This is a genomic window from Streptacidiphilus sp. MAP5-3 (assembly GCF_041262505.1).
Taxonomy (GTDB): domain Bacteria; phylum Actinomycetota; class Actinomycetes; order Streptomycetales; family Streptomycetaceae; genus Streptacidiphilus.
The window spans coordinates 1-115,343 of sequence record NZ_JBGCCL010000019.1 but is presented as its reverse complement, the minus strand read 5'-3'; the positions used below and the strand labels follow the sequence as shown (position 1 = coordinate 115,343).

The 115,343-nt window shown below is 71.5% G+C and carries 99 protein-coding genes (1 of these 99 running past the window's edge); 74 read left to right on the top strand and 25 right to left on the bottom strand.

Features of this window, described 5'->3' with window-relative positions:
• Positions 1–193: the 3' portion of an SGNH/GDSL hydrolase family protein gene (locus ABH928_RS25265; RefSeq protein ID WP_370070393.1), read on the top strand. It extends 635 nt beyond the left edge of the window; only the last 193 of its 828 coding nucleotides appear in the window; its start codon lies beyond the left edge, outside the window; its stop codon occupies positions 191–193.
• A gap of 29 nt (positions 194–222) precedes the next feature.
• Positions 223–744, top strand: coding sequence for a VOC family protein (locus ABH928_RS25260; RefSeq protein WP_370070348.1), 522 nt, complete (start codon positions 223–225; stop codon positions 742–744).
• Here the strand turns inward: ABH928_RS25260 and ABH928_RS25255 are convergent.
• Positions 708–2,597, bottom strand: a complete 1,890-nt coding sequence (locus ABH928_RS25255) for a long-chain fatty acid--CoA ligase (protein ID WP_370070346.1) — start codon at positions 2,595–2,597, stop codon at positions 708–710. The two genes, ABH928_RS25260 and ABH928_RS25255, sit on opposite strands and share 37 nt — an antisense overlap.
• A 388-nt stretch (positions 2,598–2,985) precedes the next feature.
• Between ABH928_RS25255 and ABH928_RS25250 the strand changes: the two genes are divergently transcribed.
• From ABH928_RS25250 to ABH928_RS25225, 6 genes are all read left to right on the top strand, one after another.
• Positions 2,986–5,574, top strand: coding sequence for a nitrate- and nitrite sensing domain-containing protein (locus tag ABH928_RS25250; RefSeq protein WP_370070344.1), 2,589 nt, complete (start codon positions 2,986–2,988; stop codon positions 5,572–5,574).
• Positions 5,571–5,984: a roadblock/LC7 domain-containing protein gene (locus tag ABH928_RS25245; protein ID WP_370070342.1), complete on the top strand. Its 414-nt coding sequence runs from the start codon at positions 5,571–5,573 to the stop codon at positions 5,982–5,984. Before ABH928_RS25250 ends, ABH928_RS25245 begins: the two co-directional genes overlap by 4 nt.
• A 5-nt stretch (positions 5,985–5,989) precedes the next feature.
• A complete protein-coding gene (locus ABH928_RS25240; RefSeq protein ID WP_370070340.1) occupies positions 5,990–6,433 on the top strand; it encodes a DUF742 domain-containing protein in 444 nt (147 codons plus the stop codon).
• 211 nt (positions 6,434–6,644) lie between these two features.
• The gene (locus ABH928_RS25235; RefSeq protein WP_370070338.1) at positions 6,645–7,028 is read left to right on the top strand and encodes a hypothetical protein; all 384 of its coding nucleotides are present in this window, start codon (positions 6,645–6,647) and stop codon (positions 7,026–7,028) included.
• Positions 7,028–7,774 (top strand): hypothetical protein, encoded by a 747-nt coding sequence (locus ABH928_RS25230; RefSeq protein ID WP_370070336.1) that lies wholly within the window; start codon positions 7,028–7,030, stop codon positions 7,772–7,774. The genes ABH928_RS25235 and ABH928_RS25230 overlap by 1 nt, the downstream gene beginning before the upstream one ends.
• A 117-nt stretch (positions 7,775–7,891) precedes the next feature.
• The gene (locus ABH928_RS25225) at positions 7,892–8,461 is read left to right on the top strand and encodes an ATP/GTP-binding protein (protein ID WP_370070334.1); all 570 of its coding nucleotides are present in this window, start codon (positions 7,892–7,894) and stop codon (positions 8,459–8,461) included.
• Here the strand turns inward: ABH928_RS25225 and ABH928_RS25220 are convergent.
• A complete protein-coding gene (locus ABH928_RS25220) occupies positions 8,458–10,209 on the bottom strand; it encodes a hypothetical protein (RefSeq protein WP_370070332.1) in 1,752 nt (583 codons plus the stop codon). The two genes, ABH928_RS25225 and ABH928_RS25220, sit on opposite strands and share 4 nt — an antisense overlap.
• Before the next feature lie 94 nt (positions 10,210–10,303).
• Positions 10,304–11,179 (bottom strand): SMP-30/gluconolactonase/LRE family protein, encoded by an 876-nt coding sequence (locus ABH928_RS25215; protein ID WP_370070329.1) that lies wholly within the window; start codon positions 11,177–11,179, stop codon positions 10,304–10,306.
• Positions 11,180–11,297: 118 nt separating this feature from the next.
• On the opposite strand from ABH928_RS25215, the gene ABH928_RS25210 reads away from it, so the two are divergent.
• From ABH928_RS25210 to ABH928_RS25170, 9 genes are all read left to right on the top strand, one after another.
• Complete coding sequence (locus ABH928_RS25210) at positions 11,298–12,131, top strand: hypothetical protein (RefSeq protein WP_370070327.1); 834 nt, start codon at positions 11,298–11,300, stop codon at positions 12,129–12,131.
• 54 nt (positions 12,132–12,185) lie between these two features.
• Complete coding sequence (locus tag ABH928_RS25205; RefSeq protein WP_370070325.1) at positions 12,186–15,026, top strand: FAD-binding and (Fe-S)-binding domain-containing protein; 2,841 nt, start codon at positions 12,186–12,188, stop codon at positions 15,024–15,026.
• A 140-nt stretch (positions 15,027–15,166) separates the two neighbouring features.
• Positions 15,167–16,456, top strand: a complete 1,290-nt coding sequence (locus ABH928_RS25200; RefSeq protein ID WP_370070323.1) for an extracellular solute-binding protein — start codon at positions 15,167–15,169, stop codon at positions 16,454–16,456.
• Between the two features lie 181 nt (positions 16,457–16,637).
• Positions 16,638–17,645, top strand: coding sequence for a carbohydrate ABC transporter permease (locus tag ABH928_RS25195; protein WP_370070321.1), 1,008 nt, complete (start codon positions 16,638–16,640; stop codon positions 17,643–17,645).
• Positions 17,642–18,490 carry a sugar ABC transporter permease gene (locus ABH928_RS25190; RefSeq protein ID WP_370070319.1) on the top strand — a complete coding sequence of 283 codons (849 nt, stop codon included), beginning with the start codon at positions 17,642–17,644 and terminating at the stop codon, positions 18,488–18,490. Before ABH928_RS25195 ends, ABH928_RS25190 begins: the two co-directional genes overlap by 4 nt.
• Before the next feature lie 72 nt (positions 18,491–18,562).
• Positions 18,563–20,311 carry a glycoside hydrolase family 13 protein gene (locus ABH928_RS25185; RefSeq protein WP_370070316.1) on the top strand — a complete coding sequence of 583 codons (1,749 nt, stop codon included), beginning with the start codon at positions 18,563–18,565 and terminating at the stop codon, positions 20,309–20,311.
• Positions 20,308–21,384: a LacI family DNA-binding transcriptional regulator gene (locus ABH928_RS25180; RefSeq protein ID WP_370070314.1), complete on the top strand. Its 1,077-nt coding sequence runs from the start codon at positions 20,308–20,310 to the stop codon at positions 21,382–21,384. The genes ABH928_RS25185 and ABH928_RS25180 overlap by 4 nt, the downstream gene beginning before the upstream one ends.
• Positions 21,385–21,387: 3 nt before the next feature.
• Positions 21,388–22,563 carry an MFS transporter gene (locus ABH928_RS25175; protein ID WP_370070312.1) on the top strand — a complete coding sequence of 392 codons (1,176 nt, stop codon included), beginning with the start codon at positions 21,388–21,390 and terminating at the stop codon, positions 22,561–22,563.
• Between the two features lie 115 nt (positions 22,564–22,678).
• On the top strand, positions 22,679–23,695 hold the full coding sequence (locus ABH928_RS25170; RefSeq protein ID WP_370070310.1) for a LacI family DNA-binding transcriptional regulator: 1,017 nt from the start codon (positions 22,679–22,681) through the stop codon (positions 23,693–23,695).
• Between the two features lie 149 nt (positions 23,696–23,844).
• Here the strand turns inward: ABH928_RS25170 and ABH928_RS25165 are convergent, their stop codons facing one another.
• Positions 23,845–24,690, bottom strand: a complete 846-nt coding sequence (locus tag ABH928_RS25165) for a sirohydrochlorin chelatase (RefSeq protein ID WP_370070307.1) — start codon at positions 24,688–24,690, stop codon at positions 23,845–23,847.
• 396 nt (positions 24,691–25,086) lie between these two features.
• On the opposite strand from ABH928_RS25165, the gene ABH928_RS25160 reads away from it, so the two are divergent.
• A complete protein-coding gene (locus tag ABH928_RS25160; RefSeq protein ID WP_370070305.1) occupies positions 25,087–25,323 on the top strand; it encodes a DUF397 domain-containing protein in 237 nt (78 codons plus the stop codon).
• 146 nt (positions 25,324–25,469) lie between these two features.
• Here the strand turns inward: ABH928_RS25160 and ABH928_RS25155 are convergent, their stop codons facing one another.
• Positions 25,470–26,015 (bottom strand): ATP-binding protein, encoded by a 546-nt coding sequence (locus tag ABH928_RS25155; protein WP_370070303.1) that lies wholly within the window; start codon positions 26,013–26,015, stop codon positions 25,470–25,472.
• A 333-nt stretch (positions 26,016–26,348) separates the two neighbouring features.
• Here ABH928_RS25155 and ABH928_RS25150 point away from each other — a divergent pair, with 333 nt between their 5' ends.
• The gene (locus ABH928_RS25150) at positions 26,349–27,212 is read left to right on the top strand and encodes a helix-turn-helix domain-containing protein (protein WP_370070301.1); all 864 of its coding nucleotides are present in this window, start codon (positions 26,349–26,351) and stop codon (positions 27,210–27,212) included.
• On the opposite strand, the gene ABH928_RS25145 is transcribed toward ABH928_RS25150, so the two are convergent.
• The 4 genes from ABH928_RS25145 to ABH928_RS25130 form a co-directional block, all read right to left on the bottom strand.
• Positions 27,199–27,834: a TetR/AcrR family transcriptional regulator gene (locus tag ABH928_RS25145; RefSeq protein ID WP_370070299.1), complete on the bottom strand. Its 636-nt coding sequence runs from the start codon at positions 27,832–27,834 to the stop codon at positions 27,199–27,201. The two genes, ABH928_RS25150 and ABH928_RS25145, sit on opposite strands and share 14 nt — an antisense overlap.
• A gap of 155 nt (positions 27,835–27,989) precedes the next feature.
• Positions 27,990–28,889: a DMT family transporter gene (locus ABH928_RS25140; RefSeq protein ID WP_370070297.1), complete on the bottom strand. Its 900-nt coding sequence runs from the start codon at positions 28,887–28,889 to the stop codon at positions 27,990–27,992.
• Positions 28,890–29,066: 177 nt separating this feature from the next.
• On the bottom strand, positions 29,067–30,026 hold the full coding sequence (locus tag ABH928_RS25135) for a M56 family metallopeptidase (RefSeq protein ID WP_370070295.1): 960 nt from the start codon (positions 30,024–30,026) through the stop codon (positions 29,067–29,069).
• Between the two features lie 187 nt (positions 30,027–30,213).
• Positions 30,214–30,837 carry a DUF5134 domain-containing protein gene (locus tag ABH928_RS25130; protein ID WP_370070293.1) on the bottom strand — a complete coding sequence of 208 codons (624 nt, stop codon included), beginning with the start codon at positions 30,835–30,837 and terminating at the stop codon, positions 30,214–30,216.
• 276 nt (positions 30,838–31,113) lie between these two features.
• Between ABH928_RS25130 and ABH928_RS25125 the strand changes: the two genes are divergently transcribed.
• Together ABH928_RS25125 and ABH928_RS25120 are read left to right on the top strand one after the other, a co-directional pair.
• Entirely contained in the window at positions 31,114–32,292 is a 1,179-nt protein-coding gene (locus ABH928_RS25125) for a glycosyltransferase (RefSeq protein ID WP_370070290.1), read from the top strand.
• Positions 32,289–33,014 (top strand): polysaccharide deacetylase family protein, encoded by a 726-nt coding sequence (locus ABH928_RS25120; RefSeq protein ID WP_370070288.1) that lies wholly within the window; start codon positions 32,289–32,291, stop codon positions 33,012–33,014. The genes ABH928_RS25125 and ABH928_RS25120 overlap by 4 nt, the downstream gene beginning before the upstream one ends.
• A 97-nt stretch (positions 33,015–33,111) precedes the next feature.
• Here the strand turns inward: ABH928_RS25120 and ABH928_RS25115 are convergent, their stop codons facing one another.
• From ABH928_RS25115 to ABH928_RS25105, 3 genes are read right to left on the bottom strand one after another with little or no spacing between them, the layout of a single operon-like run.
• On the bottom strand, positions 33,112–33,882 hold the full coding sequence (locus tag ABH928_RS25115) for an amino acid ABC transporter ATP-binding protein (protein WP_370070286.1): 771 nt from the start codon (positions 33,880–33,882) through the stop codon (positions 33,112–33,114).
• Entirely contained in the window at positions 33,879–34,769 is an 891-nt protein-coding gene (locus ABH928_RS25110) for an amino acid ABC transporter permease (protein ID WP_370070284.1), read from the bottom strand. Before ABH928_RS25110 ends, ABH928_RS25115 begins: the two co-directional genes overlap by 4 nt.
• Positions 34,770–34,789: 20 nt before the next feature.
• Entirely contained in the window at positions 34,790–35,695 is a 906-nt protein-coding gene (locus tag ABH928_RS25105; RefSeq protein ID WP_370070282.1) for an ABC transporter substrate-binding protein, read from the bottom strand.
• A gap of 235 nt (positions 35,696–35,930) precedes the next feature.
• On the opposite strand from ABH928_RS25105, the gene ABH928_RS25100 reads away from it, so the two are divergent.
• From ABH928_RS25100 to ABH928_RS25090, 3 genes are read left to right on the top strand one after another with little or no spacing between them, the layout of a single operon-like run.
• The gene (locus ABH928_RS25100) at positions 35,931–37,322 is read left to right on the top strand and encodes a DUF6421 family protein (RefSeq protein WP_370070280.1); all 1,392 of its coding nucleotides are present in this window, start codon (positions 35,931–35,933) and stop codon (positions 37,320–37,322) included.
• Entirely contained in the window at positions 37,319–38,053 is a 735-nt protein-coding gene (locus ABH928_RS25095) for an SDR family NAD(P)-dependent oxidoreductase (protein WP_370070277.1), read from the top strand. Before ABH928_RS25100 ends, ABH928_RS25095 begins: the two co-directional genes overlap by 4 nt.
• A complete protein-coding gene (locus tag ABH928_RS25090; RefSeq protein WP_370070276.1) occupies positions 38,035–39,144 on the top strand; it encodes a low specificity L-threonine aldolase in 1,110 nt (369 codons plus the stop codon). The genes ABH928_RS25095 and ABH928_RS25090 overlap by 19 nt, the downstream gene beginning before the upstream one ends.
• Positions 39,145–39,302: 158 nt before the next feature.
• Here ABH928_RS25090 and ABH928_RS25085 read toward each other — a convergent pair whose 3' ends face one another.
• The gene (locus tag ABH928_RS25085; protein ID WP_370070274.1) at positions 39,303–40,643 is read right to left on the bottom strand and encodes a cytochrome P450; all 1,341 of its coding nucleotides are present in this window, start codon (positions 40,641–40,643) and stop codon (positions 39,303–39,305) included.
• A 530-nt stretch (positions 40,644–41,173) separates the two neighbouring features.
• On the opposite strand from ABH928_RS25085, the gene ABH928_RS25080 reads away from it, so the two are divergent.
• The 6 genes from ABH928_RS25080 (at position 41,174) to ABH928_RS25055 (ending at position 45,186) form a co-directional block, all read left to right on the top strand.
• Positions 41,174–42,337, top strand: coding sequence for a tryptophan dimethylallyltransferase family protein (locus tag ABH928_RS25080; protein WP_370070272.1), 1,164 nt, complete (start codon positions 41,174–41,176; stop codon positions 42,335–42,337).
• Positions 42,334–42,972, top strand: a complete 639-nt coding sequence (locus ABH928_RS25075; protein ID WP_370070270.1) for a hypothetical protein — start codon at positions 42,334–42,336, stop codon at positions 42,970–42,972. Before ABH928_RS25080 ends, ABH928_RS25075 begins: the two co-directional genes overlap by 4 nt.
• Positions 42,969–43,793: a hypothetical protein gene (locus ABH928_RS25070; protein WP_370070268.1), complete on the top strand. Its 825-nt coding sequence runs from the start codon at positions 42,969–42,971 to the stop codon at positions 43,791–43,793. The genes ABH928_RS25075 and ABH928_RS25070 overlap by 4 nt, the downstream gene beginning before the upstream one ends.
• A gap of 214 nt (positions 43,794–44,007) precedes the next feature.
• On the top strand, positions 44,008–44,229 hold the full coding sequence (locus tag ABH928_RS25065) for a toxin-antitoxin system HicB family antitoxin (protein ID WP_037604596.1): 222 nt from the start codon (positions 44,008–44,010) through the stop codon (positions 44,227–44,229).
• The gene (locus tag ABH928_RS25060) at positions 44,226–44,615 is read left to right on the top strand and encodes a hypothetical protein (protein ID WP_370070265.1); all 390 of its coding nucleotides are present in this window, start codon (positions 44,226–44,228) and stop codon (positions 44,613–44,615) included. The genes ABH928_RS25065 and ABH928_RS25060 overlap by 4 nt, the downstream gene beginning before the upstream one ends.
• Positions 44,616–44,661: 46 nt before the next feature.
• The gene (locus ABH928_RS25055; RefSeq protein ID WP_370070263.1) at positions 44,662–45,186 is read left to right on the top strand and encodes a hypothetical protein; all 525 of its coding nucleotides are present in this window, start codon (positions 44,662–44,664) and stop codon (positions 45,184–45,186) included.
• A 14-nt stretch (positions 45,187–45,200) separates the two neighbouring features.
• On the opposite strand, the gene ABH928_RS25050 is transcribed toward ABH928_RS25055, so the two are convergent.
• The gene (locus ABH928_RS25050) at positions 45,201–45,860 is read right to left on the bottom strand and encodes a hypothetical protein (protein WP_370070261.1); all 660 of its coding nucleotides are present in this window, start codon (positions 45,858–45,860) and stop codon (positions 45,201–45,203) included.
• Between the two features lie 297 nt (positions 45,861–46,157).
• On the opposite strand from ABH928_RS25050, the gene ABH928_RS25045 reads away from it, so the two are divergent.
• Positions 46,158–47,408, top strand: coding sequence for a hypothetical protein (locus ABH928_RS25045; protein ID WP_370070259.1), 1,251 nt, complete (start codon positions 46,158–46,160; stop codon positions 47,406–47,408).
• Positions 47,409–47,614: 206 nt separating this feature from the next.
• Positions 47,615–49,357: a phosphatidylglycerol lysyltransferase domain-containing protein gene (locus ABH928_RS25040; RefSeq protein ID WP_370070257.1), complete on the top strand. Its 1,743-nt coding sequence runs from the start codon at positions 47,615–47,617 to the stop codon at positions 49,355–49,357.
• Positions 49,358–49,530: 173 nt separating this feature from the next.
• Here the strand turns inward: ABH928_RS25040 and ABH928_RS25035 are convergent, their stop codons facing one another.
• Entirely contained in the window at positions 49,531–50,733 is a 1,203-nt protein-coding gene (locus ABH928_RS25035) for a sensor histidine kinase (protein WP_370070255.1), read from the bottom strand.
• Positions 50,730–51,446, bottom strand: coding sequence for a response regulator (locus ABH928_RS25030; RefSeq protein WP_370070253.1), 717 nt, complete (start codon positions 51,444–51,446; stop codon positions 50,730–50,732). The genes ABH928_RS25035 and ABH928_RS25030 overlap by 4 nt, the downstream gene beginning before the upstream one ends.
• A 241-nt stretch (positions 51,447–51,687) precedes the next feature.
• Here ABH928_RS25030 and ABH928_RS25025 point away from each other — a divergent pair, with 241 nt between their 5' ends.
• The 5 genes from ABH928_RS25025 to thrS all read left to right on the top strand — a co-directional run bounded on the left by ABH928_RS25025 (position 51,688) and on the right by thrS (position 58,844).
• Positions 51,688–53,706: a beta-galactosidase gene (locus ABH928_RS25025; RefSeq protein ID WP_370070251.1), complete on the top strand. Its 2,019-nt coding sequence runs from the start codon at positions 51,688–51,690 to the stop codon at positions 53,704–53,706.
• Positions 53,703–54,524, top strand: coding sequence for a trans-aconitate 2-methyltransferase (locus ABH928_RS25020; RefSeq protein WP_370070249.1), 822 nt, complete (start codon positions 53,703–53,705; stop codon positions 54,522–54,524). The genes ABH928_RS25025 and ABH928_RS25020 overlap by 4 nt, the downstream gene beginning before the upstream one ends.
• Before the next feature lie 117 nt (positions 54,525–54,641).
• Complete coding sequence (locus tag ABH928_RS25015) at positions 54,642–56,117, top strand: DUF2079 domain-containing protein (RefSeq protein WP_370070247.1); 1,476 nt, start codon at positions 54,642–54,644, stop codon at positions 56,115–56,117.
• A 40-nt stretch (positions 56,118–56,157) separates the two neighbouring features.
• Positions 56,158–57,471: a lanthionine synthetase LanC family protein gene (locus tag ABH928_RS25010; RefSeq protein ID WP_370070245.1), complete on the top strand. Its 1,314-nt coding sequence runs from the start codon at positions 56,158–56,160 to the stop codon at positions 57,469–57,471.
• Positions 57,472–57,572: 101 nt separating this feature from the next.
• Complete coding sequence (gene thrS / locus ABH928_RS25005) at positions 57,573–58,844, top strand: threonine--tRNA ligase (protein WP_370070243.1); 1,272 nt, start codon at positions 57,573–57,575, stop codon at positions 58,842–58,844.
• Between the two features lie 14 nt (positions 58,845–58,858).
• Here thrS and ABH928_RS25000 read toward each other — a convergent pair whose 3' ends face one another.
• The gene (locus ABH928_RS25000; RefSeq protein ID WP_370070241.1) at positions 58,859–61,375 is read right to left on the bottom strand and encodes a DEAD/DEAH box helicase; all 2,517 of its coding nucleotides are present in this window, start codon (positions 61,373–61,375) and stop codon (positions 58,859–58,861) included.
• Positions 61,376–61,797: 422 nt separating this feature from the next.
• On the opposite strand from ABH928_RS25000, the gene ABH928_RS24995 reads away from it, so the two are divergent.
• From ABH928_RS24995 to ABH928_RS24945, 11 genes are all read left to right on the top strand, one after another.
• A complete protein-coding gene (locus ABH928_RS24995; RefSeq protein WP_370070239.1) occupies positions 61,798–63,207 on the top strand; it encodes an MFS transporter in 1,410 nt (469 codons plus the stop codon).
• The gene (locus ABH928_RS24990; RefSeq protein ID WP_370070237.1) at positions 63,204–66,485 is read left to right on the top strand and encodes a type I polyketide synthase; all 3,282 of its coding nucleotides are present in this window, start codon (positions 63,204–63,206) and stop codon (positions 66,483–66,485) included. The genes ABH928_RS24995 and ABH928_RS24990 overlap by 4 nt, the downstream gene beginning before the upstream one ends.
• Entirely contained in the window at positions 66,475–72,489 is a 6,015-nt protein-coding gene (locus ABH928_RS24985) for a MupA/Atu3671 family FMN-dependent luciferase-like monooxygenase (RefSeq protein ID WP_370070235.1), read from the top strand. Before ABH928_RS24990 ends, ABH928_RS24985 begins: the two co-directional genes overlap by 11 nt.
• An 18-nt stretch (positions 72,490–72,507) precedes the next feature.
• Complete coding sequence (locus ABH928_RS24980) at positions 72,508–74,697, top strand: alpha/beta fold hydrolase (RefSeq protein ID WP_370070233.1); 2,190 nt, start codon at positions 72,508–72,510, stop codon at positions 74,695–74,697.
• On the top strand, positions 74,694–76,181 hold the full coding sequence (locus tag ABH928_RS24975) for a condensation domain-containing protein (protein WP_370070231.1): 1,488 nt from the start codon (positions 74,694–74,696) through the stop codon (positions 76,179–76,181). Before ABH928_RS24980 ends, ABH928_RS24975 begins: the two co-directional genes overlap by 4 nt.
• Complete coding sequence (gene pdhA, locus ABH928_RS24970) at positions 76,181–77,272, top strand: pyruvate dehydrogenase (acetyl-transferring) E1 component subunit alpha (protein WP_370070229.1); 1,092 nt, start codon at positions 76,181–76,183, stop codon at positions 77,270–77,272. Before ABH928_RS24975 ends, pdhA begins: the two co-directional genes overlap by 1 nt.
• Entirely contained in the window at positions 77,269–78,246 is a 978-nt protein-coding gene (locus tag ABH928_RS24965; protein ID WP_370070227.1) for an alpha-ketoacid dehydrogenase subunit beta, read from the top strand. The genes pdhA and ABH928_RS24965 overlap by 4 nt, the downstream gene beginning before the upstream one ends.
• A 126-nt stretch (positions 78,247–78,372) precedes the next feature.
• On the top strand, positions 78,373–79,440 hold the full coding sequence (locus ABH928_RS24960) for a dihydrolipoamide acetyltransferase family protein (protein ID WP_370070225.1): 1,068 nt from the start codon (positions 78,373–78,375) through the stop codon (positions 79,438–79,440).
• 19 nt (positions 79,441–79,459) lie between these two features.
• On the top strand, positions 79,460–80,770 hold the full coding sequence (locus ABH928_RS24955; protein WP_370070223.1) for a cytochrome P450: 1,311 nt from the start codon (positions 79,460–79,462) through the stop codon (positions 80,768–80,770).
• Positions 80,764–81,342, top strand: a complete 579-nt coding sequence (locus ABH928_RS24950) for a flavin reductase family protein (RefSeq protein ID WP_370070221.1) — start codon at positions 80,764–80,766, stop codon at positions 81,340–81,342. Before ABH928_RS24955 ends, ABH928_RS24950 begins: the two co-directional genes overlap by 7 nt.
• A 130-nt stretch (positions 81,343–81,472) precedes the next feature.
• Complete coding sequence (locus ABH928_RS24945; RefSeq protein WP_370070399.1) at positions 81,473–81,631, top strand: hypothetical protein; 159 nt, start codon at positions 81,473–81,475, stop codon at positions 81,629–81,631.
• 23 nt (positions 81,632–81,654) lie between these two features.
• Here ABH928_RS24945 and ABH928_RS24940 read toward each other — a convergent pair whose 3' ends face one another.
• Positions 81,655–81,993 (bottom strand): Uma2 family endonuclease, encoded by a 339-nt coding sequence (locus ABH928_RS24940; protein ID WP_370070219.1) that lies wholly within the window; start codon positions 81,991–81,993, stop codon positions 81,655–81,657.
• On the opposite strand from ABH928_RS24940, the gene ABH928_RS24935 reads away from it, so the two are divergent.
• Entirely contained in the window at positions 81,992–82,165 is a 174-nt protein-coding gene (locus ABH928_RS24935) for a hypothetical protein (protein ID WP_370070217.1), read from the top strand. The genes ABH928_RS24940 and ABH928_RS24935 overlap by 2 nt on opposite strands.
• Here ABH928_RS24935 and ABH928_RS24930 read toward each other — a convergent pair.
• Positions 82,126–83,010, bottom strand: a complete 885-nt coding sequence (locus ABH928_RS24930) for a DUF2690 domain-containing protein (protein WP_370070215.1) — start codon at positions 83,008–83,010, stop codon at positions 82,126–82,128. The genes ABH928_RS24935 and ABH928_RS24930 overlap by 40 nt on opposite strands.
• A gap of 218 nt (positions 83,011–83,228) precedes the next feature.
• On the opposite strand from ABH928_RS24930, the gene ABH928_RS24925 reads away from it, so the two are divergent.
• The 4 genes from ABH928_RS24925 (at position 83,229) to ABH928_RS24910 (ending at position 86,638) form a co-directional block, all read left to right on the top strand.
• Complete coding sequence (locus ABH928_RS24925; RefSeq protein ID WP_370070210.1) at positions 83,229–83,597, top strand: peptidase inhibitor family I36 protein; 369 nt, start codon at positions 83,229–83,231, stop codon at positions 83,595–83,597.
• On the top strand, positions 83,597–84,571 hold the full coding sequence (locus ABH928_RS24920; RefSeq protein WP_370070208.1) for a hypothetical protein: 975 nt from the start codon (positions 83,597–83,599) through the stop codon (positions 84,569–84,571). Before ABH928_RS24925 ends, ABH928_RS24920 begins: the two co-directional genes overlap by 1 nt.
• 225 nt (positions 84,572–84,796) lie before the next feature.
• Positions 84,797–85,969 (top strand): peptidoglycan-binding protein, encoded by a 1,173-nt coding sequence (locus ABH928_RS24915; protein ID WP_370070206.1) that lies wholly within the window; start codon positions 84,797–84,799, stop codon positions 85,967–85,969.
• 102 nt (positions 85,970–86,071) lie between these two features.
• A complete protein-coding gene (locus ABH928_RS24910) occupies positions 86,072–86,638 on the top strand; it encodes a Uma2 family endonuclease (RefSeq protein WP_370070204.1) in 567 nt (188 codons plus the stop codon).
• On the opposite strand, the gene ABH928_RS24905 is transcribed toward ABH928_RS24910, so the two are convergent.
• Entirely contained in the window at positions 86,629–87,414 is a 786-nt protein-coding gene (locus tag ABH928_RS24905) for an SDR family oxidoreductase (protein ID WP_370070202.1), read from the bottom strand. The genes ABH928_RS24910 and ABH928_RS24905 overlap by 10 nt on opposite strands.
• 119 nt (positions 87,415–87,533) lie before the next feature.
• Here ABH928_RS24905 and ABH928_RS24900 point away from each other — a divergent pair, with 119 nt between their 5' ends.
• From ABH928_RS24900 to ABH928_RS24890, 3 genes are all read left to right on the top strand, one after another.
• A complete protein-coding gene (locus tag ABH928_RS24900; RefSeq protein WP_370070200.1) occupies positions 87,534–88,844 on the top strand; it encodes a cytochrome P450 in 1,311 nt (436 codons plus the stop codon).
• A 62-nt stretch (positions 88,845–88,906) separates the two neighbouring features.
• Positions 88,907–89,641, top strand: a complete 735-nt coding sequence (locus ABH928_RS24895) for a molybdopterin-dependent oxidoreductase (RefSeq protein ID WP_370070198.1) — start codon at positions 88,907–88,909, stop codon at positions 89,639–89,641.
• A complete protein-coding gene (locus tag ABH928_RS24890) occupies positions 89,577–90,344 on the top strand; it encodes a cytochrome b/b6 domain-containing protein (RefSeq protein WP_370070196.1) in 768 nt (255 codons plus the stop codon). The genes ABH928_RS24895 and ABH928_RS24890 overlap by 65 nt, the downstream gene beginning before the upstream one ends.
• Positions 90,345–90,505: 161 nt before the next feature.
• On the opposite strand, the gene ABH928_RS24885 is transcribed toward ABH928_RS24890, so the two are convergent.
• The gene (locus tag ABH928_RS24885) at positions 90,506–91,249 is read right to left on the bottom strand and encodes a TetR/AcrR family transcriptional regulator (protein ID WP_370070193.1); all 744 of its coding nucleotides are present in this window, start codon (positions 91,247–91,249) and stop codon (positions 90,506–90,508) included.
• Between the two features lie 215 nt (positions 91,250–91,464).
• Here ABH928_RS24885 and ABH928_RS24880 point away from each other — a divergent pair, with 215 nt between their 5' ends.
• From ABH928_RS24880 to ABH928_RS24855, 6 genes are read left to right on the top strand one after another with little or no spacing between them, the layout of a single operon-like run.
• On the top strand, positions 91,465–93,153 hold the full coding sequence (locus ABH928_RS24880; protein WP_370070191.1) for an amidohydrolase: 1,689 nt from the start codon (positions 91,465–91,467) through the stop codon (positions 93,151–93,153).
• Between the two features lie 25 nt (positions 93,154–93,178).
• A complete protein-coding gene (locus tag ABH928_RS24875) occupies positions 93,179–94,852 on the top strand; it encodes an ABC transporter substrate-binding protein (protein ID WP_370070189.1) in 1,674 nt (557 codons plus the stop codon).
• Positions 94,852–95,799 (top strand): ABC transporter permease, encoded by a 948-nt coding sequence (locus tag ABH928_RS24870; protein WP_370070187.1) that lies wholly within the window; start codon positions 94,852–94,854, stop codon positions 95,797–95,799. Before ABH928_RS24875 ends, ABH928_RS24870 begins: the two co-directional genes overlap by 1 nt.
• On the top strand, positions 95,796–96,731 hold the full coding sequence (locus ABH928_RS24865; RefSeq protein ID WP_370070185.1) for an ABC transporter permease: 936 nt from the start codon (positions 95,796–95,798) through the stop codon (positions 96,729–96,731). The genes ABH928_RS24870 and ABH928_RS24865 overlap by 4 nt, the downstream gene beginning before the upstream one ends.
• The gene (locus ABH928_RS24860) at positions 96,728–97,729 is read left to right on the top strand and encodes an ABC transporter ATP-binding protein (RefSeq protein WP_370070183.1); all 1,002 of its coding nucleotides are present in this window, start codon (positions 96,728–96,730) and stop codon (positions 97,727–97,729) included. Before ABH928_RS24865 ends, ABH928_RS24860 begins: the two co-directional genes overlap by 4 nt.
• The gene (locus ABH928_RS24855) at positions 97,726–98,499 is read left to right on the top strand and encodes an ABC transporter ATP-binding protein (RefSeq protein WP_370070181.1); all 774 of its coding nucleotides are present in this window, start codon (positions 97,726–97,728) and stop codon (positions 98,497–98,499) included. Before ABH928_RS24860 ends, ABH928_RS24855 begins: the two co-directional genes overlap by 4 nt.
• Before the next feature lie 3 nt (positions 98,500–98,502).
• Here ABH928_RS24855 and ABH928_RS24850 read toward each other — a convergent pair whose 3' ends face one another.
• Positions 98,503–99,972 carry a cellulase family glycosylhydrolase gene (locus ABH928_RS24850; RefSeq protein WP_370070179.1) on the bottom strand — a complete coding sequence of 490 codons (1,470 nt, stop codon included), beginning with the start codon at positions 99,970–99,972 and terminating at the stop codon, positions 98,503–98,505.
• 210 nt (positions 99,973–100,182) lie between these two features.
• Here ABH928_RS24850 and ABH928_RS24845 point away from each other — a divergent pair, with 210 nt between their 5' ends.
• The 3 genes from ABH928_RS24845 (at position 100,183) to ABH928_RS24835 (ending at position 102,901) form a co-directional block, all read left to right on the top strand.
• A complete protein-coding gene (locus ABH928_RS24845; protein ID WP_370070177.1) occupies positions 100,183–101,385 on the top strand; it encodes a DNA glycosylase AlkZ-like family protein in 1,203 nt (400 codons plus the stop codon).
• A gap of 99 nt (positions 101,386–101,484) precedes the next feature.
• Positions 101,485–102,504, top strand: coding sequence for a hypothetical protein (locus ABH928_RS24840; RefSeq protein ID WP_370070175.1), 1,020 nt, complete (start codon positions 101,485–101,487; stop codon positions 102,502–102,504).
• A gap of 112 nt (positions 102,505–102,616) precedes the next feature.
• The gene (locus tag ABH928_RS24835; protein ID WP_370070173.1) at positions 102,617–102,901 is read left to right on the top strand and encodes a hypothetical protein; all 285 of its coding nucleotides are present in this window, start codon (positions 102,617–102,619) and stop codon (positions 102,899–102,901) included.
• 47 nt (positions 102,902–102,948) lie between these two features.
• On the opposite strand, the gene ABH928_RS24830 is transcribed toward ABH928_RS24835, so the two are convergent.
• Positions 102,949–103,383 (bottom strand): nuclear transport factor 2 family protein, encoded by a 435-nt coding sequence (locus tag ABH928_RS24830; protein WP_370070171.1) that lies wholly within the window; start codon positions 103,381–103,383, stop codon positions 102,949–102,951.
• A 152-nt stretch (positions 103,384–103,535) separates the two neighbouring features.
• Between ABH928_RS24830 and ABH928_RS24825 the strand changes: the two genes are divergently transcribed.
• Entirely contained in the window at positions 103,536–104,015 is a 480-nt protein-coding gene (locus ABH928_RS24825) for a hypothetical protein (RefSeq protein ID WP_370070169.1), read from the top strand.
• Between the two features lie 184 nt (positions 104,016–104,199).
• On the opposite strand, the gene ABH928_RS24820 is transcribed toward ABH928_RS24825, so the two are convergent.
• Positions 104,200–104,916: a pyridoxal 5'-phosphate synthase gene (locus ABH928_RS24820; protein ID WP_370070167.1), complete on the bottom strand. Its 717-nt coding sequence runs from the start codon at positions 104,914–104,916 to the stop codon at positions 104,200–104,202.
• The gene (locus ABH928_RS24815) at positions 104,913–105,575 is read right to left on the bottom strand and encodes a TetR/AcrR family transcriptional regulator (RefSeq protein WP_370070165.1); all 663 of its coding nucleotides are present in this window, start codon (positions 105,573–105,575) and stop codon (positions 104,913–104,915) included. The genes ABH928_RS24820 and ABH928_RS24815 overlap by 4 nt, the downstream gene beginning before the upstream one ends.
• A 202-nt stretch (positions 105,576–105,777) precedes the next feature.
• On the opposite strand from ABH928_RS24815, the gene ABH928_RS24810 reads away from it, so the two are divergent.
• The 8 genes from ABH928_RS24810 to ABH928_RS24775 all read left to right on the top strand — a co-directional run bounded on the left by ABH928_RS24810 (position 105,778) and on the right by ABH928_RS24775 (position 115,209).
• Positions 105,778–106,659 carry an ABC transporter permease gene (locus ABH928_RS24810; protein WP_370070391.1) on the top strand — a complete coding sequence of 294 codons (882 nt, stop codon included), beginning with the start codon at positions 105,778–105,780 and terminating at the stop codon, positions 106,657–106,659.
• A 7-nt stretch (positions 106,660–106,666) separates the two neighbouring features.
• On the top strand, positions 106,667–107,479 hold the full coding sequence (locus ABH928_RS24805) for an ABC transporter ATP-binding protein (RefSeq protein ID WP_370070389.1): 813 nt from the start codon (positions 106,667–106,669) through the stop codon (positions 107,477–107,479).
• A 318-nt stretch (positions 107,480–107,797) separates the two neighbouring features.
• Complete coding sequence (gene hpnC, locus ABH928_RS24800) at positions 107,798–108,838, top strand: squalene synthase HpnC (RefSeq protein WP_370070387.1); 1,041 nt, start codon at positions 107,798–107,800, stop codon at positions 108,836–108,838.
• A complete protein-coding gene (gene hpnD, locus ABH928_RS24795) occupies positions 108,835–109,764 on the top strand; it encodes a presqualene diphosphate synthase HpnD (RefSeq protein WP_370070163.1) in 930 nt (309 codons plus the stop codon). Before hpnC ends, hpnD begins: the two co-directional genes overlap by 4 nt.
• A gap of 109 nt (positions 109,765–109,873) precedes the next feature.
• Complete coding sequence (gene hpnE, locus ABH928_RS24790; protein ID WP_370070161.1) at positions 109,874–111,238, top strand: hydroxysqualene dehydroxylase HpnE; 1,365 nt, start codon at positions 109,874–109,876, stop codon at positions 111,236–111,238.
• Complete coding sequence (locus ABH928_RS24785) at positions 111,238–112,404, top strand: polyprenyl synthetase family protein (RefSeq protein WP_370070159.1); 1,167 nt, start codon at positions 111,238–111,240, stop codon at positions 112,402–112,404. Before hpnE ends, ABH928_RS24785 begins: the two co-directional genes overlap by 1 nt.
• Before the next feature lie 4 nt (positions 112,405–112,408).
• Positions 112,409–114,568, top strand: a complete 2,160-nt coding sequence (shc, locus tag ABH928_RS24780) for a squalene--hopene cyclase (protein WP_370070157.1) — start codon at positions 112,409–112,411, stop codon at positions 114,566–114,568.
• On the top strand, positions 114,565–115,209 hold the full coding sequence (locus tag ABH928_RS24775; RefSeq protein ID WP_370070155.1) for a 1-hydroxy-2-methyl-2-butenyl 4-diphosphate reductase: 645 nt from the start codon (positions 114,565–114,567) through the stop codon (positions 115,207–115,209). The genes shc and ABH928_RS24775 overlap by 4 nt, the downstream gene beginning before the upstream one ends.
• Positions 115,210–115,343: the final 134 nt, after the last annotated feature.

Here is a 115,343-nt window from a genome sequence, read left to right as displayed (position 1 = left end):
CTCGCTCACCGCCAAGGAGGCCGCCAAGTACGGCTTCACCTTCGCGGACGTGCGCAGCATCTTCGAGGGCCACGAGATCTGCTCCAACGACTCCTGGCTGCACAGCACGACGCTGCCGATAGACGAGTCCTACCACCCCACCTCGGCGGGTCAGGCGGACGGCTTCCTGCCGGTGTTCAGCCAGGAGGCGTGACTGTCGGAGCCGGTGCCTAGTCTTGCCGCATGACTGAACAGACTCCGTCGCACGGGCCGCTGGTCCACCATGTCGAGCTGTGGATGGACGACCTGGCCCTCGCCGAACGCCAGTGGGGGCCGGTGCTCGGGGTGCTCGGCTGCGAGCCGTTCCAGCACTGGGAGAACGGCCGCAGTTGGCAGCGGGACGGCAGTTATGTGGTCATCGAGCAGTCACCGGCGCTCCGGCCCGGAGGGCACGACCGCCTCCGGGCCGGAATCAACCACCTCGCGCTGCGCTGCGCGCCCGTCCGTCCTGACCCCGTGCTCGCCACGGCGCAGGACGCCGGTTGGCAACTGCGGGTGGACACCGGTCAGGCACTCCACCTGATCGACGGTCAGGGATTCGAGCTGGAGATCGTCTACGACGAGAGCCCTCAGGACGAGAGCCCTCAGGACGAGAGCCCTCAGGGCGACAGCACAGCTCAGGGCGACAGCAAAGCTCCGGACGACGCCACAGCTCAGGACGACGGCCCTCAGGTCGACAGCGCCGCCTGCGCCGAGGACGAGTAGAGCGCCTCGATGTCCACCGCGCAGTGGCGGATGATGGCGCGGCGGCGGAGCTTGAGCGAGGGGGTCAGCAGGCCCGACTGCTCGGTGAAGTCCATCGCCAGGATCCGGAAGGCGCGTACCGACTCGGACCGGGAGACGGCGGTGTTGGCCGTCACGACCGCGCGTTGCAGCTCGGCGTGGATGTCCGGGTCGTGGGCGGCCTGAGCGGGGCTCAGCTGGGGGCGGCCGTTGCGGCGTTGCCAGTGGTCCAGGGCCTCGGCGTCCAGGGTGAGCAGCGCGCCGACGAAGGGCCGGTTGTCGCCCACCAGCATGCAGTGGTTGACCAGCGGGTGGTTCCGGATCCGGTCCTCCAGGGTCACCGGCGCGACGCTCTTGCCGCCGCTGGTGACGATGATCTCCTTCTTCCGGCCGGTGATCCAGAGGTAGCCCGTGCTGTCGAGGCGGCCGAGGTCGCCGGTGGCGAGCCAGCCGTTGCGCAGGGTGTCCTCGGTGGCCTCGGGGTTGTTCAGGTAGCCCTGGAAGACCTGGCCGCCGTGGACCCACACCTCGCCGTCCTCGGCGATCAGCACGCTGGTGCCGGGGATCGCCTGGCCGACGCTGCCGAAGCGCGGGCGCTCGGGCGGGTTGGCGGTGCTGGCGGCGGTGGTCTCGGTGAGGCCGTAGCCCTCGATGACGGTGACGCCCGCGCCCTTGAAGAAGAGCGCGTGCTCGCGGTTCATCGCCGAGCCGCCGGACATCGCGTGCCGGACCTTGCCGCCGAGGACGGCACGGACCTTGCCGTAGACGAGCGACTCGTAGAACTGGTGCTGCATCCTCAGCGCGGCCGTCGGTCCGGGGCCCTCGTCGAAGGCCTGCCGCTCCAGGGCGGCGGCGTAACGGACGGCGGCGTTGTAGGCCTTCTCGAAGATGCCGCCGCGTCCGCTCTCCTCGGCCTTCTGGCGGGCGCGCTGCAGCAGCTTCTCGAAGATGTACGGGACGGCCAGCAGGAAGGTCGGGGCGAACGACTCCAGCGACGGCAACAGGTCGGCGGGCCGGAGGCTCGGTTCGTGGCCGAGCCGGACCCCGGCACGGATCGCGCCGACCTGGACCATCCGGCCGAAGACGTGGGCCAGCGGGAGGAAGAGCAGCGTCGAGGCCTGGTCGCCGCGTCCCTTGGCGCCGAAGACCGACTCGTACTGGGTCACCAGGTTGTCGCACTCGGCCATGAAGTTGCCGTGGGTCAGCACGCAACCCTTGGGGCGGCCGGTGGTGCCGGAGGTGTAGATGATCGTGGCGACGGTGTCCGCGGTGACGGCCGCGCGGTGGCGCTCGATCTCCTCGTCCGGCACGGAGCGTCCGGCGAAGGCGATCTGCCGCAGGGCTCCGGCGTCGAGCTGCCAGATCCGGCGCAGCGTGGGGAGGCTGTCGCAGACCGAGCCGACGGTCATCGCGTGGTCCTCGTGCTCGACGATGCACGCGACCGCGTGCGAGTCGCCGAGGATCCAGCGGACCTGCTCGGCCGAGGAGGTCGGGTAGACCGGGATCGGCTGCGCGCCGATGGACCAGAGCGCGTAGTCGAGCAGGGTCCACTCGAAGCGGGTGCGCGACATCAGCGCGACCCGGTCGCCGAAGCGGATGCCCTGCTGGAGCAGGCCCTTGGCGAGCGCCTGGACCTCGTCGCGGAACTGCGCCGCGGTGACGTCGTGCCAGGTGGCCTCCGACTGGCCGGGCTCCCCGCCCGACGCGTCCGGGTTGCTGGTACGCCTGCTCAGCACCGGGAGGAGGGGAGTCTCCTCGGCGGTGCGGTGGACGGAGTCCGCGAGGCCTTCCGTCCGTTGTGCCCGGACCAAGGCCGGAACGCTGAACTCACGCATCCGGCACCCCTTCTTCATACTGCTTCTTCATACTGCGTGTGGAGAACCCGCAAGTTACCTGAGGTAATCAGCCCTAGCCAGAGCGGCACGGGGGATGATCCAGCCTTTTCACAGGAGCTACACCGCACCTGTCCGCCTTCTGTGTACCAACTTCCCCGGATGGCAGGTGTTTTGGGCGATCTGCCGGAAATGCCCGGGGGATGGGGTGACACTGCGGCTCGCTGGCCGTGCCGTATCGACGGTGTATCGGGGGCGTCAGCGCAGCCGTGCCCGACACGTGGTGAGAGATGTCATCGGAAGTGCGGCGTTCTGTGTCCTGAGACGGTCGAACTGACGTCCTTGCGAGTAGTAGAGTCGCGGCGATTCGGCCGGGCCCTGAGAGGAATCCATGCGCTTCCGCCGCAGATCCATCCGCGCGAAGATCACCGCGCTGCTCCTGGTGCCGCTGACCGCACTGACGGCCCTGTGGGCCTACACGTCCGTGCAGTCGGTCAGCCAGGTCTGGGGCCTGATGCGGGTCGCCAGCGACTACCGCTGGTTCGGGACGCCGGCGGACGCCCTCTCCCGGGCCCTTCAGGACGAGCGCCGCGCCGCCGTCGCCTACTCCGCGGCCACGCTCGAAGCCTCCGGCGCCCCGGCCGGCCAGACCGACACCGCCGACCTCAACACGCTGCACCAGGCCGAGGCGGCGACCGACGTCGCGTCCGCCGCCTTCACCCGGAACGCGAACGACCCCGGCCACCACGCGAGCCTGAACGCCGCCGAGCTGGCCACACTGGGTCTGATCGACTCGCAGCTCAAGGGCCTGACGGTGGAACGGGAGGCGATCGAGGGCCACTACCAGGGGTGGTACAGCGTCTACGACTGGTACACCGTCGCGCAGGATCCGTTCTTCCAGCTCCGGCTCCAGCTCAGCGACGTCAGCGGCGGCGACCTGGCCCGGACCGCGCAGAACCTGATCGAGATCGTCCGCGCCCGTGAGTACCTCTCCCGTGAGGACGCGATCGAGGTCGGCGCGCACATCCAGGGCAAGCTCGACGTCGAGCAGTACCAGGAGATGCTGTCGACCGGGGCCACCGAGCAACTGCTGCTCCAGGTCCACGCCGGGGAGTTGCCCTCCTCGATCGCCGCGCTCTACACCCCCTACCTCAACAGCTCCGACTACTTCGAGATGGAGTCGCTGCAGGCCGACGCCGCGCAGGAGGGCGCGGCACAGGCGGTGGACCGGCTCGGCTACCAGCAGTGGCGGCAGAGCGTCGACGCCAGCCTGAGCCGGCTCAGTGACATCAACCAGCAGGCCGCCCAGGTGGCCGGGCAGCAGGCCACCTCCTACGCGATGCGGGTGATCTGGCAGGACGGCATCGCCGGTGCGCTCGGCCTGCTCGCGGTGATCGCGACGATCGTCATCTCGCTGCGGATCGGCCGCCGCCTGGTCCGCGAGCTGGTCGAACTGCGCAACGGCGCCTTCGAGCTGGCCGGGGTCCGGCTGCCGTCGGTGATGCGCAGGCTCCATGACGGCGAGAAGGTCGACGTGGCCGTCGAGGCGCCACCACTGGCCACGCCCGGCGGGGGCAAGGCCTCCGGGGGCAGGCATGCCGACGGCTCGCACGACGAACTGGCGCAGGTCGGTCGGGCGTTCAACGCGGTGCAGCGCGCCGCGATCGAGGCCGCCGTCGAGCAGGCAGAGCTGCGGCGCGGCATCTCCGCTGTCTTCGTCAACCTGGCCCGCCGCAGCCAGGCGCTGCTGCACCGGCAGCTGTCGCTGCTCGACGAGATGGAGCGCCGGGCGGAGGACCCGGGCGAACTGGACGACCTGTTCAAGCTCGATCACTTGACGACCCGTATGCGCCGCCACGCCGAGGGCCTGATCATCCTCTCCGGTGCGGCCCCGGGCCGGACGTGGCGGCGGCCGGTGCGGGTGCTGGACGTGGTCCGTGCCGCCGTCGGCGAGATCGAGGACTACGCCCGGGTCCGGGTGCACCGGATGCCTCCGGTCGCGGTGGTCGGCAGCGCGGTCTCCGACCTGGTCCACCTGCTGGCCGAACTCGTCGAGAACGCCACGGTCTTCTCGCCGCCGCACACCCAGGTGCGGATCCAGGGCGAGGAGGTGGCCAACGGCTTCGTGCTGGAGATCGACGACCGCGGCCTCGGCATGGGCGAGGAGCCGCTGGCGGCGGCCAACGACCGGTTGGCGACGGGAGGCGACTTCGACCTCGGCGACACCGACCGGCTCGGCCTCTTCGTGGTCAGCCGCCTCGCCGCGCGGCACGAGGTCCGGGTCTCGCTGCGGCGCTCGCCCTACGGCGGCACCACGGCCGTCGTCCTGCTCCCGCACGCCCTGCTCACGCCCGCGCCGCCGCGGCCCGGCGACGCCGAGGTCACCGGCGAGCAGGTGGTGGTGCCCCAGCTGACGCGGGTGGCACGCGAGTTGACTCCGGCCGGCCGCACCCGTCCGGTGCTGGAGGGGGACCAGCCCGGGTCGGACCAGCCCGCGCTGGGCGGCCCGCGTCCGCACGAGCCCGAGCCCGGGTCCGGGGCCGGGGCCGGGAGACTGCCGCGCCGCCGTCGGAACGAGGCGCGCCGCGAAGCACGCTCTGAGGCACCTCGTGAGGTCCGGGACGAGATCAGGCACGAGGTTGTCGACGAGGACGTGCTGGCGGACGAGATCCTGCTGCGCAGCGACACCGAGACCGCCGTCGCACCGGCACTCCCCAGGCGCGTGCGTCAGGCCAACCTGGCCCCGCAACTGCGGAGCGCGCCCGAGGCGGATGCCGCCCCCGGGGCTGCGGCACCCGCGGTGGACCAGGTCGAGCGCACACCCGAACAGGCCCGCGCCGTCTTCGCCTCGTTCCAGCGCGGCCTCGCCCGAGGCCGCGCCGAGGCCGACCCCGCTGCAGCCCCGTCAACTCCCGCCCAGCAACCAGTCTCAGACTCAGCCTCAGACTCAGCACCGAAACCGGAAGGAACCCCCCGATGACCGGCACGACGAAGCCGTCCGGCGACCTCACCTGGCTCTTGGACGACATGGTCCGTCGCGTGCCGGCGATCCGGCACGCGGTGGTGCTCTCCAGCGACGGGTTGGCGACCGGGGCGTCGGGGGAGCTGGAGCGTGAGGACACCGAGCACCTTGCCGCGGTGGCCTCCGGTTTCCACAGCCTGGCCAAGGGCGCGAGCCGTCACTTCAAGGCGGGCGATGTCCGGCAGACCATGGTCGAGCTGGACCAGGCCTTCCTCTTCGTCACCTCGGCGGGCGACGGCAGCTGCCTGGCCGTGCTGAGCGAGGCGGACTCCGACGTGGGTCTGATCGCCTACGAGATGGCGCTGCTCGTCCGTCGCGTCGGTGAGCACCTGGGCACCGAGCCGCGGGCGTCCGCGTCCGCGGGGTGACCTCGATGCCGGGGGAGCAGCGGGACGGGCACGACAAGCACGACGGGCAGGACGCGCACGACGTGTGGGACGAGGACGATGACGATGACTGGGATGACCTGTCCCAGCTGGTACGTCCCTACACGCTGACTCGGGGACGGACCCGGCACTCCGGGTCCGAGGCGTTCGACGTGGTCACCCAGATCAGCGCGGTGCCGCGCGAACCGGGCATCGCGGACGAGGACGCACAGGATCCCGAGCACGAGGCGATCCTCGACCTGGTCCGCCACGGGCCGTTGTCGGTGGCGGAGTTGGCGTCGGACCTGGATCTGCCGCTGGGGGTCGTCCGGATCCTCCTCGGCGACCTGCTGGCGGCCGAGCTGATCCAGGTCACCCGGCCGGTACCGCTCGCCGAGCTGCCGGACGTCCAGATCCTGCGCGAGGTCATCCAGGGGCTGCGCGCGCTCTGACGTTCAGCGCCCTTTGGTGTTCAGCGCCTCTGACGTTCCGCGCTCTCTGACGATTCGTCAGTGCGGCTGTCCTGGCGCGGCAAGCCCGTTCGACGTTTTCTCGCCCGGACGGGTCAATCGGGTGCGGCTCCGGAGTGGCGTGGCGGCGTGCGGGCAGCTTCGGCGCATGTCGCCTGGGATCTGCGCGCCCCCGCCGGTACCACCCCCGCACGTGCCGGTCGTACCACCGGCCGGACCGGGATCGTTCTCGCCGCCGCATCCGCCGCCCGTACCACCGGCGTTCCCCCCGCCGCTCAGCTGCGTCCGGGTGGTGCCGCACCGGCCGCACCCGCATGTCGTCGTGCACCCGCGCCCGCCGTTGCGGGTGACGCCGCACCGGACGCCGCCGCCCAAGCCGCCGCCTTCTCCGCTGCCCTCGATCGCGCTGGTTGATGTCAAGGCCGCCACCGCCGTGCCGCACGTGCTGCCGCAGCCGACCGTGACGGCGGCTCCCGCCGCGCCCGAGGCTGCGTTCGTATATGTCGCGATCACCATTCCCGCCCTGGTCGCCGCCGGGGCGGGCGCGCTCAACCATGTGCTGGGAAGGGGTCGTTGATGACCAATCTGGGATTTCTCGCGGCTGCTGTGGTGGGCGGACTGCTCGCGGTGCTGGTCCTCGCCGGGTTCGGGCGGACCGCCCGCTCGAAGGAGGGAGCCTTCTCCGGAGGCGCGTTGGGCTTCCTCGGCTCGGCCTCGCTCTCCTCCTTCGTGCTGATCGCGGCCTTTCTGATCGCCGGGTCGTGGTCCAACCTCAACACGGCGCGCGGGCACACCTTCGACGAGTCGCGTGCCGTCAACGCCGCCTACACGGACGCCGACACCACCACCAGGCCGCTGCTCAAGGACTACGTGACCGCCGTCATCGACAAGGAGTGGACCTCCATGGCGTCCGGCCAGGCCAGCCCGGCCGCCTGGCAGCGGCTCGACACGGTACGGGCGCACGTCGAGGCGCTGCCCGCCGCCACCCCCACGGCGCAGGCGGCCAAGGACCAGGAGCTCAGTGATCTGGACACGGTCTACACGACCCGGCAGATCCGGCTCGCGGACACCTCGGCGACCATGCCGTGGCCGCTCTATCCGGCGCTGATCTGCACCGGCCTGCTGGTGCTGCTCTACGCGCCGATCGCCGGGCTGACCTTCCACCGCCGCGAGGCGGTGGCGTTGGGGCTGGTCGGCGCGGTGGTCGGCTTCGGGGTCTGGATGGTGCTGCACCTGACCCATCCCTATGCCGGGCCCGTCCATGTGACACCGGTCGCATACGTCCAGAGCCTCGCCCGATTCCAGCAGTTGGGCACGGGCTGAGTCGGGCACCGGCTGAGCTGGGTGCGGGCTGAGCTGGGCACGGGCCGAGGCCGGAGCGGTGTCCCGCGGAACGGGCGGCCTTGACCGGCACCCCGGCCGGTGCCCTAAGGTGCGGCCGTGAACCCCGACGCCGTGAACCCCGTCGCTGTGAAAATACTTGTCGCGGGCGGCTTCGGCGCCGGCAAGACGACGCTCGTCGGCGCCGTCAGCGAGATCCGGCCGCTGCGCACCGAGGAGCGGCTCAGCGAGGCCGGGCGGCCGCTCGACGACACCGCCGGTGTGGAGGCCAAACAGACCACCACGGTGGCCATGGACTTCGGCCGGATCGACATCCGGCCGGGTCTGGCGGTCTACCTGTTCGGCACGCCCGGGCAGGACCGGTTCTGGTTCGTCTGGGACGAGTTGGCCCAGGGCACGCTGGGCGCGGTGGTGCTGGCCGACACCCGGCGGCTGGAGGACTGCTTCCCGTCGGTCGACTACTTCGAGCGGCGCGGGATCCCGTTCGTGGTCGCCGTCAACTGCTTCGACGCCGCTCCCCGCTACCCGGCGGACGAGGTCCGGTCCGCGCTGGACCTCGCGCCGGAGGTGCCGGTGGTGCTCTGCGACGCCCGGGCCAAGGACAGCGTCAAGGAGGTGCTGGTCGAGACGGTCTCGCTGGCGCTGGCGCTGGGGCCGGACAGGGCCTAGCCGAGACGAAGGCGCTCGTTGGTCAGGGTCATCGGACCGTCCGACAGCACGCGCAGGTAGGTCGCCCCGGAGGGGTTGCGGGCGAAGGGCGCGCCGATCCGGACCAGCAGGTAGCGGGCGGTGCCGTGCGCGGGAAGGGTCGCGGGACCGGAGACGATCCGCCAGTTGAAGTCCATCCAGGCGTTGTTGCTGGTGGCGAAGGCGGGGGAGAGCGGCTGGTCCCCGGTGTTGCGCAGCGTCGCGGTGATCCGGCTGATGCCCGCCGTGGGCTTGGCCCTCGCCGTCGCGGCCACGTGCAGCGGCGGCGGGGTGAGCACAGCGACGGCAAGCAGGACCACCGCCGGGAGCACCAGCAGCGCGGGCAGCGCCAGGCGGACCGGTCGGGCCCGCAGTACCGCCAGCCGCCAGGTCCACGCCGTGGCGAAGGACGCCCGCTCGTTGCAGGCGAGCGCGGTCAGCCAGAGCGGCGTCAGCAGCATGAAATAGGTCTCGGTCGACCGAGCCGACAGGAAGAACGCCGGCCACGGCAGCACGGCGACGGCGGGCGCGAGACGGGCCGGGTGGAGGGCGAAGAGCACCAGCGTCGCCAACAGGAACGCCGCCGCGGCCGTGGAGTAGAGACCGAGCGCGCCGCTGCCCCGGGTCAGGTAGTAGCTGATGTCGACCGGCCCGAGGCCCTGCGGTGAGGCGTGCTGGGTCAGCACGGCAACGATCCCAGGAGCCCAGTCCAAGCCGTCGCGGATCAGGAACGGCAGGTTGACGACCAGGAAGACGGCCCCGGCCAGGCCCGCGTAGCGACCGGTGACGGCGACGGCGGGACGCCAGGAGCCCAGCTCGCCCCGGCGCAGCAGCACCACCCCGAGCAGGACGAACGCGGTGAGGAACCAGGCGAGTTGGTGCGCGGAGTCGGCCAGGCCCAGGCAGCAGCCGGAGACCACTCCGGACCGTCCGAGGCGTCCGCCCGCGCCGATCCGGCTCCAGCCCGCCAACACCACGACCAGGAACGGCAGCGTCAGGAAGACCGGGTAGCCGTCGCGGGCGTACGGGAACATCCAGCTCATGCCGAAGAGCGCCAGCGTCGCGGCGGGCCGCAGCGGCACCGGCAGCAGCCGGAACATCAGCACGCCGGCGGCGACCACGGCGGCCAGCGACCAGAGCCCGGCCACGGGGACCCAGAACGGCGCGGGCAACAGCCCGTGCGCGGCGAACGGGGCGTTCAGCAGCACGCTCAGCGGCGGATAGCCGAAGACGTCGACGGGCCTGCCGGTCATCAGCGGGGTCAGGCCGACGTGGTAGACCGCGCCGGCGGTGGGGAAGTGGGCGCCGTAGACGTGTCCGCCTGCCGCGAAGGCGCGGGAGGCCATGCTGATCAGCGCGCCCTCGTCGTCCCCGTAGGGCAGGGTGCCCCGGCCGGAACCGGTGCCCAACTGCAGGACGACGCGGACCAGCGCCGCGCCGAGCACCGCCAGATCCAGTCGACGTAGCGTCACCGGCCGCCGGGCGAGGGAGATCAGGACGGCGAAGGCGAGCAGCGTGCCGTAGAGCACGCCGAAGCCCGCGCTGAGGTAGGCCCGGCTGACGGCCTCGCTGCGCAGGTCGGCCGGAAGGCCCTGGAACAGGCTGAGCAGCGCGACCAGCGAGAGGATCCGGTGCGCGAGCAGCGGGCTGATCAGCGGGTGCGAGGCGATGACCGGTGGTTCATCGGTGTGCGACTGTCCGGCGCCGGTCCGGTTGACGATGGTCCGCATGGCGAGGCCGACGCTAGTCGACGTAATCCGGCATTCACGGCGAACGGCCCCAACGAGTGGGGAAGGGCCCCAACGAGTGAGGACTGCGGAGCAACTATTCGCCTGGCCGGGCGAATCCGGACCAGGCGTTCGCGGGTCGGCCACGGCCCAGGCCGGATTGGCGGAAGAGGCCGCCGCCCGCGGTGGTGACGTAGAGGGTGTCCAGCTCGGGGCCGCCGAACGCGCAGCTGGTGACGTTGGGCACCGGCAGTTCGACGGTCTCCAGCAGCCGGCCCTGCGGGGACAGGCAGCGGACCACGCCGCCGCCCCAGAAGGCGATCCAGAGGTTGCCCTCGGCGTCCAGCGTCATGCCGTCCGGGTCGCCGCCGAGATGGGACAGGTCGAGCGAGCGCAGCGGGGTGGCGAGCGGGCCGTGCTCCGGGTAGGCGTAGAGGTCGATCCGGCGGCGCGGGGTGTCGGTGTGCCAGAGCAGGTCCGGCTCGGGCCAGTCGAGGCCGTTGGGGATCAGAAAGCCGTCGGCGATCGGGACGGCGGTGACGCCGGGGATGCCGGGGACGCCGCTCCTGTCCGCCGCGTCCGGCTCCAGCCGGTAGAGCGGTCCGGGCCGGCGCGGTTCGTCGACCTGCATGGTGCCGGCCACGATCCGGCCGAAGGGGTCGCACTTGCCGTCGTTCATCCGCCGGTCGGGGCGGTCGGTCTCCACCTCGGCGACGGTGCGCAGGGTGCCGGTCGCGGTGTCGAGCAGCGCGAATCCCTCGGCGACGGCCAGCAGCACGGTGCCGTCCCGGTACGGCGCGACGGTCCCGGGCATGGTCGGCAGGGCGATCTCGCCGACGGAACCGTCGGCGTGGGAGAGCCAGCGGAGCGTGCGGTCCTCGACGCCGATCCAGTAGACGCGTCCGGTCGCGGCGTCCCACAAGGCGCCCTCGCCCAGGGCGAGTGGCGTGACGTCGGCATGTTCCAACGGCATGTGCTGCTCCGGATTCTGTGGCGAGGTGGGACCTCGGTGCCCACAACCATGCTCGCAGGCCGCACAATGGTTCTTCACGGACCGAACACACCGGAAGGATGCGGGGGCGGGCTAGGCGATGCAGGGGGCGGTACTGACGCACTGGCGGCTGGGCAAGTTGGTCAGTCCGGGCAAGTTGCGCGGGCTGGTCGAGCTGCGCCCGCTCGGCGTGTTGCGCCGCGTCTGCGGCCTGCGGCGGCTCGGGGGCGTGGTGCTCACGCTCGCGGTCGTGGCGTCGGTCGCCGTGGTCGGGCAGGCGGCCGGTTGGCTGGCCGATCCGCCGCCGGGTCAGTTGGCGACGCAGGCGGCCGACGGCGAGGCCCGGCTGCTGGCCCTGGCACTGCGTCAGATTCCGCCCGACGGCCTGCCGGACGAGGCCCGCTTCGCGGAGACGGCGACTTCGGTGCCGAGCGAGCTGCTCCGCGTCGACGTCCGACGTCCCGGCGACGCCGTGCTGACGGTTCGGCTCGTGGGCCAGGCGAGCTCGGGCGCCTTCGACGGGCGGAGCGCGGCCACGGTGGTGCGCTGCTACGCCATGGACTGGCAGCCAGTGCAGCCGGTGCGGTCGGGCGGTTCGGTCGTTGGTCGGACCGGCGGTTCGGTCGGTGGTCCGGCCGCTGACGGGGCTGGTGACGGGGCGGGAGACATCGTCGGTGATCCCGTGCCGACGGCCTGCCCGGCCCTGCCTGGGGTCCCGGCGGGAGTGCCGAGCGGGAGCGAGTTGGCGGCGGAGCTGAACGCGGGCTCGACGGGGGAGCGGACCAGTCGGGCGGGCGTCTTCGCCACCGGACAGCCGGGTGCGTGCGCATTCGCGGAGACTGAACCGTCCGGGCGGCTGCTGGCCTGGGCCGCGCCGCTGCTCGCGCCCTGCACGACCGCCGCGGCACGCGAGGCGGCGGCTTTCGGCACGTGAGTGGACCGAGTCGATATCGCACGAGATCGGGCATGCCCGCCCGAGAATGACCGGGTGACCCTTTCTCGCGGACAAGCGCAGTCTCCCGGACATGCGCAGTCTCTCGAACGCGCGCTGCGCGGTGCGCTCCGGGGTGAGGTGGACTTCGGGACCGCGCAGCGGGCCGTCTACGCCTACGACGCGTCCAACTACCGTCAGGTCCCGCTCGGGGTGGTGAAGCCCGCGTCGGCGGACGACGTGCGGGCGGCGGTGGCCCTGGCGCGGGAGCACGGGGTGCCGGTGCTGGCGCGCGGGGCCGGGACCAGCGTCGGCGGACAGGCGATCAGCCCCGGAGCCCTGGTGCTCGACCTGCGGGCTCGGTTCGCCGGGGTGACGGACGTCGATCCGGAGGCGCGGACCGCGTGTGTGCTGCCCGGGACGGTGCTGGACACGCTCCAGGCGGCGGCCCGTCCGCACGGGCTGGTCTTCGGACCGGACCCGTCCACGCACAGCCGCTGCACGCTCGGCGGGATGATCGGCAACGACTCCTGCGGCCCGCACTCCGTCGTCTGGGGCCGCACCGCCGACAACGTCCGCTCGCTCGACCTGCTGCTCGCCGACGGCACCGAACTGACCGTCAGCGGCCCGCTCTCCGCCGACGCACGGGCGGAGCTGCTGCGCAGCACACCCGGTCGCGCGGGCGAACTGCTGCGTGGGCTGCATGCGCTGGCCGAGCAGAACCTGGCCACGCTGCGCCAGGACTTCCCGCAGCTGCCGCGTCGCGTCTCCGGCTACGCGTTGGATGCACTGCTGCCCGAGCGCGGCTTCGACCTGGCCCGCGCGCTGACCGGTACCGAGGGCACCTGCGCGCTGCTGCTGGGCGCGACCGTCGTACTGGCCCCGTTGCCGAGCCGCCACGTCCTGGTCGTCGCCGGATACGCGGACGAGAGCGCCGCCGCCGAGGCGGTGCTGGAGTTGCTGCCGCTGCGCCCGCTGACGGCGGAGGGCATGGGCGGGGACCTGGTCCCCGGCGGCCTGGCCGGGTTGAGCGGCGGCAGCGGCGGCTGGCTGTTGCTGGAGGCGGAGGCGGGCGACCACGCCCGGGCGCTCGAACGGGCCGCGCGGGCGCAGGGGGCAGCCGTCGCCGTGGTCGAGGACCCGGTGGCGCAGCGGGCGGCGTGGCGGGTGCGTGAGGCCGCGGCTGGGACGGCGACCCGGGCGCCGGACGGCTCGGAGGCCTGGCCGGGCTGGGAGGACGCCTCCGTGCCGCCGGAGCGGCTGGCCGGGTACCTGCGCGAGCTGCGGGAGCTGATGGCCGCACACAGGCTCCAGGGAACGCCCTTCGGGCACTTCGGCGAGGGCTGTGTGCACCTGCGGATGGACTTCGACCTCGACCGCCCGCAGAACGGCCGGTTCCGCGGCTTCCTCACCGAGGCCGCCGACCTGGTGGTGCGGCACGGCGGGTCGCTCTCCGGCGAGCACGGCGACGGCCAGGCGCGCGGCGAGTTGCTGGCGCGGATGTACCCCCCGCGCGTCATCGAGCTGTTCGGGGCGTTCAAGTCGCTCTGGGACCCCGAGAACCTGCTCAACCCGGGCAATCTGGTCGACCCGCGCCCGCTCGACGCCGATCTGCGGCAACCGGCGCTCCGGCGGGAGTTGCCCCTGGCCGACGGCGCGCGCCGCTGCGTCGGGGTGGGCGCGTGCGTCACCGACGACCCGGCGACGGTGATGTGCCCGAGCTACGCGGTCACGAGGGAGGAACGGCACTCGACGCGTGGCCGGGCCCGGTTGCTGGGCGAGATGCTGGGAGGCGCCCTCGTCACGGACGGCTGGCGCTCGCGTGAGGTGCGCGAGGCGCTGGACCTGTGCCTGGCGTGCAGGGCCTGCGCCAGCGACTGCCCGGTGCATGTCGACATGGCGACGTACAAGTCCGAGTTCCTGCACCGCTTCTACCGGCACCGGCTGCGACCCAGGATCCACTGGACGCTGGGCGGACTGCCGCGCAACCTGCGGCTTCTGCGCGCACTTCGGCTGGCCCGGCCGGTCGGCGCGCTGGCACGGAGCCGCTTCGGGCCGCTGCTGGCACGGCTGGCCGGGACCACTCCGGAGCGCCCGCTGCCGCCGATCCCCGCGCGCGCCTTCACCGAGGGCGTGGCAGACACGGGTTCGGGTGGTCGGCCGGTGCTGCTCTGGCCCGACACTTTCGGCAACCACTTGCAGCCCGAGGTGTTGCACGCCGCCGCAACGGTGCTGCGCCGGTTCGGGTTTCGGCCGGTGCTGCCCGAAGGACCCGTCTGCTGCGGGCTGACGGAGGCCACCACCGGACGTCTCGACGCGGCCCGTCGCACCCGCAACCGCACCCTGCGCACGCTCGCGCCGCTGCTGGACGCCGATCCGGAGCTGCCGATCGTGGTGGCGGAGCCGAGCTGCGCGGCCGAACTGCGCGGGCCGCACTCTCGACTGGCCGACCGGGTGCGGACGTTCGCGGAGCTGCTGAACGAGCAGCTGGACCGTCGGCCCGAGCTGCTCGACTCCCTGACGCTCGCGGGCCGGCCGCTCGCGGACCGGCCGAGCGCGTTGGTGCAGACGCACTGCCACCAGCACGCCGTCCTCGGTACCGACGCCGACCGGCGCCTCGCCGCCCGTCTCGGGCTCACCCTGCGCCAACTGCCGCCGTCCTGCTGCGGGTTGGCGGGAGACTTCGGTTTCGAGCCTGGACATCACACGGTGTCCGTCGCGGCCGCCGAGCGGGTGCTGCTGCCCGCGCTGCGGGCCGAGCCGGACGCGACCGTGCTGGCGGACGGCTTCAGCTGCCGGACCCAGATCGCGCAGCTCGCCGACGGCCGCCGCGCGTTGCACTTCGTCGAGTGGCTGGAGCGACTGCTGCCCGAAAGTGGGACCCGGTCGGACATCTGACGGACACGCGGGGGTAACGATCCGGCGCCCTTGCAGAAAGTTGCTGCAAGGGCTTTCCAAGCCGATTGCATCGCTGTTACGTTCCTCCCCAAGCCCGGCGGCTGTGCGACCCGGGCACCCACCCCCGAAGGAGTCCATCGATGCGTCGTGGCATTGCGGCGGCCGTTCTGGCGACGGCGATAGCGGTTTCTGCAAGCGCTTGCGGTTCCTCTGGCAGCAGCTCCGGCGGCGCCTCCGCCAACGCGGGTCCGGTGACCATCACGTGGTGGGACACCTCCGACGCCACCAACGAGGCGCCGACCTACAAGGCCCTGGTCGCGCAGTTCGAGGCCGCGAACCCGAGCATCAAGGTGGACTACGTCAACGTCCCCTTCGCGACCGCGCAGACCAAGTTCACTGCCGCGGCAGCCGCCGGCAAGGGCGCGCCGGACGTGCTCCGCTCCGACGTCGGCTGGGTCGCGGGCTTCGCCCAGCAGGGCTACCTGGTCCCGCTGGACGGGACCCCCGCCTCCGCCGACAAGGCCAAGTTCGAGCAGCAGCTGGTCCAGCAGGCCACCTACCAGGGCAAGCTCTACGGCATGCCCGAGGTGACCGACACCTTGGCGCTGATGTACAACAAGCAGCTCTTCACCAAGGCCGGCATCACCGCCGCGCCGACCAGCTGGGCCCAGCTCACGGCCGACGCCGCGGCGGTCAAGACGAAGGACGGCGTCGACGGCTTCGCCTTCAACCCGGCCTCCTACTACGCCATGCCGTTCCTCTACGGCGAGGGCACCGACATGGTGGACCTGAGCGCGAAGAAGCTGGAGTTCAACTCCGCCCCCGCGATCAAGGCGATCACCACCCTCAAGAACCTGCTCGCCGCTCCGGGTGTGAGCAAGCTGGACACCACCGCCAACGGCTACGCCAACATCATGGACGCCTTCGAGAGCGGCAAGGTCGCCTCGATCATCCAGGGCCCGTGGGAGACCACCAACGTGCTGAAGGGCTCCGCCTTCGCCAGCGCGTCCAACCTCGGGGTCGCGGTGGTCCCGGCCGGGTCGGCCGGCAAGGCGGGCGCGCCGATCGGCGGCGCCAACCTGGTCGCCTACGCCGGTTCGGACGCCGCGCACCAGGCCGCCTCCGAGAAGTTCATCGCCTTCATGACCTCTGCCGCCTCGCAGCAGACCATCGCCACCAAGAACTCCACGCTGCCGACCCGCAGCGACGCCTACACCTCGGCCGTCACCGCCAACCCCGGGATCGCCGACTTCCAGGCGGTGCTGTCCGCCGGTGTGCCGCGTCCGCCGCTGGTCCAGTACAGCGACCTCTACAACACCTTCCAGACCGACCTCACCAAGATCCTGCTCAACCAGGAGAGCGTGCAGACCGGGATGAACAACGTCACCATCCAGGCGCAGAAGGAACTCCCCGACTACGCCGCGCAGTGACCGGACGCCGGTGACTCGAACCCGGTGAGCAGATCCGGGTGACTCGTACCCGGTGACCAGACCCCGGCCGGCCGTCACGGCGCCGTGGACGGAGGGTTCCACGGCGTTGCGGGCGGCCGGTCGGTCGCAGTTCCCTTCCCAGGTAGTAGCAGGTAGCAGCAGTGTCTGAAGAGGTGTCAGCATGACCGTGGCAGCACCCGCCAAGGCCGCGCCACCGGATCCGGTGGGCCGGGCCGAGGCGCGACGCCCAGGGCCGTTCCGCCGGATCCGGCAGTCGTACGACCAGTTCTGGTACGCCTGGGCGATGTGCGCCCCGGTCGTCGTGGTGCTCGGCGTGCTCGTCGGCTATCCGCTGGTGCTGGGCGTGATGTACACCTTCACGGACGCGACCAGCCTCAACGTCGGGCACACCATCGGGGTCAACCACATCCCGGACACCTTCAGCTGGGTGGGGCTGAAGACGTACATCGACATCCTGTCGGGGCCGGACAACCAGTTCTGGCCGCACTTCGGGTGGACCATCGTCTGGACCGTCAGCTGTGTCGTCCTCACCATCTCGCTGGGCCTCGGGCTGGCCGTGCTGCTCAACCGCAAGGTGCGCGGCCGGACCGCGTACCGGATGCTGCTGATCCTGCCGTGGGCGGTGCCGACCTTCGTCACCATCTTCTCCTGGCGGCTGCTGCTGGCCGACGACGGGCTGGTCAACAGCCTCCTCGGTCTGGTCGGCATCGGTCATGTGCAGTGGCTCAGCGACCCGCTGTGGCAGCGGGTGGCCGCGATCGCGGTCAACGTCTGGGTGGGCGTGCCGTTCATGATGGTCTCGATGCTGGGCGGCCTGCAGGCCATTCCGGGCGAGCTCTACGAGGCCGCCGAGATGGACGGCGCGACCGCCTGGCAGCGGTTCCGCAACGTCACCCTGCCGGGCCTGCGACCGGTCAGCAGCACCCTGGTGCTGCTCGGCATCATCTGGACCTTCAACCAGTTCAACGTGATCTACCTGCTGTTCGGCACCACCAACAGCGACAGCGTGCAGATCCTGGTGACCTACTCGTTCCGCCTCTTCTTCGGCCAGGAGCCGATGGACTACGCACGCGCCGCGACGGTCGGCGTGCTCTGCCTCTCCGTCCTGGTCGTCTTCACCGAGTTCTACCGGCGCTGGATCCGCCGCATGCAGGGAGACGCAGCATGACCAAGCCCCGTCGTCGAGGCGAGCGCAGCCCGCTCGCCTCCCTCGGACTCCACTCGGTCCTCGCCGTGGCGGCGTTCGTAGCGGCCTTCCCGGTGGCCTGGGTCGTCTACGTCTCGCTCGGCCCCGGGCAGTACGACTACCAGCACCCGCAGCACATCCTCGGGCGTGCGTCGCTCTCCAACTACAGCTACGTGCTGGGCCACACCGACTTCTTCACCTGGTTCGCCAACTCCGCGATCGTGGCGGCGGGGACCATGGTGTTCGGTGTGCTGCTCGCCGCCAGCGCGGGTTACGCGGTCTCGCGGATGCGGTTCCTCGGGCGCGGCGTGCTGATGTACTCGTTCCTGCTGACCCAGATGTTCCCGGTGGCCGTGCTGCTGGTGCCGCTCTACAAGATCCTGGCCGACACCAAGCTGCTGGACACCTACCAGGGCCTGATCCTGGTCTACTGCACCACCACCGTCCCCTACGTCGCCTGGCTGATGAAGGGGTACTTCGACACCATCCCGGTGGAGATCGACGAAGCGGGCCGGATCGACGGGCTCAGCCCCTTCGGCACCTTCTGGCGGCTGATCCTGCCGCTGGCCAGGCCGGGCCTGGCGGTGGCGGCCTTCTACTCCTTCATCACCGCGTGGGGCGAGGTCGCCTTCGCCTCCTACTTCCTGCTGTCGTCGGACAAGTACACCCTCGCCGTCGGCATGCAGCAGTTCGTCAGCCAGTACAACTCGCAGTGGAACTACCTGGCGGCCACCGGCGTGCTGATCGCCATTCCGGCGGCGATCGTCTTCTACCTGGTGCAGAAGAACCTGGTCGCCGGGCTCACCGCGGGCGGCACCAAGGGCTGACCGAGTCCGCGCCTCCCGTTCCACACCACCTCTCGCAGTTCAGTCGAAGTTCTCTCGCTTCCAAGGGAATCCATGACCCAGCATCTCGTCGTCCCGGTCCGTCCCGCGCTCAGTGGTGAAGGCGAGCCCGACGCGCGGCGGAGAGCCGACTGGTGGCGTGAGGCGGTGATCTACCAGGTCTATCCGCGTAGCTTCGCCGACGCGAACGGCGACGGCATGGGCGACCTGGCGGGCGTCCGCGCGCGCCTGCCCTACCTGCGCGACCTGGGCGTGGACGCGGTCTGGCTCTCTCCGTTCTACGCCTCGCCGCAGGCCGACGCGGGCTACGACGTCTCCGACTACCGCCGGGTGGACCCCATGTTCGGCGAACTCGCCGACGCGGCAGGCCTGATCGAGGACGCGCACGCGCTCGGCCTGCGGGTCATCTTCGACATCGTGCCCAACCACTGCTCGGACCAGCACGAGTGGTTCCAGCAGGCGCTGCGCGAGGGCCCCGGCTCGGCGCTGCGCCGCCGCTTCCACTTCCGGCCCGGAAAGGGCGAGAACGGCGAACTGCCGCCCAACGACTGGGAGTCCATCTTCGGCGGCCCGGCCTGGACCCGGGTCACCGAGCCGGACGGCACCCCGGGAGAGTGGTACCTGCACCTCTTCGCGCCCGAGCAGCCGGACTTCGACTGGGACCACCCGGCCGTCGCCGACGAGTTCCGCTCCATCCTGCGGTTCTGGCTGGACCTCGGCGTCGACGGCTTCCGGATCGATGTCGCCCACGGCCTGGTCAAGGCCCCCGGCCTGCCCGACCTCGGCGTGCACGACCAGCTCAAGCTGCTCGGCCACGACGCGATGCCCTTCTTCGACCAGGACGGCGTCCACGAGATCTACCGCTCCTGGCGGCCGATCCTCGCCGAGTACTCGGGCGGTGAGTACGGCGACGACCGGATCTTCGTCGCCGAGGCGTGGACCCCGACCGTGGCCCGCACCGCCGAGTACGTCCGCGAGGACGAGCTGCACCAGGCCTTCAACTTCCAGTACCTGGCCACCCCGTGGGAGGCCGAGGCGCTGCGCGAGGTGGTCGACCTGACCCTGGACGCGATGCGTCCGGTCGGCGCGCCCGCCACCTGGGTGCTCTCCAACCACGACGTCACCCGCCACGCCACCCGGTTCGCCAACGAGCCGTCCACCAGCACCCAGATCCGCACGCCCGGCGACCGTGAGCTCGGGCTGCGCCGCGCGCGGGCCGCGACGTTGCTGATGCTGGCCCTGCCGGGGTCCGCGTACCTGTACCAGGGTGAGGAGTTGGGCCTGCCCGACGTCACCGACCTGCCGGACGAGGTGCGTCAGGACCCGTCCTTCCACCGCCAGAACGGCCAGGACGGCTACCGCGACGGCTGCCGGGTGCCGCTGCCGTGGTCCGGCTCGGCGGCGCCGTTCGGCTTCGGGCCGGCCGAGGGCGGGCCCAGCTGGCTGCCGCAGCCGCCCGGGTGGGCGGAGTTGAGCGTCGAGATGCAGACCGGCGACCCGACCTCCACGTTGGAGCTCTACCGTTCCGCGCTCGCGATCCGTGCCGAACACCCGGCGCTGGGCGCGGGCGACGGCGTGGACTGGCTGGACGCGCCCGAGGGCGTGCTGGCCTTCCGTCGCGGCGCATTCACCTGCGTCGCGAACACCGGCTCCGCGCCGGTGCGGCTGCCCGTGCCTGGGCGGCCCTTGCTCACCTCGGGCGCGGAGCCGGTGCTCGACGGCGGGACTGCCGGCAGCGGGACCGCCGGCAGTGGGACTGTCGAGGTGGCTGCCGACACCACCGTCTGGTGGACGGACCGATGAGCCTCCCGTCACAGGGCGGACCGGCATCACCGCCCGCCCGGCTGGCGGACATCGCCGCCCAGGCGGGCGTCAGCGAGGCGACCGTCTCCCGGGTGCTCAACGGCAAGCCGGGCGTCTCGGCGACCACCCGGCAGACGGTGCTGGCGGCGCTGGACGTGCTCGGCTACGACCGCCCGGTCAAGCTGCGGCAGCGCAGCGCCGGGCTGATCGGGCTGATCACACCGGAGTTGAACAACCCGATCTTCCCGGCGCTGGCCCAGGTCGTCGAGCAGGTGCTGACCCGTCACGGTTACACGCCGCTGCTCTGCACCCAGACCCCGGGCGGCTCGACCGAGGACGAACTGGTCGACATGCTGGTCGACCGCGGTGTCACCGGCATCGTCTTCGTCTCCGGCCTGCACGCGGACACCACCGCCGACCACGAGCGCTACGCCCGACTCGCCGGGCGCGGCGTGCCGTTCGTGCTGATCGACGGGTTCAGCGAGCGGATCGACGCGTCCTTCGTCTCGCCCGACGACCGCGCGGCGATGTGGATGGCGGTCCGGCACCTGGCCGAACTCGGCCACCAGCGCGTCGGCCTGGCCGTGGGCCCGGCCCGGTTCGTGCCGGTGGCACGGAAGCTCACGGGCTTCACGGCGGCGGTGCGCGAGCTGCTCGGGTACGCCGACGCCGAGGTCGAGGAGTTGGTCCAGCACACCCTCTTCACCGTCGAGGGCGGTCACGCCGCCGGCGGGACACTGCTGGACAAGGGTTGTACGGCGATCGTCTGCGGCAGCGACCTGATGGCCTTCGGCGCGATCCGCGCCGCCCGCCAACGCGGACTCGACGTGCCGGGCGAGGTGTCCGTGGTCGGCTTCGACGACTCTCCGCTGATCGCCTTCGCGGACCCGCCGCTCACCACGATCCGCAAGCCCGTCGAGGCGATGGGCGCGGCGGCGGTCGACGCCCTGCTGGAGGAGATCAACGCGGTCCCGGTCCACCGCGCCGAGTTCGTCTTCCAGCCCGAGTTGGTGGTCCGGGGTTCGACGGGAGCATGCGGTTCGCCGGGCGCGCGGCAGCGCGGACGAGGCTGAGGGATGGCGTACCGCGCGCTCTTCGCTCCGCGCGGGGCGAAGGGGTTCACGGCGGCGGTGCTGGTGGCACGGTTCCCGGTGGGGATGTTCTCGCTGGCGGCGACGCTGCTGGTCACCTCGCTGCACGGCTCCTACAGCCTGGCCGGGCTCGGCGGCGCGACGGTCCTGGTGGCCATCGCCGTCGTCGGGCCCTGGCAGGCACGGCTGGTGGACCGTCACGGGCAGGCCAGGGTTAGTGTCCCGGCGGTGCTGCTCGCCACGCTCGGCGGCCTCGGACTGGTCCTCACCCTGCGCGCCCACGCGCCCACCTGGCTCTACCTCGCCTGCGCCGCGCTCAGCGGCGTCGGCCCCAACACCGGTTCGCTGGCGCGCGCCCGCTGGTCCTTCCTGCACCGGGGCAACCAGGCGGTGCTGCACACCGCCTACGCCTACGAGGGTGTGGTGGACGAGCTCTGCTACGTCCTCGGCCCCATCGCGGCCATGACGCTGGCGACCTCCTTCTCGCCGCTCACCGCGTATCTGACGGCTTCTCTGCTGGGCCTGGCGGGCATCCTCGCCCTGGCCACCCAGCGCCGCACCGAACCGCCGCCCGGACGCACCCACGAGGCAGCCCGGACCCGACCCGGCGGCGCGCTGCGCGCTCCGGGGATGCCCGCGCTGGTGCCGATGCTCATGGCGGCGGGCTGCGTCTTCGGCACCATGGAGATCACCACCGTCGGCTTCGCCCAGTCCCACGGACACAAGGCCGAGGCCAGCCTGGTGCTCGCCGCTTACGCGCTCGGCTCCTGCCTGTCCGGCATCGCCTTCGGCCTGTGGCGGCCCCGTGGCCCGGCGGTGGTCCGGCTGCGCTGGGCGCTGGTCGCCATGACGGTGACGCTGGCTCCGCTGCCGCTGGACCGCAGCCTCTGGCAGGTGGCGCTGAACCTGCTCGTCGCGGGGTTCGCCACCGCGCCGACCATGTCGACCAGCATGGGCCTGGTCGCCGAACTCGTCCCTGAGAACCGGCTGACGGAGGGCTTCACGCTGACCACCACCGGTCTGCTGATCGGCGTCTCGGCGGGTACGGCGGCGGGCGGTTGGACGGTCGACCACCTCGCTCCGGGAGCCGGGTACCACGTCCCCGCGGCGGCCGCGCTGGTGGCGCTGCTTCTGTCGCTTCGACTGAGGCGGTTCGCCTGAAGCTGCACGCCTGAAGCTGTACGCCTGAAGCTGTACGCCTGAAGAACTGTCCGAATCGTCCGGCCGTCGGGCAAACAGCAGGCGAAAGTGTGTACGTGCAATAGGCTTTGGTGCTGTGAACACAGCGCGGTTGGCCGACATCGCGGCACAGGCGGGGGTCAGCGAGGCCACCGTCTCCCGAGTGCTGAACGGAAAGCCGGGCGTCGCCGCGGCGACCAGGCAGACGGTGCTGGCCGCCCTCGACGTGCTCGGCTACGAGCGTCCGACCCGGCTGCGACAGCGCAGTGCGGGCCTGATCGGCCTGATCACGCCCGAGCTCAGCAACCCGATCTTCCCGGCGTTGGCCCAGGTGATCGAGCAGGTGCTGACCCGCTACGGCTACACGCCGGTGCTCTGCACGCAGACGCCCGGCGGTTCCACCGAGGACGAGTTGGTGGAGATGCTCGTCGAACGCGGCGTCACCGGCATCGTCTTCGTCTCCGGCCTGCACGCCGACACGACGGCCGACACCACGCGCTACGACAAGCTCCAGGGCCAGGGCGTGCCGTTCGTGATGATCAACGGCTACAGCGAGCGGATCAGCGCGCCGTTCATCTCTCCTGACGACCGGGCAGCGATGTGGATGGCCGTCCGCCACCTGGCCGGGCTGGGCCACGAACGCATCGGGCTCGCCGTGGGTCCCTCCCGCTTCGTCCCGGTGCTGCGCAAGGAGGAGGGCTTCACCGCCGCGCTGGGCGAGGTCCTGGGCCTCTCCGAGGAGGAGGGCCGGGGGCTGATCCAGCACTCCCTCTTCACCGTCGAGGGCGGCCACGCGGCGGCCAACGTCCTGCTGGACAAGGGCTGTACGGCGATCGTCTGCGGCAGCGACCTGATGGCCTTCGGTGCGATCCGCGCAGCGCGGGCGAGGGGGCTCACCGTCCCGGGCGACATCTCCGTCGTCGGCTTCGACGACTCCCCGCTGATCGCTTTCGCGGACCCGCCACTCACCACCATCCGCCAGCCGGTCGAGTCGATGGGCGCGGCGGCGGTCAACGTCCTGCTGGAGGAGATCGGCGGAAACCCCGCGCAGCGGGGGGAGTTTGTCTTCCAGCCGGAGTTGGTCGTGCGCGGCTCGACGGGCTCTGTCGCGTAAACCGTCGGGCGAGCGGGCAAGTTGCACTCTTTAGGGGCGCGAGAAACCACCCTGTGCGGATGGCCCCGTTCATTGGGGACCATCTGCCGTGGGTGGCTTGTCGCGCGCGCAGTCAATCAAGCAGAGCCCCGCGCCCCTGATGGTTGCTCCTAGAGCTCAGCCTCGATGCCCAGGGCACCGAGGTACAGCCCCAGCGCCAGTCGCGCCACCGCAGGGTACGTGCCGATCGGCTCGGCCAGCGGGCAGTCGATCGCGTCCGCAAGGGACTTGAGCAGGTCGGCGTTGACCTCCGGGCCCAGCAGGTACGGCGCCAGCGCCGGCTGCACACAGCCGGTCTCACGCAGGTGGGTCATCGCCGCCACGACCGACTCCGCGGAGTCGAGGGACGCGGCCACCACCGGGACGGCCAGGCGCGCAGCCAGCAGAACCGCGGTGACCTCGGCCAGCTCCAGCGCCTCCGCGCCGCCCGTGCCGGCCAGCACGATGCCGTCGGCGGAGGTGTTGATGGCGAAGAGACGCGCGCGGTCCGCGCGGGCCAGACCGGCCTCACTGAGGCGCACGTGGACGGCCTCGGCGAGCAGCGGGTGCGGGCCGAGCGAGTCCGTCCGCTGGACGGACTCGAACCCGGCCAGCACAGCGTCCAGCTCGGCGCTGGGGCCGGGGGAGAGCGGAACCACGATCGGCGGCGTGCCCGCCTCCACCGCCGCGCTGAGCACGTCCTGGACGGACGGGCAGTCGCCCAGGCCGTCGACGTTCTTGGCGGCCGTCAGATAGGCCGCGGTGACCTGCGCGTCCGGCTGGTCCAGGCGGATCAGCGTGGCGATCTCCTCCGCCAGCCGCCGGGAGTCCGGGTTGGCCGGCGCCGGGACGGCGAGCACGAGCGTGGAAGCGCTCGCGGGGATCTCGGGCCGCTCGGGACGGCGGTGGCGTCCGCGCGCGCGGGCGGTGGGCGTACGGACAGGCAGCGGCGTGCCTGGAGTCGCGGCAGTGCTCATGGGGGACGATGGTAGGTCATCCGTTCGCGCCCTGGGAGGCGGGTGCCCTATACCGGGGAGTAAGGCCCCGAACGAACCGAAGTCGCGTGAGCAGCGTCACACAGGTCGTACGGGCACGTGGTTACTGACTGTGTGTCACGGGGGAGTTCCATGCTGTTGATCAAGTCGGTCGATATGTGTGCACTGTGCGAGAGCTTGTTGCCCAGAGCGACGACGATGCGCCCGGATTTGCCCGGTTCGGGCGGTCAACTCCCCGCGCTGTAAAGAAAGCAGTCACCTCCTGTAAACGCATGTGCACACGCATAAGCACCTGCACGTGCACGTGCACTGGCGATATCATCACCGGCAGTGAGAACGCTGCATGGTGCACCGCTCGCACGTCCCGGGGAGATACCTATGCGTCGCATCTACAACGGCATCGCCGCCACGGAACTCGAGGGAGTGGTCTGGCAGAAGGCCCGGATGAGCAACTCGCAGGGCAACTGCGTCGAGCTGGCCCGCCTGGAGGGCGGTGACGTCGCGGTCCGCAACTCGCGGTTCCCGGACGGCCCGGCCCTCATCTACACCAAGGCGGAGATCGTCGCGCTGCTCCACGGTATGAAGGCCGGGGAGTTCGACCACCTGGTGGACTGAGCGCCCTGACCCCCGTCCTGCACGTTCCAGAGGTGTCCTATGGGGATGGCCCGGGAGTAGCTCCCGGGCCATGTCTTTTGTGTGAAGCGTCTTGCGGGGGAGGCCTCTTGTAGGTGAGGCGTGTTCGGCAACCCGCGGCCGGAGGCTCAGCCGCGCGACTGGAGTTCGAAGACGGCCCAGACGACCTTGCCGACGGTGACGGGGTGCCAGCCCCAGGACTGACTGAAGGACTCGACGAGATGCAGCCCCCGGCCGGACTCGGCGACCCAGTCGGCCTCACGCGGCACCGGACCGTTCTCGCACGGGTCGGTCACCGCGCAGACCACCTGCGGGTCGCTGCGCACCAGGCTGAGTCGTATCAGCGGCTGGTTCGTCGCCGTGCTGCAGCTGCCGCCGCCCACCGCATCCTCGGCCCGCAGGTCCATCCGGTCACCGATGGGGCTGGAGCCCGCGCCGCGTCTTCCCCAGACGCTGCGGGGCTCGGGCACGTGGGCCGGCAGGCCGTAGCGCAGCGCGTTGGTCACCAACTCGCTTGCCACCAGGGCGATGTCGTCGAACAGGTCGCCGAGCTCCCAGCGGTTCAGGGTGAGCCGGGTGAACTCCCTGGCTGTACGGACGGATTCGCGTCGAGGGGCGAGCGCGCAGCTCACCACGGTTTCGCGGTCCGCGAGCACCGCCGGGCTCAGGCCCATCAAGAGCTCCTCCCATGCGGGCGCGGCCCCGTCCGGTGGTGCCGGCCGGGGCGAATTCTCGGCGGATTGCCAGGGGGCGTGCAGGTGCACATGCCCATGGTCCTCTTCGCATACGTCAGATGCAAGAGTGGATTCACGTGCATTCGCGCCTAGGGCAGATGCACGTGCATCTGCCCATGCAGCGAGTAATGTAGTCGTAGCGCTGCGCAGTGATGGAGGGTCGCGACTCGGACATCTTGACCAGCGGATGGACAACCGGGCACGATGCGCGCCCGGGCAGTGCCTGACAGTGGCAGACTGTGGCGTGTTACCAGCGGGTGGAGGTTCGACGGAATGACCACGGTTCAGCCGGGGGGCGGTTCGATGGTGCGCCGCATCCTCCTCGGCTCCCAACTCCGCCGTCTTCGCGAGGCCAAGGGCATCTCGCGCGAGGACGCCGGCTACACGATCCGGGCCTCCGAGTCGAAGATCAGCCGCATGGAGTTGGGTCGCGTCAGCTTCAAGGAGCGCGACGTCGTGGACCTGCTGAGCCTGTACGGGGTCGAGGAGTCCGAGCGCGGTCAGCTGCTGACGCTGGTGCGTGAGGCCAACCAGAACGGCTGGTGGCACAGCTTCAGCGACGCCATGCCCAACTGGTTCCAGACCTATGTGGGGTTGGAGGAGGCCGCCGCGCTGATCCGCACCTACGAGGTGCAGTTCATCCCCGGCCTGCTGCAGACCGCCGACTACGCGCGCGCCATCATGGGCCTGAACCGGCCCTACATGGCGGAGGAGGAGATCGACCACCGGGTCGACCTCCGGATGCGCCGTCAGCGGATGGTCGTCGAGGGCTCCGGGCCGCGTCTCTGGGCCGTGATCGACGAGGCCGCGCTGCGTCGCCCCATCGGGGGACCGAAGGTGATGCGGGCTCAGGTCCAGGCGCTCATCGAGATGGCCGAGCTGTCGAACGTGGTGCTCCAGGTGATGCCGTTCCGCTTCGGCGGCCACGCGGCCGAGACAGGCGCGTTCTCGATCCTCCGCTTCCCCGAGCAGGACCTGCCCGACGTCGTCTACCTGGAGCAGCTGACCAGCGCGCTCTACCTGGACAAGCGCGACGACGTCGACGCCTACGTCCAGGTGATGGAGCGGCTCAGTGTCGACAGCCTGACGCCGGAGAAGACGGTGGACCTGCTCACCGGGCTGCTCAAGGAAGCCTGACAGGGCCCCCTGCACGCGGACCGAGGCGCGGGTCGAGGCCGTAGCGGGCGAAGAGGTCCGCGCGGATCACGACGCCCGGCAGCTCGGCGCCGGGGAGCACCAGGCCGATGCACGCGCCCATCAGCGCGCTGCGCAGCACCGCGTGCTCGGCGGCCGGGTCGGTCGAACCGCGCCGCCGCAGCACCTCTTGGAGCAGCGCGCCGAGTTGCTGCTGCTCGTCGTCCTGGACGAAGCGGCCGTCGATGGGCGCCAGGATCAGCGCCAGGTGCGTCCGCATCAGCGTGGGCTGGTCCAGGGCCAGGCCGGTGATCGCGTCGATCGTGGTGGCCAGCCAGACGTCCGGGTCCTCGCTGTGCTCGGGGTTGCCGGGCTCGTCCAGCGGACGCAGCGCGGCGGCCAGGGTCAGGTGCATGTGCCGGTGCATCGCGGTCTGCAGCAGGAACCGCTTGCCGGGGAAGTAGTACGAGACGAGCCCGCGGGCCACCCGCGCACGCTCGGCGATGTCGCCGAGGGTGACCCGGTTGAAGCCGTGCTCGTCGATCAGCTCCACGGTGGCCTGCATGATGCGCTCGCGCGAGCGCGCCCGCATGACCTCGTTGACCGCTTCCCGACGTGGTGACATGGCGCTCCCGCACTGCCTTGGGCCGTTAGGCCGTGGGCCAATCATTGGCTTGGCGCCAATATACGCGCGGAACCTGGGCGTCCCACCGGCCCGGCGAAACGGGCGCTGAGCTGCGCGAAGCAGGCTCCGCGAGGCAGGCTCGGCGAGGCAGGCTGTCAGCGCAGCACGGTCTCCGGCTCCGCGCCGCGCAGGGCGGCGGATTCGAGGTGGGCGTCCGGCAGCGCCGGGTGGCGACTGATGACGACCACCCCGATCACGATGCAGAGCAGCCCGGCGGCCTCGCCCGCCAGCGCGGCCGGCGTGAGCTGGAGCTGGTCGCCCAGGAAGCCGACCCCGCAGGCGATGCCCGCCAGCGGCTGCGCCGCGGTCAGTGCGGGCGCGGACATCTTCAGCGGCGCCGACTCGAACGCGTTCTGCACCAGGACCAGTCCGACCACGCCGATCGCCAGCACGGCATAGGGCTGCCAGCCGGTCACCAGCAGGCCGAGTCCGCCCTGATCGAGACGCAGCTCGGCGGTGCGGGTGAGCGCGTCCTGCAGGCCGTAGAGGAGCCCGGCGGCGAGTGCCAGCAAGGTCGCCTGGCGGATCCGGGGCAGCCGTCCGGCCACCGAGACCAGCAACAGCGCGAGCCCGGCGACGATGCCGAAGACCAGCCAATGGCGCAGCGCGCCGATCTCGGCGCCGCCGCCGGTGGGCTGGCCGCTGAGGATGAAGACGGTCACGCCGACCGCCAGCAGCACCACCCCACCCCAACCCGAGGCGCCCAACGTCTGTCTGGTGATCCGTCGGGCCAGGGCCATGGCGAAGAGCAGTTGGGTCGAGAGCAGCGGCTCGACCAGGGAGATCCGCCCGGCGGAGAGCGCCATCGCGCTGAGCACCTGACCGCAGACCATGAAGACGATGCCCAGCAGCCACTCGCGCGACCGCACCAGGCGCAGCAGTAGCCGGTAGGAGATCAGGTCGGCACGCGTGGCGGACTGCGCCGCGTGCTGCTGCAGGACGAAACCCAGTCCCAGCAGACAGGCTGCGCCCACGCCGAGAAGAAACACCGTCACGGGGATTCCCCCACAGTTAACGTGCCATCACGGGCCACTCCCGGGAAGCGTATCGCGGGGCTCCCGAACCGACCTCCGCACTCAGCGCATTCCCACCTTCTTCAGGAAGTACGTCAGCTTCTTGGGGAACTACGCCACTTCAGGAGGGTTAGGTCGGCGGTGGGGGCACGTCGGGCCTCAGACCAGCGCCGACAGGCCAGGGGCGAAGGTGAGGACGACCGGGGTCAGCGCCAGTGCCACGGCGGCCACCGTCAGTCCGAGCCGGGAGGGCCAGGGCAGGCGCGTGCCACCCGCCAGCAGGCGGTCGACCCGGTCGGGTATCTGGGCCAGCGGATGCGGGCAGGTGCTCTCGGGATTGAGCTCGACCAGCGCTATCGCCGTGGCCAGCCGCCCGTGGCGGCGCGCGGCGGAGTCGTCGGCCGCGAGCTCGACGAGGTGGCCCACCTGGTCCCGGAACTGGCCGAAGAGCCGTATCGCGGGGAAGCCGGAGGCGAGGGCCTCGGCGAAGCCCAGCAGCCAGTGGTGCCGGGCGCGGACATGACCGTGCTCGTGGGCGAGCAGCGCGTCCAGCTCGCGGGTGCTGAGCCGTCGCAGCGCCGCCGTGGTGACCACCACCCGGGGCACCGGACCGGGCAGCGACCAGGCCTTGAGCTCCTCGCTCTCCAGCACGACCAGCTTCTCCGAGCGGTTCCACGGCACGGGCGGGTCGGTGGGCGCGGACTGCTTCAGCTCGGGATGCAGGTCGGGTGCCTGAGCCTTCAACTGCTGCCGTTGACGCAGCCGGGTCGCCCGGGAGCCGGAGACCTCGACGGCCAGGGCCAGCGCGGTCCGCACGCCGCCCACGGCGAAGACGAAGGCCGCGCCGATCGCCCACGGGCGGGCCAGGGGGAAGCCGTACGCCTCCTCCACACCCGCCGGAGCCCCGGCGAAGACAAAGGATCTGATGGCGGGCCAGGCCGCCGCGCCGGTCAGCACCAGCGCGCACGCGCAGCAGAGCAGTACGCCGACCACCACGCACTGCCACGCCCACAGCCCGACCACCGGCTCCCGCTCCGTCCAGCGGGCGCGGGCCAGCCCGCGCGGGCCCAGCAGAGCGAGCAGCGCGCCGAGCGCGACAAGTCCGGGCAAGGCTCCCACCGCTGCGCGGCACCTCCGAGGGCAGGACGGGACGCACGCGTCACTGCGTACGCGCTCAACCTATGGCGGATCCGCCCGTCACGGAATCCGTTTGCCGAAAGCAGTGACGCAGGACACGGAGTCGGCGGTTCAGCTCCGTTCCGGACGGTTCAGAGCAGCGCCCGCACGTCAGAGCGCCACCAACAGGTCAGAGCAGCATCAGCATGGTGGCCATCGACAGACCCATGACCACCCGACAGGCGTCCGGCAGGGCGGGGGCGCTGAAGAGCGACCCGGCCCGGTGGCCGGTGGCGGGAGCGGTCAGCCGCAGGCCCGAGAGGAGCGAGAGGGCCAGGAACGCGACCAGCAGAGTCCCCGTCAGTGCGGGCAGCCCACGCGGCGGCATGTCAGCCATCCCGGTCATCCCAGCCATTCCGGCCATACCTGGCATCGCGTCCGAACTGACCGTGCTGCCGCTCATCGCGACGGCCATGTACACCATCGCCGCGTGGCCGAGGCAGTGGTACGCGTGGTGCAGTCGGTGACCGGTCGCGAGCAGCACCGCGCCCAGCGAGAGGAGCGCGGCCGACCCGTAGACGGCGACCCAGAGGCCCGTAGGGGCCGCCACCCCGGCCGCCATCGCGGCCATGCCGAGGCTCATCACCGCCTCGGTGCCGTCCGCCGCGCGGTCCGCCCGTGGCGCGGATCGGCGCAGGCACAGGCGGGCGGCGCAGTAGAGGCCGGTGCCTCCGCAGAGCAGCACCAGAAGCCAGCCGAGCACGCCCGCGTCCCGCATCCACGCCCCCTGACCCGCCACCCGTTCTTCGGACACTGTGACGCAGGGTGATCGATGCAGTACAGGGCGCGATGGGGGCGCACGGGGGCAGATCCAGTGGTGTGAACGCCGCGTTCACGGCGTCTCCACCTTACGGCCGACCCTGACAGCCGACGTACTCCAAATGGAGTATGCGGCGGTGCCGGGTACCCGACGCGACTACGGATCGCGGGGACGCCAATCATCCTGCGGGCGCTCTTCCTGCGGCTTTTCGATCAATAGCTTGGAACAGTCCGCTTTCATCACCGATCCGATCCGGGGACTGCCGACATCATGGGCCGACTCATCCGCCTGCCGCTGCAGCGCCGTTCCGACCTGACGCACGCCCGCCCGCCACGTGCGGTGATCATTTCGGCGAGCGTCGGAGCCGGACACGACGCGGTGGCGAAGGAGCTTGAGACCCGGCTCGCCGAGGCCGGCCTGAACGTCGACCGCCACGACTTCCTGGACCTGCTGCCCGGCGTCACCGGCAAGATCTTCGTCGGCACCTACCACACGATGCTCGAGCGGGCCCCGTGGACCTGGAAGCTGCTCTACGGCGGTATGGACAACCCGCGGATGATGAACGGCCAGGCGGCCCTGTTCACCTGGCTGGCCGGCCGGGCGATGAAGCGGGCGCTGCCGGACGACACCGCGGTCGTCGTCTCCACCTACCCGCTGGCCAGCCAGGTGCTGGGTCGGCTGCGCAAGCGCGGCCGGATCAGCCAGCGGGTGCACACCTACCTGACCGACTTCTCGGTGCACCGCCTCTGGGCGTCGCCGGACGTCGACTCCCACCTCGCCGTGCACACGGTCCCGGCCGAGCAGGCCGAGGGCACCGAGTGCCAGGACGTCCACGTGGTCACCCCGCTGGTGGACCGCCGCTTCACCCCGGTCACCAAGGCCTCCCGCGCCGCCGCCCGGCAGCGCTGGGGCCTGGCCCACGACGCGAAGATCGCGCTGCTGGTCGGCGGCTCCTGGGGTGCGGGCGAGCTGGAGCACACCGTCGCCGACGTCGAGGCCGCCGACCCGCGGCTGACCTGCGTTGTCGTCTGCGGGCGCAACGAGACGCTGCGCGCCCGGCTGGAGGAGGCCGGAGTCACCGCGCTGGGCTGGGTCGACGACATGCCGAGCCTGATGCACGCGGCCGACGTGCTGGTCCAGAACGCCGGTGGCATCACCGTGCTGGAGGCTGTCGCCTCCGGCATCCCCGTCGTCACCTACCGCTCCATCCCGGGCCACGGCCTGACCAACGCGGCGGCGCTCGACCAGTCGGGCGTGGCCCCCTGGGCGCGCACCCACGCCGAGCTGGCGCCGCTGCTGGACCGGGCGATACGGTCCGATTCCGCCGTCCCCGCGCCGTGGGGCGTCGACGCGGTCGAGCTGCTGCTGGAGTCGGCCGGGCTCACCCATCTCACCGCGGAGCTCCCCGGCGTGGTCGTCCCGCTCGCTTCGATGGAGAACGCACGATGAACCGTGCCGTCAAGACGGTCGCCGGCATCGCCGGCGGTCTGGCGCTGGCACACGCCGCGCCCGCGCTGACCTCGATCCAGCCCTTCGAGCCGCTCCGCACCAAGTTCTTCCCCGGTTACGGGGGGCTCGGCGACCCGGGCCACGTCGCCCTCAGCTTCGACGACGGCCCGGACCCCATCTCGACCCCGCGCTTCCTGCGACTGCTGGAGAAGCGCGACGTCAAGGCGACCTTCTTCCTGCTCGGCTTCATGCTGGAGCGCGACCCGGGCCTCGGCAAGGAGATCGTCGCGGCTGGCCACGAGATCGCCGTCCACGGCTACCTGCACCGTCCGATGGTCGTCCGCACGCCGCGTGCCACCAAGGACGACCTGACCCGTGCCCACGGCCTGGTCACCGAGGCGACCGGCGTCGCGCCGCGCTGGTACCGGCCGCCGTACGGCATCGCCACCACCTCCGCGCTGACGACCGCCCGCGGCCTGGGCATGACCCCGGTCCTGTGGACCTCGTGGGGCGCGGACTGGCGGGCCGGCGCGACCGGCACCTCCGTCTACCAGACGGTCACCCGGAACCTGCGCGGCGGCGGCACCGTCCTGCTCCACGACTCCGACTGCACCAGCGCCCCGGCCTCCTGGACCGCGACGCTCGCCGCGCTCCCGCGCCTGCTGGACCACTGCGCCGAGCAGGGTTGGCAGGTCGGCCCGGTCGGCGAGCACGGGATCTGACGGCCGGTCACCCCGCCATGAACTGAACGTCAGCGGGGCCGGTCCTCCTCAGGAGGACCGGCCCCGCTGACGTGTCTGTCTGCTGTTACAGCCGTTACTACAGCCGTCCCGACTCGCGGAGACGGGTCAGGAAGCGCCGCGTGCGTTCGTGCTGCGGATCGCCGAAGACCTCGGCGGAGGTGCCGCGTTCCAGCACGACGCCGTCGGCGAGGAAGCAGACCTGGTCGGCGACGTCGCGGGCGAAGGCCATCTCGTGGGTGGCCAGGACCATGGTCATGCCCTGGCCCTTGAGGTCGCGGACGACCTCCAGCACCTCGCCGACCAGCTCCGGGTCGAGGGCCGCGGTGATCTCGTCGAGCAGCAGCAGCCGTGGCTCGCCCGCGATCGCGCGGACCAGGGCGACGCGCTGCTGCTGGCCGCCGGAGAGACGGTCCGGGTACTCCTTGGCCTTGGCCGCCAGACCCAGCCGGTCCAGCAGTTCCAGCGCGCGGGCCTCCGCCGCCGCCTTGGGCACGCGGTGGACCCGGCGCGGGGCGAGGGTGATGTTGTCCAGGACGCTGAGGTGGGGGAAGAGGTTGTAGGCCTGGAAGACGACGCCGATCCTTCGGCGCACCGCGTCGGCGTCGGCGCGGGGATCGGTGATCTCCTGGGCGTCGAGCCAGATCGCGCCGTCGTCGACCACCTCCAGCAGGTTGGCGCAGCGCAGCAGCGTCGACTTGCCGGAGCCGGAGGCGCCGATGAGGACGGTCACCGAGTGCTCGGGCACGTCGAGTGACACGTCGTCAAGGATGACCTGCTCACCGAAGGTCTTGCGCACCGACTCGAAGCGCAGCACCGGGTTCGAGGTGCTCGGGGCCAGGATGCTCATACGACGCCTCCCTGGGCGCGCTGGTTGTCCATCCGGCGGGTGAGCCAGTCGGCGTAGCGGGTCATCGGGATGGTCAGCAGGACGAAGCCGAGCCCGGCCAGCACCAGCGGCGTGTAGTTGAAGCTGCTCGCGACCATGATGTGCGCCGCCGCGACCGCGTCGATCGCGCCGCCGAGGTAGACCAGGCCGGTGTCCTTCTGCAGCGAGGCCATGTCGTTGACCAGCGCCGGGACCACCCGGCGGACCGCCTGCGGCAGCACCACGAACCGCATCGTCTGCGCGTAGCCGAGGCCGAGCGACCGGGCGGCGGCACGCTGGCTCGGGTGGACGGACTCGATGCCGGCGCGGAACACCTCGGCCACGTAGGCGGAGTAGTTGATGACCAGCGCCGTGCCGCCGAGGACGATCGGGTCGTTGGTGACGCCCTGCAACTGCAGTGCGGGGACGCCGAAGACCACCAGCAGCACCAGGATGATCAGCGGGAAGCCGCGGAAGAAGTCCACATACGCCGTGGCCAGCAGTCGCACCGGCAGGAAGACCGGTCCGCGCAGCGTCCGCAGTGCGGCGATCAGCAGTCCGAGCACCAGGACGGTCGGGCCGCAGACCACCAGCAGCTCCAGGTTGAGCACGAAGCCGTGCAGCACCGGAGAGAGGGCCTGACGGGCGTAGTGGCCACTGAAGAAGGTCGTCCTGGTCACCGGCCACCCGGGGGAGCCGGTGATGACGACGGCGAGCACGGCCGCCACGACGACCGTGCTGCCGCCCGCGATCAGCGCGGATCGCCGCGCCCGCGAGCGGCGGTAGGCCTCACGGTCCAACCGCCGCCGGGAGGGGACGTACGCCGAGGGGGCGGACGCTGCGCCCGCGGCGTCCGTCCCCTCGTGCATCTCGGAATCCGAATCCGTCGTCACTTCAGAACCGGCGCGGTGTCGGAAGCGGGCAGCCACTGCTTGGCCAGGGTGGTCAGGGTGCCGTTGGCCTGGAGGGCGTCGACGGCCTGCGAGACGCAGGAGGTCAGCGCGCTGCCCTTGGGCAGGACCAGGCCGAACTGCTCCGGCTTGCCGTCGGAGGTGGCGGCGCCGGACGGGAACTGGCCGGTGACCGTGGCGTTCGTCAACTCCGCCGAGGTGATGTAGAAGGCGGTCGGCAGGTCGGTGACGAACGCGTCGATCTGGTGGTCCTTCAGCGCCGACGTCAGCAGGTCCGTGGTGTCGTAGACGGACGGCTGGGTGGTCGGGTCGATGACCTTCTGCACCACCGTCAGGCCGGTGGTCCCGACCTGTGCGCCGATCTTCGCGCCCTTGAGCCCGGCGACGGTGGTGGCGTTCGCGAACTTCGAGCCCTTGAGGGTGATCACGGCCTGGCGGACGTCGTAGTAGCCGGTGGAGAAGTCGACGGCCTGCTTGCGCTCGTCGGTGACGGAGACCTCGTTGATGTCGAAGTCGAACTTCTTCTGACCCGGCGTGACCACGTTGTTGAACGGCGCCACGGTCCAGCTGACCTTGCCCTTGTCGTAGCCGAGCTGCTGGGCGACCGCGTAGGCGACCGCCGACTCGAAGCCCTTGCCGTCCGACGGGTCGTTGTTGTCGAACCAGGGCGTGTAGGCCGGGTTGTCGGTGCCGATGGTCAGCTTGCCCGAGGTCATCGTGGCCAGCGCGCCCTTGGTGCAGGAGGCGGCCGCAGCGGAGGCGCCTGCCGAGGCACCCGAGCCGGAACCCGAGGAGCTGGACTGCGGCGCGCAGCCGGCCAACGCCAGGACGGCTGCGCCGACGACGGTGCTGAACAGACGAGTGGTCTTGAGCAGGGCGTTCACGGTGACTCCTGGGAGGAAGGCAAGTGGCCCGGAGCTTACCGATCAGTTGTCACAGCACGGTGAAGCCGGATCTTCGCATCCGTTCCGTCTCGAATGGTGGACGCGGTGACCAGCGCCACCCCTCCGGTTGCGGGCGCCCCTTGTACGACAGAACCTTCTGTATATACGGTGAGCTCACCACATTTTCTTTCGTTCAGGCAGGGTTGTGATGGAAAATCTCTCGTCAGCGCTCCCCATGGCAGGCAATTCCATTGCGGCCTCTGTGAATCTGGCTCAGCACCCGGCATGGCTGCGGCTCAAGGCCGCCGTCGAGGCGCTCCGCCCGCTGCAGTCGAAGGACGGCTCGATCGACCTCAACTCGCACGGCGCGTCCACCAAGGACGAGGCAGACACGCAGCTGTCGGTCATCACCGCGTCGATAGGCGAGCTGGCCCCGCACTTCCCGGACGACAAGGCGTACCTGGACGCCGTCGTGCTCGACTTGATGCGCTGGGCCGCGTCCGGCTACGCCCTGCCCGACTTCCTCGACTCGCTGCTGGCCTTCCAGCCTGCCGACCAGCGTGTGGACGGGCTGCCCCACCTCGTGGTCTTCCCGATGTACACGCAGAACGGCAACCCGAACCGGAACATCGAGGCGGTGCTGCTCAACGTGGTCTGGCCGGACTGGCTGTCCGAGCTGGAGCGCACCCGCTACGACAACCCGATGTTCGTGCCGATCACCTTCGTCGACTTCACCGCCGGGTACGACACCAACTCCGCGGTGCTCTTCCCGGAGACGGTCGCGGTGCGTGAGGTGCCGGAGCGCTTCACCTGGGGCGGCATCTTCTGCGACCGCGAGGCGGCCCGCTTCCGCGCGGTCTCGACCTCCGCCGTGAAGACCCTCGGCCTGGAGATCCCCGAGGAGGCCGCCGCGCTGCTCACCGACCAGGAGCTGGCGCAGCAGACCTTCGTCCTGTGGGACCTGGTCCACGACCGCACCCACAGCCACGGCGACCTGCCGTTCGACCCCTTCATGATCAAGCAGCGCTCCCCCTTCTGGATGTACGGGCTGGAGGAGCTCCGCTGCGACCTGACCGCCTTCAAGGCCGCCGTCCAGCTGGAGGCCGAGGGGTACGAGCAGGGCCGCAACGTGCAGTACGCGATCCTCTTCGACCGGATGTTCCGCTTCCCGGTCTCCGGCGGACGGGTCCGCAACTACGACGGCCTGGGCGGGCAGCTGCTCTTCGCGTACCTGCACAAGCACGACGCGCTGCGCTGGACCGACAACAAGCTGCACATCGACTGGCAGCGCGCCCCGCAGGTCACCAGCGACCTGTGCGGTGAGATCGAGAAGCTCTACCGCGACGGCATCGACCGCCCGAAGACCGCCCACTGGCTCGCTGCCTACGAGCTGGTCGCGCAGTACCTGACCCCGCACCCCGCCTCCACCTGGGCCAAGGGCGCCGACGCGCTGCCCTTCAAGGAGCACAGCGACGCCAAGTCGCTGAACAAGGCGCTGTGCGACGCGGTGCTCCCGGACGAGTTCCCGCTCAGCATGTTCTTCGAGGCGCTCAGCAAGAAGCTGTCCGGCGTCATCGCATCGACCTCCGGCATGACCGGCACGAGTGTTGTGGAGAATGCAGCGTGAGCAACGCAGAGAACGTCGACCTCAAGGGCCGCGTCGTCGCGGTGGCCGGCGCGACCGGGATGGCGGGGCGGGCGACCGTGCTGCGCCTGGCGCAGGCCGGGGCGACCGTCGCCTGTGGCGACATCGACGCCCGGAAGCTCGACGAGCTGATGGACTCCGTCCGCCGCGCCGTGCCCGGCGCGATCGTGGTCGGCCAGGTGGTCGACCTGCTCGACCCGCAGGCCGCCCACGACTGGGCCGAGCACGTCGAGGCCGAGTACGGTCGGGTCGACGGGCTGATCCACATGGTCGGCGGCTGGCGCGGTGCCAAGACCTTCGGCGACGTCGACCTCGCCGACTGGGACTTCATGCACGACATGCTGGTGCGCACCCTGCAGCACACCAGCCTCGGCTTCCACGAGGCGCTGAAGCGCAGCGACAACGGCCGGTTCGCCATCATCTCGGCCGCCGCCGCGCACAAGCCGACCGGCGGCAACGCCGTCTACGCGACCGCCAAGGCCGCGGCCGAGACCTGGACGCTGTCGCTGGCCGACTCGTTCAAGGACAGCTCCGCCGCAGCTGCGATCCTGGTGGTGAAGGCCCTCGTCTCCCCGGAGATGCGGGCCGACAAGCCGAACGCCAAGTTCGCCGGGTTCACCGAGACCGCCGACCTCGCCGAGCAGGTGCTCTCGCTCTGGGCCCGGCCCGCCGACGAAGTGAATGGAACGCACCTGTGGCTGACGCCCCAGTGACCGACAACAGCAACGCCGCCACCACCAGCACCGGCACCGACGCCGTCCGTCGGCACGACCCCGCCGTGCGCGGCTTCGCCAGCGACAACTACGCCGGTGTGCACCCGGAGGTGCTCGCCGCGATAGCGCTGGCCAACGAGGGCCACCAGATCGCCTACGGCGAGGACGACTACACCGCTCACCTGCAGGACGTCTTCAAGGCGCACTTCGGTGAGCGCGCCCAGGCGTTCCCGGTATTCAACGGGACCGGCGCCAACGTCGTCGCGCTGCAGGCGCTGCTGCCCCGCTGGGGCGCGGTGGTCGCCGCCGAGACCGCCCACTTCCACGTGGACGAGGGCGGCGCGCCGGAGAAGATGGCCGGCATCAAGATCCTCACCGTGCCGACGCCGGACGGCAAGCTCACCCCCGAGCTGATCGACCTTCAGGCATGGGGCTGGGGTGACGAGCACCGCGCGCAGCCGCTCGCAGTCTCGATCACCCAGAGCACCGAGCTGGGCACCCTCTACACCCCGGACGAGATCCGCGCGATCTGCGAACACGCCCACGAGCGTGGGATGCTGGTCCATCTCGACGGGTCCCGGCTGTCCAACGCGGCGGCCTCGCTGGGCCTGCCGTTCCGCGAGTTCACCACCGACGTCGGCGTGGACGTGCTCTCCTTCGGCGGCACCAAGAACGGGCTGCTCGGCGGCGAGGTCGTCGTGGTGCTCAACCCGGACGCGGTCAGGAACATCCAGTACCTGCGCAAGACCTCGATGCAGCTCGCGTCCAAGATGCGGTTCATCTCGGTGCAGTTCGAGGCGCTGCTGGCCGGCGACCTCTACCTGCGCAACGCCGGGCACGCCAACGCCATGGCCAAGCGGCTGGAGACGGCGGTCGCCGCGATCGACGGCGTGACCGTGGTCCGCCCCGTGCAGGCCAACGCGGTCTTCGCGATCCTCCCGCGCGAGGTGAGCGAGCGGCTGCAGAAGCGGTTCCGCTTCTACTTCTGGAACGAGCACACCGGAGAGGTGCGCTGGATGTGCGCCTTCGACACCACGGAGCAGGACATCGACTCCTTCGCCGCGGCGATCGCGGAGGAGCTGGGGCGCTGACCGGCAGCCGCTTCGGGGGCTCGCGGCTCCCGGATGCGGTGCGGTGCGGAACGAGCGACGGCGCACGGCCCGTACGGATCAAGCAGGTTGATCCGTACGGGCCGTGCGCCGACTCGTTTCACCACGGGCCCTGGCAGGCAGGCGCTGGCGGGCTCTGGCTAGCCCTTGATCCAGCTGAGGAACTGACTCCAGCGCCCTCCGCGTTCGGCCTTGCCGGGCTCGGGGGCCACCGGCTCGGTCGAGCGCGGACGCTGCGCAGTGGTGGTCCCTCGCGCGATCTCGACCGGCGTGAAACGAGCCGGAAGGGACGCCAGACCTCGGCTGAACGGCCCCGGACGCCACCTCAGGCTCTCCTCGGGGACGGCGAGCACGACGTCGGGGAGCTGGTTGAGCAGGTACTCGATCGCGGTGACCGCGATCTGACGGGCCGGCTCCTTGGACGGGCAGGCGTGGGGTCCGGCACTCCAGGACAGATGAGCCCGGCTGCCCGCCTGCCGCGCCGCGGCAAGGGCCGGGCCGGTGTTGGCGGCGGCGAGGCTGATCAGGACGAGATCGCCGGCCCGGAAGTGCTGTCCGGCGAACTCCATGTCGTTCGCCGGATAGTGCGCCGCGAAGTTGGCCATGGGCGGGTTCTCCCACAGCGTGTCGTCGATCGCCTCGTCGATCAGCCCGCCCTTGTTGGCGTACCCGTCGTCGGTGAGCACCCGGTGCAGGGTGTTCCCGATGAGGTTGCGCAGCGGCTCGGTACCGGCTCCCAGCAGCAGCGCGAGCTGGTACACCATCTCCTCGTCCGTCAGCTTCGCGTGGTGCTGCAGCAGCCACGAGGTGACGTCGTCGCCGGGCCGGCTGCGCTTGAGCGCCACGAGCTCGCCGCAGGCGCCGAACAGCACGCCCACCGCCTGCTCGGCGTTGACGCCTTCGAACATGCCGGAGACGCCGAACATCACCCGGTCGCCGATGTCGGCGGGGCAGCCGAACAGCTCGTTGAAGACCATCAGGGAGACCTGCTTGGCGTAGTCGCTCAGCAGGTCTGCGGAGCCGCGTGCTCCGAACTGGGCAATGAGGAAGCGCGAGACCTGCTCGGTGCTCCGGGCCAGGCGGTGCGTGTCGATGCGGGACATCGCGTCGGTGATCGCCTGACGCAACCTCAGGTGCTCGGCACCGTCGCTGCACATGGCGTTGGGCCGGTAGGCCAACGTCGGGACGACCGGGCTGTCCGCGGGCAGCTTGCCCTCGGCGAAGTCGCGCCAGCGGCGGGCGTCCTTGCGGAAGGACGTCGGGTCCTGCAAGAGGCGCAGGGCGGCCTGGTAGTCGGTGACCAGGGTGGCCTCGACGCCGGGGGCGAGCTCGACCGGGGCGGCCGCCCCGTAGTGACGCAGGTAGGCGTAGTAGGCCTGCGGGTCGGCCGCGAACTCCGGCCCGTAGAGCGGAACTCGGCCGCCTACGGCGTGCGCCGGACACCCGGGCGGGGGAACCGGGGCGGAAGAGCGAACGTCCATGTCTGCCTGTGGCTCCTAAGCCGGCGGGTCAGCAAAAGCTGACGAGACTAGTCAGAGGGCCGGCTGCTGCATCCCCGCACGAACGCGGGGTGGACCCACCTGCTCCGCAAATGCGGTGCGATCGTATCACCGGCTCACGGACCGTCCCTTCCCCTTCCAGGGCCGGTCGTTGGGGGTGTGGCCCGCCGCTGGACGGCGGGTGGGCGGCGGGTGGACAGCGGCGTCGCGGAGGGGTCGAAATCCGCTGGCGCCGGCACTGAAAAGTCGCTGCCGACCCACCAAGATCATCTCATGTTAGGCTCCGACGCCGTTGTCCCGCAGGGCAGTTCACATGTGCGCCACGTCGCACACATGATCCGTTTTGCGCTCATTCCGGTTGGGCATGCCTGCAGGGTTTGCTGAAGATGATCGCGCTGACCTCCCGTGGGATTGTGCTCATCCTCCAGAGCCGAGGGCTTCGTCCCGCGTGCGACGGTCGATCAATCACCGGGAGGGGAGGGGGCGGTGCGCTTGGGAGAACGGAAGGGTGAGTGGACAGCATCTTCTCGGGTGAGGGGCGTTCCATCGAGGAGTTCCTCGGCGAACGCTGGTCCGACATGTGTGACGGGCTTGACCTGCAGCCATCCATGACCGGGCCGGTGAGGGGCCAACTCCGTGAGCTTCTTCGGCCATGGGCCGACATACCCGTCGGGCGGACGTGCCCGTTCCCCTCGTACGTCGCCGGCGACGGTTTCCCCGCCGAGATGTCGGTGAAGTGGTCCCACGGGAGACCGGAACTTCGCATCCTCTTCGAGGCGTTGGGCGCCGCAAGGCCCATCACCGCGGCTTCCAACCTGACCGCCGCAGCGGAGCTGACGGACCAGTTGGCCGGCGAGCCGCTGGTGAGCCTCGACCGCTACGGCAAGGTGGCCGACGTGTTCGCGCCGCGCGCGGACCAGGAGACGGCGCCCGTACCCGTCTGGCACTCCCTGGCCTGGCTGCCGGAGCGCCCGCCGGTCTACAAGATCTATTTCGGGCTGTACGCCGTGACGCCGCAGGAACGTTACGCCATGGTCGGTGAGGCGATGGAACGCCTGGCGATGGGCACCGCGTGGGCCGACACCTGCGCACAGGTGGCCCGAGCGACCCAGGCGGACGGAGTCGAGCGCGAACTGGAGTTCTTCGCACTTGACCTGGAGAGCAGCGGGCGGGCCCGGGCCAAGGTCTACTACCGCAACCACACCAGCAGCGTCGCGGTCCTGGAGCAGATGGCCTCGATCGCTCGGGCCAATGACCCGGGCCGGGCCCGCTCGGCCTTCCGTACCCTGCTCGGCAGAGCTCCCGACGCCGCCGGAAGCGCCCCGCTGACCTGCCTGGCCTTCCGGGCGGACGCCCCACGCGCCGACGAGTCGACCACCTACTTCCGGGTGTCGAGTTTCACCGCGTCCGACGAGGAGGCCGCGGGCAGGATCGGCGCGCTGATGGCGCACGAGGGCCTCGACCCGCAGCGTCACCACGCCCTCCTCCAGGCCGTGGCGCCACGGCCGCTGAACCGGAGCCGGGGCCTCCAGGAGCTGGTCAGCTACCGCTCGCGCGGCCAGGACGGCGACGTGTCCGTCTACTTCAGGTTTCCGGTCTACGCCCCACTTCCCGCCCAGCCCAGTCCGCTGTCACAGCAGTCCCGGGGAATCCTCCAGGAGGTCGAGTCCGCATGACTACCATGATCGCGCCCCTTCAGGCAGTCGCCGACAGAAACGAAGAACATGTCCGCGCCTACCGCGCGAGCAGCCTGATCCTTCTGCTGGAGGACCCCACGACACCGGCGGCCACCAAGGACGCCGTACTGGCCCACCTGGCACCGTGGTCGAACGCGTTCCAACGGATGATCAGTGTCCGGGCCGAGTTTGAGACCGACCCCCAGCTCAGAGAGCTCGCCCTTGAGCACCAGCAGGAGGAGGTCGGCCACAACGGGATCCTGGCGGACAGTCACGACACCGGCCGGACCGCCGACTGGGACCCGGTCGTCGAGGCCGGAGCCGCCTGGTTCGTGGACCAACTGCGCACCCTGCCCGGACTGCAGCGTGTCGTCCTGGCCCACCTCGTGCTGGAGTGCGGCAGCCTTGCCTTCAGCAACGCCGGTTCGCTGGCCTTCCCCGGCAACACCTACTTCGCCCTGCACGACGAAGAGGACGAAGAGCACATCGAGATGGGCTACCGCCTGCTCGCCGAGCGCCAGGAGTGGCGGCTCGGCGACGTCACCGAACTCCTCGACCAGGCCTGGCAGATCATCATCATGGTCTCCGACCGGATCGCCGAGTTGGCACGCCGCGACACGGTCGGCGCAGCATGAGCGACCTCCCTCGGGAGCCCCTCGACTCCGGCTCCGCCACAGGAATCGCCGAGGACTGCGCGAGGGTGTTCCAGCAGACCCTCGCCGACCGCCTCGTCGCTGCCTACGCCCTGGGGAGCCTCGCGCACGGAGGGTTCGCACCCGCCGTCAGTGACATCGACCTCGGACTCGTCCTGGCGGACCGCCGCCCCGACGACGACGAGACCATCCGCCGGGTCACCCGTGACCTCCAGCAGAAGGACAGCTCCTACCAGCGCCTGTCGGTGTTCTGGAGCTCCTTGCCGGCCCTGCGCGCGGACGGGGACGACGGCAGATTCCCGGCCGTCGACCGGTTCGACCTCTCGAAGAGCGGCCTGCTGCTCCTGGGCGAGGACGTACGCCGGGACGTGGCACGCCCGGGCGCCGATGCGCTACTGACCGACGGCATCCGCTTCGCGCTGGAGGTGCTCGCGGCAGGCCCCGTCCTGGCCGAGTTCCACAACCCGGCGCGCCTGGCGGGTGACATCAAACGGTTCACCAAGGCGGTCCTGCTCCCCGTCAGGTTCCTCTACACCGTCGCCACGGCCGATCTCGGATCCACCGACGACGCCATCCGCCACCACCTCGCACAGCCCGCGCCGGTGGCTGCGGAACTCGTCCGTGCCGCGACGCGGGCACGGCACGGCGAGCCGGACTCGGGCGAGCGCCTGACCGAACTGCTTCGGGCAGAGCTCATTCCCCTCTACCTCTGCTACATCGACAGCTGCCTGCCCAGACTGGCCCCCGAGGACCGGGATCTGGCAGAGGGCCTCACCGACTGGCGGACACGACTCCTGGACTGACACCGCGCTCCACCCACCTGGACGGCCTGTGCCCCCTCAGCCGAGGGGGCACAGGCCGTCCGCGTACGTCGTCCTGGTTCGTCCAGGTTCATCCCGTGTGGTCCTGCTGACTCCTGCCGACCCGACGCAGGCCCCAGGCGGGCCCGAGTCGGGCCCCAGTCGGGCCCGAGGACAGGACTCCCCTGTGCAGCAAGGCTGCTGTACCGTAGCGAGCATGTCGAAGCACATCACCATCCGGGTGGACGAGGAGTTCCACGCCCGGTTGGCGGCGCGGGCGGCGGCGGAGGGCACCACCATCACCGCGCTGGTCACCGAGGCGGCCAAGCGCGAGCTCGACCCGGACCGGCAGCGATTCCTGGAGGCTGCCGCGGAGTTCAACACCTCGGAGAACTGGGCGTACTTCCAGGAGCGGTTCGGCGGGAAGAAGACTGCGTGAAGTCCGACGGCGTGAAGGCCGACGAGGCCTGGGCCTGGAACGTGTTGGCGCACCACCTCCCGTCCGACCCGACGGTGTGGGATCCCTCCGGGATCAGCGCGGCGATAGCCCGGCACGCCAGTGACGTCGTCCTGGTCGCCGACGAGCCCCCGCGCGACGTCCAGTGGCGCGCCGCGGCGCTGCTCCACACGCTCTCGGTGTGCCCGCCGCTCGACTCCCCGATGAACGAGTTCTACGCGGCCACGCTCACCCGTTCCTACCTGGCCATGGCCGGCGTGAAGCCGCTGCCGAACCCCTTCGCGATGGCGGATCTGGTCGAGCACGCCAAGGAAGGCCGCAACGACGTCTTCGCCACGGCGGAGGCGCTGCGTATGCTCACCGACTGACAGACGGACCACCAGTATCGGGTACCACGACGCGGGGGCGGCGGCTGTGTTCAAGTCAGGGGTGGGCTTCTACGCCCTGTTCGGGTTCGGCTGGTGGATGTGGGGGCTCGGCGGGGTCGCCGTGGCCGTCGCGCTGCCGGTCGGCATCGCGGTCGCGCTGGCGCTGATGCTGACGGCCCGTCGCCGACTGCCTGACGAGGCGGGGGAGTTCGCGTCTCCGCAGGTGCGGCGGACGTTCGGCTTGATCAACGGCGCCCAGTGGCTGCTGATCGGCGGAGCCGTGGCCGGGTGCGTCGTCGGCGGAGTGCCGGAGCTGCTGCCCGCGCTGGTCGCCGTGATCGTTGGTGCGCACTTCGTCCCGCTGGCCGCCGTCTTCGGCGATCCCCGCCTCCGTGTTCCGGGCGCGCTGCTCGTCGCCACGGGGATCGCGGGCGTGCTGCTCCGATCCCTTTCCCACCCCTCGGCCGGGACCATGGCCACCTCAGTGGGTGTGCCGTGCGCGGTGATCCTCTGGGGGACGGGCGTGTGGGTGGTGGCCACTGGCGCGACGGCACCGCGCCGGGCTGACTGAGCGCTGACTGGGCGTCAGCGCGGGTCGGGCCGGTCCAGGTTCCAGTGGCGGACGGTCTGGCAGACCCAGCCGTCGGTGTTGGAGCGTGGCAGCAGCGAGAGGCGGGTGACCGTGCGCTGGCCGCCCTCGTGGTCGCCGTAGAGGAGGTCGATGTTGAGGCGCTGCCGGTTCTTGACCGCCTCGGCGAGCGTCGCGAAGGTGGGGTCGTCCGTGTCGCGCAGGGCCGCGTGCCAGGTGCCGTGGTCGCCGGCGGCGACGTACATGTCCAGGCCCTGGCGACGGAAGGCGTCGGCCGGTGCGGGGGTGTCGGCGGTCGGCAGCGACCAGCCGTGGACGATGCCGAGGCCGGGGCCGAGATTGCGCAGCGCGGTGCCGAGGTAGATTGCCTCCGCGCCGAGATGGGCGTAGGCGCCGCTGCCGGAGAGATGGGTGGTATGGCCGTCGGACCAGATCAGCTTCTGCTCCGGGTCGGTCGGCCGGGCCCCCACCAGCACCGGGCGCAGCGAGACCTGGAGTGCGCGCTCGGCCGAGCGCGCCGCACGGTCTGCCGAGCGGATCGATGCGAAGCTTGCGACGGCCAGCACCAGCGTGCCGGCCGCGGTGAGCACGTTCGCACTCGTACCCCAGTCCAGCGACACGCCCGAACCCCCCTCCGGGCCTGGAGATCCAGCCATCTGACGGATGGTGCCCGCCGGTTGGCGGGTGATCTCATCGGATTGTGTGGCAGCTTAGCTGCCGGACAGCAGTCACACACGTTCGGGTGAGTTTCTCTCGGCGGTCTCCTGGGAAGTGCCGCGCGGCCACGCACAGGCGAGTGAATCGCCCGTGGGTCAGTGAGCGGGAGACGCCCCGGCGTGAGCGATGCTGTGAGGGTTGCTTATATCCGGATCGAACACCGCGAACCGTTCGAACCACTCGAAGCGTCCCAAGATTCGCACAGCCGTACAGATCGGAAGGTAGGGGAAATCGCTATGGGAGCCATCACGCGTCGGAACGTTCTCGCGGGGGGAGTCGCGGTCGCGACTGCCCTGGGAGTGTCCGCGTGCGGAGGTTCCGGCAGTGCGAATCGCGGTGGGGGAAGCGGCGACGGCCAGCCGGTCGGTGGCTCCAGTTCCTCTCCTACGGCGAGCGCGCGACCGGTGACCTTGATCGGTGACGGTTCGATGGCGGACACGGGTCCGCAGCCGTTCCAGCCGGTGCCGGAAAAGTTGCAGCCGGGCCAGCGTCCGCCGCAGTTCGTGGTCTTCAGTTGGGACGGTGCGGGTGAGGACAGCAAGAAGCTGTTCTCGCACTTCCGTGGAGTGGCGCAGGAGGTGAAGGCGACGATGTCGTTCTTCCTCTCCGGGATCTACGTGCTGCCGGAGGGCAAGAAGGACCTCTACCTGCCGCCGGGCCACCGGCCGGGCGCGTCGGACATCGGCTACCTGGCCGACGACCACGTGAAGATGACGCTGGACCAGGTGCGGGGGGCGTGGCTGGAGGGCCACGAGATCGGCACCCACTTCAACGGCCACTTCTGCAGTGCCACCACCGGTGTCGGCACCTGGACCCCGGCGCAGTGGCGCAGCGAGCTGGAGCAGGCCATCGGCTTCGTCGAGAAGTGGAAGACCAACACCGGGTACACGGACATGGAGCCGTTGCCGTTCGACTACCGCAAGGAGCTGATCGGCGGCCGGACGCCCTGTCTGCTGGGGCAGAACCAGCTGCTGCCGACGGTCGCGGACATGGGGTGGAAGTACGACGCGAGTTCGCCGGGTGGGCTGCAGATGTGGCCGGGCAAGACGGCGCAGGGGTTGTGGAACTTCCCGCTGCAGTCGATCCCGTTCCCCGGGCACAGCTTCCAGGTGCTGTCGATGGACTACAACATGCTGGCCAACCAGACCGGCGGCACGCCCAACGGTGATCCGTCCAAGCGTCCGTACTGGCAGCAGCAGTCGTACCTCTCCTACATGGCGGGCTTCAACCGGGCGTACACCACCAACCGGGCGCCGTTCTTCATCGGCAACCACTTCGAGAGCTGGAACGGCGGCATCTACATGAAGTCCGTCGAGCAGGCCCTGCGCGACATCGCGGGCAAGCCCGACGTCCGGCTCGTCTCCTTCCGGCAGCTCGTCGCCTGGCTGGAGGCGCAGGACCCGGCGGTTCTGGCCAAACTTCGTACGCTCAACGTCGGCCAGAAGCCTGCCGACTGGCGCGAGTACACCACCCCGCAGCCAGTCTGAGCTGCGCTGATCTGTTCCGGTCGGCGGTCGTCCGCCGATTGTCACCGGCCCCCCGCCGATCGGCGGGGGGCCGGACTGCACCTCGGGGTGACGTGTCGAACGCATCCTTACGGAATCCTGATAGTGGTCGCTCGACCGTCTTTCTCCCACCCGGAAACCCGGAGCCCGCCTTGATCTCCCGAGCCGCCGCACCCCGGGTGCAGCGTGTGAGCGCTCGCACCGCCGTCTGGTACCTGCGGATCGTCGCCTGCCTGAACCTCTTCGCCGCCGTCTCGCTGAGCTTCCGTGAGCAGGTCCGGCACCACAACCACGGTGACCTCTACACCCCGTACCTGCTGACTGCGGGCTTCAGCTCGGCCGCGTTCGCGGTGCTGATGGCGGTCATGATGAACCGTCACAAGCGCGCCGCCTGGATCGCCAACCTGGTCCTCTCCGGCCTGCTGCTGACCGGGGTCGTGCTGGCGCTGCTGGAGCATCCCGGCGTGGACCACCACTGGTTCAACTGGGGCACGCTGGCCGTCCTGGTCGTCTTCGTCGGCGCGCTGCTGCTCGGCCGCGCCGAGTTCCAGGCCAAGGGCGACGCGACCAACCCCAAGCTGGCCGTCTGGACGCTGATCGGCGGCGGCGTGGTCACCCTGCTCGTCGGCACCGGCCTGCTCAGCCTCACCACGGCCGGACGCGCGGCGTCGATCGGCGACCGCGCCGAGTACGTGGTGCTGCGCGCCATCACGCTGGGTGCGGACGGCTCGCAGTACTTCGAGGTCAGCATGCCGCGCGCGATCGACGTCACGATCAACGTGCTCTGCGTGGGCGTGCTGCTGCTGGTCACCTACGCGCTCTTCCGCGCCCCCAAGGGCAAGGAGTACCTCAGCCACGAGGACGAGACGCGGCTGCGCGAGCTGCTGGTCAAGCACGGCGCCCGCGACTCCCTCGGCTACTTCGCGCTGCGGCGCGACAAGTCGGTGATCTTCTCGCCGAGCGGCAAGGCCGCGGTGACCTACCGCGTCGTCGGCGGCGTCTCGCTGGCCTCCGGCGACCCGATCGGCGACGTCGAGGCCTGGCCGGGCGCGATCGAGAAGTGGCTGGAGCAGGCCCGCGAACACGCCTGGGTCCCGGCGGTCACCGGCGCGAGCGAGGAGGGCGGCGTCGTCTACGCCCGCCACGGCCTGGACGCGCTGGAGCTGGGCGACGAGGCGATCGTCGAGATCGCCGAGTTCAGCCTGGAGGGCCGCGCGATGCGCGGCGTCCGCCAGGCGCACAAGCGCGTCGCGCGGGCGGGTTACACGGTCGCCGTCCGCCGCCACGGGGACATCGGCGAGGCGGAGATGGAGACCATGCTCCACCACGCCGACCAGTGGCGCGACGGCGCGACGGAACGCGGCTGGTCCATGGCGCTGGGCCGGCTCGGCGACCCGGACGACGGCCGGTGCGTCATGCTGGAGTGCCGCGACGGCGAGGGCGAGCTCAAGGCGTTGCTCAGCTTCGTCCCGTGGGGCGAGCACGGCCTCTCCCTGGACCTGATGCGCCGTGACCGGGACTCCGACAACGGGCTGATGGAGTTCATGGTCATCGAACTGATCCAGCGCGCGCGGGAGGTGGGGGTCGAGCGGGTCTCGCTGAACTTCGCGGTCTTCCGCGCGGTCTTCGAGCGGGGAAGCAGGTTGGGTGCCGGACCTTTCCTGCGGGCGTGGCGCTCGGTGCTGGTCTTCTTCTCGCGCTGGTGGCAGATCGAGTCGCTCTACCGGGCGAACGCGAAGTACCGGCCGCAGTGGGAGCCGCGCTACGTGCTGTTCGAGCGCAGCCGCGACCTTCCGCGGATCGCGCTGGCGAACGCGTGCGTCGAGGGCTTCATCGCGCAGCCGCGGCTTCCCGCGTTGCTGCGCGGGCGTCGGCGGGGTGTTGCTACGGCGCAGGCCACGCACGAGCGTGAACTGGAGCACGTGGCTTAGCCTTTGCTTCGGCGGGAAGTTGCACTACCAGGGGCGCGGGGCTCTGCTCGATCAACTGCGCGCGCGAGTCACCACCGATGAGCGGATGGCCCTGCGCGTTCGGGGCTCTACCTTCGTGGGTGGCTTGTCGCGCCCACGCGGCGGAGCCGCACATCAGCAGAGCCCCGCGCCCCTCAGGTGTCAGCGGGGCTCAGCCGCTCGGTCGGGAACCGGGCCTGCACGGTGAAGCCGCCGTCCGGGCTGGGCTCCGCGAAGAGGACTCCGCCCAACTGCTGCGCGCGTTCCCGCAGGCCGATCAGGCCGTGGCCGCCGCTGGGCAGCAGCAACGGCTCGGCGCCTTCCCCGCGTGGGCCGTTGGTGACCGTCACATGCAACGCGCCGTGCGCGTGCTCCGCGTGGGCGACGTGGACGGTGACCGTGGAGCCGGGGGCGTGCTTCCGCACGTTCGTCAGCGCCTCCTGGACGGTGCGGTACGCCGCTCGTGCGACCGGCTCGGGGACCGTGCCGTCGGTGACCGCGCACTCCAGCGTCGCCGACAGGCCCGAGCCGGTGACCAGACGGGGGAGGTCGGCCAGCGTCGGCTGCGGGGTGAGCTGCTGTGCCTCGCGGCCCGCCCCGGCCGCCCGCAGGACGCCGACCATCTGGCGGAGCTCCTCCAGCGTCTTGACCGAGAGCTGACGGATCGTCCGGGCGGTGTCGCGGGTCGCGTCCGGGTCCTCCGCGCGGATCTGCAGCGCGCCGGCTTGGATGGAGATCAGGCTGACCTGGTGCGAGACCACGTCGTGCATCTCCCGGGCGAGCCGTGCCCGCTCCGTGGAGAGCACGCTCTGCGCCAGCAGGTCCCGCTCGCGCGCCTGACCACGCGTCAGCTCGTCGAGGCGGACGGCGAGTTCCCGGCGGGTGGTGACCAGCATGCCGAGGGCCAGTGGTGCGCCGCCGGTCAGCAGCGCGTACATCACGGCCAGCGCGGTCGTCCGGTCCCAACCGGGGAGGTTGTCGGACCAGGGCCACGGCAGGAACTGCGCCAGCGAGACCAGGAGCGCGCAGTAGCCCACCAGCCAGCGGTTGCGGTGCTTCACCGCGACCGAGTACTTCACCGCGACCGAGTAGACGGCGATCATCGGCGCCAGCCAGATGTAGCTGAGTTGGAGGCCCGGCAGCGTCGCCAGCAGCACCCACACCGGCCAGCGCCTGCGCAGCAGCAGCGCGGCGGCGGCCAGCAGCGAGGTCGTCATCTGGACCGTCGAACCCAGGTCGTTGGCGAGGAACGCCTCGACCGTCGCGAGCAGTGCCGGGGTGGGGACGGTCACCCACGGCGAGAGGTACCAGGGACGCCTGAGCGCGGACGGCGCGGCTGCCGTGCCGAGGGAGCTCACTTCTCGGTCCTGCCGGAGCCGGGAGTCTGGCCCGATGACTGCCCCGGAGTCTGGCCCGGAGACTGGTGGTCCCCGGCGAGCAGACCGGCCTGGTGGGCGAAGACCGCGGCCTGGACCCGGTTGGAGGTACCGAGCTTGGCCAGGATCGCGCTGATGTGGTCCTTGACCGTGCCGGTGCTCAGGAAGAGCCGGGCCGCGATGTCCGCGTTGGAGAGTCCCTCGCCCAGCAGCGCCAGCACGTCCAGCTCGCGGGTGGTCATGGTGGCGAGCCGGGCAGCGGTCTGCTTGTCGGGGCCGGAGTCGAGGTAGCCGGCGATCACCGTGTCGGTCACCGTCGGGGAGAGGATCCGCCCGCCCGCGGCGAGCACCCGGACCGCGTGGACCAGCTGCTCCGGGTCGGTGTCCTTGAGCAGGAAGCCGCCCGCGCCACCGCGCAGCGCGGTGCCGATGTACTCGTCGGTGTCGAAGGTGGTCAGCATCGCCACGGCCGGGGGCTCGGGCAGCTCCATCAGCCCGCGCAGCACGGTCAGGCCGTCGACGTCGGGCATCCGCACGTCCAGCAGCACCACCTGCGGGCGCGTCCGGGCCACGGTCGCCACCGCGTCGCCGCCGCCGCAGGTGGCCACGACCTCGATGTCCGGGGCCGAGCCGACGATCAGGCTCAGGCCGGAGCGGACGAGAGTCTCGTCGTCGACGATGACCACAGGGATCACAGGGCGGTCCTTCAATCTTCCGTGCGGGTTTTCGGTGGCGTTCGCTGCAGGTTCCGTGCGTGAGGTTCGCTAGGCGAGGTTCTCTGCGCGAGGCTCGCTACGCGTGTCCTGCATCGCGTGTCCTTCGTAAGAGCCTACGAGGCTTCGCACCCGTGTGGGGTCTTGCCGAAGGAGCGTCGAACGGGAGAGGCTGCGCACGGCCACAGTGGTTCCACGGACGGCACCGGACGAGGAGTGATCCATGGCACAGCGGCTGCGTCTGGGCGGCATCGCCTACGGCGGCGACTACAACCCGGAGCAGTGGCCCGAGGAGGTGTGGGCCGAGGACGTCGCGCTGATGCGCCAGGCCGGGGTGAACCTGGTCAGTCTCGGCATCTTCTCCTGGGCCCGGCTGGAGCCACGGCCCGGCGAGTTCGACTTCGGCTGGCTGGACCGGGTGATCGACGGCCTGCACGCGGGCGGGATCGCCGTGGACCTGGCCACGCCCACCGCCGCGCCGCCCGCCTGGTTCCAGCGTGCCCACCCGGACGACCGCCCGGTCACCGCCGACGGGCGGGTACTCGGCTACGGGGCCCGGCAGACCTACTGCCCGAGCTCGCCCGCGTACGCCGAGGCGTGCGCGCGGATCACCCGCGAGCTGGCCGCCCGCTACGCCGGTCACCCGGCGGTGGTGCTCTGGCACATCCACAACGAGTACGGCTGCCATGTCGCGCGCTGCTACTGCGAGCGCAGCGCCGCCGCGTTCCAGGAGTGGCTGACCGACCGCTACAAGACCGTGGACGCGCTCAACGAGGCGTGGGGCACGTCGTTCTGGGGACAGCGCTACGGCTCGTTCGAGGAGGTCGACGCGCCGCGCGCCGCGCCCAGCGCGGTCAACCCGACCCAGCAGCTGGACTTCCGCCGGTTCTCCTCCGACGCGCTGCTGGCGCGCTACCGGGCCGAGCGGGACATCGTCCGGGCCGCCGATCCGGACGTGCCGATCACCACCAACTTCATGGCCGGGCTCACCGACAACCTGGACCTGTGGGCCTGGGCGCGTGAGGTCGACGTCGTCGCGACCGACCACTACACGTCCGCCGAGCGCGCGGACAACCAGATCGGGCTGGCGCTCTCCGCCGACCTGACCCGCTCGCTGGCGGGCGGCGCGCCGTGGCTGCTGATGGAGCACTCCACCTCGGCGGTCAACTGGCAGCAGCGCAACATCGCCAAGCGGCCGGGCGAGATGGCCCGCAACAGCCTGGCGCACGTGGCGCGGGGCGCGGACGGGGTGATGTTCTTCCAGTGGCGCGCCTCCCGCGCGGGGGCCGAGAAGTACCACTCGGCCATGGTCCCGCACGCGGGTACCGACACCCGGATCTGGCGCGAGGTCGTCGACCTCGGCACCCGGTTGCAGCAGCTCGCGCCGGTGTGCGGCAGCCGGGTGCGGGCGGAGGCGGCGATCGTCTGGGACTGGGAGTCGCTCTGGGCGCTGGACCTGGAGTACCGGCCCAGCGTCGAGCTCAGCTTCCGCGAACGGATCGACGCCTACTACGAGCGGCTCTGGCGCGCCGGGGTGACCGTCGACTTCGTCCACCCGACGGCCGACCTGAGCGGCTACCGGCTGGTCGTCGCGCCGTCGATGTACGTCACGCCGACCGCCTGGGCCGAGCAGCTGCGCTCCTGGGTCCGCTCCGGCGGCACGCTGCTGACCAGCTACTTCACCGGGATCGTCGACGAGAACGACGCGGTCCACCTGGGCGGCTACCCGGGCGCGCTGCGCGACGTGCTGGGGGTGCGGAGCGAGGAGTTCCTGCCGCTGCGCAAGGACGAGCGGACCAAGCTGGTCGCGCCGCCCCGGCTGGACGGCGCCGCCGCAGCGCCCGGGACGGCCGGTCGCTGGGCCGAGGACCTGACGCTGACCGGCGCCTCTGCCGTGCTGCAGCACGCCGACGGCCCGGCCGCTGGTCGTCCCGCTGTCACCCGGCACGCCTACGGCGAGGGCACGGCCTGGTACGTGGCGACCGCGCCCGACCCCGGCACCCTCGACGCGGTGCTGCGCGCCGCGCTGGCCGACGCGGGCGTCCGGACGCCGAGCGGGCTGCCGGACGGCGTCGAGCGGGTCCGGCGCGTGGCGGAGGACGGGCGCGGCTGGGAGTTCGTGATCAACCACGCCGACACGGAGGTCGCCGTCCCGGCTCCGGGCGGGGGACACGTCACCGTGCCGGGCGGCGCGGTGGAGGTACTGGACATCGCATCGAACATCGCAGGAGGAGCTGTATGACGGTCGAGCGCAGCACGGTCTTCGGCACGACGGCGGAGACGTACGACGCGGCCAGGCCCAACTATCCGGACACGCTGATCGACACGGTGCTGGAGTTCGCGGGCTCCGTTTCCGCAGACCGCCGTGCGGTGGAGATCGGCGCGGGGACGGGCAAGGCGACCGTCGCCTTCGCCGGACGGGGCGTGCCGGTGCTCGCCGTCGAGCCCGACCCGCGAATGGCGGAGGTGCTGCGGCGCAACACGGCCGCCCTCCCCGGTGTGGACGGCCCCGGCGTCGAGGTGCGGATCGGCCGCTTCGAGGACGCCGCGCCGCAGGACCACGGTGCGGGCCTGGTCTACGCGGCCCAGTCCTGGCACTGGCTCGACCGGGAGACCCGCCGGGATCACGTCCACCGCGCACTGGCCCCGGGCGGCGCGGTCGCGCTGTTCTGGAACCTGACCGGCATCGTCGACCGCGACCTCGCCGAGCGGATGACCGCCCTCGACGACCGCTGGGACATGGGCATGCGCCATGTCGCGGGCTGGGCCGCCGAGTTCGCGGGCGAGATCGAGGCGACGGCCGACAACGACTGGGCGGGGTTCGAGTTCCGCGAGGACGCGCGCTTCACCGACCAGCGCTCGGTCCGCTTCCGCAACGGTGTCTCCTGGCACACCAGCGACCAGTGGGTGGAGCGGCTGTCCACCCACTCCGGCACGCAGATCCTGGCCCCGGCCGACCGGGCGGAACTGCTCGACGCGGTGCGTGCGTTGCTGGACGCCAACGGCGGCGGCCTGGAGGCGGCCTCGTTCACCGACCTGTTCCTGGCACGGGCGGTCTAGTTCCTGGCACGCGTGGTCTAGTCGTCCCTCGGACGAGTCGGCCTCGCCTCACGTTCCTTGCACCGAGCCCGCTCTATGGTGGACTGGTTTGCAGACGGACGGGGCGGGACAGAGCGCGTGGGTACGACTGAGATCGCAGCCGTCGCGGCGCAGCGCACGCGCCCGGCGGTCACGTCGCCCGACCCTGCCCGCACGCGTGCGCGGGTCCCCGCGTGGCTGTGGACGTGGGGGACGGCGGCGCTCTTCGCCGTCCTCTACACGCTGCTCGCCGTCCGTCGGCACCAGCAACAGCAGACGGCCGGGTACGACCTCGGCATCTTCGAGCAGACGGTCCGCGCCTACGCGCACTTCCAGGCGCCCATGGTGCCGCTCAAGGGCACCGGGTTCGACGAGCTCGGGGACCACTTCAGCCCGGTGGTCGCGGTGTTGGCGCCGTTGTACCGGGTGTTCCCCAGCCCGGTGACGCTGCTGGTGGCGCAGAGCGTGCTGCTGGCGCTGGCGATCGTGCCGCTGGCCGGATGGGCGCTGCGGGTACGCGGACCCGTCGCTGCCGCCGTGGTCGGCGGCGGGGTGGGCGTGTCCTGGGGGATCGTCCAGGCCGCCGACTTCGACTTCCACGAGATCGCCTTCGCCGTGCCGCTGATCGCGTACGCCGTGCGGGCGCTGGGCGAACGGCGGTGGGGGGCTGCCGCGTTGTGGGCACTGCCGCTCCTGCTGGTCAAGGAGGACCAGGGGCTGACCGTCGCCGCCATCGGCGTCTTCGTCGCGCTGCGCGGCCCGCGTCGGCTGGGGCTCTGGCTCACCGCCGCCGGGGCGCTCGGCACCTGCGCGGAGGTGCTGCTGGTGCTCCCGGCCTTCAACGCCCATGGCGGCTTCGACTACTGGCAGCAGATCGTCGGCGGCGGCACGGCCACCACCGGCGGCATCACCCAGGCGGGCGGCGGCGGTTCGCTGTTCGGCCTGCTACTCCACCTGCCCTGGCCCGGCGTCAAGTGGGCGACCGTGCTGTTGCTGCTCGCCCCGACCGGGTTCCTGGCGCTGCGCTCGCCGCTGGCACTGCTCTGCGCGCCGACGCTGCTGTGGCGCTTCGCCTCCGGCAATGCGCACTACTGGGGCTTCCACTACCACTACAGCGCCGTGCTGATGCCGACCGTCTTCGGGGCGCTCGTCGACGCGCTGGACCGGGGCCGGTTGTCGCCGCGCGTGGTGCGCGGCGGGCTGGCCTTCAGCGCCGCCTTCAGCATGGCGACGCTGCCGTGCTTTCCGCTCTGGGACCTGACCCACCGCGGCGAGTGGACCACCACCGCCCATGTCCGCGCCGCCGACCGCCTGTTGCACCGCATCCCGCCCGGCACGACCGTCGGCGCGGGCAACCGCCTGGCGGCGCAGCTCGTCTCCCGCGACACGGTCACCCTGGCCTGCCTCGACGCCGCCCAGGGCGTCACGCCGGAGTGGGTCGTCGTCGACGCCAAGGACTCCAAGGCGGTGGCCCCCTGCTCCGCGGCGGCGGCGATCGCCGCCCTGCATGGCTACGAGGCACGCGGGTACCGGGTGGTGGGGAGCAACGACGGGGTGACCCTGCTGCGGCGCTGACGAAGGCGGGGGCATGACCGGGGGCGTGAAGGGGAGGGGCATGAAGGTGGCCGACAGTGCGCAGGACCCGGAGCGCTTGGCTGAGGCGGGCCTCGCCTGGCTGCTGAGCAGCGCCCGGCACGGCGGGGACGGCACGCTTCACTGGACCACCCGGCCGAGCGACAGGGAGCCCAACCCGGTCCTCTACAGCGGGACTTCCGGGATCGTCGTCGCGCTGCTCGAGGCTTACCGGCACTTCGGCGACAGCTCTTACGGCGACGCCGCGCTGAGGGCCGCGCGCAGCATCGCGGCGGCGACGTCGGACTGGGAGCTGCACGGTCTGCACTTCGGCCTGAGCGGCATGGCCTTCGCCCTGCACGCGGTGGGCGAGCGACTGGACGATCCCGCGTCCACGGCCGCCGCGCGGCACGCGCTGGACCGGGTCCGTGCCGGCTTCGACGGCACCCGCTGGGGCCGGTATCTCGAACTGCTCAGCGGCAACGCCGGGATCGCCCTGAGTGCGCTGGCCCTCGGCGACCAGGAACTGGCACTCCTCGCCGTCGAGCCGTATACACGGACTGCCGAGCCGACCACGTACGGCCTCCAGTGGGAGCAGCGCCGGGAGGCCGGGTCACGGCTGCACCACGTCTCGCACGGCACGTTGGGCATCGTCGCCGCGCTGGCCTTGGTCGGTCGGGCGGCGGGGGGGGATGACCTTGTCGAGCTGGCCCGCGCGGGCGCGGCGGATGTGGTGGCGCGTGACGAGGCGGGGCCGTGGGGGTTCCTGGTGCCGCACTCCGATCCGCAGGCGTCGCCGGAGAAGATCGAGCGCTACAGCTTCGGTTGGTGCCACGGCCCGGCGGGAGACGCTCAGGTGTTCCGGATCCTGCGCGATGTCGACCCGGGCGGAGGCTGGCAGGCGCTGGTCGACCGTTGCTGGTACACCGTCATCCACTCGGGACTGCCCCGCCGGCTCCGGCCCGGCTTCTGGGACAACAGCGGCCGTTGTTGCGGCACCGCCGGGGTCCTGGCGTTGGCCTGCGACCTGATGGCGGAGAGCGGCGGGGCGGAAGCCGCGGAGTTCGCGGACGTGCTGGTCACCGATCTCGCCCGGCGGGCGACGGTCGACGGCGCGGGCGCGCGCTGGTCCAACGTCGAGCACCGGCGGAACCCGAGTCTGCTGGAGCCGGAGTACGGCTGGGCGATGGGAAACGCGGGGATCGTGCGGGAGTTGCTGCGCTTCGTCCGGCTCTCGCGGGGCGACGACCCCGGATATTCAGTTGCCTTGCCCGACCAGTCCTCCGTTACTGTGGGAGGCATGAAGCGCGCTGCAGCAGTCGTGACGACGACGCCGGACCACGTCCCGGCGCGCTGATCTTCGCTGTCAGTCCGAAGCCCCGGGGCGAGTGCCCCGGGGCTTCGGCGTTCGTTCGCGCGTTCCGGGCACTCGCTCCTCCCGTGAATCAGGAGAGCGCGATGCGCGAGCACGACGCGAACGACCAGCACGAGAACCAGCTGCACCAGCACGACCACCGGCGGCTCGGGCGTGAGCTCGGGCTGTTCGACAGCGACCCGCTGATCGGGGCGGGGCTGCCGTACTGGCTGCCCGGCGGCGCGGCGGTGCGGCACAGCCTGGAGGAGTACATCCGCGAGGTGGAGCGGCGGGCCGGGTACCGGCACGTCTACTCGCCGGTGCTGGGCAAGCGGGAGTTGTACGAGATCTCCGGCCACTGGCAGCACTACCGCGACGACATGTTCGCGCCCATGGAGCTGGGCGGGCAGCACGGCGAGGAGCAGTTGGTGCTGCGGCCGAGTCTCTGTCCGCACCATGCGCTGATGTTCGGGTCCCGCTCCCGCAGTTACCGGGAACTGCCGCTGCGGCTGGCCGAGTTGGGGGCGATGTTCCGGTCCGAGCGGACCGGGGTGCTGCGCGGGCTGACCCGGGTGCGGGCGATCCAGCTCAACGACGGGCACGTCTTCTGCACCCCGGACCAGGTCGCCGACGAGGCCGCCGCCGCACTGGAGCTGATCCGCCGCGCGTATGCCGCACTCGGCATCACCCCGAGCCGCTACCGGCTGTCCCTGCCCGGCCCCGGCGGCAAGTACGTGGCCGCGCCCGAGTTGTGGGAGCGGTCGACCGCGCTGCTGCGCGAGGTGCTGGACCGCTCCGGGCTCCCGTACGAGGAGGCCGAGGGCGAGGCCGCCTTCTACGGCCCGAAGATCGACGTCCAGGTCGTCGACAACGCGGGCCGCGAGGCGACCCTCTCCACCGTCCAGGTGGACTTCCACCAGCCCGAGCGGTTCGACCTGCACTATGTCGGCGCGGACGGGGCCAAGCACCGCCCGGTGATGGTGCACCGGGCGATCATCGGCAGCGTCGAGCGGGCGGTGGCGCACCTGATCGAGCAGCACGGCGGGGCGTTCCCGGCCTGGTTGGCGCCGGTGCAGGTCGCCGTGCTGCCGGTCGCCGAGGACCAACTGCCGCAGGCGGAGGCGTTGGAGGCGCGCTGCCTGGACGCGGGACTGCGCGTGGAGCTGCTCGGGCCGGAGCGCGGCAGCCTCGGCGCGCGGATCCGCGAGGCCCGGCTCGCGCCGTACCAGGCGGTGATCGGCGCCAAGGAGGCGGCAGACGACCACGTCGCGCTGCGGCTGCGGGACGGGCGCCGGATCGACCCGCTGCCCGCCGACGAGGTGCTCGCCCGGATCGGGGCCCTCGTCGGCGCGCATCGCGTCGAGTTGTGGGAGTAGCGCCGACCGGCAGGTCAGCCCAGGCGGCTGACCTCGGTGACCCGGAGCACGGCCCGCCCCTCCTCGTCGGAGGAGTGCAGGTCGACCTCGGCGCTGATGCCCCAGTCGTGGTCGCCCGCCGGGTCGTCGAAGATCTGCCGGACCAGCCAGGCCCCCTGGACCGACTCGTCGTCGATGAGGAGCATCTTCGGTCCGCGCGCGTTCGGGCCGGTGAACAGGTCGTCGTGCTCGTCCCAGTAGGCGTCCATCGCGTCCGCCCAACGGTCGCCGTCCCAGCCGCCGTCCTCGGCGTCGAGCTCGCCCAGTGCGTCGTAGTGCTCCAGCGCGGCGAGCTCGACCCGGCGGAAGAGGGCGTTGCGGACCAGCACCCGGAAGGCGCGCGTGTTGGCGGTGACGGGAGCGGTCCGCTCCTCCAGCGACACCTCCAGCTCCTCCTCGTCCTCGGGGTTGGCGAGCTGCTCCCACTCGTCGAGGAGCGAGGAGTCCACCTGGCGGACCAGCTCGCCCAGCCAGGAGATCAGGTCGCGCAGGTCCTCGGACTTGAGGTGGTCAGGGACGGTGTGCTCGACCGCCTTGTACGCGGAGGCCAGGTAGCGCAGCACCAGGCCCTCGGTGCGCGGGAGTTCGTAGAAGCCGACGTAGTCGGTGAAGGTCATCGCGCGCTCGTAGAGGTCGCGGGCGACGGTCTTCGGGCGCAGCGGGTGGTCGCTGATCCAGGGGTGCGAGCGCCGATAGACCTCGTACGCGTGCTCCAGCAGCTCCTCCAGCGGCTTGGGGTAGGAGATCTCCTGGAGCCGCTCCATCCGCTCCTCGTACTCGACGCCGTCGCGCTTCATCTCCGCGACGGCCTCGCCGCGCGCCTTGTTCTCCTGCGCGTGCAGGATCTGCCGCGGGTCGTCCAGCGTGGATTCGACGACGGAGAGCACGTCCAGCGCGTAGCTGGGGGAGGCCGGGTCCAGCAGCTCGAACGCGGCCAGCGCGAAGGTGGAGAGCGGCTGGGTGAGCGAGAAGTCGTCCTGTAGATCGACCGTCAGCCGGACGATGCGGCCGGTCTCGTCGGGGTGCGGCAGCCGCTCGACGACGCCGCCCGCCTCCAGCGAGCGGTAGATGGCGATGGCCTCGCGGATGTGGCGGCGACGGGTCTTCGGGTCGTCGTCGTTGTCGGTCAGCAGGTGCCGCATCGCCTCGAAGGCGTTGCCGGGACGGTTGATGACGGACAGCAGCATCAGGTGGCTGACCTTGAACCGGGAGACCAGCGGCTCCGGCGCGGCGTCGATCAGCTTGGTGAACGTCTCCTCGCCCCAGGAGACGAAGCCCTCGGGGGCCTTCTTCCGGACCACCTTGCGCTTCTTCTTCGGGTCGTCGCCCGCCTTGGCGACGGCCCGCTCGTTCTCGATGACGTGCTCGGGCGCCTGGGCGACGACGGTACCCACGGTGTCGAACCCGGCGCGCCCGGCGCGGCCCGCGATCTGGTGGAACTCACGGGCGCGCAGCATCCGCACCCGCTGGCCGTCGTACTTGGACAGCGCGGTGAACAGCACCGTACGGATCGGCACGTTGACGCCGACACCGAGCGTGTCCGTCCCGCAGATGACCTTGAGCAGACCGGCCTGCGCCAGCCGCTCCACCAGGCGCCGGTACTTGGGCAGCATGCCCGCGTGGTGGACGCCGATGCCGTGGCGGACGAAGCGCGACAGGTTGCGGCCGAACTTGGTGGTGAAGCGGAAGTTGCCGATCAGCGCGGCGATGGCGTCCTTCTCCGCCTTGGTGCACATGTTGATGCTCATCAGCGCCTGCGCGCGCTCCACGGCCTGCGCCTGGGTGAAGTGCACGACATAGACCGGCGCCTGACCGCTCTTGAGCAGGTCCTCCAGCGTGTCGTGGATGGGAGTGCGCTGGTACTCGTAGAAGAGCGGGACCGGCCGCGTCGCCGAGGAGACGGTGGTGGTGTCCCGGCCGGTGCGGCGCTTGAGGTCCGCCTCGAACCGGCGCACGTCGCCGAGGGTTGCCGACATCAGCAGGAACTGCGCCTGCGGCAGCTCGATCAGCGGCACCTGCCACGCCCAGCCGCGGTCCGGCTCGGCGTAGAAGTGGAACTCGTCCATGACGACCTGCTGGACGTCCGCCTCTGTGCCGTCGCGCAGCGCGATGGACGCCAGCACCTCGGCGGTGCAGCAGATGATCGGCGCGGTCGGGTTGACCGACGCGTCGCCGGTCATCATGCCGACCTTCTCGGTGCCGAACATCTTGACCAGGTCGAAGAACTTCTCCGAGACCAGCGCCTTGATCGGCGCGGTGTAGAAGGTCCGCTGCCCGTTCGCCAGCGCGGCGAAGTGCGCACCGGCCGCGACCAGGCTCTTTCCGGAGCCGGTCGGGGTGTTGAGGATGACGTTGTTGCCCGAGACGATCTCGATCAGCGCCTCTTCCTGGGCGGGGTAGAGGGTGATCCCGCGCTCCTCGGCCCACCCGGCGAATGCCGTGAAGAGGTCGTCGGGCTGGGGCGCGGCGGGGATGAGATCAGTCAGGGTCACCCGCCCATTCTGCCTGCTCCGGGGTCCGGTCGGTCCCCTCCATCCCGTGCGCGTGTGGCGGGTGGGTGCCCTCCTCGCGGGACGGCCACTCGGCATCCACCCGGGCCCACCAGTGGAAATCGCTCAGATAAACACCCGAAACCGCTCACATAAACCGAGGCGACGGATCCAGGGCGCAGCAAATTGGCCCAAGGAAGGCGATAGTGGAATGGAGGAGGCCAATCGGCCTATATGCCACCAGAATCCTCCCGGGTCCGACCGCGACGCAGCTCGCCGACCCGTATGTCTGTATTTACCCGCGTTGCTCGAAGTAATGGTTGCCGCAGTGCATATCCGTGCGGTATGAATATTCGGATCTTCGAGCCCCTGCAAAGGGGCCCGCGAAGACGGCCACACTGTCGAGTACGCAGGGAGGCGCATGAGTGACGTTCCCGGGCTCGCGACCCGGGCCGTCCGTTCCACCCGAGTGCATTCATCGAATCAATGTCATAGAGCCACAAGCTCGCATGCTTTCAGGTCAGCCCGGCCTGCACACATATGACAGGGATCCGTTTCCCATGACCTCCGGCTTCAAGAACTTCCGCTATCTGGTGGCGGGCAACGCCATATCCGCCTACGGTAGCTATTTGAATCTCGTGGCGCTCAATCTCTATGCACTGAGCACCACCGGGAGCGCCGCGCAGACCGGCCTCATTATGGCCGTGCGCCTGACCGTCGCATTCTGCATGGGCTTCGTGTCCGGCTCGATTGTCTCCCACTTCAATCGCAAGTACGTGATGATCTTCGGCGACCTGTCGCAGGCCGTCGCACTGACGGCACTGCTCACGGTGCCGGCAGGTGCTCGGCCCGCCCTGCTCTACGTGGTGGCCGTGGTCGCCGGGGTCGGCGGGACGCTCTCGAGTGTCTCGCTGCGCAGCAGCGTCCCGGTGATCGTCGGGCAGGACCAGCGGGTACGTGCCAACGGGCTGCTGACCTCGGGACGCTCGCTGGCGATGGTGGCGGGATTCGCCTCGGCCGGCATCGTGGTGACCGCCTTCGGCTTCCGGGCGGCGTTCGCGATCGACGCGGCCACCTTCGTCGTCTCCGCCGCGAACATGGCCCGGTTGCCGCTGAAGCTGCGCATGTCCGAGTCCCGGGCGCCGTCCGCAGGCGGCGGGTCGATCTCGCCGATGATCGGGCTGCGGATCCTGCGCGCCACCCCCGTACTCCTCGTGATGATCGCGATCCGTGCGGTGGACGGCCTGGGCTCGGCTTCGCACAACGTCGGCCTGCCGGTGTACTCGACGGCACTCAATCCGGCGCATCCCGCGGAGTTCGTCAGCCGCTTCTGGGCGATCTGGGCCGTCGGCAACATCCTGATGCAGCGCGGCCTGGTCCGGTATCTGAAGAAGAGCGGGCGCTCGATCGGCGAGAACGCCTTCTCCGTCGGCACGATCCTGATGTCCGCCTCGTTCATCCTCGCCTTCACCGGCCCGCCCCTGGTCGTGGGCATCGTCGTCGCGCTGTGTGCCGGACTCGCGGACGGATTCACCGACAACGCGTACGCGTCGCGCCTGCAGACCGTGAGCGACGACGACCGCGGCTATGTCTTCGGCTTCTCGTCGATGGCCGAGAACCTCGGCTTCGGCTCCGGCATGGTGATCAGCGCCCTGTTGCTCGACCATCACAGCCCGCTGTGGGTGGTCGGCGTCTCCCATGGTGTCGCGATCGGCTGCGGTGTCGCGTTCCTGAGCTACGTGCTCGTCTCCAGGCGGCGCGAGGCGCGCAGGTCCGGCAGTGAAAAGGCGGCCGCGGAGCTCGATGCGGCGACAGTGGGCGGGGACATAAGATGACGGACCGGCGCATTGCGGTTGTCGGCATGGCCTTCCGCTTCCCCGGTGCTGACGACGAGCTCTCCTACTGGCGCAACATCCGCGACGGCGTATGCAGCGTGCAGCGCTTCACCGACGAACAACTCGCCGCAGCCGGGGTGCCTCCCGAGGAGTACCGCGAGGCCGACTTCATCGGCGCGAGCGCGTTGATTCCGGGGATCGCGGAGTTCGACGCCGGCTTCTTCGGCATGAGCGGAAACACGGCGCGTGCCACAGATCCGCAGCAGCGGCTGTTCCTCCAAGTCGCCTACCACGCCCTCGAGGACGCGGGCTACGCGGCGGTCCCGGACGGCGTGCGGGTCGGCGTCTTCGCGGGCCACGGCTATCACCTGTACGGGCACCGGACGTACTTGGTCAGTAACCTGATTCCGGAGGGCTGGCCCGACTGGGTCTCCGGATCGCTGGTCACGAACGGCAACCACCCCGACTTCATCGCCACCCGAACCTCGTTCGCGCTCGATCTGACCGGCCCCTCGCTGGGTGTGCAGAGCGCGTGCTCGACGGCGCTGACCGGGGTTCACATCGCAAGCCAGTCGCTGCTCGCGGGGGACACGGACGTTGCCGTGGCCGGGGCTGCTGCCGTGCACGTCCCGCAGGTCCTCGGCTTCAGGCACGTCAGGGGTTCCATCCTCTCGCGCACCGGCGTCTGCCGCGCTTTCGACGCGGCGGCCGACGGGACGGTCGGCGGCAACGGCGTCGCGGCCGTCATCCTCAAGCGTCTCGATGACGCACTGGCCGACGGCGACACGATTCACGCCGTGCTGCTCGGCAGCGGCATCGGCAACGACGGCGCGTCCAAGGCCGGTTACAGTGCGCCGAGTGCGGAGGGGCAGCGGCGGACGATCCGCCGCGCACTCGCGTCCGCCGGGGTCTCCGCGGAGTCGATCGGCTACCTCGAGTCGCACGGCACGGGCACGTTCAAGGGCGACCCGATCGAGTTCGAGGGCCTGACGACGGCGTTCCGCGAGGACACCGACCGGGTCGGCTACTGCGCGCTCGGCTCCACCAAGGCCAACCTCGGCCACCTGGACGCCTGCGCGGGCCTGGCGAGCCTGATCAAGACGATCCTCGTGCTCAAGAACAGGACCATCCCGCCGATGGCGAACTTCAGTTCGCCGAATCCCTTGCTGCCGTTGACGAGCAGCCCGTTCGACATCCCGGCGCAGGCGCGGCCGTGGCCCGCCGGGGACGGCCCGCGCCGCGCGGGGATCAACGCCCTCGGGGTCGGCGGGACCAATGTGCACCTGATCGTGGAGGAGGCACCCGAGCGCCGCCGTCCGACCGCCACGGTGCCACCGCTGCCGTTGACGCCCGTGCCGATGTCCGCGAAGTCGCCGCAGGCGCTCGGAGAGCTGCGCGAGAGCTACCTCAGTCATCTGCGCTCCGACGCCGGAGCGCAGGCGGGGGACGTGACGCTCAGCGCGGCGGCCGGGCGGCCGCACTACGCGCACCGGACGGTCGCGCTGGGCCGCGACCTCGGCGAGGTGGCTGCCCAGTTGGAGAAGGCCGACGGTCCGCTGCAGGGTGTTGCACCCCTCGGGGAGGGTGGCATCGCCTTCGTGTTCTCGGGCCAGGGCAGTGCCTATCGCGGTATGGCGCGCGCACTTTGGGATCACTTCCCGATCGTGCGCGCGACGCTCGAGGACTGCGATCGGTATCACCAGGAGCTGACCGGCGCCTCGTTGCTGCCCGCGATGCTCGGAACCGGCGGCGACGCGCCGCCGGACGGCACGGACGTGTGGCCGACCGAGCTCGCGCAGCCCGCGCTGTTCGCTTACCAGGTCGCCCAGTGCGCACTGTGGGAGTCGCTGGGCGTCCGGCCGCGCGTGGTCGCGGGCCACAGCGTCGGTGAATACGCGGCGCTGTATGCGGCGGGTGCACTCACCGTGGCCGAAGGCATGGGCCTGACCGTGGAGCGCGGGCGGCTGATGCGCGACGCGAGTGTCGAGGCCGGCATGGTCGCGGTCTTCGCGGAGCGCGCGGACGTCGACGAACTGCTCGCCTCGGTGCCGGACCTCGACCTCGCCGCCGTCAACGGCCTTGCGAACCACGTGCTCGCCGGGTCCGCCCCGGCGGTGCGCAAGCTGCGCGAGCTGTTGGATGCCGGGGGTGTCGACTACGCGCCGCTCGCGGTGGACCGTGCCTTCCACTCCCGGCTTCTCGATCCGACGCTCGAGGCGTGGCGCGCCCAGGCCGCCGAGGCGAGCATGGCAGAGCTCGACATCCGATTCGTCGCCGGCCCGGACGGCGCGGTGTGCGAGCCCGGTTGGCGCCCCGACGCCGACTACCTCGTCCGCCAGACCCGCCGGCCCGTGCGCTTCGACCTGGTCCTGGCCGGGCTCGCCGACGTCGGCGCCGTCGTCGAGATCGGTCCAGGAACGACCCTCACCGGCCTCGCCCGCCGCGCTCTGCCCGAGGAGTCCGCGCTCCTGCTGCCCACGCAGCGGCGCGGGCGCGAGACGGAGACGCTGCTCGAGTCGTTGAGCGCGCTCTACTGCGTCGGGGCCGACATCGACTGGAACGCCCTCACCGCGGGACGCGGCGGCGGCCGCGTGCCACTGCCCCGCTACCCCTATCAGCAGCGAACCTACTGGACCGGACCGCTGCCGGACCCGTCCGTCTTCGAACCACGGCCCGGCACCCAGCCCGAAGGGAACAGCATGAGCAGCACCAGTGCGGCCACCACTTACGAGCAGCAGGTGCTCGGTCGGATCGTCGACCTGACGGTCCGCCACTTCGGCTGCGAGCCCGCCGCGGTCGAGCCGGGCGTCGCGTTCGTCGAGTTCGGTGCCGACTCGCTCCAGATGATCAGCATGGTGCGCGAGTTGGAGAAGGAGTACTCGGTCCGGGTGGGACTGCGCGAGGTTTTCGAGGAGGCCGGCTCGCCCGCGCTGCTCGCGGCGATGATCGCGAAGCGCTCCGGCGGCACGGCGAAGGCGGCCGATCCGGTGGCGGCTGCCGCTCCGACGCCTGCCACCCCGGCGGTCCCCGCGCCATCGGCGGCACCGGCGGTCCCCGCGCCCGCGATGGTGGCACCGGCGATCCCCGCGCCCGCGACGGTGGTGGCCACCGCGGCAAGCCCGGCGGCAGTGGCGCCGACCGGGGCGCCGACCGCGGCGCCGAGTCTTGAGGCGCTCGCCGAGCAGGTCAGGGTGCTGCAGCAGGTCCAGCTGCAGATGATGGAGCAGCTGTCCCAGCTCGTGTCGCTTCAGCTTGCGGGAGGCCGCGGTGAGCGTTGAGGACGCATCGGCGCGGATGCTCGCGCTGAGCAAGCAGATCTCCGCCCAGCTCGCCGAGGTGACGGGCGCGGCGCCAGCCCCCGCGTCGGCCGCGGGCACACCGGCCGCGAGCTCGGCGCGTCCGCAGGAGCACGGCCCGCGGGTCAGCGTGGCGCGCGAGTCCGGAATGGCCGGTTCCGCCGACGCGGCGCAGCGCGCGCACGTGGCCGGGCTCATCAGCAGCCTGACCGCGAAGACCCCGTCCTCCAAGGACGCGGCACAGCGCTACCGCTCCGTGCTCGCCGACAGCCGCGCGGTCGTCGGTTTCCGCAGCGCGACCAAGGAGATGCAGTACCCGATCGCGGGTCGGCGCGCGGCCGGCTCCTGCCTCGAGGACGTCGACGGCAACAGCTACGTCGACATCACGATGGGCTTCGGCACGCTGCTTTTCGGGCACGAGCCCGCCTTCGTCACCGAGGCTGTGCGTGAGCACCTCTCGCGCGGCCTGCAGCTCGGCCCGCGCAACATCGAGACCGGCGAAGCGGCCCTGAAGCTCGCCGAGATCACCGGGACGGAGCGGGTCGCCTTCGCCAACTCGGGCACCGAGGCCAACAGTGCGGCGATCCGGCTCGCCCGCAACGCCACCGGACGCACGAAGATCGTCATGTTCCACGGTTCCTACCACGGCCACGCAGACAACGTCCTGGGCCGCTCGGTGCCGGCCCCGGACGGCCGCCAGACGGTGCCGGTCTCCTCAGGCATCCCGGGCTCGGCGGTGGCCGACCTCATCGTGCTCGACTACGGCTCGCCCGAGAGCCTGCGGGTCATCGACGAGCTCGGGCCGCAGCTCGCCGCCGTGCTGGTCGAGCCCGTCCAGAGCCGCAAGCCCGCCTTCCAGCCGGGCGAGTTCGTCCGCGAGCTGCGGGCGCTGACGACGCGGCACGGAATCGTCCTGGTCTTCGACGAGATGCTCACCGGCCTGCGCCCGTGCCCTGGCGGCGCCCAGGAGTTCTACGGCGTGACCGCCGACCTGGCCACCTACGGCAAGGCGCTCGGCGGCGGATTCCCGATCGGCGCCATCGCGGGCCGCGCCGACATCATGGACGGCATCGACGGCGGATTCTGGCGCTACGGCGACTCCAGCTACCCACCGCGCGACACCACGTTCTTCGGCGGTACCTACATCCAGCACCCGGTCTCGATGGTGGCGGCGAACGCCGTGCTGACCCACCTGCTCGCCGAGGGGCCCGGGCTGCAGCAGCGGCTCAACGCGCGCACCGACGCGTTCGTCGGCGAGCTCAACCGGTTCTTCACCGATGAGGAGTTCCCGCTCCGCATCAACCACTTCGGCTCCATGTTCCGGTTCGAACACCTCGCCGACATGGAACTCCTGTACCCCCACCTCCTGCTCAAGGGCGTGCTGGTCTGGGAGTGGCGCAACTTCTTCCTCTCGACCGCGCACTCCGACGCGGACCTCGAATTCGTGACGAACGCCGTCAAGACCTCGATGCGCGAGCTTCGTTCGGACGGCTTCTTCCCCTCGGCCAAGGCGCCGCACACGCCCTCGGCCATGGCGCCGCACACGCTCTCGGCCAAGGCGTTGGACGCGCCCACGGCCGGCGCGCCCTCGGCCGGCGCGCCCTCGGTCGGCGCGCCCTCGGCCGGCGCGCCCTCCGTCGGCGCGGCGTCCGTGGCCGTCACCGAGCGCCCGACCGCCGCGCCCGATCCCGCGCAGGGCCAGGCCCTCGACTTCAGCGTCTACTTCTTCGGCGACTACCCGCGCGAGACCCCGGAGGAGGAGCGCTACGACCTCGTCGTCGACACCGCGCGCTTCGCCGATAGGCACGGTTTCCACGCGCTGTGGCTGCCCGAACGCCACTTCCACTCCTTCGGCGGCATATCCCCGAACCCCTCGGTGCTCGCCGCCGCGCTCGCCCGGGAGACCTCGCAGATCCGGCTGCACGCGGGATCCGTGGTGCTCCCGCTGCACGACCCGATCCGCGTCGCCGAGGAGTGGGCGATGGTCGACGCGCTCTCCGGGGGACGGGCCGGGCTCGGATTCGCGCCCGGCTGGCGGCCCGACGACTTCGTCTTCCACCCCGAGCGCTTCGGCAGTCATCGCGATCTCATGTACGAACAGCTCGACGAGGTACGTCGGTTGTGGCGCGGCGAGCAGGTGGAGCGTGCGTGCGGCAGCGGTCGCACGACCACCGTGCAGCTGTTCCCGAAGCCGGTCCAGGCCGAGCCGCCGATGTTCGCGGCCGTCGTCGGCAACCCGGTGTCCTACCGGCGCGCGGCACGGAACAACCTCGGGATCATCACGAACCTGATGAGCCAGACGCCCGAGCAGCTGGCGGACAACATCGACCTCTACCGCAAGGAGCGCGCCGCCGCAGGGCTCGACCCGGACGGCGGGCGCGTCGTACTGCTCCTGCACACCTACCTCGGCCGGGAGCTCGCCCCGGCGCGACGCGAGGCCTTCACGCCGCTCAGCCGATACCTGCGCTCCTCCCTGTCGATGTTCGGGGACGTCGCCAACAGCCTCGGTTTCAACGTCGACCTCGACCAGATGACCGAGGACGACCTCGACTTCGTCTTCGAGCGCGCGTACGACCGGTACTGCGACCAGCGCTCGTTGATCGGGACCGTCGAGTCCTGCACCCCGTTGGTGCGGCGGCTGCAGGAGGCCGGCGTGGACGAGATCGCCGCCCTCGTCGACTTCGGCGTCCCGGCCCGCGGCGCGGCCGCGAGCATGGAGGAACTCGACGCCCTGCGCAGGGCCGCGCAGCAGCCGGAGACCGGATCCGTGACGCCGACGGCCGCCCCGCGGATCGCCCCGCGTGTCGCCGTGCGTACCGCGCCGGAGCCCGTCGTCGCCCCGGCCTCCGCCGGCCAGCAGCGCATGTGGTTCTCGGAGCAGCTCCTGGCCGGGCGCTCGGTGCACAACGAGGCCAAGGCGATCCGGTTGCACGGCGCCGTGGACGTCGACGCCCTGCGCGCCGCGCTCGGTGGCCTGATCGAGCGGCACGCCAGCCTGCGCACGGTCTTCCGCGAGATCGACGGCGAGCTGTGCCAGATCGTGCGGCCCGCGGCCGAGCTCGACTTCGCCTTCGTCGACCGATCCGGCGCCGACGAGGAGACGGTGGCCCGCGAGGCGCTCGACGAGGAGGGCCGCCGTCAGTTCGACCTGGCCGAGGGGCCGCTGTTCGTCGCGCGGCTGATCCGTCTGGCCCCGGACGCGCACGTGATGGTCTGGTCGATGCACCACATCGTCATCGACGCCCTGTCCACCATCATCATGTGCCGCGACGTCTCGGCGCTCTACCGTGCCGCGATCGAGGGCCGTCCCGCGGACCTGCCCGAACTGACCGCGAGCTACGCGGACTTCGCCCGCGGACAGGCCGAGTCGGGTGACTCGGACCTCGCGCGCGCGGACCTCGACTGGTGGGTGCGGCAGCTGGGCGATCGGCTGCCCGAACCGCAGCTGCCCGCGGACCGGCCCCGGCCTGAGGTGATGACGTCCCGCGGCCGCGCCGTGTTCACCACCTTCGACCTCGAACTCACCGCCGCTCTCAAGGACCTGAGCCGCGCGCACGGCGTCACCCTCTTCACGCCGTTGCTCGCCGCGTTCGCCGCCATGGTGCGGCAGGTCGGCGCGGGCGGGGACGAGGTGGTGCTCGGTACGCCGGCCTCGGTACGCCCCGAGGGCACCGAGGATCTGGTCGGCTTCCTGCTCAACCTCCTTGCCCTGCGCATCGATCTGTCCGGCGACCCGACCTTCGCCGAGCTGCTCGGGCGGGTGCGCGGTGTCGTGCTGGACGCGTACGACCGCTCGGACACGCCCTTCGAGCGGATCGTGCACGCACTTGCGCTGCCGCGCCGCACCGACCGCACGCCGGTCTTCCAGGTGATCGTCGAGTTCGAGAACGAGCAGGTCTTCGACCTGGACCTGCCGGGGATCGAGGCCTCGGTGCTGGAGTTCGCGACCAGCCGCGCCGTCACTGACCTCACGGTGAACATGACCAACGGCACCAACGGCGTCCTGTGCCAGCTCGAGTACAACACGGACCTCTTCGACGCCGCGACGGTCGAGGGCTTCCTTGCGGTGTGGCGCTCGATCCTGCGCGCCGGCTCGGTCGATCCTGGCCTGCGGCTGTCCGAGTTGGCGGCCTTGCACGGCCGCGACGTCGAGGTCCCGCGCACGACCGTGCGCCGGCTGGTCGACGAGCAGGCCGTGCGCCGTCCGGATGCCGTCGCGGTCGAGTCGTCCCAGGGCGCTGTCAGCTACGGCGAGCTCGTCGGGCGCGCCGACCGGATCGCCGGGGCGCTCGCCGCGCGCGGCGTCGGCGCAGGCGACGTCGTCGCGCTGTGGCTGCCGCGTTCGGCGGATCTGATCGCGGCGATGCTCGCGGTGCTCGGGCGGGGCGCGGCCTACCTGCCGCTCGACCCGGCGCTCGGGCGGCAGCGGGTCGACGTGGTGCTCGCCGAGAGCGGGGCGCGGGTGGTGCTGTCCGACTCCGCAACGGACGCCGTGGGCGCGCCCGGGATAGCCGTACTCGAAATCGCCGAGGCGCTGCGGGCCGCGCCGATCGCGCCGGCCCCGGGCAGCGCGGACGACGCGTGCTATGTCATCTACACCTCGGGCTCGACCGGTCGACCGAAGGGCGTGGTCGCCACCCACGCGGGCGTGGTCAACCTCTGTGGCTGGCACCGCACGCGCTTCGGCTTCGGCGAGGACTCGCGTGCGGCGATGGTGTGCGGCCAGAGTTTCGACGCCTCCGTGCTCGAGGTCTGGCCCGCCCTGACCGCGGGCGGCACGGTCGTCGTCGCCGACGAGGCCGACCGGCTGGACACCCGCTCGCTGGCGAAGTGGCTGGGGGACAAGGAGATCTCGGTCTCGATCGTGCCCACACAGCTGGGTGCGGAACTGCTGACGCTGGGCGACGAGCTGCAGCCGGCGTCGTTGCGTCATCTGCTGCTCGGTGGCGAGGAGATGCGACGTCGGCCTCGGGCCGGCCTGCCGTACGAGGTCCTCAACGTCTACGGGCCCACCGAGACCACGGTCCTGGTGACGACAGAGACGGTCGCCGACGCGAGCGCGGAGGCCGGGCCGATCGCACTCGGCCGGGCGATCGACAACACCGCGCTGCACGTCCTGGACGAGCACGGCCGCCGCGTCGCCCCGGGCGCGGAGGGGGAGCTCCACATCGGCGGCCCCGGGGTCGCGCAGGGCTACCTGGGCCGACCCGAGCTGACCGCGGAGCGGTTCGTGACCACCGAATGGGGCCGGCTGTACCGCACCGGCGACCTGGTCCGGCTGCGCCCCGACGGCCGCCTCGACTTCCGCGGCCGTGCCGACGACCAGGCCAAGATCCGTGGCTACCGGGTCGAGCCGGGCGAGGCCACGCACGCGCTGATCGCGCTGGAGGAGGTCGCGGACGCCTATGTCACCGCGCGCCGCGACCACCAGGGCGACGCCTATCTCGCGGGGTACGTCGTTCCGAAGTCTCCGACGACACAGTCCGCCGATGTCATAAGACGGGTACGCGAGCAGCTCACCGGGCAACTCCCGGCCTACCTGGTGCCGACGCGCTGGGTCGTGCTCGGGTCGCTGCCGCTGAACCCGAACGGGAAGATCGACAGGTCCGCCCTGCCGGAGCCCGGGCAGCAGCCCGCCCCCGAGCCGGCCTCGGCACCGGGGCCTGAGCGGGAGCCGGTGCCCGCGCCCGCGCCTGACGCCGCCTCGGCGGATCGGATCGTCGAGCGTGTGCGTGCCCTGTGGTCCGCAGAGCTCGGGCAACCGGTCGGCGAGGAGGCCGGCGGTTCCTTCTTCGACCTCGGCGGTCACTCGATCAACGCGATGCGCCTCCTCAACCGGGTCCGTGACGAGTTCGACTGCGACTACTCGATGATGGATTTCTACAAGGAGCCGACCATCGAGGCCATGGTCGCCGGGCTCGAGCGGAACACCGCGGGGCCGGTCGGCGATGCTCCCGAGCCGTCCCGCGTCCGCGGCACGCTGTAACGGGAGGACCGACACTCCATGCGCCTGTTCTGCCTGCCCCACGCCGGGGGCACCTCGCGGGTCTTCAAGTCCTGGCCGCAGTTCCTCGGCGGCCAGATCCTCGGCGAGGACGTCGAGCTCGTCCCGCTCGACGTCGCCGGACGTGGCACTCGGCTGCGCGAGAAGGGGCCGGAGTCGTTCGCCGCCGCGGCGGACGACCTGGCCCGGATCGTCGCCGAGCGCTGCGTCGGCGACGACTACGCCCTGTACGGGCACAGCATGGGCGCCCTGCTCGCCTACGAGGTGGCCCACCGGCTCGCCGAGCGGGGATGCCAGAGCCCGGTCCTGCTGTTCGCGGCGGCGTGCCGGCCGCCCGGCTACCGGCGGCCGGGTCCGATGCTGCACTCCTTCCCGGATGCGGCGTTCCTCGGCGCCCTCGCCGCGTTCGGCGGCCTGCCGGTCGAGATCCTGCACGACCGCGAGCTGACCGAGTTCTACGCCGGGCTGGTCCGGGACGACTACCGGCTCTACGAGGAGCACGCCGCCGTCGTGGCGCCGCGCCGACTGGCCTGCCCGATCTCGGTCATCCTCGGCACCGAGGACCCGATCGCACCGGCAGCGGCGGCGGCGGACGGCTGGCGCGCGGCCGCCGGTGGACCGCTCGACGTGCTCGCGCTCGACGGCGCGGGGCACTTCTTCGACGACCGGATCAAGGAGATCGGCGAGTTCGTGGCGCGCTCGCTGGACGCCTTCCGCGCGCCCGCCGTGCGCCCGGAAGCGGCCGAGCTGCTCGGTCGGCTGCGGCTGGCCGATGTGCGGCTGACCCCGGGCCCGTCCGGACTCGAATTCGACGCGCCCGCCGGCGCGGTGGACGACGCCCTCGCGTCGCTCATGGCCGAGCACCGCGACGAGCTCGCCGCCCTCGTCGAGGCCGGCGGCCCGGTCGTGCGCAGCGGGCCGCTGACGAAGGGTCAGCGCCGCGCGGTCCTGCGAGCCGAGACGACCCAGGCGCCGTCCGCGCTCAACGTCGCGTTCCGGCTCTCCGTGTCCGGTGCCCTCGACGTGCCGCGCCTGGAGCGGGCGCTCACCGCGCTCACGGCCCGGCACGGCGCGCTGCGCACGCGTTTCGCGCGCTACGGCGGGCACCTCGTCCAGGAGCACCTCGCACCCGCCCCGCTGACGCTCGCCGTGACGGACTTCGCCGGGCTCGAAGGGGACCGGCTGCGCACGAGCCTCGAAGAATGGTGCCTGGCCGCCGCCCGCACGCCCTTCCGCCTCGGCCGGGAACCGCTCTTCCGCGCGAGTCTGGCCTGTGCCGGCCCGCGGGCCTGGGAGCTGATGATCGTCATCCAGCACACGGTCTCCGACGGATGGTCGCACGCGACCATCCTGGAAGACCTCTCCGCGTTCTACCAGGACGGCGGCGCGAGCCTTGCCCCGCTCACGGCGGACGTCATCGACTTCGCCCGCTGGGAGGAGAACCGCCTGAGCGGGCCGAATCTCCAGGCGCTGCAGGAGTACTGGCTCCGTCTGCTCGGCGACGCCCCGCTCACCTTCGACCTCCCCTCGGACCGGCCGCGGCCGAAGGCACTGAGCGGACGCGGTGGCTTCCACGACTTCCTCGTTCCCGCCCCGCTCGCCGAGTCGGTGCACGCGTTCGCTCTCCGCACCCGCGCCACGGAGTTCGCGGTGTTCTTCGCGGTGTTCATGCTCTGGCTCGGCGAGCTCACCGGGCAGCGCGACCTGACGGTGCCCACCAACTACGTCAACCGGCCGCGCCGCGAGTTCGAGGAAGTCGTCGGCCTGTTCATCAGCAACGTGCCGATCCGCGTCCGGACGCGCGAGGGGGAGCCCTTGGGCGATCTCGTGCGCCGCGTCGGTGCGGCCCTGTTCGAGAACGCCGACCACTTCCTGCCGCTCGACATGCTGGGTGAGGAGCTGCGCTCGGTCGGCAATCCGGGGGTCGGGACCTTCCCGCAGGTGGTGACGGCCGTGCTCAACACGCCGCCGCTGCGGGTTTCGTTCGGCGACCTCGACGTCGCCGTGACGCACGTGCCGCCCGGCGGCGCGCCCGGCGAGATGTGCCTCATCTTCGAACCCGAGGACGGCGGTTGGCGCGTGATGGTGCCGTACTCGGCGGACATGTTCGACGAGGGGACGGTCGTCGGCCTGTGCGCCCGCTACACCGAGCTGCTCGAACGCCTGATGACCGAGGAGGAGGTCCGGTGACCGGCGCCCAACAGGCCGAACAGGCCGAACAGTGGGCCGAGGCCGCCGAGTTGCTCGGCCGGCTGCGGCTGGCCGATGTGCGGATGTCCGTGACCGCGGCGGGGCTCGGCTACGACGCCCCGGTCGGCGTCATGGACGACGCGCTGCTCGGGCAGATGGCACGGCACAAGGCGGCACTGACCGCGCTGGTCGCCGAGGGCGGGCCGGTGGAGGCCTCGGGGCCGGTGGCCTGGGGCCAGCGCAGGTCGATCGGTCGGCTGGAGGCGACAACGGAGCCGGCGAGCTTCAACATAGCCATGGCCCTGTCCATCACCGGCGCCCTCGATGTTCCGGCCCTGCGACGCGCGCTGACGCTGCTCACGGCGCGGCACGCCGGCCTGCGCACCCGCCTCGTCCGGCGCGGCGGGCACCTGGTCCAGGAGGTGCTGCCGACGGACCGGATCCCGTTGCCGGTCACGGATCTCACCGATGTGGCTCCCGAGGAGAGGGACGCCGCGGTCGACGCCTGGCGGCGCGAGGGGGCCCGGGTGGCCTTCCCGCTCGGTGAGGGGCCGCTGCTGCGCGCAGCGCTCGCCGAGATCGGTCCCGGGTGTTGGGACCTGCTGATCCTCGTGCAGCACACCGTCTCCGACGCCTGGTCGAACTCGACGATGCTGCGCGACCTGAACGAGCTGTACCGCGGCGGCGTGCTCGATCCCACGCGGGCCGACCTGCTCGGCTTCGCGCGCTGGGAATCCGAGCGCTATCAAGGCCCGCGCCTCACCGCGCTGCGCGAGTGGTGGACCGACCTCCTCTCGGACGCGCCGCTGACCTACCGGCTGCCCGCCGACCGGCCGAGGCCCCCCGTGCTCAGTGGCCGCGGCGGACTGCACGAGTTCCTCGTCCCCGCACGGCTCGCCGATCAGGTGCGGGCCTTCGCCGACAGGGCGGGCGCGACCGAGTTCGCCGTGCTGTTCGCGGCCTTCCTGCAGTGGCTCGGCGGCCTGACCGGCCAGGGCGATCTGACGGTGCCGGTCAACTACGCCAACCGGCCGCGGAGCGAATACGAAGACGTCGTCGGCTTCTTCGTGGACAACGTCGCCATCCGGATCGTGCTGGACGACGCGGAGCCCTTCGAGGCCCTGGTGCGGCGCGTCGGGGCCTCGCTGTTCGAGAACGTCGACCGGTTCGTGCCCTTCGGCATGCTCAACGAGATGCTGCAGGAGGCCGGCAAGGACGGCATCGGAGTCTTCCCGCAGGTGCCCTTCGTCGTGTTGAACACCCCGCCGATGGACCCGGCGCTCGGCGACCTCGACGTGACCCTCACCCTGGTCCCGACCGGCGGGGCGAAGTCGGAGTTCTCGTTCATCCTCGAGCCCGAGGACGGGGGCTGGCACGGCTTCATCCCCTACCAGTCCGACATGTTCGACGCCGGGACCCTGGCCGGCTGGTGCGCCGGATACGTCGAACTGCTCGAACGACGCACGGCCGGGGAGGCGGAGTGATGAGCGCGCCCGAGATGTTTCTCGACGCGGACGGAACGCAGATCGGCGCGATCCCGGCCGATCTGCTCGACCCCGAAACCCTCGTCGAGACCCATCACGCACTCGTCCTGGCACGGCGTTTCGACATGCAGGCGGGGGTACTCGCGCGGCAGGGCAGACTCGTGGTCTACCCCTCCGCCCTCGGGCAGGAGGCCTGCCAGGTCGGCGCCGTACTCGCGCTCGAACCTGAGGACTGGTTCTTCCCCACGTACCGCGACTCGATGGCCATGGTCGTGCGCGGCATCGACCCCGTGGAGGTGCTGACGCCGCAGCGCGGCGACCGGCACTGCGGCCACGACCCGTACGAGCACCGCACGGCCCCGCCCTGCACCCCGCTCGCGACGCAGCTCCCGCACGCCGTGGGGCTGGCGATGGCGGCGCGCAGTCGCGGCGACAGGCTCGCCGTGCTGGCATTCTGCGGCGACGGCGCGAGCAGCGAGGGCGACTTCCACGAGGCGCTCAACTTCGCCGCCGTCTACCAGGCCCCCGTCGTGTTCCTGGTGCAGAACAACCAGTACGCGATCTCGGTGCCCTTCCGGGAGCAGACGCGGGCCGCGTCGCTGGCCGCCAAGGCCGACGGATACGGCATGCCAGGACGTCGGATCGACGGCAACGACGTGCTGATGGTCCGCCACGCGGTCGGCGAGGCGCTCGCCGCGGCGCGGGCCGGGGCAGGACCGGCGTTGATCGAGGCGGTCACCTATCGGATGGGTCCGCACACCACAGCTGACGACCCGTCGCGTTACCGGGATCCCGAGGAGGAGCGGCTCTGGGCGGCGCGCGACCCGCTCGCCCGTTTCGGCGCGTTCCTGCGCGAGCGCGGCACGCTCACCGAGATCGTGGAGAAGGCCGCCGAGGCCGACGCCGAGGCGCTCGCCGACGACCTGCGGGCACGGCTCGAGCAGGAGCCGGTGTTCGACCCGGCCGACCTGTTCGAGCACGTCTACGCCGAGCCCACGCAGCGCCTGCGCGCGCAGGCCGCGTACCTGCGCGCCCAGATGGACGCCGAGCATGCGGCCGCCGAGGCAGCCGCCGAGGGGGCCCGCCGATGACCGGCTCGACTCTGGCAGGCGCCGTCAACTCGGCGCTGCGCGACGCCATGGCCGCCGACGAACGCGTCGTGGTGTTCGGCGAGGACGTCGGACGGCTCGGCGGGGTGTTCCGGGTCACCGACGGCCTGCGCGCCGAATTCGGCGCGGAGCGCTGCTTCGACACGCCGCTCGCGGAGGCCGGCATCCTCGGTGCCGCGATCGGCATGGCGATGTACGGGCTGCGGCCGGTCGTCGAGCTCCAGTTCGACGCCTTCGCCTACCCGGCCTTCGAACAGGTCGTCAGCCACCTGGCCCGGATGGGCAATCGCACGCGCGGCCGGATGCGCCTGCCAGTCGTCGTCCGCATCCCCTACGGCGGCGGTATCGGAGCGGTCGAACACCACTCCGACTCCTCCGAGGCCTATGCGGTACACACCCCGGGGCTGCACGTCTTCACCCCGGCGACCGCCGGCGACGCCTACGGCATGCTCCGCGCTGCCATCGCATCACCGGACCCGGTGCTCTTCTTCGAGCCGAAGCGGCTCTACCACGTGCGAGCCGAGACCGATCCGGCCAAGGAGACGGTCGCGCCGATCGGAACCGCGGTGCTGCGGCGCGAGGGCGCCGACGCGGTCCTGATCGCGTACGGCCCGGCCGTTCCGATCGCCCTCGAGGCAGCCGCGGCGGCCCGCACGGAGGGCTGGGATCTCGCCGTCCTCGACCTGCGCACCCTGGTGCCCCTGGACGAGGAGACGATCTGCGATGTCGTGTCGCGCATCGGCCGCGCGGTCGTGGTGCACGAGGCGGCGGGCTTCGGCGGCTTCGGCGCCGAGCTCGCGGCGCTGATCGGCGAACGTTGCTTCGCGCGGCTCGCGGCGCCGGTGCGCCGGGTCACCGGCCTGGACATCCCCTATCCGCCGCCGCGGTGGGAGCGTCACCATCTGCCGAACGTGGACCGCGTCCTGGACGCCGTCGCGACGCTGGGCATCCGGTGAGGCCGGGCATCCCGAGGCTGGGCATCCGGTGAGGCTGAGCATCCGGTGGCTGGGCATCCGGTGAAGACGTGGGCGGGGGAGACCTCGGCGAGTGGGACGACGAAGACGGCGAAGGAGCACGGATCCATGAGCACCGAAGGCGGCGAGTTCCGGCTGCCCGATCTCGGCGAGGGCCTGACCGAGGCGGAGATCGTCGCGTGGCTCGTCCGGCCGGGCGACATGGTGGACCAGGACCAGCCGGTCGTGGTCGTCGAGACGGCCAAGACGACCGTCGAACTGCCCAGCCCCTGCTCGGGCGTGGTGGCGCGGATACACGGAGAGGCCGGCGACGTGGTCGAGGTCGGCAGTGTCCTGCTCTCGGTCTCTTCGCCCGCCCCGGTGCCGGGCATCGAGGCGCGCGCCGCGGTCCTCGTCGGGTCCGGGGCCGCGCCGGCATCCGGCGCGGCAAAGCGTGCCAGGGTGCTGCCACCGGGTGCGGCGTCGCCCACGCCGCCCGGCGCGCGCGACGCCCGCCCCGCGCCGCCGCGCGCCTCGGCCCACCGCCGGTACATCGCCGAGAAGTTGACCCGCGCCCAGCGCGAGGTCCCGGCAGCGACCTGCTGGGTCGACGCGGACGCCACCGGACTGCTGGCCGCGCGGGACCAACTGCGCGACGCGGGCGTGGGACTGCTCGCACTGCTCGCCCGGATCACCGTTTCCGGCCTGCGCCGCTTTCCCGAACTCAACGGCCGCTACGACGACGAGCGGGGCATTGCGGTGCCCGCTCCCGCCGTCCACCTCGGCATCGCCGTCGACACACCGCGCGGCCTGCTCGTCCCGGTCGTGCGCGACGCCCAGGACCTCGGGCTGACGGGCCTCGACGCCGAGATCAGAAGGCTGACGCTGGAGGCGCGCGAGGGCCGGATCGAGCCCGCGGCGCTGACCGGATCGACGATGACGCTGAACAACTTCGGCGCCTTCGGCGTGGACGGCTCGACGCCGCTGCTCAACCACCCGGAGGCGGCGATGCTCGGCATCGGCCGGATCGCCCGCAAGCCCTGGGCCGTCGGCGACGAGCTCGCGGTGCGCCACGTCGTGCACCTGTCGGTCACCTTCGACCACCGGGTGTGCGACGGCTCCGCGCCGAGCGGCCTGCTGCGCCACGTCGCCGACTGCGTCGAGCAGCCGCTGCGACTACTGCTGGACGAGGCCTGAAGGCGGGGAGGTGTTCGGCGTGAGCCACGAGGAGAACCACGACGGGAACCAGGGCGGGAATCAGGGCGTGAACCACGACGGAAGCGCGACCGTCGACCTGAACCGTGTGAACCTGTTCGACCCCCGGTTCCACGCGACGGGAGACCCGCACCGCGTGTGGGCCGCGATGCGCGAACGAGCCCCGCTGCATCGCCAGGAGCTGCCCGACGGCCGCTCCTTCTGGTCGGTCACGCGCTACCACGACGTGTGCCGCGTCCTCGGCGAGCACCGGGAGTTCACCTCGGAGCGCGGCAGCCTGCTGCATCAGCTCGGCACCAACGACGCAGCCTCCGGGCTGCTGCTGGTGGCCACCGATCCGCCACGGCACACGGAATTGCGGCGCCCGCTCAATCGGATGTTCTCCGCCACCGGACTTGCCGCGACGCGCGAGCGGATCCGCGCCGCGGTGCGCGGCATCCTCGCGCCCGCGCTCGACGTCGGCGAGTGGGACCTCGCCGAGTGCGCCGCGAAGCTCCCGATGGCAGTGGCGGCGCAGGTCATGGACATTCCCGAGGAGTACTGGCCCGACCTCGTCGCCTGGAGTGCGATGGCCGCCTCGCCCGAGGATCCGGCGCACGCGGTGCCCGACGGTTCCGCACTCCTGGTCGCCCACCACGGCCTCTTCGACTACTTCTCGCGCGAGTTCGACCGACGCTCCGGCACGCCCGGAGACGACGCGATCAGGCTGCTGATGACGATGCGTGGGGGTGAGCTGAGCCGCGAGGAGGTCGTCGTCAACTGCTACAGCCTCCTACTCGGCGCGAACGCGACGACCCCGCACACGGTGACGGGCACACTGCTGGCCCTCGCGGAGCGGCCCTGGCTCTACCGGCGCGCGGCCGCCGAGCCGGCGGCGATCCCGGGACTGGTCGAGGAGGGCCTGCGTTGGTCCTCCGCGGCGAGCTGCTTCCTGCGGCACGCCGTGGACGACGTGGAGATCGCGGGGGGCGTCGTCCCGGCGGGCGACCCCGTCGCCGTGTGGATCGGCTCGGCGAACCGCGACGCGACGGTCTTCCGCGACCCCGAGCTCTTCGACCCGACCCGCGGCGACAACCGCCACATCGCCTTCGGCTTCGGCCCGCACTACTGCCTGGGCGCGACGATGGCCCGGATCACGCTGCGCATCTTCTTCGAGGAGTTCCTCGGCCTCTTCGAGGAGATTGAACCCGCCGGCGAGCCGGTCCGCCTTGCCTCGAACTTCGTGTCCGGATACACGCGGGTTCCGCTGCGGACGCGCGTCCGGCGCTCCCTCGCCCGGCGCGCCGATGAGCCGATCGAGGCGACGTGCTGAATTCCACGGCCCCGCGCCTCGCCGAGCAGTGCGCGGAACCCGCGACGCACAGCACCGCGGTGCCCGGCGCCGCCGCGGCCGGCAAACGCTTCCGCGCCGCGGCGGGGGAGTTCCCGACGGGTGTCACGGTCGTCACGGCCGTCGTGGAAGGAGCCGTCTCGGGGATGACGGCGAATTCGTTCATCACGGTGTCCGTCGACCCTTTGCTCGTCCTGGTCTCCCTGGCGAACAGGAGCCGGCTGGCCCGCGCGGCGCACGCCGGGATGAAACTCGCGATCAGCGTCCTGACGCAGGATCAGCAGGAGATCTCCCGCTTCTTCGCCGACTCCGGCCGCCCCGTCGGCCAGGGTGCACTCGGTCCGAGTAACTGGACCGTCCAACGCGGCGCCCGGCTGCCCGTCGTCACCGACGCGGCGGCCTACTTCGACGGCCACGTCGACGCACTCGTACCTGCGGGCGACCACACCCTGCTGGTCGCTGCGGTGAGCGCCTTCAGCATGCCGGATCCGCGCGTCACGCCGCTCGTCTTCTGGCGCGGTGGCTATCACGCGGTCTCCGCCTGCCCTGGATAGGGGTCGGGACCAGGCGGGGTCGTTCCGACGATCTGTCGGCGTGATCCGACCGGCGCTGACGCTCCTCGGCGGTCAGCCGCGCACGTGCAGCCCGAAACCCGTGCGCCCCGCGGGCTCAATGGAGATGCTGGTGCTGGCCGCAGCCCCCGGAAGCCCCGCCGAGGACGGGCTGCGCCTACTCGCGGCCCTGGGCGCGGAGGGCGGCGACGCGCGCCACCGGGACGGGCATCCGGGCGACGCGCATCCCGATCACTTGGACGGGCTCTCGACCGTTGAGGTGCAGGCTTGACCAGCCGGGGCGTTGCGACGGTGTCAGTAGCCGAGGAGCCGAGAGGTGTCGAGTGCGAAGTTGAAGGGTTCGGGAACGTGGATCGGTTGGCCGAAGTCGGCGTCTTCCCGCATGCGGTAGCGGTCCCCGTCGATCTCCTGGAACAAGGTGACGGTCTTCTGCCTGGCGTCCACGATCAGGTAGAGCGGGATCCGCATGAGCGGGTAGTCCCGAAGCTTCCCGGTCCAGTCGTTCTCCGGGTTCGTGGGTGAGACGACCTCGACGGCGATCAGCGCGAGCTCAGCGGGTGTGGTGTTTTTCCCCGTCGACGCGGCGACCGCCGTCGACCAGGAGGTCGGCGCCGGTGACCCAGGACGCCTCATGGAGCTGCTGGTGCTGTCCGCCGCGCCCGGCAGCTCCACCGAGGACGGGCTGCGCCTGCTCGCGTCCCTGGGCGGCGCGGAGGGCGGCGACGCGCGCCACCGGGACGGGCATCCGGGCGACGCGCGTCCCGATCACTTGGACGGGCTCTCGACCGTCGACGTGCAGGCCTGACCGGCCGGTTGGCTTCCGCAGACGCGCAGTGTCACACCGGCCCCCGCGGCCGGGACCATGGGGGAGTAGTTGTCGTATCCCCAGTGGATGAGCGCCGTCGCGCGCTGGCCGCTTCCAGTGGAGATGACGGCGGTGTCCCCGGGGCTGCCGTTGGTGATCTTGGCCCAGGCGGCCTCGCAGTGCGGGCTGTAGCGCACATAGACGACCACCTCGCCGTCGTTGGCGGTGGTCAGGGTGCGCGCGTCGCTGTCGCAGCCCGACTCCTGCGGGTCCTTGCCCAGGCACCCGACGCCCTGGCACAGGACGCCGCCGCCCGCAACCGGCGATGCCGGGGCCGCCGCGGTGGTACGGGCAGGCGCACGGCTGACGCTGCCGTGGAGGAGGAACCATGCCCCACCCAGCACAAGTGCGACGGCGGGCAGGAGCAGGGCCAGCAAGGCGGCCACGGATCGGGACGATCCGCTCGGTGCTGGTGCTGGTGCTGGTGCTGGTGCTGGTGCCGGTGCCGGGTCGGCTTGGGCGACAGCTGGCGCACCGTCGTCCGCGGTCTGCGCCGGGCTCTCGCTTTCGCTTTCGCTCCCGCTCTCGACCTCTCTTCTGACGCTGTCCAGGAGGGCCCGTACCGTGTCGCGATCGCTGGCCACCACCGCCGTGAACCGGTCCAGCGCTTCGGGGGTGATGACGCGTTTGCCGTTGAGCCAGCGCTCCCAGGACGCTCTGCTGTAGTGGGTCTTGGCGGCGATGTCCGCCAGTGAGAGACCGCTGGCGTTCTTGAGGGCGCGGAGATGCTCCGCTAACGAACGTGCTGCCGGGGGCAGATCTGGCGGCAGGGGCTTCCGGTTCATGAAATTCGTCAACCTTGTCAGACGGCCTCCACCCTCGATTTTCGAGGGGTGAGGCTCTCCAATGCAGGCCCTTGTGAAGTATCAAATACGTGGTCAGAGCTCTGAGACAGCAGGCAGTGTCTCATGTCGATGTTCTGTCATCGAACTTGCTTGTGGCAAGGCTCCATAGTTGCCGACAAGCAGGCGGCAAACGCCTGCACTGTCAGAAGGAGACCCTGATGCGAGCACGAGCTCTTGTTGCCACGTTGGGCCTGCTGGGCGCCGCCGGTGCCGGCATCCTGGCCGGCGCGCCGGCAGCGATGGCGAGCGACGCGTGCCCGTCCGGCGCGACCTGCGCCTACACGGCACCGAACTTCACCGGTGACATGGGGCCGATCTACGGCAACAACAGCAACCTCACCATGTACAGCACCTTCCAGAACGTCGAGTCCATCTCGAACAACGGCACGCAGTGCGAGGACTGGGTGTTCCAGAACGTGAACCTGGGCGGCGCCTCGTTCGGGATCCCGATCGGCTACGTCAACAGCAACCTGTCCGGCACCGTGTTCTGGCACCACATCGACTCCAACCAGTGGTGCAACCAGTAGTGACGTCACGACACCTGCTGCCACTGCTCCTCGTGGCGCTGCTTGCCGCTTCCGGTTGCTCTGCGACCGGAAGCGGCAAGGCCGGGGCCACGACCACCGCCGGCACGACGCCCGCAGCCGCCGCGCAGTCCGGCGGCCGTCCCGTCGAGCCATTCGACGGCCTCGTCGAACAGCCCGCCGCCCAGCAGGCGTTGCTGCAGTTGGCGCAGAGCACGCTGACCGCTCAGTGCATGCGTCGCCACGGGTTCAGCTACCAGGTCGCGCGCCCGCCCGCGCTGGTCGACGACGCCGCCAACGGCGCCTACGACCTGGTCACCCCGGCGACCGCCGCCGCGGAGGGCTACGGCATCACGGACAACGCCCTGATCCGCCGTGCCGACAACGCCGTCGGGACGAGCGCCCAACCGGACGGCGACCGACCCGGTTTCATGTCGGCACTGGTCGGCACGGCGGCCCACCGGACCGTGCTCACCCTGCCGGACGGCTCGGACGTCTCGTACAACACGGACGGCTGCGTGACCACCGCCATCGTGCAGCTCTACGGGAACGCCTGGAACCCGGCGTACTACACCCTGGCCGACGCGACCCAGCAGATCCAGAACCAGGTCGTTCAGTCGCCGCTGTGGACCTCGGGCGTCAGCGCCTGGAGTCGTTGCATGAAGACCACCTACCGCGAGGACCTGGCAAGCCCTCAGGCGGCGCGCGCCGAGGCCGCCGCCTCCGTGGCCAACGCGGTGGCGAAAGCTCCGGCCGACGCCGGTCCGGCCTTCCTCGCCGGGGAACGCAGCAAGGAGATCGCCCTGGCATCGCAGGATGCCGCCTGTCAGGCCCAGATCGGCCTGGCCTCGGCGGCGGCCCGCGCGCAGCTCTCTCCCGAGCAGGCCGCCCAGGCGTCGTACCGCACGGACATGGCCACGTTCGCCGCCGATCTCCATACTGCTGTGGCACGTGCGCAGCAGTTGGTCGGCCGTTAGGCAATTGACCGAAGTCTCTTGGCATCAAGATCAGTTGACCGAAAGGACCGGAACTGGATGTTCACTTCTGACCGGGGGAGTCGCGTCCCCCGCTTACGTACCTGGCTCGCTGCGGTCGCGACCGCGTCGGCGGCGGGAGCGGGACTGCTCGCCTCAGCGGGACCCGCGCCGGCGTCGACCCCGCCCGCGCCGATTCCGCTGACGTCCGCATCCTGCCCGGCCGACATGACGCAAGGTGAGATCGACGGCTGTGTGACCGAGTTGCAGGACCTGCTCGACAGCCACGGCGCGAGTGTGGGCGTTGACGGTGACTTCGGTCCGGCGACGTTCACGGCGGTGGAGAACTACCAGGCGGCGCACGGGCTGTCGCGTGACGGCATCGTCGGACCGCTGACGAAGACGTCGTTGGACGCCACGACCGTTCCCGCGGCCGTCGCGTTGACGTCGGCGTCGTGTCCGACGGACATCGTCGAGGGCGAGATCGACGGCTGCGTGACCAAGCTGCAGCAGCTGCTCGACAGCCACGGCGCGAGTGTGGGCGTGGACGGTGACTTCGGTCCGGCGACGCTCGCGGCGGTGGAAAACTACCAGGCGGCGCACGGGCTGGCCAAGGACGGGATCGTGGGTCCCAACACCAAGGCGTCCCTGGACGGTTCCAGCACGTCGGCGCCCACGCCGATCGCCTTGACGTCCGCGTCGTGTCCGACGGACATGTCGCAGGGTGAGATCGACGGCTGTGTGACCGAGTTGCAGCAGCTGCTCGACAGCCACGGCGCGAGTGTGGGCGTTGACGGTGACTTCGGTCCGGCGACGTTCACGGCGGTGGAGAACTACCAGTCCGACCACGGGTTGTCGCGTGACGGCGTCGTCGGCCCGCAGACCAAGGCGTCGCTGGACGGGACGACCACGCCACCGCCTCCGCCGCCCGGCGGTGGGGTGTTGGCGAGGATCGTCAGCTATGCGCAGGCCATCGAGAACGGCGACGCCGAGACCGGCTGGGGCGGCGGCTACATCCAGTACGTCTGGGGCGGCGGCCACGAGGCTGCCCCTGGCCCGTCGACGGGCACCTGCGTCGGCGACCCGCAGTCGCTGGCCTGCTCCGACCCGGGCGCGATCGGCCTGGACTGCTCGGGTTTCGCACGCTGGGTCTACGACCTGGCCTATGGCAGCGACGTGCTCGGCTCTGGCGCCACCGGCGACCAGATCGCCGAGATGACCCAGGTCAGCTCGCCGGTCCCGGGTGACCTGGTGTTCTTCGGGAGCAGCGCGTCCAACACCGAGCACGTGGGCGTCTACATCGGCAACGGCCAGATGATCAACGCCTACGACACCGGCACGAACGTCCAGACCAACAGCATCTCGGCGGGCGGCAACCTGGTGGGCTACTACCAGTACTGAGTGACGCCGTACTCAGCCACGCCGGAGCTCGGACCACGACACAGGGCCCATCCCACTGTCTCCCGGTGGGATGGGCCTTCTCGGACCCGTATCGTGAACGCTATGACGACCATGTCCGAGCTCTGGGAGAGCTTCGAGCCTCCGGACGGCTGCCGTGCTGAGTACGTCGGCGGCAGGATCGTCATCCAGGCCAATCCGACCACGCTCCAAGACGCCATCGCCCGCAACATCGCACGCCAGGTCCCCGACGGCCGTGCTCTGGAGGCCTGGCAGGGGCGCGGCATCGAGCTCCACGCGGAGTCAAAGCCGCGTGCCGACGTGGTGATTGCCCGGAGCGAGGACATTCCGATGGATGCCCGGGACTGGCCCGCTCAGATCGTGGAGGTCGTGGTCGAGGTCGTCTCGGGAGGCAGGGATGCCTGGAAGGACGACTTCCTCATGAAGCGCAGCGCCTATCAGGAGGCGCGTATCCCGCGTTACCTGATCGTGGACCCGCGTGGGGGAAGCTGGCACCTGATGGAACTGGACTACAGCCAGGCCACGCCGGTGTACGAGGAGACCGGCAAGGGCGTCTTCGGAAAGCCGATTCCCCTGGGAGTGAGTGACGCGGACGGTGAGTTGGTGCTGCAGACCGACACGTGGCACCCATACCCGTCCAGTCAGCGCTGACGCCCTCCGTCCGCCGGAGCGCGCATCCCGGCGCGGACCCGGCGACCGCCGTCGACGAGCAGGTCGGCGCCGGTGACCCAGGACGCCTCGTCGGAGAGCAGCCAGACGATCGCGCGGGCGAGGTCCTCCGGCTCGCCGAGTCGGCCCAGCGGGGTCTGCCCGGCGAGGCCGGGCTCGTCGCGTTCCCAATAGAAGCGGGCCAGTTCGGTGCGGACCAGGCCGGGGGAGACAGCGTTGACCCGGACGTCCGGCGCGAGCTCGGCCGCGAGGTGGCGGGTGAGCTGCATGAGCGCTGCCTTGCTGGTCTCGTAGGCGGCCAACCCTGGGCCCACGCCGTGCACGCCCTCGGTGACGACGGTGACCACCGCGCCGCCGTGTTCGCGCATCCAGCCCTCCCAGGCCGCCCGGATCAGGGCCAGCGGGCCGTGGACGTTGACCGCGAAGGTCTCCTCCCAGGCGGCAGGGTCGCACTCGACGGCCAGGCAGCCCAGCGGCTGGTTGGCGCCCGCGTTGCAGACGACGTAGTCGAGCCGGCCGAAGGCCTCCAGCGCCAGGCCCGCCCAGCGCCGCACGTCCACCGGATCGCCCGCCGAGCCGACCGCTGCCAGCAGTCGGCCGGGGGCCGGGCCGAGGTCGTCCAGCGCCTCGTCCAGTCCGTCCTTGCCGCGCGCGCCGATCAGCACCGACGCCCCGGCCGCGAGCAACTCGCGCGCGACCGCGCGCCCGATACCGCGCGAGCCGCCGGTCACCACGGCGGCCTTGCCGTCCATCCGCATTCGGCCATGGTGCGCCCCGGCGCACGACTCGTCCATACGGAAAGAGTGTGACTGGAAGGGGAGTTGACGCTCCGGTAGGTTGACGGACGACGGGGGTGAAGCACGACAAGGGGGATGCCATGCCGCTTTCCGACGACTCGCCGCCAGTCGACGCACCGCTGGCCACCGCACCGCTGGTCAACGACGAGGCGTTCAAGGCCGACGCGCACGCCCGCTACGCGGAGCTGCGCACCCACGGCCCGGTCCAGCGGGTCCGGCAGCCCAACGGGCTGGACCTGTTCCTGATCCTCGACCACGACCTGGCCCGTGCCGCGCTGATGCACCCGGACCTGCGCAAGGACCCCGAGATCGCCCGCGCCGCGCTGGACGCCGCCGGTGTCACCTCCTACCAGGGCCGGGGACAGGGCCTCGGGGCCAACATGCTGATGGCCGACCCGCCCGACCACAGCCTGCTGCGCGGCCCGGTCGCGCGCACCTTCACCCCGCGTCGGGTGGAGGCGCTGCGCTCCCGGGTCCAGGAGATCACGGACGTGCTGATCGACGCGATCGAGGCCAAGGCGGCGGCGGGTGAACCGATCGACCTGGTCGAGGACTTCACCGCGCCGCTGCCGGTCATGGTCATCTGCGAACTGCTGGGCGTCCCGATTGACCGCCGGGACGACTTCCGACGCTGGACGCTGGCCGCCGTGGCGGGCAGCTCCTCGATGCCGTCCCCGGCGCAGCGCGAGGGCGCTGAGGCGCTCAACCGCTACTTCGCCGAGCTGTTGGCCGAGAAGTCCAAGGATCCCAGCGGCGAGGACCTGCTCTGCGCGCTGATCCGGCTCAGCCGCGAGGAGGAGGGCTCGCTCTCGGACGAGGAGCTGCTCGGTACCGCCGTCATCCTGCTCATCGCGGGCCATGAGACGACGGTCAACCTGCTCGGCAACGCCATGGCCGCGCTGCTGGACCAGCCCGGGCAGGCGGCGCTGCTGCGCGACCGCCCCGAGCTGCTGCCCGGCGCGGTCGAGGAGTTCCTCCGCTTCGACGCCCCCGTCGAACAGACACCGCTGCGGTTCGCCGCCGAGGACGTCGAGCTCGGCGGGGTGGTGATCCCGCAGGGCACGCCGGTCGTCGTCTCGCTGGCCGCTGTCGGCCGCGACCCCGGCACCGGTTCGGGCGGAGACCGGCTCGACGTGACCCGGGCCGACGTCAAGCACCTCTCCTTCGGGCACGGCATCCACTACTGCGTGGGCGCGCCGCTGGCCCGGCTGGAGGCCGTGGTCGCGCTCGGCACGCTGCTGCGCCGTCTCCCGCGGCTGGCCCCGGCCGTCCCCTACACGGAACTGCGCTGGACCGAGCGCGGCATCATGCACGGCCCGATCGCCCTGCCGGCGCTCATCGAGGGCGCCGAGGCCGCCGCCGAAACTGGGAAGTCAGCCGCGAAAGCTTAGAGAAATGTGACGGCACCCGGTTCTCCCTGGTCACGCGGGCAGGGGAGTGCTGGGATGGAACCATGCAGGAGAGCGGTGGTCAGCGGGGTGCGGGCACGCCCGTCGGGCGGCGGGTCGTGCTCGGCGTGCTCGCGCTCGGCGCGGCCGGGGTGGCGTTCGGGGCGCGGATCCAGAACGGGCTCGACAACGTGCTGGCCAACGTCAGCAGTCACGACCCGACGGGGCTGACGGGTCTGCTGCCGGGCGGTGACGGCTTCCGGTTCTACTCGGTCGCCGACTCCATCCCGCACCGCAGCGCCACGGACTACCGGCTCACCGTCGGCGGCCTGGTCGACCGCCCGGCCACCTACACGCTGGCCGACCTGCAGGCGATGCAGCAGACCCGGCTGGTCAAGGACGTGCAGTGCGTGACCGGCTGGCGGGTGCCCAAGGTGGAGTTCAAGGGCGTGCTGCTGAGCGACCTGTTGGACCTGTCCGGCGTCCAGGCCCAGGGCACGGCGCTGCACTTCACCTGCTTCGACGGCGTCTACACCGAGAGCCTCACCCTGGCCGAGGCCCGGCGGAGCGACGTGCTGGTCGCCCACGAGATGAACGGCGCGCCCGTCACCGACGCCCACGGCGGACCGGTGCGGCTCTATGTCGCGCCCATGTACTTCTACAAGTCGGCCAAGTGGTTGTCCGGGATCACCGTGACCTCGCAGGTCGAGCCGGGCTATTGGGAGCAGTACGGATATGACGTCGAAGCATGGGTCGGCAACTCCAACGGACGCAACGACGCCCCCACCTCCACCGGCTGACCCGGGGAGCGCGCCGGATCCGGAGTTCCTGCGCCGCTTCACCGTCGCCGAGCGCTGGGTGCACCGGACGACCTCGACGCTGATGATGGTCGCCATCCTCAGCGCCGCCTTCCTCTACGTGCCGCAGCTCGCCGAACTCGTGGGCCGCAGACGGCTGCTGGTGATCATCCACGAGTGGAGCGGGGTGCTGCTGCCGCTGCCGCTCGCCGTCGGCCTCTTCTTCCGCTCGGTCCGCGCCGACCTGCGGAGGCTGAACCGTTTCGTCCCCCAGGACCGGGGCTGGACCTGGCGCGCCATGCGCCACGGCACCCGCCGCGCGGGCCCGGCGGGCAAGTTCAACGCCGGGCAGAAGATGTACGCGGCGCTGATCACGGGGGCGACGCTGGTGATGGTCGGCACCGGGCTGATCCTCTGGTTCCCCAACCTCGCGGCGCTGGACGTCCGTACCGGGGCGACCTTCGTCCACGACTGGCTGGCGCTGGTCATCGGCCTCCTGGTGCTCGGGCACATCCGGATGGCCGCCAAGGACCCGGAGGCCCGCCGCGGCATGCGCACCGGCCGCGTCGGCCGCCCCTGGGCCCGCCGCGAACACCCGCTCTGGGCGCAGGAGATGGACGAACAGCGCCGACAGCAGGCGCAGCCGGGGGAGCCGGGGGAGCACCAGGCGGAGCCGGAGCAGCCCCCCTCGGACGGCGCCGCCTAGGCCCTGTCGTCAAACTCCCGCCGGGCCCGGTTCGCCTGGCACGCCCTTCTGCTGCGTTGTCGGATCGCCCAAGTACGGCCCAGTACGAGGGCGATCCTCCGCCTTGCAGCTGGCCGCACCAGACAACCCGGGCTGATCCGGCGCGAGTTTGACGACAGGGCCTAGGGCCTCTCGGAAGAGAGGCCCTCACCCTGCCCGGCTCGTTCGATCTTCGCCGCGACGCCGTCGAGGAAGGTCGCCAGCGTCATCCGGAACACCTCCGCGTCGTCGCGGAACAGCGCGGTCAGCCGGGGCGCGCTCTCGTGCAGCAAGGGGTACTCGTCCTCGGGCAGCATGCCGTACCTGACCGCCCAGGCGGCCTCGTCCTTGGCCTGCGTCGCCTTGTCGAGGGCTGAGAACGCGGCGCTGTACTGGGTCATCGCCAAGGTCATGTCCAGCAGCGAACGACAGCACTCCGCGGACTCCACGACCGGCAGGCCCGCCCGGTGCAGGACCGAGATCAACAGCTCGACGCTGTGTGTCTCGGCGGGGGAGGCGGTGGTGCGGGCGGCGGCGAGGACCGCGAGGGCGGGGCGGGCCAGGTAGGAGGCCCGGATGCTCTCCGCCGTGACGGTCAGCCAGGCACGCCAGTCGTCCGACGGTCCGTCGGGCAGGGCGGCGCGGGCCAGTTCGACGCCCTCCTGGATGGTGATGTCGGCCATCGCCAGTACCAGTTCGTCCTTGTCACGGAAGTGCCGGTAGACCGCTGTAGGGTCGGCGCCGAGCTCCTTGCCGAGCCGACTGAAGGTCAACTGGCCACCGCTCTCGGGGGAGCAGAGCCGAAGGGCTGCCTCCAGGATCGACTCCCGGGTGAGCGCGACGCGTCGCTTCGCCGTCTCGCCGTCCGCCTCTGCGCGTGCCGCCACGCGGGCCTCACTTCCTCGTGCTCGTCGGTTCGTTCACTGCCATCGGTGACTGCCATCGATGACTGCCGCCGGTCACTGCTGCTGACTACTGCATCCGATCGTAACCATGGGTCATTGTCAATGCCATTGACAGCAGCGTTGTCACGGGCTTTGCTACTCCACACATCCGGCAGAGCTTCCCCCGGTTCTCCCCGTCCCTGCCCTGGAGTGCGCCCGTGCACCGTGATCACCTCCCCGCTGACCTGGTCTTTCTCGGCGGGCCCGTCTACACCGTCGACCCCGCCCGTTCCTGGGCCGGAGCCGTCGCCGTCCGCGACGGCCGCATCGTGGCCGTCGGCCAGGACCACGAAGTCCGCCCCCTGATCGGCCCCGACACCGAGGTCGTCGACCTGGCCGGCCGGCTGCTGCTGCCCGGCTTCCAGGACGCCCACGTCCACCCGGTCCTGGCCGGGACCACCCTGCGCAGCTGCGACCTGCACCAGCTGGAGACGGCCGACGCGTATGTCGCGGCCGTCGCCACCTACGCCGCCGCCCGCCCCGAGGTCGCCTGGATCACCGGCGGCGGCTGGAGCATGGAGGCGTTCCCCGGTGGGACCCCGCACCGCGCCCTGCTCGACGCGATCGGCGCCGTCGGCGACAGGCCGGTCGCGCTCCCCAACCGGGACGGCCACGGCCTGTGGGCCAACAGCCGCGCGCTGGAGATCGCCGGGATCACCGCGGACACCCCCGACCCGGCCGACGGCCGGATCGAGCGCGACGCCGACGGCAGCCCGACCGGCATGCTCCAGGAGGGCGCCGCCGAACTGGTGCTGCGTCACATCCCCCCGATCACCGAAGAGGACTTCTACCAGGGGCTGTTGGCCGGTCAGGCCTACCTGCACTCCTTCGGCATCACTGGCTGGCAGGACGCGGCGGTCGGCCCGGCCTTCGGCCCCGGCGACGTCTACGGCGCGTACCTGCGCGCCGACCGCGAGGGCACGCTCACCGCACGGGTGCGCGGCGCGCAGTGGTGGGACCGGGCAGGCGGGTTGGAGCAACTGCCCGGCTTCCAGGAGCGCCGCGCCGAGGCCGAGCGCAACGGCGAGCGGTTCCGCGCCGGGTCGGTCAAGATCATGCTCGACGGCGTCGCGGAGAACCACACCGCCGCCATGCTGGAGCCCTACCTCGACGGCTGCGGCTGCTCCTCCGGCAATGCCGGGCTCGACTTCGTCGACCCCGAGAAGCTCGGCGGGTACGTCGCCGAGCTCGACGCCGCCGGGTTCCAGGTGCACTTCCACGCGCTCGGCGACCGCGCCGTGCGCAACGCGCTGGACGCGGTCGAGGAGGCGCAGCGGCGCAACGGCGACCGCGGCAACCGGCACCACCTGGCGCACCTCCAGGTGGTCCACCCCGACGACGTCGCCCGCTTCCGGAGCCTCGGCGCGACCGCCAACATCCAGCCGCTCTGGGCCTGCCACGAGCCGCAGATGGACGAGTTGACCATCCCCTTCCTCGGTGAGCGGCGGGCCGGGTGGCAGTACCCGTTCGGCTCGCTGCTGCGTGCCGGCGTCATGCTCGCCGCCGGTTCCGACTGGTCGGTCTCCACGCCGGACGTGCTGGCCGGCGTGCACGTCGCGGTCAACCGCACGGGGGAAGAGGACCCGAACCGGGTCTTCGGACCCGAGGAGCGGATCGACCTCGGCTCCGCGCTCGCCGCCTACACCGCGGGCACCGCCCGGGTGAACCACCTCGACGACGTCACCGGTTCGATCCGGCCGGGCACCTACGCCGACCTGGTCGTGCTCGACCGCAACCCCTTCGACGGACCGTCCCAGGCCATCGCCGAGACCCGGGTGCTGCGCACCTACGTCCAGGGCGCCCTGGTCCACGCCGCCGACAGCCCAGCCGACGCCCCCTCGAACTGACCCGACCGCCGAGGAGACCCCCACCATGACCTCAAGGACCTCCAGAACCTCCGGACCGCTGCTCCGCGCCGTGCTCTCCGGTACCGCGGTCGCCCTGCTCGCCACCACCACGGCGTGCAGCTCGGGCGGCGGCAGCACCCCGGACGCGAAGAGCAACTTCTCCACCGCGCAGGTGACCACCGCGCCCGGGACCAAGGCGCTGTCCTCGCTCACCTGGTCCGGCGACTACCGCGCGCCCTACTCCGAGGACCCGATCAAGACGGCCGACTACCCCGAGGAGACCATCCTCGGCAACGTCTGCGAGCCGCTGATCCGGGTCGCCGCCGACTACTCGATGCATCCGGGCATCGCCAAGTCCTGGACCCAGCCCGACCCGGAGCACGTCGTGGTGAACCTGGACCCGCGTGCGAGGTTCAGCGACGGCAAGCCGGTCACCACCGCCGACGTGGTCTACAGCCTGGCCCGCAACATGGACCCCAACGAGGCCAGCAACTACGCCGACTCCTACAACGACGTCGCCTCGATCAAGGCGACCGGCCCGGAGCAGGTGACCGTCGCGCTCACCAAGCCGGACTACATCTTCACCCGTCAACTCGGGATCCTGGGCGCGGCGATCGTCGAGAAGGCATTCGCCGTCAAGGCCGGAGCGAACTTCGGCAACGCCAACGTCGGCGTGGTCTGCTCCGGCCCGTACACCATCGCCTCCTTCGACGGCACCAACGAGATGGTGCTGAAGAAGAACCCGGACTACTGGGACCCGAGCCACGCGGGCAAGGCGGACACGGTCACCTTCACATTCCTCTCCGACCCGTCCGCGCTGGCCAACGCGCTCTCCTCGGGCTCGCTCCAGGGCGCGTTCGACCTGGCCGCGTCGACCATCCCGCAGCTGAGCAAGGCCGCCGCGGGCAAGCTCTACATCGGCGGCGCGGGCTCGACGACGCAGAACATCGATCTGGTCGTCTCCAGCTTCAGCGGCGGCCTCGCCGACGCCCGCACCCGGCAGGCGCTGTCCATGGCCATCGACCGGCAAGGCATCGTCAAGGCGCTCTTCGACGGTGCGGCCGATCCGCTCTACTCCGTTGCCGGTCCCGGCTTCTGGCTGGGCAACCCGGCGCAGTCCACCTACCAGGCCGCCTACGACAAGCTGGTCAAGGGTCCGGACGTCGCCGGCGCCACCAAGCTGGTGCAGCAGGCGGGCGCGACCGGAAAGACCGTCACCATCGCCTACGCGGCCAGCACGCCGTCCCAGGCGCAGCTCGCCGAGGTGCTGCAGCAGACCGGCGAGCAGATCGGCCTCAAGGTCAAGCTGGCCGGCCTGCCGGACCAGCAGTACGGCAACCTCTTCACCGACCCCAAGGCGCGGTCCGGCTACGACGGCTTCCTGACCATCAACTACATGGAGTTCCCCGAGGCCGCGACCATGTACGCGAGCTACGCGGCCAAGACCGGGGTGCAGAACTTCAACGGCTACGCCAACCCGGCCGTCCAGGCCGCGCTCGACGCCGCCCAGGCCACGAACGACCCGACGGCCCGCGCCCAGGCCGTCATCAAGGCGCAGGACATCCTGGGCACCGATCTGCCCTGGATCCCGATCGTGGCACCGCGCGCCCTGCTCTTCCAGAACAACGGCGTCACCGGCGCCCCGCTGACGTTCTCCTACATGGACAACGCCTGGGTCAGCGCGATCGGGGCGCCCTGATGGGCCGGCTCCTGCTGCACCGCCTCGGTGGCCTGCTCACCACGCTCTTCCTGTCCAGCATCCTCATCTTCGGCAGCCTCTACCTCGCGCCCGGCAGCCCGGAGAACGTGCTCTTCGGCAACCGGATGCCGAGCCCCGCAGTCCGTGCGGCGGTCCGGCACCGGCTGCACCTGGACCAGCCGCTGCCCGTGCGCTACTGGGACTGGCTGACCGGTGTCGTCCACGGCGACCTCGGCACCTCGATGGTGACCGGCCAGCCGGTCGCCGACCGGATCGGCGCAGGGCTCGGCAACACGCTGCTGCTGGTGCTGATGACGATGGTGCTGGTCGTCGTGCTCGGCATGGGCATGGGTCTGGCCGCGGCGCTGCTGCCCGGCCGCGTCGACGGCGCGGTCAGCGCGCTCACCTCGGTCTCGGTCACCGTCCCGCCGTTCGTCGCGTCCGCGCTGCTGATCTCGGTCTTCGCGGTCAAGGCGGGCTGGTTCCCGGCCTCCGGGATCGGCGACGGCCTGGGCGGCAAGCTCGACGGGCTGGTGCTCCCGGCCGTGGCCATGGCCGTCATCTCCTGCGGCTTCCTGGCCCGGGTCACCCGCAACGCGGTCCGCGAGCAACTGGAGCGCGAGCACGTGCAGACCGCGTTGGTGCGCGGCCTGCCGCGGACGACCGTGCTCCGCAGCCACGTCCTGCGCAACGCCATGCCACCGATCATCACCGCGATCGGCCTGCTCACCGCCGGGACCTTCGCCTCGACGCTGGTCGTCGAGTCGGCGTTCGCGGTGCCCGGGATCGGGCAGCTGACCATCCAGTCGGTGGCGCAGAAGGACTTCCCGGTCGTCCAGGCCGTGGCGTTGATGCTGGTCGCCGCGTTCGTGCTGTGCAACGCGGCCAGTGACCTGATCCAGGCCCTCGTCGACCCGCGCCTGCGCGAGGCAGGGAGCAGCTCATGAAAGCCGGGCACCTCATGAAAGCCTTCTTCACGCGTACGTACGGCCAGTTGGGCCGCTCCGGCACGGTCGCCGCGGTCTTCCTGGCCGTGGTGCTGCTGGTGGCGCTCGCCGCGCCGCTGGTCGCCCCGGCCGACCCCAACCAGGCCAACCTGCTGGACGCCTACGCCGGTCCGTCCGGCAGCCATCTGCTGGGCGCGGACGGCATCGGCCGCGACATCCTCTCCCGGCTGATCTACGGCTCGCGGACGAGCCTGCTCGGCCCCGCGCTGGTCGTCGGCGTGGCCCTGCTGATCGGCATTCCGCTGGCGCTGGCGGCGAGTTGGTACGGCGGGCTGGTCGACGGCGTGGTGGCGCGGATCTTCGACCTGGTCTACGCGCTCCCCGGCCTGCTGCTCGCCGTGCTGACGGTGGCGCTGTTCGGGCCGGGGCTCACCCCGGCGGTGGTGGCGCTGTCCATCGCCTACATCCCCTTCCTGGCCCGGATCGTCCGAGCGGCGGCGCGGCAGCAGCGGGTCAGCCCGTACGTCGACGCGCTGGCGGTGCAGGGCTTCGGCGCGGTCCGGATCACGGTCCGTCACATTCTGCGCAACATCATGCCGGTGGTCGTCGGCCAGGCCGCCATCGCCTTCGGCTACGCGCTGCTGGACCTGGCGTCCCTGTCCTATCTGGGGTTGGCCGTCCAGGCGCCCACGCCCGACTGGGGCGTGATGGTCAGCGACAGCGACGCGCTGCTCAAGGGCTACTGGCTGCCGGTGATCGCGCCGGGCGTGCTGATCGTGCTGACGGTCCTCGCACTGACCGTGCTGGGCGCCCGGATCAGCGGCGAGAAGCCGCCGGGCTACCTGCGCCGGGCCAGGAGGCAGCGGACGGCTCCCGCCGCGGTGGGAGCCGCTGAGTCGAACGACAAGACCCCGGTGGGAGCCGCGAGATGAGTACACCCCTGCTGGAACTGTCCGGCCTGACCGTCGACTTCGCCACAGACGACGGCGGCTCGCGGACCCTGCTCGACGGCGTGGACCTGACCCTCGCGCCCGGCGAGGCGCTCGGCCTGGTCGGCGAGTCGGGCTCGGGCAAGTCGATGACGGTCCGCGCGGTCACCCGGCTGCTGCCGCCCGCCGCGACCGCCTCCGGGACCGTCCGCTTCGAGGGCCGCGACGTCGGAGCGATGGACGCCGCCGCACTGCGCGGTTACCGCGACGGCGGTGTCGGCATGGTCTTCCAGGACCCCCGCGCCCACATCAACCCGACCCGGCGGATCGGGGCCTTCCTGATCGAGGCGCTGATCAAGAACCGCGGCCTGAAGAAGAAGGAGGCGCTGGCCCGGGCCGAGGCGGTGCTCGCGGACGTCGGCATCGACGACCCCGCGCGGCGACTGCGCCAGTACCCGCACGAGGTCTCCGGCGGCATGCTCCAGCGCGTGATGATCGCGTCGGTGCTGCTCGCCGAGCCCCGGCTGATCCTGGCCGACGAGCCGACCACCGCGCTGGACGTCACCATCCAGCGCGAGGTCGTCGCGATCCTCGACCGGCTGCGCCGCGAGCGCGGCATGGGGATGGTCTTCATCACCCACGACCTCGATCTGGCCCTCGCCGTCTGCGGGCGCGTCGCGGTGATGTACGCGGGACGGATCGTCGAACTGCGCAGCGCCGAGACGCTGCACGAGCGCGCCGCGCACCCGTACACCTTGGGCCTGCTGGGCTCGCGTCCGGCGATCGACGAGCGGGCGGAGCGGCTGCGGGCCATCCCAGGCCGCCCGGTCTCGGCCTTCGAGGCGGGTCCCGGCTGCGCCTTCGCACCGCGGTGCGGCTTCGCGGTGGAGGACTGCCACAGCACTCCGCAGCAGCTGACGGAGTTCGACGGTGGCCTGGTCCGCTGCGGTCGGCTTGCGGAGATCCACCCGGACCGCATCAGTGAGGAGGCGACCGCATGAACGCCGTTGAGGTGCGGGGCCTGAACAAGTTCTTCAAGGCCCACCACGCCGTCGTCGACGTCGACTTCACCATCCCGGCGGGCGGCTCGCTCGGGATCGTGGGGGAGTCGGGCTCCGGCAAGACCACCGTCGCCCGGATGCTGGTCGGCCTGGAGCGCCCGAGCAGCGGCACCATCGCGGTCATGGGCCGCGACCGGAGCCGTCCCGCGCGCGGCGGCGGCGAACGCAACGCCCGCGCGCGGGAGCTGCAGATCGTCTTCCAGGACCCCTACACCTCGCTGGACCCGAGCCAGAGCGCGCGGGCGGCGGTGGAGGAGGTGCTCCGGCACCACGGCGGCCTTTCCGCCGCCGAGCGTGCGGAGCGGCTGACCGAGCTGGTCGACCAGGTGGGCCTGACCGAGCGTCAGGCCCACGCCAGGCCACGCGACCTCTCCGGCGGCCAGCGTCAACGCGTGGCCATCGCACGAGCGTTGGCGGCCCGGCCGAAGGTGCTGGTGCTGGACGAGGCGGTCTCGGCGCTGGACGTGTCGATCCAGGCGCAGATCCTCAACCTCCTGGCGGACATCCGCCAGGAGACCGGGATCGCCTACCTGCTGATCTCGCACGACCTGGCCGTGGTCCGGCAGCTGTGCGACACCGCGCTGGTGCTGCGGCGCGGGCAGGTGGTCGAACAGGGCGACTGCGCGCGGATCCTGGACGATCCGGCGGAGGAGTACACCCGCGCCCTGCGCGAGGCGGTCCCGGTCCCCGGCTGGACCGTGGGGGGCTGACCGTCAGGCGGGCCGGACGGTGACCGTCAGCACGGTCCCCGGCCGGGCCGACGGGACGGAGATGTCCGCCGTCCCGTACCAGCCGTCGTGCGGCTGGCGGACGTCGAGGTGGGTGCGGGCCGACCCCGCGCCGGTGACCGCGATCGCCGCTCCGCCGGGGTAGACCGAGGGCGGCAGCACGACCTGGGTGGGGGCCTTCACCGTGCTGGTGCGGTACTGCAACGTCCACACCCCGGTCGCCGCGTCGTACGAGTCGCTGACCGGGCTGCCCGCCAACGCCCGTGCGTAGGGCGCGAAGACGGGCGCGTCGCCGGGGTGCGGGGTGCCGTCGGGGCCGAGCGGGGTGTAGCCGCCGTTGCCCTCGCCCCAGTACCACATGGTCCAACCGGCGGCGAACTGCCGCATGGCCGCGACCTGTTGGGCGACGAGCTGGGTGTTGCCCGGTCGGTCCGCATCCGGCGGCCCCCACTCGCCGACCAGGACCGGCATGTGGTGCGCCGTCGGATAGGCGGTGATGGCGGAGAGGTAGTTCTGGATGAAGCCGTCCGCCGGGTTCCAGTCCTGGCCGTTCTCCACGTTCGTGTCGTAGAAGTGCGGCGCGTACCCGATCCGTGGCGCGCCGTGCCGGGGATCGGTGAAGCCGGGCAACTGCGTCGGGACGCCCTCGCCGACCAGCACCGTCGGCTCGACGAAGATCCAGGAGCCGGAGTCCTGGCTGCGCACCGCCGCGATCAGCCGCCGGTACATCGCCGCCAGCCGTCCCTGCTCCAGCGCGGCTGAGGCGGCGATCTGGTTCGCCGGGTCCGTCGGGTCGCCCGCGATCGGGCCGCTGGGCTCGTTGAACAGGTCGTAGCCCAGCAGCGAGCGGTGGCCGCGCAGTTCGCGGGCGACGTGGGCGTAGAAGTCGGCCTGGTCGAGCCGCAGATCGGCGTCGTCGTAGAGGTGGGTGAAGGCGCGCTGGACGGCGGGCTGGAAGTACCCGGCGAACCAGTCGCTCGGGTCGGGCACAAAGGGCAGGCCGTCGTCCCGGGTGGCCCAGAGCGGCGCGCCGTCCGGGCTGCCGCCGTCGTACTTGGGGCCGAAGACGTCCTGGTGGAAGTCGATCACCACACGCAGTCCGTAGCGGTCGGCGGCGTCCAGCAGGGTCTGCAGCTTGCGGAACTCCGCTTCGTCGTAGACGCCGCGCTGCGGCTCCAGCCGCGCCCAGGTGATGTCGAGACGGATCAGGTCGAAGCCGTGCGCGGCAATGGCACGGATGTCGGCGGGGGTGGTCTCGTCGTACTTGTCGACGTTGAAGCCGCGCAGGCCGAGCAGCCGCCCCTGGTCGTCGGTGAACCCCAGCGGCCCGGCGGCGGGGACGGACGCTGCGGCGACGGCTGGAACAGTGGCCGGGCGGGCGGTGGCGATGGCGGGTGCAGCGAGGCCGGCGGCCAGTGCGAGGGCGATCACTGCTGCGGAGCGACGGGCGCGCAAGGGCACCTCCGAAGGGGGCGGGCCGGGGGAAGCAGTCCGATGGCCGCCGATCATGCTCCCCGGCTCCCGCAGGCGCAAGGCTAACGCGAGTATTCCTCATGTTTTCTTGTCGACGCCGCTCCCTGCCGCGCCTCCTTCTCCGCCTCCTTCTGCCCCGGCTTCCACGTCCGCTGCCGGGCGATGTCAGTGCCGTCCCCGATACTCGGACCCATGACCGCACCGGAGCTCGACCCCGCCCACCTGCGCGCCTGGTGGGCACACCGCCAGGGTCTCGACGGCTCGCTGTCCGGGGCCGACCCGGCCACCGTGCTGACGCGCTCCGGCTGGGCCAGGTCCGTGGGGGGCGCCGCTCCCTACCTCGGGCTCTTCGCCCGTGCCGGGCTCTCGCGCGAGGTCGTGGACGAGGCCGTCGCCGCGCTGGAGATCCACGAGCTCCCCTCGGCGCGCGGCTGCACCTATGTCCTCCCGGCCGCCGACTTCGCCCTCGGCCTCACCCTCGGCGCGGGCGCGCCCGAGGGCGAGCTCGCGGCAGCCCGCAAGCACCTGGGTGTGACCGACGCCGAGACCGACGCGCTGCGGGCCGCCGTGCTGGCCGCGCTGGAGTCGGCTCCCGGCCCGCTCGACCCTGCCCGGATCAAGGACGCCGTCGGCGACGCGGTCCGCAGCCTGGGTGAGGCGGGCAGGAAGCGCGGCACCGCGACCACGCTCCCGCTCGCCCTCGGGCTGCTCCAGGCGAGCGGTGAGATCCGCCGCGCCCCGGTCAACGGCCGACTGGACCAGCAGCGCTACGGCTATGTCCGCTGGCAGGCAAGGCCGGTGGGGGTGGCGGAGGCCGACGTCGAGCTGGCCCGGCGCTACTTCGCCTGGGCCGCGCCGGCCTCGCTCCCGCACTTCCGCTGGTTCTCCGGTTTCACCGCCGCCCGAGCCAAGGCCGCGATAGCGCCGCTCGGCCTGGCCCCGGTCGAGGGCACGGACCTGCTGCTCCCGCCCGAGCTGGCCGAGGAGTTCTCGGCCTACCGACGTCCCGAGAAGCCGCACTACGCGCTACTGGCCGGGATCGACGGTATCCACCTGCTCCACCGTGACCTCGTCCGCCTGGTCGACCCCGCGGACGCCGAGCGGCCCGTCCCGGGCGCCAAGGCCGGGCGGGTCTTCGGCTCGGACGCCGACCCGCAGTGCCACCTCGTGGTCGACCGCGGCCGGATCGTGGGGTTCTGGGAGTACGACACCGAGCGGTCCGAGCTGGTCCACCAGCTCTTCGTCCCGCTCGACGCCGCACTCCAGGACGCGCTGACCCGCACCGAGGCCTTCGTCCGCGACCAGCTCGGCGACGCCCGCGGCTTCAGCCTGGACTCGCCCAGGAGCCGCGTGCCCAAGATCGCCGCGATGCGCGGGGCGGGCGGCAACGGCTGAGGAACCTCCGCCGTACAGCGGGCTGACAGTGCACGGCCATGCCCCTATGCTGACGCCACCTCCAGCAGAGGGTCCGTCAAGGGAGCACTGGGAGCAGCCGTGACGGTGAGCACCGGCAGTCCGCTCCACCCGGTCGGTCAGCTCAGTCCGCTCAGCCCGGCCAATCCGCTCAGCCCGGTCGTGCGCCTCGCCATGGTGGTGCCCCGGACGCTGGGCGCCGCCTACGCCGGACTGCTGCTGACACTCGCCCCCTCACACACGGACCTGCTCTTCGCCTGGACCATGTCCCCGGTCACCGCCACCCTGATCGGCGCCGGGTACGCGGGTAGTTGCGCGATGCTCTGGCTCTGCGCCGCCCGTGCCCGGCAGTGGGCCCAGGCGCGGGTCAGCGTGCTCAGCTCCTCCCTCTTCATGCTGCTGATGCTGGCCGCGATCCTGCTGGACCGCGGCACACTGCACTTGACGGGCGGTCAGCTCTTCGCCGTGCTCGCCGCGTACGGCTGGCTCGGCTTCCATCTGCTCGCGCCGCTGAGCGGAGCGGTGGGGCTTGGCGTGCAGCGGTTCGGGGCTGCCGGTCGTTCGGTGTCCCGCACGGCTCCGCGGCCCGGGCCGATGCCGTGGTGGGTGGCGCTGCCGACCGTCTCCTCAGGCTTCTTCCTGGCCGTCCTCGGCGGCCTCCTCTTCGCCTCACCCGGCTGGGCCGCCCGGAACTGGCCCTGGACGGCGGGTCAGCTCGACATCCGGGTGCTCGCCGCGTTCGCGCTGACGTTCAGTATCGCGATGCTGATGACCGTCCGCGACCGGGAACTGCAGCGGGTACGCCACGGTATGGTCGCCCTGGTGGTCACCGGGCTGCTCGGGTTGGCCGGTCTGCTCCGCTACGCGGACCAGGTCCGCTGGGGCTCGGTCGGCGCGTCGGGCGTGGTCGCGGTGCTGATGCTCCTCCTCGGCCTGGGTATGTCCGGCCTGGGGCTCTCCGTCGTGCTGCCGCAGGCCCTGCCGCCGACCACGCGACGGAATGCATCGCCGACCGCACCGATCGCGCCCCCGGTTGCACCCTCGGTCGCACCGTCGGGAGCCCTCGGCGGACCGGAATCCGGTGCGGGCAACCCCGCTTGAGTAGGTGTCAGTGTTGCGGGGTACTCTCTCCAACTGGACGGACAGTTGCACACCGACCTCACGGGGCGGATAGGCTTCGCACACGGCCCTGGTGCCTTCCAAGGGGTGGGACATGGAACAGATGCAACAGCTGCGCAGGCCGCGCATTCCTGCGGTCCAGTGCGGCACGGGTGTGGCGAGCCGTCGGCTCGACCGGCACCTCGCGGTGCTCGGCGCGCCCGCGCTGCCGCAGATCGAGGTCGCCGAGGCGGTCGGCCTGATAAGGGAGCTGACGCCGCGCGGCATTTCCGTCAACGAGCCTGCGGTTGCGGCACGCCCCAACCGCTTCTCGCGCACGGTCCTGCTGGCTCCGCTGCGTCGGCTCTCCCGTTCGCTCTTCGGCAGCCGGGGGCGGTAACCCGCGGCTCCGCCGGGCCACGGCGGGTGGGGCGTCCCCGTGACGCGCTACTCCGCCGTGGCCTGCTTCAGCACGACCTGGTACGCCTTCTCCTCGCCCCGCTCCGCCAGCCGCCACCCCGCCGCGGTGCGCACCAGCCGGTCGACGTACCAGAGCCCGCACTGCAGCAGTCCGCCCTCGTCGGGCAGCTGCATCGGGTTGTGACACATCGTCCGCGCGGTGGCGCGGTCCCCGTCGATCTCGACCAGCATGTTCGCCACCAGATGCTGGGTGGCCGGGAACATCGGCAGCACCGACTCCAGGAACGCACAGATCTCGGGCACCGTCCCGCGCGGCCCGCCCATCGCCGTGTAGTCCACGACGGCGTCCTCGGTGAAGACCTCTTTCAGTGCCGCCCAGTCGCGGCCGTCCACGGCATGCGCGTAACGCGCGAACAGTTCCTGGATCTCCAGGCGGTCGGAGATCTCCTGAAGCGTCAACATGCGCGCCAGTGTGGGCGGGAGGCGCGGAGAAGTGAAGAGCAGGGCACTGACGGGCTGTGAGGTGATCACCGGATCGGGCTAGCGCAGGGGGCGCGGGGTCGCACGCGCTCCTACGTTCGGAGTGGTAGGGACCACGACGAGAGGCGCCAGTCATGCTCACACACCGACGTCCGACCATGCTCCTGCTGTGCGGCCTGACCGCGGCGACGCTCGCCGGCACGGCGGGCTGCTCCAGCAGCACGAAGGCGGCGGTCGGCAGCGCCGCCAGCGGCAAGGCCTCCTCGGTCGCCTCCGCCGCGAAGTCCGCGGCGGAGGGTGCGGCAGCCGGCGTGAAGGCCAGCGTGAAGGCCAGCGTCTCCGCGAAGGCGTCCTCGAAGGCGCTCGTGAAGGGCGTGACCGCGGGCGCGTTCTGCTCGGTGAGCGGCGAGAACGGCGAGACGCGCTCCGGCCAGGCGATGACCTGCAAGAAGGACTCCGCAGGCAAGGACCGCTGGACCTCCGCGGTGAACGCGTCCGCTTCTGCCTCGGCGGGCCAGTTCTGTGCGACCTCGGGCGCGACGGCGACCAACGGCAGCACGAAGCTCGTCTGCAAGGCGGGCTCCGACGGCCGCGACCGCTGGACGAAGCAGTAGGCAGCTCCTTCCGCAGACGGGAGGCTGCACCATCCAGGGGCGCGAGGCTCTGCTGATGTGCGGCTCCGCCGCGTGGGCGCGACGAGCGGGGCGTGTGCAGCCACCTGCGGGAGCGAACGTGCAGATGACGAACTCGTAACGAATACCCGTGAGTTCACCGGACGCTGCTCCGCGCCGGTGCCCGTCAGGGCCAGAGGCGCTCCCGCGTCCAGGTCCGGGTCCCGGGCTGCGCGGCCCGGTAGCGGAGGCGGACGTGGCCGCGTCCCTGGGCGCCCTGCCAGAACTCCACCGTGGTCGCGCGGAGCGTGAACAGCGCGTGCTGCGGATCCACCGCATCCGGCTCCGCCTCGACGCGGGCCAACGCGCCCGCGAACGCGCGTGGCAGCTCCGCCGGGTCGTGCAGCACCTCGCTCTGGTGACCGACCAGGCTCGCCGCGCGGGAGCCCGGGAGGCGGCTCAGGAAGTCCGCCGCGGCCGTGCCGGCGTCCGCCCGCTCCACCGGGCCGCGGATGCGGATCTGGCGGGCCTGCTCGCGCCAGTGGAAGCCGAGCGCGGCGTGCGGCTGCCCGGACAACTGCCGCGCCTTGGGACTGCCCGCGTCGGTGGCGAAGGTCCAGCCGTGCTCGTCGGCGTCGCGCAGCGCGACCACCCGCAGATCGGGGACGCCGTCGGCGTCCACCGTGGCGAGCGTCATCGCGTGCGGCTCCCGGACGCCCTCGGCGACGGCGCGGGTCAGCCAGGCGAGGAACAGCGGAAACGGTTCCTCGGGCGCCTGCCCGGGGTCGTCGGGGTCGAACCCGGGCAGTTCGCCCGCCATCATCGGCACGCCGAAGAGCAGCCGCCGCACCGGGCCGAGGCCCTCCCGAGGGTCCACGGCGTCGCCCGCAGGGGTCCCGCTCATGCGCGCAGCGCTGCGGCGATGGAGCGGGCCAGCCGTTCCAGGTACTTCTGGGTCACCGGCTCCCGGGTCACCAGCAGGTGCCAGTAGAGCGGGCCGGCGATCAGGTCCAGCGCCAGGTCGGGGTCGGTGCCGGTCGGGAGCTCGCCGCGGTTCATGGCCCGCTCGACGAGCGCGGCGCTGCTCTCGCGCTGGCTCTCGCGCAGCGCCAGGGCCAGCGTCCCGGCGATGTCGGGGTTGCGCGCGGCCTCGGCCAGCAGGTCGGGGACGATCTGCGCGGCCAGCGGGTGGCGCAGCACCCGGTAGACGACCTGGATCAGCAGCCGCAGGTCCAGCTCCAACGAGCCCGTGTCGGGGAGCACGACGCCGGTGGTGACCAGGTCGGAGACGACCTCGATCACCATCGGCAGCTTGGAGCGCCAGCGCCGGTAGACCGCCGTCTTGCCCACCCCGGCGCGCCGTGCCACGGCCTCGATCGACAACCGGGCGTAACCGGTGGTGGCCAGCTCCTCGAACACGGCGGCGCGAATGGCTTCGGTCACATCGTCGCGCAGCACCGCCGCCCCCGTGGGCTGCCGTTTCGCCTCTCCGGCCGCCGGGCTGGACGTTGCCTGTGAATCCGCTGGATCCGCAAGGGCGGCAGGCGTCGACTGAGTTCCCATATGCTCCCCTGTCAGCACTGGTGAGTGTCCGGCTCCGTTTTGTGAAGCCAACGCTACGCCAGCGTTGCGACGTTACGGTTGCGTTCCGTCGCCAGTCCCCGTTAGCGTCTCTTCAGGATGAGACGATACCGTTTCGTCCTGTCCAGTGGGACGGATGCTTGGGAGTAGCGTGTCCACGGTGTATGAGCAACGGGCGGCAGACATGGCCGACCCGGACGCGGGGCTCAGCCCCGCCGAGCTGGCGGCGAAGTACGGCCTGAAGCTGAGCGGCAAGCGCCCTTCGCTGTTCGAGTACTCCCGGCAGCTCTGGGCCCGGCGGTTCTTCATCGGCGCGTATGCCACCGCGAAGCTCGTGGTGCAGTACTCGTCGTCGAAGCTGGGCCAGGTCTGGCAGGTCCTGACGCCGCTGCTGAACGCGGGCGTCTACTTCCTGGTCTTCGGCATGCTGCTGGGGACGAGCCGGGGCATCCCCGACTACATCCCGTACCTGTGTACGGGTGTCTTCGTCTTCAACTTCACCCAGCAGGCGGTGCTGAACGGCACCCGTGCCATCTCGGACAACCTGGGCCTGATCCGCGCGCTGCAGTTCCCGCGTGCCTGCCTGCCGATCGCCTTCACGATCAACCAGCTCCAGCAGCTGGTGATCTCGATGGGCGTGCTCGGCGTGATCATCCTGGTCAGCGGCCTGCCGATCACCATGCACTGGCTGCTGGTGATCCCGATCCTGATCCTCCAGTCGTGCTTCAACGCGGGTCTGGCCATGTGGATGGCCAGGATCGGCGCCAAGACCAGCGACATGGCCCAGCTGATGCCGTTCATCATCCGCACCTGGATGTACCTGTCGGGCATCTTCTGGTCGGTCAGCACGGTCACCGCGCACCTGCCGCACCCGGCCGCCGTGGCGATCGACCTGAACCCCGCGCTGATCTTCAACGAACTGATGCGCTACGCCCTGATGGACTCGGTGCCGGCGAGCAGCCTGCCGCACCACGTCTGGGTGATGGCCGCTGCCTGGGCCGTGATCGGTGGCCTCGGCGGATATGTCTTCTTCTGGAAGGCTGAGGAGGAGTACGGCCGTGGATGACCAGGAGATGATCGACAGCGTGCTGGAGCCGCAAGGCCCGCCGCCCGCTCCCGACGAGAAGATCCCCACGGTGGTCGTGGACGACGTCCACATCATCTACAAGATCTACGGCGCCGGTGCCGGCAAGGGCTCGGCCACCTCCGCCCTGTCCCGGATCATGATGCGCAAGGCCTCGCCCGCGCTCAGCGAGGTGCACGCGGTCAAGGGCATCAGCTTCACCGCCTACAAGGGCGAGGCGGTCGGCCTGATCGGCTCGAACGGCTCCGGCAAGTCCACCACCCTCGCCGCCATCGCGGGCCTGCTCCCGCCTGCCTCCGGCGCGATCTACACGGACGGCCAGCCCTCGCTGCTCGGCGTGAACGCGGCGCTGATGAACGACCTGACCGGCGAGCGCAACGTGGTGCTGGGCTGCCTGGCGATGGGCATGACCTACGCCGAGGTGCGCGAGAAGTACCAGGAGATCGTCGACTTCTCCGGCATCAACGAGAAGGGCGACTTCATCTCGCTGCCGATGCGCACGTACTCGTCCGGCATGAGTGCGCGTCTGCGGTTCTCCATCTCGGCGGCCCGTACCCACGACGTGCTGATGATCGACGAGGCGCTGTCCACCGGTGACGCGGCCTTCCGCAAGCGGAGCGAGGAGCGCATCCGCGAGCTGCGCAAGGAGGCCGGTACGGTGTTCCTGGTCTCGCACAGCAACTCGACCATCCGCGAGACCTGCAACCGGACCATCTGGCTGGAGCACGGCGTCATCCGGGCCGACGGCGACACCGAGGACGTCGTCAAGGAGTACGAGGACTGGACCGCCACGCGCAAGTAGGACGCGTTCGACGGGATTTCGTCCGACCAGGACGTACCCGCACGTGTCCGACCCACGGGCCGACACCGACAGCCGCCGCGAGTACCCCTCGCGGCGGCTGTCGGCGTGAGGTCGTAGGCTGCGTGGACGTAGGGTGTGAACAAGATCGAAGCTATGTGTGAAGCGGCATGCCGTCATGCCCGGCGACGGGGTGAGGGGCCGGGCCAGGCGGTGGCCGCTGACCTGCAAGGCGTGTCCCCTGTGGGCAGCCTGTCAAGATCGGTGTAGAACGGGGGGGTGGCGGTCATGACGATGCGTCGGCAGCAGTCCGGTGAACACATGTCCGAGGAGTCCGCCGGGGAGACCCGGGCCGGCTCCTCCAGTGCGGTGCTCGACAAGGCGACTCGGGAGAACTTCCCGGTCGCCCCCTTCTTCCTGCCGTCCTACATGCGCCAGGGGCTGATGGCCGTCTACGGCTTCGCCCGGCTGATCGACGACGCGGGCGACGGCGACCTGCCCGACCCGCGCGGCACTGCCGAGCTGCTGGGCGTGGACTGGCAGCAGGAGCGCGACGAGGCGGCCGAGACGGCCTTCCGGCTGGCCCTGCTGGACGCCCTGGACGCCGACGTGGACGCCGCCTTCGAACGCGTGCTGCGCGGCAGCGGCGAGGGGCCGCGGCATCCGCTGATCGCCGCGCTGGTGCCGGTGATCGACGAGCACGGTTTGACCGTCGAGCCTTTCCGCGGCCTGATCGAGGCCAACCGGGTGGACCAGCGGGTCGCCACCTACCAGACCTTCGACGACCTGATGGGCTACTGCGAGCTGTCCGCCAACCCGGTGGGACGCCTGGTGCTCCAGTTGGCCCATCTGGCCACCCCGGAGCGCGTCCGCTGGTCCGACTCCGTCTGCAGCGCGCTCCAGGTGGTCGAGCACCTCCAGGACGTCGCCGAGGACCGGGCCAGGGGCCGGGTCTACCTGCCGCAGCAGGACATGAAACGCTTCGGCGTGACCGAACGGGAGCTCGACGCGCCGCACGCGGGTACGGCCCTGCGCGGCCTGGTGCTGTTCGAGTCCGATCGGGCCCGGGCGCTGCTCGACGAGGGCGCGCCGCTGATCGGCTCGGTCTCCGGACGGCTGCGGGTGCTGCTGGCCGGTTTCTCGGCCGGTGGCTACGCCGCGCTCGGGGCCGTCGCGGCAGCCGGGTACGACGTGCTCGCGGGAGCTCCCAAGGCCGGCAAGGGCCGACTCGCCGCAGAGGCGGCGCGCGCCCTGCTGCCCGGTAGGCCGGCGCGGGGGATTCGACCGGCGCGCGGGACCGGCAGTGGGGCGGACCGGCACGACGACGCGCTGCGGCGCAAGGAAGCGAAGGGTACGAGGTGAGTCGGCAGACCACGGCGTCCGACCCGGCGTCCGACCCGGCGGCCGAGCCGCTGTCACCCCAGGTGGCGGCGGCCTACCGGTACTGCGAGGCGGTGACGGGCAGCCAGGCCAAGAACTTCTCCTACGGCATCCGGCTGCTGCCGGTCGCCAAGCGCCAGGCCATGTCCGCGATCTACGCCCTGGCCCGCCGGATCGACGACATCGGCGACGGCGGCTGGTCCGACGCGCGCAAGTTCGAGGAGCTCGGCGCTACCCGGGGCCTGCTGGACCGGATCCGTGAGGGCGCGGTCGAGCCGGAGGACACGGACCCGGTCAAGGTCGCGCTGGCGCACGCCTGCTCGGTCTTCCCGATTCCGTTGGACTCCTTCGACGAACTGATCGACGGTATGGAGATGGACGTTCGAGGCACCTCGTACGCCAGCTTCGAGGAGCTGCGCCACTACTGCCGCTGCGTGGCGGGCACCATCGGCGTGCTCTCGCTCTCCGTCTTCGGCTGCACGGACCCCAAGCGCGGCGCCGAGTACGCCGACACCCTGGGCCTCGCGCTGCAGCTGACCAACATCCTCCGCGACGTCCGCGAGGACGCCCTCAACGGCCGGGTGTACCTGCCCGCGGAGGACCTGGCCCGGTACGGCTGCGAGCAGGGCTTCGGCCTGGACACGCCGCCGCCGGGGGCCGACTTCCGCGGCCTGGTCCTCTTCGAGGCGCGCCGCGCCCAGGGGTACTTCGACGAGGGCCTGCGGCTGCTGCCGATGCTCGACCGGCGCAGCCGCGCCTGCGTCGGCGCGATGGCCGGGATCTACCACCGGGTGCTGGAGCGGATCATCGCGGAGCCGGAGGCCGTGCTGCGCGGCCGGGTCTCGCTGCCCGGCTGGGAGAAGGCCTATGTAGCACTCTCGGGGCTGGTCGGAGGGCGTAGCTCTTGAACAACCGCCCGATCGTGTCCAAGCCGTTTGCCCGCTCGGCGTGGTGGGGAACCACTCGACGCCGCGCGGCGTCGAGGCCGACGCGGGTCGGCGAAGGGGGGTGGCCCGTATGAGCGGGCGGCTCGGCATGCGCAGGGCACTCGTCGTCGGGGGAGGTCTGGCGGGCATCACCGCCGCGCTGCGCCTGGCCGACGCGGGACTTTCCGTCACGCTGGCCGAGTCCCGGCCGCGGCTCGGCGGCCTGGCGTTCTCGTTCCAGCGCGGCGCGCTGACCGTCGACAACGGCCAGCACGTCTTCCTCCGTTGCTGCACGGCCTACCGCGGCCTGTTGCAGCGGCTCGGCGTGCGCGACGAGGTCTGGCTCCAGCCGCGCCTCGACGTGCCGGTACGCGACGTCAACACCGGCCGCTCGGGCAGCATCCGGCGCGACCCGCTGCCGGTGCCGCTGCACCTGGGCCGTGGGCTGGTCCGCTACCCGCACCTGAGCCTCGCCGAGCGTGCGGCGACCGGCAAGGCCGCGCTCGCGCTCAAGCAGCTCGACCTGGCCGACCCGGCGCTGGACCAGCAGTCCTTCGGCGACTGGCTGCGTGCGCACGGCCAGTCCGCGCGCGCCGTCGAGGCGCTGTGGGACCTGGTCGGGGTCGCCACGCTCAACGCGACCGCCGACGAGTCGTCACTGGCGCTGGCCGCCATGGTCTTCAAGACCGGCCTGCTCTCCGAGCCCGGCGCCTCCGACATCGGCTTCGCCCGGGTGCCGCTGGGCCGGATCCACGACGACATGGCGCGCGCCGCACTGGAGCGCGCCGGGGTGCGGGTGCTGCTGCGCGCCCGCGCGGTCGAGGTCAAGCCCGACGGCGAGGGCCGCCACCTGGTCCAGCTGGAGGGCGAGCGTCTGATCGGCGGCGCCGAGACGATGACCGACGTGGACGCCCTGGTCCTGGCCGTGCCGCAGGACGCCGCGCATGCGCTGCTGCCGCCCGGCTCGCTGGCCGAGCCGGAGAACCTGCTGCAGCTCGGCTACGCGCCCATCCTCAACGTGCACGTCGTCTACGACCGCCCGGTGCTGGACCGGCCGTTCCTGGCCGCGCTCGGTTCGCCGGTGCAGTGGGTCTTCGACCGCACGTCGCACTCCGGCCTGACGGGCCCCGGCCAGTACGTCGCGCTGTCGCAGTCCGCCGCCCAGGCGGAGATCGACCTGCCGGTGGCCACGCTCCGGCAGCGCTACCTGCCCGCGCTGGAGCGGCTGCTGCCGCGCGCCCGCCAGGCGGAGGTCACCGAGTTCTTCGTGACCAGGGAGCGCACCGCGACCTTCGCGCCCGCGCCCGGCACCGCCCGGCTGCGGCCGGGGCCGCGCACCTTGACCCCGGGTGTCCACCTGGCCGGTTCGTGGACCGCCACCGGGTGGCCCGCGACCATGGAGAGCGCCGTGCGCAGCGGGACGGCCGCGGCTCGTAGCGTCCTGAGGGAGCTGTGATGACCGACGTTCAGACGCAGGCCGAAGAGCACAATGCCGAGCACAACACCGGGCAGCACGAGCCCAGAGCGAACGGAGAGGGTACGAGCGTGGTAGCGCGCCCCGATCAGGCACCGACGGCGGAGGCAGTCGACGTGCTGTCCCTGCTCGACCACGGCAGGACGCTGTGCACCCCGGTGCTCAGGGAGGCGGTCGCCCGCCTCGCGCCGCCCATGGACGCGGTCTCCGCCTACCACTTCGGCTGGACCGACGCCGAGGGGCGCCCGACCAAGGGCGACAGCGGCAAGGCCGTGCGTCCGGCGCTGGCGCTGCTCTCGGCCCGTGCCGCGGGTGCGCCGGCCTCCGTGGGCGTCCCCGGCGGCGTCGCGGTGGAGCTGGTGCACAACTTCTCGCTGCTGCACGACGACCTGATGGACGGCGACGAGACCCGCCGTCACCGGGCCACCGTGTGGACCGTGTTCGGCCCGGCCCAGGCCATCCTGGTCGGCGACGCGATGATGGCGCTGGCCAACGCGATCCTGCTGGAGACCGCGACGCAGGGCACCGCCACCGCGGTCGACGCCGGGCGCGCGGTGCAGCGGATCACCACCGCCACCCTCAAGCTGATCGACGGCCAGGCCCAGGACCTCTCCTTCGAGCACCGCGACCGGGTCAGCGTCGAGGAGTGCCTGGAGATGGAGGGCAACAAGACCGGCGCGCTGCTGGCCGTCTCCGCCTCCATCGGCGCGGTGCTGGCCGGCATGGACGACAAGGCGGCGGACGCGCTGGAGCGGTACGGCTACCACCTGGGTCTCGCCTTCCAGGCCGTCGACGACCTGCTCGGCATCTGGGGCGAGACCGAGGTCACCGGCAAGCCCAACTTCGGCGACCTGCGCCAGCGGAAGAAGTCCCTCCCGGTGTCCGCCGCGCTGGCCGAGGGCGGCAAGGCCTCCCTGCGTCTGGCCGAGCTGCTCGCCGACGAGGAGGGACGAGGTCACGAGGACGAGGAACAACTTGCGGTGCGCGCAGCGCTGATCGAGGAGGCGGGTGGCCGCGCCTGGACGGCGGAGGAGGCCCGTCGACAGCACAGCACGGCGCTGGCGGCGCTGGACGAGGTCGCCATGCCCGCCGAGGTGCGGGCACAGTTCGCCGCGCTCGCCGAGTTCGTTGTGGTTAGGGAGAGGTGACGACATGACAGCATCCCCGGACGGCCGGCTCGACCCACAGCACGACGCGGAGCCGGCCGCGGAGGGCACCACCGGGAGCACTGCACACACCGACAGCACTGCAAGCACCGAGGCAACTGCAAGCACCGAGACGGACACCGACCAGGTCGCGCGCGAGACACTCGACCGCGCCGTCCAGCACCTGTTGGGCCTGCAGGACGAGGCCGGCTGGTGGAAGGGCAACCTGGAGACCAACGTCACCATGGACGCCGAGGACCTGCTGCTCCGTCAGTTCCTGGGCATCCGCACCGAGGAGCAGACGCGCGCCACCGCGGACTGGATCCGTTCGCAGCAGGGGGCGGACGGCACCTGGGCCACCTTCTACGGTGGCCCCTCCGAGCTCTCGACCACGGTCGAGGCCTATGTGGCGCTCAAGCTCGCCGGGGACGACCCGGAGGCACCGCACATGAAGCGGGCCTCCCGGTGGATCCGCGAGCAGGGGGGAATCGCCGCCACCCGGGTGTTCACCCGGATCTGGCTGGCGCTGTTCGGCTGGTGGCCCTGGGAGCGGCTCCCGGAGCTGCCGCCGGAGGTCATCTTCCTGCCGCGCAACTTCCCGCTGAACATCTACTCGTTCGGTTGCTGGGCGCGGCAGACCATCGTGCCGCTGACGGTCGTCTCGGCGCACCGCCCGGTCCGTCCCGCGCCCTTCGCGCTGGACGAGCTGCACACCGATCCGGAGAACCCTTTCCGCAGTCGGCCGATCGCCCCCGCGTACACCTGGGACGGGTTCTTCCACCGGCTCGACAAGGCGCTGCACTACTACCACCGGATGCCGGTCAAGTCGTTGCGCCGCCTCGCGCTGCAACAGGCGGCCCGGTGGATCGTGGAGCGGCAGGAGGCCGACGGCTGCTGGGGCGGCATCCAGCCTCCGGCCGTCTACTCGCTGATCGCGCTGCACCTGCTCGGCTACGACCTGGAACACCCGGTCATGAAGGCCGGGTTGGCCGCCTTCGACCGGTTCACCGTCCACACCGACGAGGGCCACCGCTGGATCGAGGCCTGCCAGTCGCCGGTCTGGGACACCTGCCTGGCGCTCACCGCGCTGGCCGACGCGGGCCTGCCCGCCGACCACGAGGCGCTGGTCCGGTCGGCCGACTGGCTGATCGGCGAGGAGGTCGTCCGCCGCGGCGACTGGGCCGTGCAGCGTCCGGATCTCCCGGCGGGCGGCTGGGCGTTCGAGTTCGACAACGACAACTACCCGGACATCGACGACACCGCCGAGGTGGTGCTGGCGCTGCGCCGGATCGCCCACCCGGAGCCCGGCAAGATCGGCGCGTCCACCCGTCGCGGCGTGGACTGGGTGCTCGGCATGCAGTCCAAGAACGGCGCCTGGGCGGCGTTCGACGTCGACAACACCAGCACGCTGCCGAACAAGCTGCCCTTCTGCGACTTCGGCGAGGTGGTCGACCCGCCGTCCGCGGACGTCACCGCGCACGTGGTGGAGATGCTGGCCGCCGACGGCAAGGCCGGGGACGTGCGGACCCGGCGCGGAATCGACTGGCTGCTCAAGGAGCAGGAGGCGGACGGCTCCTGGTTCGGCCGCTGGGGCACCAACTACGTCTACGGCGTCGGTTCGGTGGTCCCCGCGCTGGTCGCCGCCGGGCTGCCGACCGACCACCGGGCGATCCGCCGGGCGGTCGACTGGCTGGAGGAGAAGCAGAACGAGGACGGCGGCTGGGGCGAGGACATGCGCTCCTACCAGGACAAGTCCTGGGCCGGTCGCGGCACGTCGACGGCCTCGCAGACCGCCTGGGCGCTGATGGCGCTGCTGGCGGCGGGGGAGTCCGGCTCCTGCGTCGACCGCGGCGTGCGCTGGCTGGCGGAGACCCAGCTGCCCGAGGGCACCTGGGACGAGCCGGAGTTCACCGGGACGGGGTTCCCGTGGGACTTCTCCATCAACTACAACCTCTACCGGCTGGTCTTCCCGGTCACCGCGCTCGGCCGCTACCTGTACGGCACCCCGCACCTGACGCCGAGTGAGGACACCGTGGGGAGCGCCACCGGGAGCGCCGTCAGCGGTGCCGCCGGTTCGCGACGCGGTCTGCCGGGCCCGGCGGGCGGGCAGGAAGCACCGGTCTCGCGTCGGCTGCTGCCCTCCCTGGCCGGGCGGCGGTTGCGGTGAGACCCGGTCCGGACGCGGGTCCGGATCCCGACCCGCCCGGCGCACCCCTGGTGGCGTGCGCGCTGGGCATCGAGGCGCGCGCCCTGCGGGGCGCGCGCCCGGGCCGGGGAATGCGCCCGCGCCCGGTCCTGCGCACCGGCATGGGCCCCGCTCGGGCGGAGCGCGCCGTAGGCGACGCGCTCGCCGCTGCGGCGCACGCGCCGTGCGGACTGGCCTTCGCGGGCCTCGGCGCTGCCGTGGTCCCGGGAACACGCCCCGCCGACGTCCTGGTCGCCACCGAGGTGCGCGACGATCAGGGCGTGGCCGCGCGAACCGACGAGGGCTGGGCCGAGGCGACCGCCGAGGCTCTGCGCGCGGCCGGACTGACCGTGCGTCACGGTGTGCTGCGCTCCAGCGACCACGTGGTCAGGGGCGCCGAGCGCGCCCGGCTGGCCGAGTCCGGCGTGGTCGGCGTCGACATGGAGACGGCGGCGGCCTTTCGAGTGGCCACCGGACTGCCGTTGTTGGCCGTTCGCGTCGTTGTGGACACGCCCGAGCACGAGCTGGTCCGGCCGGCCACCCTCGTGCACGGCCCCCGCGCGCTGCGCGCGCTCAAGCAGGTCGGGCTGGTGCTCGCGACCTGGCATCCGCAATTCTGCTGAGTTCTGCTGAGGAGTTCTGCCATGACCGCCGTGTCCCTCGGAATGCCGTCCGTGCCGCTGGAGCTGTTGGCTCCGCGTCGTCAGAGCCGTCGGATCATGGTGGGGAATGTCCCGGTCGGTGGGGGTGCGCCGAT

Excerpts from the sequence above, each read along its gene's own strand:
- ABH928_RS25200 (WP_370070323.1), top strand. The coding sequence starts at position 15,167 with ATGCGTCGTGGCATTGCGGCGGCCGTTCTGGCGACGGCGATAGCGGTT.
- ABH928_RS24895 (WP_370070198.1), top strand. The coding sequence starts at position 88,907 with ATGCAGGAGAGCGGTGGTCAGCGGGGTGCGGGCACGCCCGTCGGGCGG.
- ABH928_RS25110 (WP_370070284.1), bottom strand. The coding sequence starts at position 34,769 with ATGCACGAGGGGACGGACGCCGCGGGCGCAGCGTCCGCCCCCTCGGCG.
- ABH928_RS25120 (WP_370070288.1), top strand. The coding sequence starts at position 32,289 with ATGAACCGTGCCGTCAAGACGGTCGCCGGCATCGCCGGCGGTCTGGCG.
- ABH928_RS25155 (WP_370070303.1), bottom strand. The coding sequence starts at position 26,015 with ATGGGCCTGAGCCCGGCGGTGCTCGCGGACCGCGAAACCGTGGTGAGC.
- hpnC (WP_370070387.1), top strand. The coding sequence starts at position 107,798 with ATGTCCGAGGAGTCCGCCGGGGAGACCCGGGCCGGCTCCTCCAGTGCG.
- ABH928_RS24900 (WP_370070200.1), top strand. The coding sequence starts at position 87,534 with ATGCCGCTTTCCGACGACTCGCCGCCAGTCGACGCACCGCTGGCCACC.
- ABH928_RS25145 (WP_370070299.1), bottom strand. The coding sequence starts at position 27,834 with ATGTCACCACGTCGGGAAGCGGTCAACGAGGTCATGCGGGCGCGCTCG.
- hpnE (WP_370070161.1), top strand. The coding sequence starts at position 109,874 with ATGAGCGGGCGGCTCGGCATGCGCAGGGCACTCGTCGTCGGGGGAGGT.
- ABH928_RS25190 (WP_370070319.1), top strand. The coding sequence starts at position 17,642 with ATGACCAAGCCCCGTCGTCGAGGCGAGCGCAGCCCGCTCGCCTCCCTC.
- ABH928_RS24875 (WP_370070189.1), top strand. The coding sequence starts at position 93,179 with ATGACCTCAAGGACCTCCAGAACCTCCGGACCGCTGCTCCGCGCCGTG.
- ABH928_RS25260 (WP_370070348.1), top strand. The coding sequence starts at position 223 with ATGACTGAACAGACTCCGTCGCACGGGCCGCTGGTCCACCATGTCGAG.
- ABH928_RS24915 (WP_370070206.1), top strand. The coding sequence starts at position 84,797 with ATGACGCAAGGTGAGATCGACGGCTGTGTGACCGAGTTGCAGGACCTG.
- ABH928_RS25075 (WP_370070270.1), top strand. The coding sequence starts at position 42,334 with ATGACTACCATGATCGCGCCCCTTCAGGCAGTCGCCGACAGAAACGAA.
- ABH928_RS24835 (WP_370070173.1), top strand. The coding sequence starts at position 102,617 with ATGGAACAGATGCAACAGCTGCGCAGGCCGCGCATTCCTGCGGTCCAG.
- ABH928_RS25230 (WP_370070336.1), top strand. The coding sequence starts at position 7,028 with ATGACCAATCTGGGATTTCTCGCGGCTGCTGTGGTGGGCGGACTGCTC.
- ABH928_RS25100 (WP_370070280.1), top strand. The coding sequence starts at position 35,931 with ATGGCAGGCAATTCCATTGCGGCCTCTGTGAATCTGGCTCAGCACCCG.
- ABH928_RS24990 (WP_370070237.1), top strand. The coding sequence starts at position 63,204 with ATGACGGACCGGCGCATTGCGGTTGTCGGCATGGCCTTCCGCTTCCCC.
- ABH928_RS24870 (WP_370070187.1), top strand. The coding sequence starts at position 94,852 with ATGGGCCGGCTCCTGCTGCACCGCCTCGGTGGCCTGCTCACCACGCTC.
- ABH928_RS25255 (WP_370070346.1), bottom strand. The coding sequence starts at position 2,597 with ATGCGTGAGTTCAGCGTTCCGGCCTTGGTCCGGGCACAACGGACGGAA.
- ABH928_RS25020 (WP_370070249.1), top strand. The coding sequence starts at position 53,703 with ATGACGGTCGAGCGCAGCACGGTCTTCGGCACGACGGCGGAGACGTAC.
- ABH928_RS25070 (WP_370070268.1), top strand. The coding sequence starts at position 42,969 with ATGAGCGACCTCCCTCGGGAGCCCCTCGACTCCGGCTCCGCCACAGGA.
- ABH928_RS25180 (WP_370070314.1), top strand. The coding sequence starts at position 20,308 with ATGAGCCTCCCGTCACAGGGCGGACCGGCATCACCGCCCGCCCGGCTG.
- ABH928_RS24965 (WP_370070227.1), top strand. The coding sequence starts at position 77,269 with ATGACCGGCTCGACTCTGGCAGGCGCCGTCAACTCGGCGCTGCGCGAC.
- ABH928_RS25210 (WP_370070327.1), top strand. The coding sequence starts at position 11,298 with ATGCAGGGGGCGGTACTGACGCACTGGCGGCTGGGCAAGTTGGTCAGT.
- ABH928_RS25215 (WP_370070329.1), bottom strand. The coding sequence starts at position 11,179 with ATGCCGTTGGAACATGCCGACGTCACGCCACTCGCCCTGGGCGAGGGC.
- ABH928_RS24810 (WP_370070391.1), top strand. The coding sequence starts at position 105,778 with ATGGCCGACCCGGACGCGGGGCTCAGCCCCGCCGAGCTGGCGGCGAAG.
- ABH928_RS24865 (WP_370070185.1), top strand. The coding sequence starts at position 95,796 with ATGAAAGCCGGGCACCTCATGAAAGCCTTCTTCACGCGTACGTACGGC.
- ABH928_RS24940 (WP_370070219.1), bottom strand. The coding sequence starts at position 81,993 with ATGAGGCGTCCTGGGTCACCGGCGCCGACCTCCTGGTCGACGGCGGTC.
- ABH928_RS25045 (WP_370070259.1), top strand. The coding sequence starts at position 46,158 with ATGGGAGCCATCACGCGTCGGAACGTTCTCGCGGGGGGAGTCGCGGTC.
- ABH928_RS25050 (WP_370070261.1), bottom strand. The coding sequence starts at position 45,860 with ATGGCTGGATCTCCAGGCCCGGAGGGGGGTTCGGGCGTGTCGCTGGAC.
- shc (WP_370070157.1), top strand. The coding sequence starts at position 112,409 with ATGACAGCATCCCCGGACGGCCGGCTCGACCCACAGCACGACGCGGAG.
- ABH928_RS25125 (WP_370070290.1), top strand. The coding sequence starts at position 31,114 with ATGGGCCGACTCATCCGCCTGCCGCTGCAGCGCCGTTCCGACCTGACG.
- ABH928_RS24905 (WP_370070202.1), bottom strand. The coding sequence starts at position 87,414 with ATGCGGATGGACGGCAAGGCCGCCGTGGTGACCGGCGGCTCGCGCGGT.
- ABH928_RS25115 (WP_370070286.1), bottom strand. The coding sequence starts at position 33,882 with ATGAGCATCCTGGCCCCGAGCACCTCGAACCCGGTGCTGCGCTTCGAG.
- ABH928_RS25165 (WP_370070307.1), bottom strand. The coding sequence starts at position 24,690 with ATGAGCACTGCCGCGACTCCAGGCACGCCGCTGCCTGTCCGTACGCCC.
- ABH928_RS25240 (WP_370070340.1), top strand. The coding sequence starts at position 5,990 with ATGCCGGGGGAGCAGCGGGACGGGCACGACAAGCACGACGGGCAGGAC.
- thrS (WP_370070243.1), top strand. The coding sequence starts at position 57,573 with ATGCGCGAGCACGACGCGAACGACCAGCACGAGAACCAGCTGCACCAG.
- ABH928_RS24825 (WP_370070169.1), top strand. The coding sequence starts at position 103,536 with ATGCTCACACACCGACGTCCGACCATGCTCCTGCTGTGCGGCCTGACC.
- ABH928_RS25150 (WP_370070301.1), top strand. The coding sequence starts at position 26,349 with ATGACCACGGTTCAGCCGGGGGGCGGTTCGATGGTGCGCCGCATCCTC.
- ABH928_RS24815 (WP_370070165.1), bottom strand. The coding sequence starts at position 105,575 with ATGGGAACTCAGTCGACGCCTGCCGCCCTTGCGGATCCAGCGGATTCA.
- ABH928_RS25085 (WP_370070274.1), bottom strand. The coding sequence starts at position 40,643 with ATGGACGTTCGCTCTTCCGCCCCGGTTCCCCCGCCCGGGTGTCCGGCG.
- ABH928_RS24830 (WP_370070171.1), bottom strand. The coding sequence starts at position 103,383 with ATGTTGACGCTTCAGGAGATCTCCGACCGCCTGGAGATCCAGGAACTG.
- ABH928_RS24805 (WP_370070389.1), top strand. The coding sequence starts at position 106,667 with ATGATCGACAGCGTGCTGGAGCCGCAAGGCCCGCCGCCCGCTCCCGAC.
- ABH928_RS24820 (WP_370070167.1), bottom strand. The coding sequence starts at position 104,916 with ATGAGCGGGACCCCTGCGGGCGACGCCGTGGACCCTCGGGAGGGCCTC.
- ABH928_RS24845 (WP_370070177.1), top strand. The coding sequence starts at position 100,183 with ATGACCGCACCGGAGCTCGACCCCGCCCACCTGCGCGCCTGGTGGGCA.
- ABH928_RS25250 (WP_370070344.1), top strand. The coding sequence starts at position 2,986 with ATGCGCTTCCGCCGCAGATCCATCCGCGCGAAGATCACCGCGCTGCTC.
- ABH928_RS24860 (WP_370070183.1), top strand. The coding sequence starts at position 96,728 with ATGAGTACACCCCTGCTGGAACTGTCCGGCCTGACCGTCGACTTCGCC.
- ABH928_RS24890 (WP_370070196.1), top strand. The coding sequence starts at position 89,577 with ATGACGTCGAAGCATGGGTCGGCAACTCCAACGGACGCAACGACGCCC.
- ABH928_RS24980 (WP_370070233.1), top strand. The coding sequence starts at position 72,508 with ATGCGCCTGTTCTGCCTGCCCCACGCCGGGGGCACCTCGCGGGTCTTC.
- ABH928_RS24930 (WP_370070215.1), bottom strand. The coding sequence starts at position 83,010 with ATGAACCGGAAGCCCCTGCCGCCAGATCTGCCCCCGGCAGCACGTTCG.
- ABH928_RS24925 (WP_370070210.1), top strand. The coding sequence starts at position 83,229 with ATGCGAGCACGAGCTCTTGTTGCCACGTTGGGCCTGCTGGGCGCCGCC.
- ABH928_RS24855 (WP_370070181.1), top strand. The coding sequence starts at position 97,726 with ATGAACGCCGTTGAGGTGCGGGGCCTGAACAAGTTCTTCAAGGCCCAC.
- ABH928_RS24935 (WP_370070217.1), top strand. The coding sequence starts at position 81,992 with ATGGAGCTGCTGGTGCTGTCCGCCGCGCCCGGCAGCTCCACCGAGGAC.
- ABH928_RS25195 (WP_370070321.1), top strand. The coding sequence starts at position 16,638 with ATGACCGTGGCAGCACCCGCCAAGGCCGCGCCACCGGATCCGGTGGGC.
- ABH928_RS24785 (WP_370070159.1), top strand. The coding sequence starts at position 111,238 with ATGACCGACGTTCAGACGCAGGCCGAAGAGCACAATGCCGAGCACAAC.
- ABH928_RS25185 (WP_370070316.1), top strand. The coding sequence starts at position 18,563 with ATGACCCAGCATCTCGTCGTCCCGGTCCGTCCCGCGCTCAGTGGTGAA.
- ABH928_RS25220 (WP_370070332.1), bottom strand. The coding sequence starts at position 10,209 with ATGCGGACCATCGTCAACCGGACCGGCGCCGGACAGTCGCACACCGAT.
- ABH928_RS25160 (WP_370070305.1), top strand. The coding sequence starts at position 25,087 with ATGCGTCGCATCTACAACGGCATCGCCGCCACGGAACTCGAGGGAGTG.
- ABH928_RS25065 (WP_037604596.1), top strand. The coding sequence starts at position 44,008 with ATGTCGAAGCACATCACCATCCGGGTGGACGAGGAGTTCCACGCCCGG.
- ABH928_RS24960 (WP_370070225.1), top strand. The coding sequence starts at position 78,373 with ATGAGCACCGAAGGCGGCGAGTTCCGGCTGCCCGATCTCGGCGAGGGC.
- ABH928_RS25245 (WP_370070342.1), top strand. The coding sequence starts at position 5,571 with ATGACCGGCACGACGAAGCCGTCCGGCGACCTCACCTGGCTCTTGGAC.
- ABH928_RS25025 (WP_370070251.1), top strand. The coding sequence starts at position 51,688 with ATGGCACAGCGGCTGCGTCTGGGCGGCATCGCCTACGGCGGCGACTAC.
- ABH928_RS25175 (WP_370070312.1), top strand. The coding sequence starts at position 21,388 with ATGGCGTACCGCGCGCTCTTCGCTCCGCGCGGGGCGAAGGGGTTCACG.
- ABH928_RS25010 (WP_370070245.1), top strand. The coding sequence starts at position 56,158 with ATGAAGGTGGCCGACAGTGCGCAGGACCCGGAGCGCTTGGCTGAGGCG.
- pdhA (WP_370070229.1), top strand. The coding sequence starts at position 76,181 with ATGAGCGCGCCCGAGATGTTTCTCGACGCGGACGGAACGCAGATCGGC.
- ABH928_RS24910 (WP_370070204.1), top strand. The coding sequence starts at position 86,072 with ATGACGACCATGTCCGAGCTCTGGGAGAGCTTCGAGCCTCCGGACGGC.